This window comes from Amnibacterium soli, assembly GCF_039544415.1.
Classification (GTDB): domain Bacteria; phylum Actinomycetota; class Actinomycetes; order Actinomycetales; family Microbacteriaceae; genus Amnibacterium; species Amnibacterium soli.
Genome location: NZ_BAABLP010000001.1, coordinates 612595 through 726155 on the forward strand (window position 1 = coordinate 612595; position 113561 = coordinate 726155).

At 74.6% G+C, this 113561-nt stretch carries 106 protein-coding genes (2 of these 106 only partly in view); 65 read left to right on the plus strand and 41 right to left on the minus strand.

Features of this window, described 5'->3' with window-relative positions:
- The 3 genes in view from ABEA53_RS03045 to ABEA53_RS03055 are tightly spaced (each overlapping or abutting the next) and all read left to right on the plus strand, a layout consistent with a single transcriptional unit that may run on beyond the window.
- On the plus strand, positions 1–484 hold the 3' portion of the coding sequence (locus tag ABEA53_RS03045; protein ID WP_345479462.1) for an ABC transporter permease. The gene continues 392 nt to the left of window position 1, outside the view; 484 of the gene's 876 nt are visible here — the last part of the coding sequence; its start codon lies beyond the left edge, outside the window; its stop codon occupies positions 482–484.
- Complete coding sequence (locus tag ABEA53_RS03050; RefSeq protein ID WP_345479463.1) at positions 481–1293, plus strand: ABC transporter ATP-binding protein; 813 nt, start codon at positions 481–483, stop codon at positions 1291–1293. The genes ABEA53_RS03045 and ABEA53_RS03050 overlap by 4 nt, the downstream gene beginning before the upstream one ends.
- A complete protein-coding gene (locus ABEA53_RS03055; RefSeq protein WP_345479464.1) occupies positions 1290–2069 on the plus strand; it encodes an ABC transporter ATP-binding protein in 780 nt (259 codons plus the stop codon). Before ABEA53_RS03050 ends, ABEA53_RS03055 begins: the two co-directional genes overlap by 4 nt.
- 18 nt (positions 2070–2087) lie before the next feature.
- Here the strand turns inward: ABEA53_RS03055 and ABEA53_RS03060 are convergent, their stop codons facing one another.
- The 5 genes from ABEA53_RS03060 to ABEA53_RS03080 form a co-directional block, all read right to left on the minus strand.
- Positions 2088–2675, minus strand: coding sequence for a DNA-3-methyladenine glycosylase I (locus ABEA53_RS03060; RefSeq protein ID WP_345479465.1), 588 nt, complete (start codon positions 2673–2675; stop codon positions 2088–2090).
- Positions 2676–2798: 123 nt separating this feature from the next.
- A complete protein-coding gene (locus ABEA53_RS03065; protein ID WP_345479466.1) occupies positions 2799–3323 on the minus strand; it encodes a TspO/MBR family protein in 525 nt (174 codons plus the stop codon).
- Between the two features lie 72 nt (positions 3324–3395).
- The gene (locus tag ABEA53_RS03070) at positions 3396–4760 is read right to left on the minus strand and encodes an NAD(P)/FAD-dependent oxidoreductase (protein ID WP_345479467.1); all 1365 of its coding nucleotides are present in this window, start codon (positions 4758–4760) and stop codon (positions 3396–3398) included.
- Positions 4745–6157, minus strand: a complete 1413-nt coding sequence (locus tag ABEA53_RS03075) for an aspartate aminotransferase family protein (RefSeq protein ID WP_345479468.1) — start codon at positions 6155–6157, stop codon at positions 4745–4747. The genes ABEA53_RS03070 and ABEA53_RS03075 overlap by 16 nt, the downstream gene beginning before the upstream one ends.
- Before the next feature lie 30 nt (positions 6158–6187).
- The gene (locus tag ABEA53_RS03080) at positions 6188–6667 is read right to left on the minus strand and encodes an Lrp/AsnC family transcriptional regulator (RefSeq protein WP_345479469.1); all 480 of its coding nucleotides are present in this window, start codon (positions 6665–6667) and stop codon (positions 6188–6190) included.
- A gap of 116 nt (positions 6668–6783) precedes the next feature.
- On the opposite strand from ABEA53_RS03080, the gene ABEA53_RS03085 reads away from it, so the two are divergent.
- From ABEA53_RS03085 to ABEA53_RS03100, 4 genes are all read left to right on the plus strand, one after another.
- The gene (locus tag ABEA53_RS03085; protein ID WP_345479471.1) at positions 6784–8232 is read left to right on the plus strand and encodes a gamma-aminobutyraldehyde dehydrogenase; all 1449 of its coding nucleotides are present in this window, start codon (positions 6784–6786) and stop codon (positions 8230–8232) included.
- Positions 8233–8307: 75 nt separating this feature from the next.
- Positions 8308–9297: an FHA domain-containing protein gene (locus ABEA53_RS03090; protein WP_345479472.1), complete on the plus strand. Its 990-nt coding sequence runs from the start codon at positions 8308–8310 to the stop codon at positions 9295–9297.
- 45 nt (positions 9298–9342) lie between these two features.
- Positions 9343–10137: a PP2C family protein-serine/threonine phosphatase gene (locus ABEA53_RS03095; RefSeq protein ID WP_345479473.1), complete on the plus strand. Its 795-nt coding sequence runs from the start codon at positions 9343–9345 to the stop codon at positions 10135–10137.
- A gap of 70 nt (positions 10138–10207) precedes the next feature.
- The gene (locus ABEA53_RS03100; protein WP_345479474.1) at positions 10208–12730 is read left to right on the plus strand and encodes an FtsK/SpoIIIE domain-containing protein; all 2523 of its coding nucleotides are present in this window, start codon (positions 10208–10210) and stop codon (positions 12728–12730) included.
- 8 nt (positions 12731–12738) lie between these two features.
- Here the strand turns inward: ABEA53_RS03100 and gabT are convergent, their stop codons facing one another.
- Complete coding sequence (gene gabT / locus ABEA53_RS03105) at positions 12739–14097, minus strand: 4-aminobutyrate--2-oxoglutarate transaminase (RefSeq protein ID WP_345479475.1); 1359 nt, start codon at positions 14095–14097, stop codon at positions 12739–12741.
- Positions 14098–14162: 65 nt separating this feature from the next.
- Between gabT and ABEA53_RS03110 the strand changes: the two genes are divergently transcribed.
- The 5 genes from ABEA53_RS03110 to ispG all read left to right on the plus strand — a co-directional run bounded on the left by ABEA53_RS03110 (position 14163) and on the right by ispG (position 19524).
- Complete coding sequence (locus tag ABEA53_RS03110; protein WP_345479477.1) at positions 14163–15179, plus strand: FKBP-type peptidyl-prolyl cis-trans isomerase; 1017 nt, start codon at positions 14163–14165, stop codon at positions 15177–15179.
- A 22-nt stretch (positions 15180–15201) separates the two neighbouring features.
- Complete coding sequence (locus ABEA53_RS03115) at positions 15202–15669, plus strand: OsmC family protein (RefSeq protein WP_345479478.1); 468 nt, start codon at positions 15202–15204, stop codon at positions 15667–15669.
- Positions 15666–16760 carry a 1-deoxy-D-xylulose-5-phosphate reductoisomerase gene (locus ABEA53_RS03120; RefSeq protein WP_345479479.1) on the plus strand — a complete coding sequence of 365 codons (1095 nt, stop codon included), beginning with the start codon at positions 15666–15668 and terminating at the stop codon, positions 16758–16760. The genes ABEA53_RS03115 and ABEA53_RS03120 overlap by 4 nt, the downstream gene beginning before the upstream one ends.
- A gap of 75 nt (positions 16761–16835) precedes the next feature.
- A complete protein-coding gene (locus ABEA53_RS03125; protein ID WP_425550585.1) occupies positions 16836–18248 on the plus strand; it encodes a M50 family metallopeptidase in 1413 nt (470 codons plus the stop codon).
- A 142-nt stretch (positions 18249–18390) separates the two neighbouring features.
- On the plus strand, positions 18391–19524 hold the full coding sequence (gene ispG, locus ABEA53_RS03130) for a flavodoxin-dependent (E)-4-hydroxy-3-methylbut-2-enyl-diphosphate synthase (protein ID WP_345479675.1): 1134 nt from the start codon (positions 18391–18393) through the stop codon (positions 19522–19524).
- 96 nt (positions 19525–19620) lie between these two features.
- Here ispG and ABEA53_RS03135 read toward each other — a convergent pair whose 3' ends face one another.
- Positions 19621–20034, minus strand: coding sequence for a hypothetical protein (locus ABEA53_RS03135; RefSeq protein WP_345479480.1), 414 nt, complete (start codon positions 20032–20034; stop codon positions 19621–19623).
- Between ABEA53_RS03135 and ABEA53_RS03140 the strand changes: the two genes are divergently transcribed.
- Positions 20024–20338: a hypothetical protein gene (locus ABEA53_RS03140; protein WP_345479481.1), complete on the plus strand. Its 315-nt coding sequence runs from the start codon at positions 20024–20026 to the stop codon at positions 20336–20338. The two genes, ABEA53_RS03135 and ABEA53_RS03140, sit on opposite strands and share 11 nt — an antisense overlap.
- A 143-nt stretch (positions 20339–20481) precedes the next feature.
- Here ABEA53_RS03140 and poxB read toward each other — a convergent pair whose 3' ends face one another.
- Positions 20482–22203, minus strand: coding sequence for a ubiquinone-dependent pyruvate dehydrogenase (gene poxB / locus ABEA53_RS03145; protein WP_345479482.1), 1722 nt, complete (start codon positions 22201–22203; stop codon positions 20482–20484).
- An 88-nt stretch (positions 22204–22291) separates the two neighbouring features.
- On the opposite strand from poxB, the gene ABEA53_RS03150 reads away from it, so the two are divergent.
- Genes ABEA53_RS03150 through ABEA53_RS03160 form a run of 3 tightly spaced genes read left to right on the plus strand, consistent with a single transcriptional unit; the run spans position 22292 to position 25048 of the window.
- Positions 22292–24067: a proline--tRNA ligase gene (locus ABEA53_RS03150; RefSeq protein ID WP_345479483.1), complete on the plus strand. Its 1776-nt coding sequence runs from the start codon at positions 22292–22294 to the stop codon at positions 24065–24067.
- A 4-nt stretch (positions 24068–24071) separates the two neighbouring features.
- Positions 24072–24245 (plus strand): hypothetical protein, encoded by a 174-nt coding sequence (locus ABEA53_RS03155; RefSeq protein WP_345479484.1) that lies wholly within the window; start codon positions 24072–24074, stop codon positions 24243–24245.
- Positions 24212–25048 carry an HAD family hydrolase gene (locus ABEA53_RS03160; RefSeq protein WP_345479485.1) on the plus strand — a complete coding sequence of 279 codons (837 nt, stop codon included), beginning with the start codon at positions 24212–24214 and terminating at the stop codon, positions 25046–25048. Before ABEA53_RS03155 ends, ABEA53_RS03160 begins: the two co-directional genes overlap by 34 nt.
- Positions 25049–25057: 9 nt before the next feature.
- On the opposite strand, the gene ABEA53_RS03165 is transcribed toward ABEA53_RS03160, so the two are convergent.
- The 3 genes from ABEA53_RS03165 to ABEA53_RS03175 are packed head-to-tail and all read right to left on the minus strand — an operon-like array spanning position 25058 to position 29500.
- The gene (locus ABEA53_RS03165; RefSeq protein WP_345479486.1) at positions 25058–27997 is read right to left on the minus strand and encodes an AAA family ATPase; all 2940 of its coding nucleotides are present in this window, start codon (positions 27995–27997) and stop codon (positions 25058–25060) included.
- Positions 27994–29148, minus strand: a complete 1155-nt coding sequence (locus ABEA53_RS03170) for an exonuclease SbcCD subunit D (RefSeq protein WP_345479487.1) — start codon at positions 29146–29148, stop codon at positions 27994–27996. Before ABEA53_RS03170 ends, ABEA53_RS03165 begins: the two co-directional genes overlap by 4 nt.
- Before the next feature lie 43 nt (positions 29149–29191).
- A complete protein-coding gene (locus tag ABEA53_RS03175; protein WP_345479488.1) occupies positions 29192–29500 on the minus strand; it encodes a hypothetical protein in 309 nt (102 codons plus the stop codon).
- Positions 29501–29581: 81 nt separating this feature from the next.
- Here ABEA53_RS03175 and nusA point away from each other — a divergent pair, with 81 nt between their 5' ends.
- The 4 genes from nusA to ABEA53_RS03195 all read left to right on the plus strand — a co-directional run bounded on the left by nusA (position 29582) and on the right by ABEA53_RS03195 (position 34658).
- Entirely contained in the window at positions 29582–30580 is a 999-nt protein-coding gene (gene nusA, locus ABEA53_RS03180) for a transcription termination factor NusA (RefSeq protein WP_345479489.1), read from the plus strand.
- Positions 30581–30847: 267 nt separating this feature from the next.
- A complete protein-coding gene (gene infB / locus ABEA53_RS03185; RefSeq protein WP_345479490.1) occupies positions 30848–33763 on the plus strand; it encodes a translation initiation factor IF-2 in 2916 nt (971 codons plus the stop codon).
- A gap of 80 nt (positions 33764–33843) precedes the next feature.
- Positions 33844–34278 (plus strand): 30S ribosome-binding factor RbfA, encoded by a 435-nt coding sequence (gene rbfA / locus ABEA53_RS03190; RefSeq protein WP_345479491.1) that lies wholly within the window; start codon positions 33844–33846, stop codon positions 34276–34278.
- Positions 34275–34658, plus strand: coding sequence for a DUF6804 family protein (locus ABEA53_RS03195; protein ID WP_345479492.1), 384 nt, complete (start codon positions 34275–34277; stop codon positions 34656–34658). The genes rbfA and ABEA53_RS03195 overlap by 4 nt, the downstream gene beginning before the upstream one ends.
- Positions 34659–34753: 95 nt before the next feature.
- Here the strand turns inward: ABEA53_RS03195 and ABEA53_RS03200 are convergent, their stop codons facing one another.
- Together ABEA53_RS03200 and ABEA53_RS03205 are read right to left on the minus strand one after the other, a co-directional pair.
- On the minus strand, positions 34754–35626 hold the full coding sequence (locus ABEA53_RS03200) for an HhH-GPD family protein (RefSeq protein WP_345479493.1): 873 nt from the start codon (positions 35624–35626) through the stop codon (positions 34754–34756).
- Positions 35623–36075, minus strand: a complete 453-nt coding sequence (locus ABEA53_RS03205; RefSeq protein WP_345479495.1) for a GNAT family N-acetyltransferase — start codon at positions 36073–36075, stop codon at positions 35623–35625. The genes ABEA53_RS03200 and ABEA53_RS03205 overlap by 4 nt, the downstream gene beginning before the upstream one ends.
- A gap of 33 nt (positions 36076–36108) precedes the next feature.
- Between ABEA53_RS03205 and ABEA53_RS03210 the strand changes: the two genes are divergently transcribed.
- Complete coding sequence (locus tag ABEA53_RS03210; RefSeq protein ID WP_345479496.1) at positions 36109–36696, plus strand: nucleoside/nucleotide kinase family protein; 588 nt, start codon at positions 36109–36111, stop codon at positions 36694–36696.
- Here the strand turns inward: ABEA53_RS03210 and ABEA53_RS03215 are convergent, their stop codons facing one another.
- Positions 36697–37692: a ketopantoate reductase family protein gene (locus tag ABEA53_RS03215; RefSeq protein ID WP_345479497.1), complete on the minus strand. Its 996-nt coding sequence runs from the start codon at positions 37690–37692 to the stop codon at positions 36697–36699. It lies immediately after the preceding gene.
- 39 nt (positions 37693–37731) lie between these two features.
- Here ABEA53_RS03215 and truB point away from each other — a divergent pair, with 39 nt between their 5' ends.
- From truB to ABEA53_RS03235, 4 genes are read left to right on the plus strand one after another with little or no spacing between them, the layout of a single operon-like run.
- Entirely contained in the window at positions 37732–38595 is an 864-nt protein-coding gene (gene truB, locus ABEA53_RS03220; protein WP_345479498.1) for a tRNA pseudouridine(55) synthase TruB, read from the plus strand.
- Positions 38592–38960: a hypothetical protein gene (locus tag ABEA53_RS03225; protein WP_345479499.1), complete on the plus strand. Its 369-nt coding sequence runs from the start codon at positions 38592–38594 to the stop codon at positions 38958–38960. The genes truB and ABEA53_RS03225 overlap by 4 nt, the downstream gene beginning before the upstream one ends.
- Positions 38961–39004: 44 nt before the next feature.
- A complete protein-coding gene (locus ABEA53_RS03230; RefSeq protein WP_345479500.1) occupies positions 39005–39439 on the plus strand; it encodes a hypothetical protein in 435 nt (144 codons plus the stop codon).
- Positions 39440–39441: 2 nt separating this feature from the next.
- Positions 39442–40377 (plus strand): bifunctional riboflavin kinase/FAD synthetase, encoded by a 936-nt coding sequence (locus tag ABEA53_RS03235; RefSeq protein WP_345479501.1) that lies wholly within the window; start codon positions 39442–39444, stop codon positions 40375–40377.
- Positions 40378–40402: 25 nt separating this feature from the next.
- Here ABEA53_RS03235 and deoC read toward each other — a convergent pair whose 3' ends face one another.
- A complete protein-coding gene (gene deoC, locus ABEA53_RS03240) occupies positions 40403–41128 on the minus strand; it encodes a deoxyribose-phosphate aldolase (RefSeq protein WP_345479502.1) in 726 nt (241 codons plus the stop codon).
- 60 nt (positions 41129–41188) lie between these two features.
- Here deoC and ABEA53_RS03245 point away from each other — a divergent pair, with 60 nt between their 5' ends.
- Together ABEA53_RS03245 and ABEA53_RS03250 are read left to right on the plus strand one after the other, a co-directional pair.
- Positions 41189–41731: a GDSL-type esterase/lipase family protein gene (locus ABEA53_RS03245; protein ID WP_345479503.1), complete on the plus strand. Its 543-nt coding sequence runs from the start codon at positions 41189–41191 to the stop codon at positions 41729–41731.
- A 164-nt stretch (positions 41732–41895) separates the two neighbouring features.
- Positions 41896–43482 carry a stealth family protein gene (locus ABEA53_RS03250; protein ID WP_345479504.1) on the plus strand — a complete coding sequence of 529 codons (1587 nt, stop codon included), beginning with the start codon at positions 41896–41898 and terminating at the stop codon, positions 43480–43482.
- Positions 43483–43747: 265 nt separating this feature from the next.
- Here the strand turns inward: ABEA53_RS03250 and ABEA53_RS03255 are convergent, their stop codons facing one another.
- A complete protein-coding gene (locus tag ABEA53_RS03255; protein WP_345479505.1) occupies positions 43748–44743 on the minus strand; it encodes a phosphodiesterase in 996 nt (331 codons plus the stop codon).
- Between the two features lie 323 nt (positions 44744–45066).
- Between ABEA53_RS03255 and ABEA53_RS03260 the strand changes: the two genes are divergently transcribed.
- Positions 45067–46527, plus strand: a complete 1461-nt coding sequence (locus ABEA53_RS03260) for an FAD-dependent oxidoreductase (protein ID WP_345479506.1) — start codon at positions 45067–45069, stop codon at positions 46525–46527.
- A gap of 163 nt (positions 46528–46690) precedes the next feature.
- Positions 46691–48793, plus strand: a complete 2103-nt coding sequence (locus tag ABEA53_RS03265) for a DEAD/DEAH box helicase (RefSeq protein ID WP_345479507.1) — start codon at positions 46691–46693, stop codon at positions 48791–48793.
- A gap of 93 nt (positions 48794–48886) precedes the next feature.
- Here ABEA53_RS03265 and ligD read toward each other — a convergent pair whose 3' ends face one another.
- Entirely contained in the window at positions 48887–49852 is a 966-nt protein-coding gene (gene ligD / locus ABEA53_RS03270) for a non-homologous end-joining DNA ligase (protein ID WP_345479508.1), read from the minus strand.
- Positions 49853–49945: 93 nt separating this feature from the next.
- On the opposite strand from ligD, the gene ABEA53_RS03275 reads away from it, so the two are divergent.
- Both ABEA53_RS03275 and ABEA53_RS03280 read left to right on the plus strand, forming a co-directional pair.
- Complete coding sequence (locus tag ABEA53_RS03275) at positions 49946–50203, plus strand: DUF6412 domain-containing protein (protein ID WP_345479509.1); 258 nt, start codon at positions 49946–49948, stop codon at positions 50201–50203.
- 108 nt (positions 50204–50311) lie between these two features.
- Positions 50312–51043: a YidC/Oxa1 family membrane protein insertase gene (locus ABEA53_RS03280; RefSeq protein WP_345479510.1), complete on the plus strand. Its 732-nt coding sequence runs from the start codon at positions 50312–50314 to the stop codon at positions 51041–51043.
- 58 nt (positions 51044–51101) lie between these two features.
- Here ABEA53_RS03280 and ABEA53_RS03285 read toward each other — a convergent pair whose 3' ends face one another.
- The 6 genes from ABEA53_RS03285 to ABEA53_RS03310 form a co-directional block, all read right to left on the minus strand.
- Positions 51102–52235 carry a glutathione-independent formaldehyde dehydrogenase gene (locus ABEA53_RS03285; RefSeq protein WP_345479511.1) on the minus strand — a complete coding sequence of 378 codons (1134 nt, stop codon included), beginning with the start codon at positions 52233–52235 and terminating at the stop codon, positions 51102–51104.
- A 138-nt stretch (positions 52236–52373) separates the two neighbouring features.
- Positions 52374–54467 (minus strand): S9 family peptidase, encoded by a 2094-nt coding sequence (locus ABEA53_RS03290; RefSeq protein WP_345479512.1) that lies wholly within the window; start codon positions 54465–54467, stop codon positions 52374–52376.
- The gene (locus tag ABEA53_RS03295) at positions 54464–55786 is read right to left on the minus strand and encodes a maltokinase N-terminal cap-like domain-containing protein (protein WP_345479513.1); all 1323 of its coding nucleotides are present in this window, start codon (positions 55784–55786) and stop codon (positions 54464–54466) included. The genes ABEA53_RS03290 and ABEA53_RS03295 overlap by 4 nt, the downstream gene beginning before the upstream one ends.
- 55 nt (positions 55787–55841) lie before the next feature.
- On the minus strand, positions 55842–56318 hold the full coding sequence (locus tag ABEA53_RS03300; RefSeq protein WP_345479515.1) for a hypothetical protein: 477 nt from the start codon (positions 56316–56318) through the stop codon (positions 55842–55844).
- Positions 56315–56452, minus strand: coding sequence for a hypothetical protein (locus ABEA53_RS03305; RefSeq protein WP_345479516.1), 138 nt, complete (start codon positions 56450–56452; stop codon positions 56315–56317). Before ABEA53_RS03305 ends, ABEA53_RS03300 begins: the two co-directional genes overlap by 4 nt.
- A gap of 50 nt (positions 56453–56502) precedes the next feature.
- Positions 56503–58959, minus strand: coding sequence for an ATP-dependent DNA ligase (locus ABEA53_RS03310; protein WP_345479517.1), 2457 nt, complete (start codon positions 58957–58959; stop codon positions 56503–56505).
- A 125-nt stretch (positions 58960–59084) separates the two neighbouring features.
- Between ABEA53_RS03310 and ku the strand changes: the two genes are divergently transcribed.
- Positions 59085–59918, plus strand: coding sequence for a non-homologous end joining protein Ku (ku, locus tag ABEA53_RS03315; RefSeq protein WP_345479518.1), 834 nt, complete (start codon positions 59085–59087; stop codon positions 59916–59918).
- A 33-nt stretch (positions 59919–59951) separates the two neighbouring features.
- Complete coding sequence (locus ABEA53_RS03320; protein ID WP_345479519.1) at positions 59952–60197, plus strand: hypothetical protein; 246 nt, start codon at positions 59952–59954, stop codon at positions 60195–60197.
- Here ABEA53_RS03320 and ABEA53_RS03325 read toward each other — a convergent pair.
- Positions 60194–60718: a DUF6328 family protein gene (locus tag ABEA53_RS03325; protein WP_345479520.1), complete on the minus strand. Its 525-nt coding sequence runs from the start codon at positions 60716–60718 to the stop codon at positions 60194–60196. The genes ABEA53_RS03320 and ABEA53_RS03325 overlap by 4 nt on opposite strands.
- Positions 60719–60774: 56 nt before the next feature.
- Between ABEA53_RS03325 and ABEA53_RS03330 the strand changes: the two genes are divergently transcribed.
- Positions 60775–62169 (plus strand): FAD-binding oxidoreductase, encoded by a 1395-nt coding sequence (locus tag ABEA53_RS03330; RefSeq protein ID WP_345479521.1) that lies wholly within the window; start codon positions 60775–60777, stop codon positions 62167–62169.
- 81 nt (positions 62170–62250) lie between these two features.
- The gene (locus tag ABEA53_RS03335; protein WP_345479522.1) at positions 62251–63405 is read left to right on the plus strand and encodes a PrsW family intramembrane metalloprotease; all 1155 of its coding nucleotides are present in this window, start codon (positions 62251–62253) and stop codon (positions 63403–63405) included.
- Positions 63406–63490: 85 nt separating this feature from the next.
- On the opposite strand, the gene ABEA53_RS03340 is transcribed toward ABEA53_RS03335, so the two are convergent.
- Positions 63491–64546 carry a hypothetical protein gene (locus ABEA53_RS03340; protein WP_345479523.1) on the minus strand — a complete coding sequence of 352 codons (1056 nt, stop codon included), beginning with the start codon at positions 64544–64546 and terminating at the stop codon, positions 63491–63493.
- 134 nt (positions 64547–64680) lie between these two features.
- On the opposite strand from ABEA53_RS03340, the gene ABEA53_RS03345 reads away from it, so the two are divergent.
- Both ABEA53_RS03345 and ABEA53_RS03350 read left to right on the plus strand, forming a co-directional pair.
- Positions 64681–66300, plus strand: a complete 1620-nt coding sequence (locus tag ABEA53_RS03345; protein WP_345479524.1) for a DUF1800 domain-containing protein — start codon at positions 64681–64683, stop codon at positions 66298–66300.
- 17 nt (positions 66301–66317) lie between these two features.
- Entirely contained in the window at positions 66318–67700 is a 1383-nt protein-coding gene (locus tag ABEA53_RS03350) for a DUF1501 domain-containing protein (RefSeq protein ID WP_345479525.1), read from the plus strand.
- Between the two features lie 138 nt (positions 67701–67838).
- Here the strand turns inward: ABEA53_RS03350 and ABEA53_RS03355 are convergent, their stop codons facing one another.
- Together ABEA53_RS03355 and ABEA53_RS03360 are read right to left on the minus strand one after the other, a co-directional pair.
- Positions 67839–68552: a M50 family metallopeptidase gene (locus tag ABEA53_RS03355; protein WP_345479526.1), complete on the minus strand. Its 714-nt coding sequence runs from the start codon at positions 68550–68552 to the stop codon at positions 67839–67841.
- Entirely contained in the window at positions 68549–69880 is a 1332-nt protein-coding gene (locus tag ABEA53_RS03360; protein WP_345479527.1) for an MFS transporter, read from the minus strand. The genes ABEA53_RS03355 and ABEA53_RS03360 overlap by 4 nt, the downstream gene beginning before the upstream one ends.
- Before the next feature lie 67 nt (positions 69881–69947).
- Between ABEA53_RS03360 and ABEA53_RS03365 the strand changes: the two genes are divergently transcribed.
- The 4 genes from ABEA53_RS03365 (at position 69948) to ABEA53_RS03380 (ending at position 74575) form a co-directional block, all read left to right on the plus strand.
- A complete protein-coding gene (locus ABEA53_RS03365) occupies positions 69948–70325 on the plus strand; it encodes an FKBP-type peptidyl-prolyl cis-trans isomerase (RefSeq protein ID WP_345479529.1) in 378 nt (125 codons plus the stop codon).
- 82 nt (positions 70326–70407) lie between these two features.
- The gene (locus ABEA53_RS03370; protein ID WP_345479530.1) at positions 70408–70932 is read left to right on the plus strand and encodes an adenine phosphoribosyltransferase; all 525 of its coding nucleotides are present in this window, start codon (positions 70408–70410) and stop codon (positions 70930–70932) included.
- 171 nt (positions 70933–71103) lie between these two features.
- The gene (locus tag ABEA53_RS03375; protein ID WP_345479531.1) at positions 71104–72300 is read left to right on the plus strand and encodes a DUF4192 family protein; all 1197 of its coding nucleotides are present in this window, start codon (positions 71104–71106) and stop codon (positions 72298–72300) included.
- Between the two features lie 58 nt (positions 72301–72358).
- The gene (locus tag ABEA53_RS03380) at positions 72359–74575 is read left to right on the plus strand and encodes a HelD family protein (RefSeq protein WP_345479533.1); all 2217 of its coding nucleotides are present in this window, start codon (positions 72359–72361) and stop codon (positions 74573–74575) included.
- Between the two features lie 13 nt (positions 74576–74588).
- Here the strand turns inward: ABEA53_RS03380 and ABEA53_RS03385 are convergent, their stop codons facing one another.
- The gene (locus ABEA53_RS03385; protein WP_345479534.1) at positions 74589–75764 is read right to left on the minus strand and encodes a MarP family serine protease; all 1176 of its coding nucleotides are present in this window, start codon (positions 75762–75764) and stop codon (positions 74589–74591) included.
- 220 nt (positions 75765–75984) lie between these two features.
- Here ABEA53_RS03385 and rpsO point away from each other — a divergent pair, with 220 nt between their 5' ends.
- Positions 75985–76254, plus strand: a complete 270-nt coding sequence (gene rpsO / locus ABEA53_RS03390) for a 30S ribosomal protein S15 (protein WP_345479536.1) — start codon at positions 75985–75987, stop codon at positions 76252–76254.
- 143 nt (positions 76255–76397) lie between these two features.
- Here the strand turns inward: rpsO and ABEA53_RS03395 are convergent, their stop codons facing one another.
- Positions 76398–76814 (minus strand): transferase, encoded by a 417-nt coding sequence (locus tag ABEA53_RS03395; RefSeq protein WP_345479537.1) that lies wholly within the window; start codon positions 76812–76814, stop codon positions 76398–76400.
- Between the two features lie 99 nt (positions 76815–76913).
- Between ABEA53_RS03395 and ABEA53_RS03400 the strand changes: the two genes are divergently transcribed.
- Both ABEA53_RS03400 and ABEA53_RS03405 read left to right on the plus strand, forming a co-directional pair.
- Positions 76914–77333 (plus strand): hypothetical protein, encoded by a 420-nt coding sequence (locus ABEA53_RS03400; protein WP_345479538.1) that lies wholly within the window; start codon positions 76914–76916, stop codon positions 77331–77333.
- 58 nt (positions 77334–77391) lie between these two features.
- Positions 77392–78363, plus strand: coding sequence for an aldo/keto reductase (locus tag ABEA53_RS03405; RefSeq protein WP_345479539.1), 972 nt, complete (start codon positions 77392–77394; stop codon positions 78361–78363).
- A 351-nt stretch (positions 78364–78714) separates the two neighbouring features.
- Here the strand turns inward: ABEA53_RS03405 and ABEA53_RS03410 are convergent, their stop codons facing one another.
- Positions 78715–79488, minus strand: a complete 774-nt coding sequence (locus ABEA53_RS03410; protein ID WP_345479540.1) for a siderophore-interacting protein — start codon at positions 79486–79488, stop codon at positions 78715–78717.
- 77 nt (positions 79489–79565) lie between these two features.
- On the opposite strand from ABEA53_RS03410, the gene ABEA53_RS03415 reads away from it, so the two are divergent.
- Positions 79566–80630, plus strand: a complete 1065-nt coding sequence (locus ABEA53_RS03415) for an LLM class flavin-dependent oxidoreductase (RefSeq protein WP_345479541.1) — start codon at positions 79566–79568, stop codon at positions 80628–80630.
- A 111-nt stretch (positions 80631–80741) separates the two neighbouring features.
- Positions 80742–84029 carry a DEAD/DEAH box helicase gene (locus ABEA53_RS03420; protein WP_345479543.1) on the plus strand — a complete coding sequence of 1096 codons (3288 nt, stop codon included), beginning with the start codon at positions 80742–80744 and terminating at the stop codon, positions 84027–84029.
- 154 nt (positions 84030–84183) lie between these two features.
- On the opposite strand, the gene ABEA53_RS03425 is transcribed toward ABEA53_RS03420, so the two are convergent.
- Positions 84184–85464, minus strand: coding sequence for an MFS transporter (locus ABEA53_RS03425; protein WP_345479544.1), 1281 nt, complete (start codon positions 85462–85464; stop codon positions 84184–84186).
- 206 nt (positions 85465–85670) lie between these two features.
- Between ABEA53_RS03425 and ABEA53_RS03430 the strand changes: the two genes are divergently transcribed.
- From ABEA53_RS03430 to ABEA53_RS03480, 11 genes are all read left to right on the plus strand, one after another.
- Positions 85671–86198 (plus strand): TetR/AcrR family transcriptional regulator, encoded by a 528-nt coding sequence (locus ABEA53_RS03430; RefSeq protein WP_425550586.1) that lies wholly within the window; start codon positions 85671–85673, stop codon positions 86196–86198.
- Positions 86199–86308: 110 nt separating this feature from the next.
- Complete coding sequence (locus tag ABEA53_RS03435; protein WP_345479545.1) at positions 86309–87130, plus strand: amidohydrolase family protein; 822 nt, start codon at positions 86309–86311, stop codon at positions 87128–87130.
- 64 nt (positions 87131–87194) lie between these two features.
- Positions 87195–87719: an MSMEG_0572/Sll0783 family nitrogen starvation response protein gene (locus ABEA53_RS03440; RefSeq protein ID WP_345479546.1), complete on the plus strand. Its 525-nt coding sequence runs from the start codon at positions 87195–87197 to the stop codon at positions 87717–87719.
- 2 nt (positions 87720–87721) lie between these two features.
- Positions 87722–88858, plus strand: coding sequence for an MSMEG_0568 family radical SAM protein (locus tag ABEA53_RS03445; protein WP_345479547.1), 1137 nt, complete (start codon positions 87722–87724; stop codon positions 88856–88858).
- A gap of 3 nt (positions 88859–88861) precedes the next feature.
- Entirely contained in the window at positions 88862–90283 is a 1422-nt protein-coding gene (locus ABEA53_RS03450) for an MSMEG_0567/sll0787 family protein (protein ID WP_345479548.1), read from the plus strand.
- Between the two features lie 16 nt (positions 90284–90299).
- A complete protein-coding gene (locus ABEA53_RS03455) occupies positions 90300–91184 on the plus strand; it encodes a carbon-nitrogen hydrolase family protein (protein WP_345479549.1) in 885 nt (294 codons plus the stop codon).
- Positions 91177–91482 (plus strand): MSMEG_0570 family nitrogen starvation response protein, encoded by a 306-nt coding sequence (locus tag ABEA53_RS03460; RefSeq protein WP_345479550.1) that lies wholly within the window; start codon positions 91177–91179, stop codon positions 91480–91482. The genes ABEA53_RS03455 and ABEA53_RS03460 overlap by 8 nt, the downstream gene beginning before the upstream one ends.
- Complete coding sequence (locus ABEA53_RS03465) at positions 91479–92732, plus strand: MSMEG_0569 family flavin-dependent oxidoreductase (RefSeq protein ID WP_345479551.1); 1254 nt, start codon at positions 91479–91481, stop codon at positions 92730–92732. Before ABEA53_RS03460 ends, ABEA53_RS03465 begins: the two co-directional genes overlap by 4 nt.
- A complete protein-coding gene (locus ABEA53_RS03470) occupies positions 92732–93568 on the plus strand; it encodes a carbon-nitrogen hydrolase family protein (protein WP_345479552.1) in 837 nt (278 codons plus the stop codon). The genes ABEA53_RS03465 and ABEA53_RS03470 overlap by 1 nt, the downstream gene beginning before the upstream one ends.
- Complete coding sequence (locus tag ABEA53_RS03475) at positions 93565–94665, plus strand: MSMEG_0565 family glycosyltransferase (protein ID WP_345479553.1); 1101 nt, start codon at positions 93565–93567, stop codon at positions 94663–94665. The genes ABEA53_RS03470 and ABEA53_RS03475 overlap by 4 nt, the downstream gene beginning before the upstream one ends.
- A gap of 55 nt (positions 94666–94720) precedes the next feature.
- Positions 94721–96160, plus strand: coding sequence for an AMP-binding protein (locus ABEA53_RS03480; RefSeq protein ID WP_345479554.1), 1440 nt, complete (start codon positions 94721–94723; stop codon positions 96158–96160).
- A 6-nt stretch (positions 96161–96166) separates the two neighbouring features.
- Here ABEA53_RS03480 and ABEA53_RS03485 read toward each other — a convergent pair whose 3' ends face one another.
- Positions 96167–97036, minus strand: a complete 870-nt coding sequence (locus ABEA53_RS03485; protein ID WP_345479556.1) for a phosphotransferase — start codon at positions 97034–97036, stop codon at positions 96167–96169.
- 50 nt (positions 97037–97086) lie between these two features.
- On the opposite strand from ABEA53_RS03485, the gene ABEA53_RS03490 reads away from it, so the two are divergent.
- Entirely contained in the window at positions 97087–98163 is a 1077-nt protein-coding gene (locus tag ABEA53_RS03490; RefSeq protein WP_345479557.1) for an FUSC family protein, read from the plus strand.
- 2 nt (positions 98164–98165) lie between these two features.
- Here the strand turns inward: ABEA53_RS03490 and ABEA53_RS03495 are convergent, their stop codons facing one another.
- Positions 98166–99014, minus strand: a complete 849-nt coding sequence (locus tag ABEA53_RS03495) for a fumarylacetoacetate hydrolase family protein (protein WP_345479558.1) — start codon at positions 99012–99014, stop codon at positions 98166–98168.
- A gap of 148 nt (positions 99015–99162) precedes the next feature.
- On the opposite strand from ABEA53_RS03495, the gene ABEA53_RS03500 reads away from it, so the two are divergent.
- From ABEA53_RS03500 to ABEA53_RS03510, 3 genes are all read left to right on the plus strand, one after another.
- Entirely contained in the window at positions 99163–100008 is an 846-nt protein-coding gene (locus tag ABEA53_RS03500) for a hypothetical protein (RefSeq protein WP_345479559.1), read from the plus strand.
- An 8-nt stretch (positions 100009–100016) separates the two neighbouring features.
- Positions 100017–100826, plus strand: a complete 810-nt coding sequence (locus tag ABEA53_RS03505; protein WP_345479561.1) for an acyl-ACP desaturase — start codon at positions 100017–100019, stop codon at positions 100824–100826.
- 165 nt (positions 100827–100991) lie between these two features.
- A complete protein-coding gene (locus tag ABEA53_RS03510; protein ID WP_345479562.1) occupies positions 100992–101996 on the plus strand; it encodes a hypothetical protein in 1005 nt (334 codons plus the stop codon).
- Positions 101997–102056: 60 nt separating this feature from the next.
- Here the strand turns inward: ABEA53_RS03510 and ABEA53_RS03515 are convergent, their stop codons facing one another.
- The 4 genes from ABEA53_RS03515 to ABEA53_RS03530 form a co-directional block, all read right to left on the minus strand.
- Positions 102057–102470, minus strand: a complete 414-nt coding sequence (locus ABEA53_RS03515; RefSeq protein ID WP_345479563.1) for a DUF779 domain-containing protein — start codon at positions 102468–102470, stop codon at positions 102057–102059.
- Between the two features lie 133 nt (positions 102471–102603).
- The gene (gene exaC, locus ABEA53_RS03520; protein ID WP_345479677.1) at positions 102604–104181 is read right to left on the minus strand and encodes an acetaldehyde dehydrogenase ExaC; all 1578 of its coding nucleotides are present in this window, start codon (positions 104179–104181) and stop codon (positions 102604–102606) included.
- A gap of 166 nt (positions 104182–104347) precedes the next feature.
- Positions 104348–105289: a GAF domain-containing protein gene (locus ABEA53_RS03525; protein ID WP_345479564.1), complete on the minus strand. Its 942-nt coding sequence runs from the start codon at positions 105287–105289 to the stop codon at positions 104348–104350.
- Positions 105268–105552, minus strand: coding sequence for a hypothetical protein (locus ABEA53_RS03530; RefSeq protein WP_345479565.1), 285 nt, complete (start codon positions 105550–105552; stop codon positions 105268–105270). Before ABEA53_RS03530 ends, ABEA53_RS03525 begins: the two co-directional genes overlap by 22 nt.
- 136 nt (positions 105553–105688) lie before the next feature.
- Between ABEA53_RS03530 and ABEA53_RS03535 the strand changes: the two genes are divergently transcribed.
- Positions 105689–105937 (plus strand): glutaredoxin family protein, encoded by a 249-nt coding sequence (locus tag ABEA53_RS03535; RefSeq protein ID WP_345479567.1) that lies wholly within the window; start codon positions 105689–105691, stop codon positions 105935–105937.
- A 114-nt stretch (positions 105938–106051) separates the two neighbouring features.
- On the opposite strand, the gene ABEA53_RS03540 is transcribed toward ABEA53_RS03535, so the two are convergent.
- Genes ABEA53_RS03540 through ABEA53_RS03550 form a run of 3 tightly spaced genes read right to left on the minus strand, consistent with a single transcriptional unit; the run spans position 106052 to position 109833 of the window.
- Entirely contained in the window at positions 106052–106750 is a 699-nt protein-coding gene (locus ABEA53_RS03540) for an HpcH/HpaI aldolase family protein (RefSeq protein ID WP_345479568.1), read from the minus strand.
- 30 nt (positions 106751–106780) lie between these two features.
- Positions 106781–107548: a putative protein N(5)-glutamine methyltransferase gene (locus ABEA53_RS03545; RefSeq protein WP_345479569.1), complete on the minus strand. Its 768-nt coding sequence runs from the start codon at positions 107546–107548 to the stop codon at positions 106781–106783.
- Positions 107545–109833, minus strand: coding sequence for an HAD-IB family phosphatase (locus ABEA53_RS03550; protein WP_345479570.1), 2289 nt, complete (start codon positions 109831–109833; stop codon positions 107545–107547). Before ABEA53_RS03550 ends, ABEA53_RS03545 begins: the two co-directional genes overlap by 4 nt.
- 21 nt (positions 109834–109854) lie before the next feature.
- Here ABEA53_RS03550 and ABEA53_RS03555 point away from each other — a divergent pair, with 21 nt between their 5' ends.
- From ABEA53_RS03555 to ABEA53_RS03565, 3 genes are read left to right on the plus strand one after another with little or no spacing between them, the layout of a single operon-like run.
- The gene (locus tag ABEA53_RS03555; protein ID WP_345479571.1) at positions 109855–110634 is read left to right on the plus strand and encodes an SDR family NAD(P)-dependent oxidoreductase; all 780 of its coding nucleotides are present in this window, start codon (positions 109855–109857) and stop codon (positions 110632–110634) included.
- On the plus strand, positions 110631–111383 hold the full coding sequence (locus tag ABEA53_RS03560; RefSeq protein ID WP_345479572.1) for a lysophospholipid acyltransferase family protein: 753 nt from the start codon (positions 110631–110633) through the stop codon (positions 111381–111383). Before ABEA53_RS03555 ends, ABEA53_RS03560 begins: the two co-directional genes overlap by 4 nt.
- Positions 111380–113104, plus strand: coding sequence for an FAD-binding oxidoreductase (locus tag ABEA53_RS03565; protein ID WP_345479573.1), 1725 nt, complete (start codon positions 111380–111382; stop codon positions 113102–113104). Before ABEA53_RS03560 ends, ABEA53_RS03565 begins: the two co-directional genes overlap by 4 nt.
- Before the next feature lie 50 nt (positions 113105–113154).
- On the opposite strand, the gene ABEA53_RS03570 is transcribed toward ABEA53_RS03565, so the two are convergent.
- On the minus strand, positions 113155–113561 hold the end of the coding sequence (locus ABEA53_RS03570; protein WP_345479574.1) for a PrsW family glutamic-type intramembrane protease. 553 nt of this gene lie beyond the right edge of the window; the window shows 407 of its 960 coding nt (coding positions 554–960); its start codon lies beyond the right edge, outside the window; the stop codon is at positions 113155–113157.

Consider the following 113561-nt stretch of genomic DNA (forward strand, 5'->3'; position numbering starts at 1 on the left):
GATCATCCTGGCGATGGTCGTCGCCGCGGCCCTCGGCCCCAGCCTCGCCAACGCGGTGCTCGCGCTGCTCGTCGTGTCCTGGCCGAACTACGCCCGCGTCATGCGCGCGCTCGTGCTCGGCGCCCGCGGCCAGGAGTACGTCGTCGCCGGCCGGCTGCTCGGCGCCGGGCCGTTCACCTCCCTCCGCCGCGACGTGCTGCCGAACGTGTCGGCGCCGATGCTCGTGCTGGCGATGCTCGACTTCGGCAACCAGATCCTGCTGCTGGCGGGCCTGTCCTTCCTCGGACTGGGCGCGGTGCCGCCGACGCCGGAGTGGGGCTCGATGGTCGCCGACGGCGTCACCCAGTTCTCGAGCTGGTGGCTCGCCACCTTCCCGGGCCTCGCGATCTTCTCGGTCGTCGTCGCGTTCAACCTCATCGGCGACTCGCTACGCGACGCGCTCGATCCGCGCACCGCCGGTGCCGTCCAGGGGTCCTCGATATGACCGGGCTCGAGATCCGCGGGCTCGTGCTCGAGCTCGGCGGCCGCCGCATCCTCGACGGCGTCGACGTGACCGTGCCCGCGGGCCAGGTCACCGGCCTCGCGGGGGAGTCCGGCTCCGGCAAGACCATGACCGGGCTCACCGTGATGGGGCTGCAGCCCGCCGGCGGCAGGGTGACCGGCACGGTCGCCTACGACGACGGCGAGGTGCAGGTGCCCGACCTGCTCGCGCTGCGCCCCGGCGCGCTGAACCGCATGCGCGGCCGCCGCATCGCGATGGTGTTCCAGGACCCCACCGCGAGCCTGCAGCCCATGCTCTCCATCGGCACGCAGCTGACGGATCACCTGCGGCACCACCTCGGGCTGTCGCGCGGGGCGGCGCGCACGAGGGCCGCCGAGCTGCTCGAGCGGGTGCGCGTGCCGGACCCGGAGGCGGCGCTGCGGCGCTACCCCCACCAGTTCTCGGGCGGCCAGCTGCAGCGCATCGCGATCGCCGTCGCGATCGCGTGCGAGCCGAAGGTGCTGATCGCGGACGAGCCGACGACCGCGCTCGACGTGACGGTGCAGGCGGGCGTGCTGCGCCTGCTGCGGGAGCTGACCGACGACCTCGGCCTCGCGGTGCTGCTCGTGACGCACGACCTCGGGGTCATGTCCGCCGTGGCGGACACCGTCGCGGTGATGCGGCACGGCGCGGTCGTCGAGCACGGCCCGCGCTACCAGGTGATCCGCGAGCCGCGGACGGACTACGCGAAGGAGCTCGTGGAGTCGCTGCCGCACACGCCGCCTCCGGGCGTCGGAGAGGACCGGTCATGACCGCACGACTCGCGGTGGAGGGGGCGACGGTCACCTACCGCCAGCCCGGGCGCGGCGTCCTCACCGCGGTCGACGGCGTCGACCTCGAGGTGCGCGCCGGGGAGGTCGTCGGCCTGGTCGGCGAGTCCGGCTGCGGCAAGTCGACCCTCGCCCGCGCGGTGTGCGGCCTCGAGCCGCTGACGGGCGGGCGCATCCTGCTCGACGGGGAGCCCGTGAAGCGGCTCGGCTTCCGCCCCCGCGAGGTGCGGCAGCGCCGCATCCAGATGGTGTTCCAGAACCCGTACGCCTCCCTCAACCCGCGCCGCCGCGTCGGCGCGCAGATCGAGGACGGGCGACGCGTCGCCGAGGGCGGGGCGCCGTCGGTCGCCGAGCTGCTCGACGCGGTGGGACTCGACGCCGTGGCGGCCGGGCGGTACCCGCACGAGTTCTCGGGCGGCCAGCGGCAGCGGGTCGCGATCGCCCGCGCCATGGCGACGGGACCGGACCTGCTGATCGGGGACGAGCCGATCGCGTCGCTCGACGCGAGCCTGCAGGCTCGCGTCGCCGACTTGATGCGCCGCGTCGCGCTCGACCGGGGCGCGTCGCTGCTGTTCATCAGCCACGACCTCGCGGTCGTGCGGGTCATCGCGGACCGGATCGCCGTCATGCAGGCGGGACGGATCGTCGAGCAGGGTCCCGCCGAGCAGGTGTGGGCGGATCCGCAGCACCCGTACACGCGCCGCCTGCTCGCCGCGATCCCGATCGCGGACGGCCTCGGGCGGCTGCCCGCGGTCTGACGTGCGGGCTGGGCGCGGTCACCGCTCGGCGCGGAAGCACCCCTCCACGTGGTCGTCGACGAGGCCCGCGGACTGCATGAGGGCGTAGAGCGTGGTGGGGCCGACGAAGCGGAGCCCCTCGCGCTTCAGCGCCTTGGCGAGCGCCTTCGAGGTGCTCGTGGCGGCGGGCACGTCCTGCAGGTCGGCGGGCGGCACGTGCTCGGCGGCGGCCGCGGGGGCGAAGGACCAGACGAGCCGGTCGAGGGCGCCCTCCCCGTCGCGCTCCTGCAGCGCGACGACGGCGCGGGCGTTCGCGATCGCCGCCTCGATCTTCTGCCGGTTGCGCACGATGCCCGCGTCCGCGAGCAGGCGCTCGACGTCCGCCTCGCCGAACCCGGCGACCACCGCGGGCTCGAAGTCCGCGAAGGCCTCACGGAACGCGGGGCGCTTGCGCAGCACGACGATCCAGGACAGGCCGCTCTGGAAGCCCTCCAGGGTGAGCTTCTCGAAGAGCGCCCGGTCGCCGTGCAGCGGGACGCCCCACTCGTCGTCGTGGTAGGCGGCGTACAGCTCGCCGGCGGCCCACGGGCAGCGGGCGCGGCCGTCGGGTCCGGTCACGGCGGTCATGGTCGGGAGGCTACTGGGAGCGGGGAGCACGCCGGGACGGTAGGTCCGCCGCGGCCGCCGCGGACGGTCGCATCCGATCCCGGAGGGGGATCCGCCCTGGGGAGGAACGGATCGCGGCGCCGCTCAGCCCAGCGAGATGATGACCGCGTCGCCCCAGTTCAGCGTGCTGGCGTAGAGGATCCAGGCCAGGTAGGGCAGCAGCAGCACCGCCGACCAGCGGGACACCGGCCAGGCCGTGGCGATGGTCGCGACGACCAGCAGGTCGAGCAGCACGATGATCGCCACGCCGATCCAGAGGGCGGCCGTGCCGATCAGCGGGTAGGCGCCGAAGAAGACGGGCGTCCAGAGCGAGTTGACGGCGAGCTGGGCGACGAAGAGCACGAGGGCGCCGCGGGCGCGCCGCAACCAGAGCAGCCACCCGGACACCGCGATCAGCAGGTAGAGCACGCTCCACACCGCGCCGAACGCCCAGTTCGGCGGCGTCCAGGTGACGTGGGGCGCGGAGGCGTACCAGCCGTCGACCTGCGTGACCGCGACGACGCTGCCGAACGCCGCGACGGCCGCGGCGATCAGCACGAAGAGCCCGAGCACGCCGAGGTCGCGGGCGGTGACCCGGCGGCGGGGCCGCGCGGGTCCGGTGCGGCGCATGGTGGTCGTGTAGGACAGGGCTGCTCCTTCGTCAGGAGCAGATGGTACGGGGGCCGGGTGTCGCGCCCGGGGTCATTCCCGCCCGAGCCGCCCGGACACCGCGGCGATCGCGGACGGACGGGAGGTGACCGCCTCCTCGGCGTCCGCGACCGCGAGCGAGCCGATGACGGCGTTGACCCCGGCGAAGCGCAGCGGCTCCGGCTCCCAGCGCGGCGGCCGGTGCCCGACCCACGGCAGCGCGGTGAGGGCCGTCCGCCGGTCGGTCACCAGGTCGGCCACCGTGCGCCCGGCCAGGTTCGCCGCGGCGACCCCGTCGCCGACGTAGCCGCCCGCCACGACGACGCGGCCGCCCGCGACGGGGGAGACGAAGGGGTGCCAGTCGCGCGGCACGCCGAGCGGGCCGCCCCAGCGGTGCGTGAACCGCACGCCGGTCATCGCCGGGAACAGGGCGGTGACGGACCGCTCGAGGTGCCGGTGCACGCGGCTGGAGCGGTCGTAGCCCGGGCGGATCGCGCTGCCGAAGTGGTAGCGGGCACCGCGGCCGCCGAACACGAGCCGGTCGTCGGCGGTGCGCTGCCCGTAGACGAGGTTGTGGCGGAAGTCGGTGACCGTGGCGCCGCGCGGCAGCCCGACCCGCGCCCAGACCGCCTCCGGCAGCGGCTCGGTCGCGAGCACGAGCGAGTAGAGCGGCAGGATCCGCCGGCCGACGGCGGGCAGCGCCGAGCCCCACGCCTCCGTCGCGACGACGATCCGGTCCGCCAGCACGGTGCCCTCGGTCGTGGTGACGCGGCCCGGCTCGACCCCCGTGACGGTCGTGCCCTCGAAGACGGTCGCGCCGCGCTCCTCCGCCGCCCGTGCGAGCCCGCGGACGAGCTTCGCGGGGTGCAGGCTCGCGCACGCGTCGGTGCGCAGCGCGACGCCGAGGGCGGCGTCGGACACCCGCTCGGGCACGGGCAGGCCCGCCTCCTCCGCCTCCCGCTGCTCCTCGGTCGCCGCCCGGTCGGCCAGGACCGAGCGGATCAGGGAGTAGGTGCCCCGCCGCGAGTAGTCGCAGTCGATGCCGAGGGCGGCCGAGGCCCGGCCGACCTCGTCGACGGTGTCGACCATCGCCGCGGACATCGCACGGGCGGCCTCGGCGCCGTGGCGCCGCGCCAGCTCGGCCGGGCCGATCGGCAGCAGGGCGGAGGCCCAGCCGCCGTTCCGGCCGGAGGCGCCGAACCCGGCGAACTCCCGCTCGAGCACGACGACGCGGGCGTCCGGCTCGCGCTCGAGGACGCTCACCGCGGTCCACAGCCCGGTGAAGCCGGCACCGACGATGCAGACGTCGGCGCGCAGGTCGCCCGGCAGGGCGGCACGCGGCGCGAGGTCGTCCAGGCCGCGCTCGACCAGGTCGTCCAGCCAGAAGGACGTGCGCCGCGGGTTCACAGGCGCGTCCACGCCTCCGTGAGGACCCCGCGCAGGATGCCCTCGATCTCGTCGAACTCGCGCTCGCCGATGGTCAGCGGCGGCGCGAGCTGGATCACGGGGTCGCCGCGGTCGTCGGCACGGCAGTAGAGCCCCGCCTCGAACAGCGCGGTCGAGAGGAAGCCGCGCAGCAGCCGCTCGGACTCGGCGTCGTCGAACGTCTCCTTCGTCGCCTTGTCCTTCACCAGCTCGATGCCGAAGAAGTACCCGTCACCGCGCACGTCGCCGACGATCGGCAGGTCCTTCAGGCGCTCGAGCGTCGAGCGGAAGACGGGGCTCTTGTCCCGGACCCGCTCGTTCAGCCCCTCCTCCTCGAAGATCCGGAGGTTCTCGAGCGCGACCGCCGCCGAGACGGGGTGGCCGGCGAACGTGTAGCCGTGCGCGAAGGAGGTGGAGCCGTGGCGGAACGGCTCGTAGATCCGGTCGGACACGATCGTGGCGCCGATGGGGGAGTAGCCGCTCGTCATCGCCTTCGCGCACGTGATCATGTCGGGCCGGTAGCCGTACACGTCGCACGCGAAGGTGGAGCCGATGCGGCCGAACGCGCAGATCACCTCGTCGGAGACCAGCAGCACGTCGTGACGGTCGCAGATCTCGCGCACCCGCTGGAAGTAGCCGGGCGGGGGCGGGAAGCAGCCGCCGGAGTTCTGCACCGGCTCGAGGAAGACGGCGGCGACGGTGTCCGGACCCTCGAGCAGGATCTGCTGCTCGATGCGGTCGGCCGCCCAGCGCCCGAACGCCTCCAGGTCGTCCGTCGGGCCGCCCGCCTCCTCGGCCCGGTAGGCGTTCGTGTTCGGCACGCGGAAGGAGCCCGCGGGCAGCGGCTCGAAGGGGGCCTTCATGCCGGGCAGCCCGGTGATCGCGAGCGCGCCGTGCGGCGTGCCGTGGTACGCGTACTGACGCGAGATCACCTTGTACTTCTCCGGCTTGCCGATCAGCTTGAAGTAGTTCTTCGCGAGTTTGTACGCGGTCTCGACCGCCTCCCCGCCGCCGGTGGAGAAGAACACGCGGTTCAGGTCGCCGGGCGCCTCGTGGGCGAGCTTCTCGGCCAGCTCGATCGCCGACGGGTGGGCGTACGACCAGATCGGGAAGAAGGCGAGCTGCTCCGCCTGCTTCGCCGCCGCCTCCGCGAGCCGCCGCCTGCCGTGCCCCGCGTTGACCACGAAGAGCCCGGAGAGGCCGTCGATGTAGCGCCGGCCGCTCGCGTCCCAGATGTGGTGGCCCTCGCCCTTGACGATGACCGGGACGCCGTTCGCCTCCATGGCGCTCTGCCGGGAGAAGTGCATCCAGAGGTGATCGCGCGCCTTCGCCTGCAGGGCCGCGTCGGCGGCCGGGGCGGGGTCCGGGACGAGCTGGTCGGTGACGGTCATGGTCTCCTCTTCCTCGTGCGGTGCGGGGCTCTAGCGGACGCCCCAGTGGTAGGCCTGCTTGCGCAGCTGCAGGTACATGAACGTCTCGGTCGCGGTGATGCCGGGCAGCTGCCGGATCTCCGTGTTCAGCAGCTCGATCAGGTCGTCGTCGTTCTCGCAGACGACCTCCGCGAGCACGTCGAAGGTGCCGGCCGTCATGACCACGTAGTCGACGGCGGGCAGGGCGGCCAGGCGGTCCGCGACCTCGCGGGCGTCGCCCGACACCCGGATGCCGATCATCGCCTGGCGGGTGAAGCCGAGCTGCATCGGGTCGGTGACGGCCACGATCTGCATCACGCCCGCCTCGGTCAGGCGCTGCACGCGCTGGCGCACCGCCGCCTCCGAGAGCCCGACGTGCTTGCCGATGTCGGCGTACGAGCGGCGCCCGTCCTCCTGCAGCTGGTCGACGATCGCCTTCGAGACGTCGTCGAGCTGCACCGGTGCCTGCCGATCGCGCTGCCGGGACGTCATGACGGGCGAGTCTGTCAGCACGGCCGGGTTCCCGCCACCGGATCCGTCGTCGGAGGCCTTTGTAACCCACGACATCGACCGTCGCACCGGGCCGGGGCGCCGGGTAGGTTCGTGCCATGGCGGAGACGACGGCACTCGGGAACACGGCACTCGGCAACTTCATCGGCGGCGAGCTGCAGGACGGCGGCCCGGGCACCATCGACCTCGTCTCCCCGGTGACGGAGGAGGTCTACGGCACCTCCGTCGACTCCGGCGCCGAGCAGGTCGACGCCGCCTTCCGGGCCGCGAGGACCGCCTTCGACACCTGGCGCGACACGACGCCGTCCGAGCGCCAGCTCGCGCTGTTCCGCATCGCCGACGCGATGGAGGCGCGCGCCGACGAGTTCGCGGCGCTCGAGTCGAAGGACACCGGCAAGCCCCTCGGCAGCCTGGTGGCGGACGAGATCCTCGTCTCCGTCGACCAGATCCGCTTCTTCGCGGGCGCGGCCCGCAACCTCGAGGGCCGCAGCGCCGGCGAGTACCTGAAGGACCACACCTCCTTCATCCGCCGCGAGCCCATCGGCGTCGTCGGGCAGGTCACGCCCTGGAACTACCCGCTGAACATGGCGACGTGGAAGTTCGCCCCCGCCATCGCGGCGGGCAACACGGTGGTGCTGAAGCCGTCCGAGACCACGCCGTCGTCGACGCTGCTGCTGGCCGAGGTCGCGGCCGAGTTCCTGCCCTCGGGCGTGCTCAACGTGATCACCGGCGGCCGGGCGACCGGCGCCGCGATGGTCGACCACCCCATCCCCGCGATGGTGTCGATCACCGGCTCCGTGCGCGCGGGCATGGCCGTCGCCGAGGCGGCGTCGAAGGACCTGAAGCGCGTGCACCTCGAGCTCGGCGGCAAGGCGCCCGTCATCGTCTTCGACGACGCCGACATCGAGCTCGCCGTCGAGGGCATCGTCACCGCCGGCTACTTCAACGCCGGCCAGGACTGCACCGCCGCGACCCGCGTGCTCGTGCAGGACGGCATCCACGACGAGTTCGTCGCGGCGCTCGCCGAGTACGCCCGCGACCACGCGACCACCGGTGCGCCCGACCAGGACGTGCTGTACGGCCCGGTGAACAACGCCGACCAGCTCGCCCGCGTCGCCAGCTTCGTCGACCGCCTGCCGGACCACGCGAAGGTGGAGCTGGGCGGAAAGCGCCACGGCGACGCCGGCTACTTCTGGGACGCGACGATCGTGTCGAACCTCCGTCAGGACGACGAGGCGGTGCAGCAGGAGATCTTCGGGCCCGTGCAGACCGTCCAGCGCTTCCGCGACGAGGCGCAGGCGATCGAGTGGGCGAACGACGTGCAGTACGGCCTGTCCTCCTCCGTCTGGACCCGCGACCACGGCACCGCGATGCGCGTCTCCCGCGCGCTCGACTTCGGCTGCGTGTGGATCAACACCCACATCCCGCTGGTCGCCGAGATGCCGCACGGCGGCTTCAAGCACTCCGGCTACGGCAAGGACCTCTCGATGTACGGCTTCGAGGACTACACTCGCGTCAAGCACGTCATGTCCTACATCGGAGCCTGAGCGCACCATTCGACTCGCGCCGGTCCTGGTCGGACAGGTGCTCGAGAAGGCATCGACGGGGGACGGCTTCACGCAATGGCAGGTGCCTTCTACTCCGCCGAGGTCCTCGAGCCCGGAGCGGACTGGCGACTGCTCGTCACCGACCGGTTCCTCGGTGCGTTCGGACCGGCGACGACCGTCTCGACCATGAGCACGCTGTGGCGGATCGCCGCCGACGACTCGCTCGGCCTCGACGCGCTGATCGCGGCGATCCCGTCGCGCGGGGTCTCCTCGGTGGAGCACTTCGCGATCGCGGCGCTCGGCCGCACCACCACGTTCGTCGTCCGCGGCGCCGGCTGCGCCGACGTCTCGGTGGCGAGCCGGGTGCGCCGCATCGACGCCCGCGGGTCCGAGCCCTGGTACGTCGCGGAGCTGTCGGGCGTGGAGCGGTTCGCGCTCGGGCCGCTGCAGCGCTCGCCCGGCGACCTCGCGCCGCAGCAGCGCGACCTGCCCATCGACGGCGGGGTCGTGTTCGGCCCGTGGCTCGGCTGGGCCTCGGAGGCGCTCGCGCCGCCTCCTCCTCCGCCCCCGCCCCGCTCGCGGCCGACGCCGGTGCAGGCGCCGCCGCTCGCCTCCCTCGACCCGCACGACACGAACGTGCTGGGGGACCTGGGCCGCCGCGCCGCGTCCCTCCGCCGCCACCGCGGCGAGCCGCCGGCGACCGCGCCCACGCCCGAGACGTCGACCGCGGCGGCCTTCCGCGTCGGCGACCGCCCCGTCGAGCGGGTCGATGCGCCCGTCTACGTCGGCCGGCAGCCGCGCAGCCCCCGCGTGACCGGAGGGGTGCTGCCGCGGCTCGTGCGGGTCGACAGCCCGAGCCGCGAGGTGTCCGCGACGCACATCGAGCTGCGCCCGACGCACGAGGGCCTGGTGCTCACCGACCTCGAGTCGACGAACGGCACCGTCGTCCGGCAGCCGGGCAGCGGGGTGCGCCGCCTCGAGTCGGGCGAGTCGCTGCCGGTCGTTCCGGGTACGCTCATCGACATCGGCGACGGGAACGTCATCGAGATACTCGTCTACCGCTGACCGGCCCTCGACTTCGGCCCCGACCGTGAAGGAGCAGGCCGCAGGGTGACGGAGATCGGATCCAGCAGCGGGCCCCGCCGCATCGCACTGCCCACCGGCGCAGGCGCCGTCGTGCTCTCGTGGGGCACGGCCACCGACATCGGCCATCGTCGGCAGGTCAACGAGGACAGCTACATCGCCGTGCCGCCGATCTTCGCGGTCGCCGACGGCATGGGCGGGCACGCCGCGGGCGACCTCGCGAGCGACGCCGTCGTCAACCGGCTGCGGACCGCGGCGAAGGACGGCTTCGTCACGCCCGCCGCGATCGGTCTCGCGCTCGCGCAGGCGTCCCACGACATCACCCACCTGGACGGCACGGCGCTGACCGGCGCGGGCACGACGGTGACCGGCGTCGCGCTGACGGTCTCGGACGACGACCCCTACTTCGCGGTCTTCAACGTCGGCGACTCCCGCGTCTACCGCTGGTTCGACGGCGAGTTCGAGCAGGTGACGGTCGACCACTCGGTGGTGCAGGAGCTCGTCGACGCCGGTGCGATCACGCGCCGCCAGGCGGACACGCACCCCGACAGCAACGTCATCACGCGGGCGGTCGGCTTCAACGAGCCGCCGATGCCGGACTACTGGATGCTGCCGATCGAGCCCGGCGTGCGGATGCTCGCCTGCTCCGACGGCCTCACCAAGGAGGTGGGGGAGGAGCGGATCCAGGCCCTCGTCTCCGCAGGGGCGCCCGCCGAGGCCACCGCGCAGGCCCTCGTGCGCGAGGCGCTCGAGGCCGGCGGTCGCGACAACGTGACCGTCGTGGTCGTCGACGTGGTCGAGGTCGAGCCCGCCCGGGCCTAGCCCCTCCGCGGTCCGCTCCTCCCCAGGCCCCGGCCGCACCTTCGCGGCCGGTCGGCGGCATGCTGCCGCCGTGACCGACCGCCTCGCCCTGCCCGCGCGCCCCGCGCCGCCGGACCCGCCGCCGTTCCCCGTGCTCGGCGTGATCGCGCCGGTGGTGCTCGCCGTCGGGCTGTTCGTCGTGCTCGGGACGCCGACGGTGCTGCTGCTCGCCGTGTTCAGCCCGGTGCTCGCGATCGCGGCGGTCGTCGACGGGCGCCTGCAGCTGCGCCGCCGCTCCGCCCGGGACCGGCGGCGGCACGACGCCGCACTGGAGGCGCTCGAGCGCGCGCTCGCGGTGCAGCGCTCGGCCGCGGTCGACGACGCCCGCGCGGAGGCGCCCTCGCCCGCGGTGCTCGCGGCGGACCCCGACGCCTGGGCGGGGCGCCCGCCGTCCGGGGTGCTCGTGCTCGGCACGGCGGACCTCGCATGCGCGCCGCTGGTCTCCGGGGTCGCGACGACGGACCGCGAGCGGCGGCTGCTCGCCGACGGCGCGCTGCTGCCCGACGCCCCGTTCACGGTGCCCGGCGGAACCGGTGTCGCGGTCGTCGGCCCCGGCCCGCTGCCGCAGGCCTTCTCCCGAGCGGTCGGGGTCGCGCGGCTGCGGGCCGCCGGCGGGGCGACCGGCGCGAGCGTGCTGCGGACCACGGCCGGCGCCTCGGCGGACCTGGTCGTGGAGATCGGCCCGGACGGCGCCGCCCGGGTCGTCCACGCGAGCGGACCGGCGGCGGGAGCCGCGGCCCGCGTCTTCCGGCCGGCGCTCCTCACGGCGGCGGCGCACCGGGCCGCGGTGTCGCGCGGCGGTCCGACCGGGCTCGGCGACCTGCTGGCCGCTCCGGCGAGCTCCGGGCTCGCGGCGCGCTTCCTCGTCGGCGCGGACGGGCCGGTGGAGCTCGACCTGGTGATCGACGGCCCGCACGCCGTGGTCGGGGGCACCACCGGCAGCGGCAAGAGCGCGCTGCTCACCGCGTGGATCCTCGCGCTGGCGGCGGCGCACCCGCCGGAGCGGCTCGTGCTGCTGCTCGTCGACTGCAAGGGCGGCGCCGCCTTCGACCCGCTGGCGCGCCTGCCCCAGGTCGCCGGCGTGGTCACCGACCTCGACGCCGAGGAGGCCGAGCGGGCGGTCGCCAGCCTCGGTGCCGAGCTGCGCCGGCGGGAGCGCGCGCTGCGGCACGCGGGTGCCGCAGACGTCGCCGCCTCCGGCCTGCCGCGGCTCGTCGTCGTGGTCGACGAGTACCGCGCGCTCGTCGACCGCGCGCCCGCGCTCGCGGCCCTGTTCGCGGACCTCGCCGCCCGCGGACGCTCGCTCGGCGTGCACCTGGTGCTCTGCACGCAGCGCCCGACGGGCAGCATCCGCGACGAAGTGCTGGCGAACTGCTCGATCCGCATCGGGCTGCGGGTGCACGACGCGGGGGAGAGCCGCGCGCTCGTCGGCTCCGACGCGGCCGCGCTGCTCGGGCGCGAGCCCGTCGGCGGCGCCGTCCTCGTGACCGACCGGACCACGAGCGTCCGGGTCGCCGCCGTCACGGAGGCGGCGGTGCAGGAGGCGGTCGCCGCGATCCGCGCCCGGCACACGGGGTCGCGGGTCCCCGCGCCGTGGCTGCCGCCGCTGCCGCTCGTCGTGCCGCTCGCATCGCTGCCGGCGCCGCCGTCGCCGCTCGTGCCGCTCGGTCTCACCGACCTGCCCGAGGAGCAGCGTCAACCGGTGCTCGCGTGGGACCCCGTCGCGCAGCCGCGGCTGCTCGTCGTCGGCGATCCCGGCACCGGGCGGTCGACCGCCCTCGCGGCGGCGTCGCGGGGGATCGGCGCCGCACCGCTGCCCGGCGACCCGGCCGCGCTCTGGGACCGCGTCGACCAGGCCGCCCGGCCGCTGCTCGTCGACGACCTCGACCACCTGCTCGACCGGCTGGGGGAGGCGCACCGCGCGGCGGCGCTCGAGCGGCTGGCGATGCGGCTCCGCGATCCCGCCGCCGCGCCGACCGTCGTGACGGCACGCGGGCCGTCCGCCTGGTCGGGCCTGCCGCTGCGGGGCGTCCTCGGGCTCTTCGACGAGACGGCGCTGCTCGGGCTGGGCCTCGACGACCACCTGGCGCTCGGCGGCGCGAAGGCCGCCTGGAGCGCGGACCCGCCGCCGGGGCGCGGGTGGTGCTCGGGCGCCCGGGTGCAGCTCGCCCTGGCGCCCGCCGTGCTCCCCGAGCAGCCGCCGGCGCCCGAGCCCCTCCCCGCGGGCGTCGTCGTGCTGCTGACCACGCGGCCGCAGCTCCGGCGCGACGCGCTGGCGGACGCCGGCTGGGCGGTCGCGGCTCCGGGTGTCGGCGGGCCGCTGCCGGACCGCACCGCCGTCGTCGGCTCCCCGGACGAGTGGCAGGCGGAGTGGCGGTCGCTGTCCGCGCTGCGGAGCGCCGCGGTCGTGCTCGTCGACGGCTGCGGCGCCGGCGACCTCCGGACCCTGCTCGGGATCGCGCAGCCGCTGCCGCCGGTCACCCGCCCCGACGAGGTCGTGCTCGTGCCTGCGGAGGGGCCGCCGCGCCGGGTCCGACTGCCCGGCGCGGCCTGAGCACGCGCCTAGAGCGTCTCGAGCGCCTCGCGCAGCACGGCGACCGCGTCGTCGAGCTGCGCGTCGGTGATGACGAGGCTCGGCAGGAAGCGGATCACGTTGCCCCAGGTGCCGGCCGTCAGGATCAGCACCCCGTGCTGCGCGGCGTAGGCCGCGATCTTCTGCACGGCGGCCGGGTTCGGCGTCTTCGCGCCGTCGGCGGTGCCGGACTCGACGAGCTCGATGGCGAGCATCGCGCCCTTGCCGCGGATGTCCGCGATCACGTCGAAGTCGGCGGCGAGCGCCTCGAGGGCGGGCCGGAGGCGGGCCTCGATGCGGCGGCCCGCGGCGAGCAGGTCCTGCTGCTCGATCTGCTCGAAGACCGCGACGGCGGCGGCCGCCGCGACCGGGTTGCCGCCGAAGGTGCCGCCGAGCCCCCCGGGCTGGGCCGCGTCCATGATCTCCGCGCGGCCGGTGACGCCGGCCAGCGGCAGACCGCCCGCGATGCCCTTGGCGAAGAACACGAGGTCGGGCTCGAAGCCGAAGTGCTCGCTCGCGAACCAGGCGCCGGTGCGGCCCATGCCGCTCTGGATCTCGTCGGCCGCGATGACGACGCCGTTCGCGTTCGCCCAGCGCTGCAGCGCCGGCAGGAACCCGTCGGCCGGCGTCTGGAACCCGCCCTCGCCCTGGATGGGCTCGACGACGAGGATCGCGAGGTCCGCGGCGCCGATGTGCTTCTCGAGGTAGTCGATCGTGCGCGCCGCCGCCTGCTCGCCGGTCAGGCCGTCGCGGAAGGGGTAGCTGCTGGGCGCGTGGTGGACGTCGCCCGGGAACGGGCCGAAGCCGGTGCCGTAGGGCATGGCCTTGTAGTTCATGGCCATCGTCAGGCTCGTGCGGCCGTGGTAGCCGTGCTCGAGCACCGCGACGCCGCGGCGGCCGGTGGCCTTGCGGGCGATCTTCACGCCGTTCTCGACCGCCTCCGCGCCGGAGTTCACGAGCACCGTCTTCTTCGCGAAGGAGCCCGGGGTCCGCTCCGCGACCAGCTCCGCGACGCGGATGTAGGACTCGTACGGCGTGATCGTGAAGAGCGTGTGGAGGAAGTCGCCGAGCTGCTCCCGCGCGGCCTCGACGACCGCGTCGTTCGTGTGCCCGATCGTCGTGACGCCGATGCCCGCGCCGAGGTCGATGAAGCGGTTGCCGTCGACGTCCTCGATGACGGCGCCGTGGGCGCGCGCGATGTAGACGGGCAGGGTGCTGGCGACGCCGACGGGAACGGCCTTCAGCCGGCGCTCGTGCAGCGCGAGGGAGCGGGGGCCGGGCACCTCCGTCACGATCCTGCGGCCCGCGAGGGCGTCGTCGGTCTCGGTGGTCGTCAGCACGGATGTCACGGGGAGAGTCTAAGAACTTGGGCATTCCTGCGCGGCAGCCGCCGCGCATGGCTCAGGATGCTCCGGTGCATCTTCCGCGCAGACTCCTGCCCGCCCTCGTCGCCGTGAGCGGCGTCGCCCTGCTCGCCGGCTGCTCGACGCCCGCCTCGACGAAGGCCTCGTCCTCGCCCGCGGCGTCGTCGTCCTCCTCGGCGTCCGCGTCGACGGCGGCGGACCTCGCGTGCCCCGCCTCGGGCTCCGCCTCCGACGCCGTGAAGGTGACCGGCTCGGGCAGCAGCGAGCCGAAGGTGTCCTTCCCCGCGCCGACGACCGTCACGACGACGCAGCGCACGACGATCACGAAGGGCGACGGCGCGACGGTGCAGCAGGGCGACAGCGTCAGCCTCGCCTACGTGATGTACGACGCGAAGTCCGGCAAGAAGCTCGACAGCCGCGGCTGGTCGGCGAAGAGCCGCGTCGTGTTCCCGGTCGACGCCGCGCAGGTGCTGCCCGGCTTCGCGGCCTCGGTGGTGTGCGCCAAGGAGGGCGACCGCATCGCCTCCGTCATCCCCGCCTCCCTCGCCTTCGGCTCGACCGGGTCGGAGCAGATCCCGGTCGGCGGCGGCGACTCGATCGTGTTCGTCGCCGACATCGTCGGGCTCTCGCCCACGAAGGCGACCGGTGTCTCGAAGCCGCTGCCCTCGGGCTTCCCGAAGGTGACCCTGGCGAGCAACGGCACGCCGAGCGTGAAGATCCCCGCGACGAAGGCGCCGACGTCGCTGAAGATCGCGGACAGCAAGGTCGGCACCGGTGCGACGGTGAAGGACAAGGACACCGTGACGGTGCAGTACCAGGGCGTGCTCTGGCGCACCGGCGGCATCTTCGACCAGTCGTGGGGCAAGAGCGGCCCGACCAGCTTCGCGACGAACCAGGTCGTGAGCGGCTTCGGCAAGGCGCTCGTCGGCCAGAAGGTCGGCTCGCAGGTCGTCGCCATCATCCCGCCGGCCGAGGGCTACGGGAAGACGGGCAGCACCGACGGCTCGATCAAGGGCACCGACACGATGGTGTTCGTCATCGACATCCTGGCCACCGCCTCGAAGTGACCTGCGCCTAGGGTTCCTTGGCGTGGCTTCGGAGCATGCGTACGCGCTGACCGCCGAGTGGACCGGGGACCGCGGCGGCGGCACGACCGGGTACCGCGAGTACGGACGGAACGTGGTCCTGCGGGTCGACGGGAAGCCGGAGCTGCTCGCCAGCGCCGACACCCCGTTCCGCGGCGACGCGGACCGCTGGAACCCGGAGGAGCTGCTGCTCGCGGCGCTCAGCGAGTGCCACCTGCTGTCCTACCTCCACGTCGCCGTGCAGCACGGCGTCGTGGTCACCGGCTACACCGACGCGGCGACCGGCGAGATGACGGTCACCCCGGACGGCGCCGGCCGGTTCACCCGCGTGGACCTGCACCCGACGGTGACGCTCGCCGACGAGTCGCAGCGGGAGCTCGCGGACTCGCTGCACGGGCAGGCCAACCGGCTGTGCTTCATCGCCAACTCGGTGTCCTTCCCCGTGCACCACAGCCCGGTGGCGCCGGCATGACCGCGCGGCGGCGGATCCTGCTGCTCGGGTCCACGGGCTCGATCGGCACGCAGACGCTCGACGTGATCGCGGCGAACCCCGACCGGTTCGAGGTCGTGGGCCTGGCCGCCGGCCGGAACCGCGCGCTGCTCGAGCAGCAGGCGGAGCGCTTCGGCGTGCGCGCGCTCGCGCAGGGGACGGAGGAGGCGGAGGCGCTCGTCCGCGACGTCGAGGCCGACGTCGTGCTGAACGGCATCACGGGCGCGGCGGGGCTGCGCCCGACCATCGCGGCGCTGCGGACCGACGCCGTGCTCGGGCTCGCGAACAAGGAGTCGCTGATCATCGGCGGCCCGGTCGTCAAGCCGCTCATGGCGCCCGGGCGCGTGCTCCCGGTCGACAGCGAGCACTCCGCCATCGCGCAGTGCCTCGTCTCCGGCTCCCACGACGAGGTGCGGCGCCTCGTGCTCACCGCCTCCGGCGGCCCGTTCCGCGGCCGCAGCCGCGACGAGCTGCGGTCGGTCACGCCCGCGCAGGCGCTCGCGCACCCGACCTGGGACATGGGCCTGATGGTCACCACCAACTCCGCGACCCTCGTGAACAAGGGCCTCGAGGTCATCGAGGCGCACCTGCTGTTCGACGTGCCGTTCGAGCGGATCGACGTCGTCGTGCACCCGCAGTCGATCGTGCACTCCATGGTCGAGTTCACGGACGGCGCGACCATCGCCCAGGCGTCGCCGCCGGACATGCGGCTGCCGATCTCGCTCGCCCTCGACGCGCCGCACCGGATCCCGCACGTCGGCGCACCGCTCGACTGGACGACGGCGCAGTCGTGGACCTTCGAGCCGCTCGACGACGCGGCGTTCCCCTCCGTGACCCTCGCGAAGGTCGTCGGCGCGGCCGGCGGCACCCGGCCCGCGGTGTTCAACGCCGCGAACGAGCAGGCCGTGCACGCGTTCCACGCGGGCCGGCTGGCGTTCCTCGACATCGTGCCGCTGATCGAGGCGGTGCTCGCGAGCGTGCCGGAGGCGTCCGGGACGCCGGACCTGGAGGCGGTCCTCGACGCGGACCGGCAAGCGCGCGCGGCCGCCGACGCCGTCATCGCCCGCGGCTGAACCGCTCAGCAGGTTCATAGCGCGCCTCCGCCGGGTCGCGCCCCGCTGCTCGGGGCGGCACGTACCCTGTCCGCCGTGACCGCGCTGCTCTTCCTCCTCGGCGTGCTCGTGATCGCCGTCGGCGTCGTCGTCTCGATCGGGCTGCACGAGGTCGGGCACCTCGTGCCCGCCAAGCTCTTCGGCGTCCGGGTGACGCAGTACATGATCGGCTTCGGGCGGACCGTGTTCTCGCGCCGACGCGGCGAGACCGAGTACGGCTTCAAGGCGATCCCGCTGGGCGGCTACATCTCGATGGTGGGGATGTTCCCGCCGGCGAGAGCCGGGCGGCGCGAGCGGCTGTTCCAGGGGCGGCCGCCCGCCACCGTCGGCGAGGCCGTCGAGGGCGCCGTCGAGTCGGTCGAGGCGCCGTCCCGCGCCCGCACCGCCTCCACCGGCTTCTTCAACACGCTCGTGCAGGACGCCCGCGACACGAGCCAGGACCAGATCGAGCCGGGGGAGGAGCACCGCGCCTTCTACCGGCTGGCCGTCTGGAAGCGCGTCGTGATCATGCTCGGCGGCCCGTCGGTGAACCTCGTGCTCGGCGTCCTCTGCACCGCGATCCTGCTGATGGGCTTCGGCACGCTGACCCCGACGACGACCGTCGCGTCGATCTCGCAGTGCATCGTCCCCGCGACCCAGACCCGCGACACCTGCACGGCCTCCGACCCGGCGGCGCCCGCCGCGGGCACCGCGCTGAAGCCCGGCGACCGCATCACCGCGATCGACGGCGCGCCCGTCAGCACCTGGACCGACGTCACCGACGTCATCCGCCGCTCCGCCGGCCGGCCGCTCGAGCTGACCGTCGCCGCGAAGGCCGGCGGCACGGAGCGGATCCGGGTCACGCCCGCCACGAACACCGTCGCGGTCGTCGACTCCCTCGGTCGCGTCGTGAAGGACGCCGACGGGTCCACCCGCACGCAGACCGTCGGGTTCATCGGCATCACCTCGACGGAGGCGCTGCAGCAGCAGCCCGCCTCCGCCGTCCTCCCCGCCGTCGGGAACAACATCACCGCCGTCGCCGGCGTGATCATCAACCTGCCCGCGCGTCTCGTCGGCGTCGCGCAGGCCGCGTTCGGCTCGGGCGAGCGCGACCCGAACGGGCCGATCAGCGTCGTCGGCGTCGGCCGCGTCGCCGGCGAGATCGCCGCGAACCCGCAGATCACCGTCACCTCGAAGCTGGCGAGCCTCATCGGCATCCTCGGCAGCCTGAACATCGCGCTGTTCGTGTTCAACCTGATCCCGCTGCTGCCGCTCGACGGCGGGCACGTGATCGGCGCCCTCTGGGAGGGGCTGCGGCGCAGCATCGCGAGGCTGTTCGGCCGTCGCGACCCGGGGCCCGTCGACACCGCGAAGCTCATGCCGCTCACGTTCGCGGTGTCGATCCTGCTCGGCGGCATGAGCCTGCTGCTCATCTACGCGGACCTGGTGCACCCCATCCAGCTGTTCTGAGCTCACAGCCGGTCGCCTCGGGCGGGCGGCGTCCCGTCCTCGGGGCTTCGGGCGCAGGTCGGGCGGCGTGCGCAGCCGTGCACCTGCTTCCCCGTACGCTGAAGTGTTCCAAGGAGGTGCCGTGCCCGCACTCAACATCGGCATGCCGAAGCCCGTTCCCGAGGTGCTCGCGCCCCGGCGCAAGTCGCGCCAGATCAAGGTCGGGAAGGTGCTCGTCGGCGGCGACGCACCCGTCAGCGTGCAGTCGATGACCACGACGCCGACGCCGAACATCAACGCGACCCTGCAGCAGATCGCCGAGCTGACCGCCTCCGGCTGCGACATCGTCCGCGTGGCCGTCCCCTCCCGGGACGACGCGGAGGCGCTGCCGATCATCGCCAAGAAGAGCCAGATCCCGGTCATCGCCGACATCCACTTCCAGCCGAACTACGTGTTCGCCGCGATCGACGCCGGCTGCGCCGCCGTCCGCGTGAACCCCGGCAACATCCGGAAGTTCGACGACCAGGTCGGGAGGATCGCCGCCGCGGCGAAGGCCGCCGGGGTGTCCATCCGCATCGGCGTGAACGCCGGCTCCCTCGAGCCGAGCATCATGGAGAAGTACGGCAAGGCCACGCCGGAGGCGCTCGTCGAGAGCGCCGTCTGGGAGGCGAGCCTCTTCGAGGAGCACGACTTCCACGACTTCAAGATCTCGGTGAAGCACAACGACCCGGTGATCATGGTGAAGGCGTACCGCCTGCTGGCCGAGCGGGGCGACTGGCCCCTGCACCTCGGCGTCACCGAGGCCGGCCCCGCGTTCCAGGGCACGATCAAGAGCGCCACGGCGTTCGGGATCCTGCTGTCCGAGGGCATCGGCGACACGATCCGCGTCTCGCTGTCCGCCCCGCCCGTCGAGGAGGTCAAGGTCGGCCTGCAGATCCTGCAGTCGCTGAACCTCCGCGAGCGCAAGCTCGAGATCGTCTCCTGCCCGTCCTGCGGCCGCGCGCAGGTCGACGTCTACTCGCTCGCCGAGAACGTGACGACGGGGCTGGAGGGCATGAGCGTGCCGCTGCGCGTCGCGGTCATGGGCTGCGTCGTCAACGGCCCGGGTGAGGCGCGCGAGGCCGACCTCGGCGTCGCCTCCGGCAACGGCAAGGGCCAGATCTTCGTCAAGGGCCAGGTCATCAAGACCGTGCCGGAGGCGGACATCGTCGCCACCCTGATCGAGGAGGCGAACCGCCTCGCCGACGAGATGGGCCCCGGCGGCCCCACCGGCACGCCCGAGGTCGTCACCGTCTGATCGCCGCCGGTCCGCGGGCCCGAGCGGAATGCGCCTCGAACCAGGGGTTCTGCGTACGCGCACCCGGCTGCGAGGATGCTTGCCGGCCCTCGCCACCTAGAAGGGCCCACCCGCGGATTCGGGGGAATCCTTGATCATCTCGTCCATCACGGGCATCGGGAACGGCCACAAGACGGTCGCTCCGACGTCAACCACGCCCGCGACGACCACGTCCACGACGCCTGCGACGACTTCGTCCACGACGCCTGCCACGTCGACGACGACGAGCACGACCGCGCCGGTCGTCGCGACGCCGACGACCACCGCGTCGAGCACGACGGCGCCGACCGCGACCGCGACCGCTCCGACCACTCCGGTCGCGACAGCGACCCCGCCGACCACGACCACCCCGGTCGTGACGACGAAGCCGGGGACGACCTCGACGCCCGTGGTCCTCCCGACCGCGTCGAGCGCGGCGACCGCCCTGCCGACACCGGTCGCGGCGACCGCCGAGGTGCTCGTGCAGCGCACGACGCGCACCATCGGGTCGGCGGGCGACGCCCGCGCCGTCGCGCTCTACGCCGAGCTCGCCGCCGTCACCACCGCGGTCGCCCACGGCCTCTCGACCGCCCCGGCGGCCGCGCCGGCGCCGACCCCCGAGGCGGTCGCCGTGCGCCAGCGCGGCAGCGATCTGCACCTCGGTGCGGCGACGCAGGCGGCGGCGCGCACCACGGGGCTGCTCGCCGATCTGCAGTCCGTGCTCGACGGCGTGCACGCGCAGGCCGGTCAGGGCCTGGACCGCGGAGTCGTCGAGCAGCTCGTCCTGAAGCTCTGAGCGGCCCCCGCTCTGGGGGCCCGCGCCGCCTGCCGCACCGCGCGGGGCCGCCCTAGCCTGGGACTCCAGCGCGGCCCGAACGCCCGCTCCGCCCGGCCCCGATCGCCCGCACGATCGGGGCCGCGGCGCTGTCCGGGGCCCGTTCAGAGCAGCTGGCGAGCGTTCGCCTTCGCCAGGTCGATCAGCTCGTCGCCGCGCCCGGAGAGCACCGAGCGGATCGCGTAGAGCGCGAAGCCCTTCACCTGCGCGGGCGCGATGGTCGGCGGGATCGACAGCTCCTGCCGCTCCAGCACCACGTCGAGCAGCGCGGGACCGTCGTGCGCGAGGAACTCGTCCATCGCGCCCGCCAGGTCCTCGCCCCGCTCGACCCGGAATCCGCGCACGCCGATCGCCTGCGCGATGCGCGAGAAGTCGGGGTTCTCCAGCTCCGTGCCGAAGTTCACGATGCCGGCGGCCTTCATCTCGACCTCGACGAAGTTCAGCGACGCGTTGTCGTAGACGACGACCTTCACCGGCAGCCGCAGCTGCACGGCGGTCAGCAGCTCGCCGAGCAGCATCGCCAGGCCGCCGTCCCCGGCGAGCGCGATCGCCTGCCGCGACCGGTCGACGGCCAGCGCCCCGAGGGCCTGCGGCAGCGCGTTCGCCATGCTGCCGTGCGAGAACGAGCCGATCAGCCGGCGCCGCCCGTTGGTGTGCAGGTAGCGCGCGGACCAGGTGACCGGGGTGCCCACGTCCGGCACGAAGACGGCGTCGTCGGCGGCCTTCTCGTCGAGCAGGGCCGTGAGGTGCTGCGGGTGGATCGTGCCGGTCGTCGGCTCGGCCAGCTCGTCCATCGACCTGCGCGTGCGCCGGTAGTGGTCGAGCGCGGTCTCGAGGTGCTTCCGGTCCGTCTTGCGGACCAGCCGCTCGACGAGCGCGGCGCACGTCTCGCGCACCGTGCCCCGCAGCCCGACCTTCAGCGCCGCCCGCCGTCCGAGGTGCGCGCCGCGGACGTCCACCTGCACGACATCCGCGTCCTCGGGGATGAACTGCGGGTACGGGAAGTCGGTGCCGAGCATCAGCACGACCTCGCTGCTCTCCATCGCCCGGTAGCCGGAGGAGAACCCGAGCAGGCCCGTCATCCCGACGTCGAACGGGTTGTCCCACTCGATGTGCTCCTTGCCGCGCAGCGCGTGCACGATCGGGGCGCCGAGCGCGTCGGCCACGGCGAGCACCTCGTCGTGGGCGCCCGCGGTGCCCGCGCCGGCGAGGATCGTCACCTTGCCCGCGCCGTTCAGGACCGCCGCCGCCTGATCGAGCTGGGCCGCGCTCGGCACGATCGCGTACTGCGTCGGCTCGATGCGCGTCACCCGCTTCGCGTGCGCGGTCGACTCGAGCAGGGTGTCGCCGGTGAGCACGAGCACCGCGACGCCGCCCTCCTCGACGGCCGCGCGGATCGCGAGCTCCAGCAGCCGCGGCATCTGCTCGGGCGTCGTCACCAGCTCGCAGAACACGCTGCACTCGCGGTAGATGCGCTCCGGGTGCGTCTCCTGGAAGTACTGGGTCCCGACCTCGCTCGACGGCACCTGCGACGCGATCGCGAGCACCGGGGTGCGCGAGCGCTGGGCGTCGAAGAGCCCGTTGATGAAGTGCAGGTTGCCCGGGCCGCACGACCCGGCGCAGACGGCGAGGCCGCCCGAGATCTGCGAGTCGGCGGAGGCGGCGAACGCCGCGGCCTCCTCGTGGCGGACGTGCATCCACTCGACGTCGTCGTGCTGACGGATCGCGTCCGTCAGCCCGTTCAGCGAGTCGCCGGGGAGGCCCCAGACGCGGCGGACGCCGTTGACGGCGAGGACGTCGATGATCTGCTCTGCGATGGTCGGCACGGCGCCAGTGTGCGCCTCGCCTCCCTGCGGGCTCCCGGGTACCGGAGGGCGAGGGGCTGGGACGGCCCCTTCACTACACTCCTGGTCCGTGGTCACGCGCATGAGCCGGCTGTTCCTCCGCACCCTGCGGGAGGACCCCGCCGACGCCGAGTTCCTGAGCCACAAGCTCCTCGTCCGCGCCGGGTACATCCGCCGCCAAGCGCCCGGCGTGTTCGCGTGGCTGCCGCTCGGGCTGAAGGTCAAGGCGAAGGTCGAGGCGATCGTCCGCGAGGAGATGGACGCCGCCGGTGCGCAGGAGGTGCACTTCCCGGCGCTGCTGCCCGCTGAGCCGTACCAGCTGACCGGGCGCTACGACGAGTACGGCGACGACATCTTCCGGCTCAAGGACCGCAAGGGCGCCGACTACGTGCTCGCGCCGACGCACGAGGAGGCGTTCGCGCTGCTCGTGAAGGACCTGTACTCGTCGTACAAGGACCTGCCGCTCACGATCTTCCAGATCCAGGACAAGTACCGCGACGAGGCGCGGCCCCGCGCCGGCCTCCTGCGCGGCCGCGAGTTCACGATGAAGGACGCCTACTCGTTCGACATCGACGACGCGGGCCTCGACGCCTCCTACGACGTGCAGCGCGCCGCCTACGAGCGGGTGTTCGCCCGGCTCGGGCTCGAGTACGCGATCGTGTCGGCGCACGCCGGGGCGATGGGCGGCTCGCGCAGCGAGGAGTTCCTGCACCCGACCCCCATCGGCGACGACACCTTCGTGCGCTCGCCCGGCGGGTACGCCGCGAACGTGGAGGCGTTCCGCACGCTCGCGCCCGCCCCCTCCGACCCCGCGGGCCTCGCCTCGGCTACGGTGTTCGACTCGCCCGGCACGCCCACGATCGCCACGCTCGTGGATTTGCTGAACGAGCGGCACCCCCGCGACGACGGCCGGCAGTGGGCCGCGAGCGACACGCTGAAGAACGTCGTCCTCGCGCTCACCCACATCGACGGCACGCGCGAGCTCGTCGTCGTCGGGATCCCCGGCGACCGGGAGGCGGACCTGAAGCGCGCGGAGGCCGCCTTCTTCCCCGCGCTCGTCGAGCCCGCCACCGAGGAGGACTTCGCCGCCCGCCCCGGGCTCGTGAAGGGCTACATCGGCCCCTGGTCCGCGGCCGGGCCCGTGCTCGGCGAGGCCGGGTCCGCGAAGGTCCGCTTCCTCGTCGACCCCCGCGTCGCCGACGGCACCGCCTGGGTGACCGGCGCGAACGAGCCGGAGCGGCACGTGCTCTCGCTCGTCGCCGGCCGCGACTTCGTCGCCGACGGCACCGCCGAGGTCGCCGAGGTCCGCGCCGGAGACCCCGCGCCGGACGGCTCGGGCCCGGTCGAGCTGGCGCGCGGCACCGAGATCGCGCACGTCTTCGCGCTCGGCCGCAAGTACGCCGACGCGCTCGGCCTCAAGGTGCTCGACCCGAACGGGAAGCTCGTCACCGTGACGATGGGCTCCTACGGCATCGGCGTCACGCGCAACCTCGCCCTGATCGCCGAGGCGAACTCGGACGACAAGGGCCTCGTGTGGCCCCGCACGATCGCGCCGTTCGACGTGCAGGTCGTCGCCACCGGCAAGGACGAGGCGGTGTTCGAGGAGGCGGAGCGCATCGGCCGCGAGCTCGAGCAGCGCGGCGCGGACGTGCTGGTCGACGACCGCCGCGCCTCGCCCGGTGTGAAGTTCAAGGACGCGGAGCTGCTGGGCGTCCCGACGATCGTCGTCGTGGGCAAGGGGCTCGCCGAGGGCGTCGTGGAGGTCTGGGACCGGGCGTCCGGAGAGCGCAGCCAGGTGCCGCTGACGACCGTGGTCGACGACGTCGCCGCGGTGCTCGAGGGCTGAGGCGGTGCGCCTCCCGCCCATCGCGTGGGCCGGGATCGTCGCGGTCGTCGTCCTGGCCCTGGCGATCGCCGCCGGGCTGCTGACCGGCCCGGGCCCGCAGCCCTCCTGCACGCCCTCGGCCGGCGCGACGACCACGCCGAGCGCGTGCGCCACCTCGACCCCGACCGCCACCCCCTGAGCGCCCTCGACCCCGCGCCGAGGCTCGTCGCGACCGACCTCGACGGCACCCTGCTGCGCAGCGACGGCACCGTGTCGGCCAGGACGGCGCGCGTGCTGGCGGCGCTCGAGGACCGAGGCGTGCCCGTCGTGTTCGTCACCGGTCGGCCGACGCGCTGGATGGAGGTCGTGCGGCGGCACGTCGGCGGGCACGGCCTCGCGATCTGCTCGAACGGCGCCGTGGTGCTGCGCCTCGCCGACGACGCCGTCGAGCTCGTGCGGCCGTTGACGGAGGAGGCGGGCACCGCGGTCGTCGGCGCCCTGCGCGCCGCGATGCCCGAGGTCCGCTTCGCGATCGAGTCCGTCGAGGGGTTCGGCAAGGAGCCCGACTACCCGGCGACCCATCCGACGCCGCCCGGTTCGCCCGTCGAGCCGATCGACCGGCTGCTGCGCCGCCGGCCCGTGAAGCTGATGGTGCGGCACCCGACCCTCGGACCGGACGCGTTCCTCGCCGTCGTCGACGAGCTGGCCGCCGGCCGCGCGGTCGCCACGCGCTCGGGCACGACGGCGATGGTCGAGCTGAGCGCGGCCGGCGTCACGAAGGCGTCCACGCTCGAGCTGCTCTGCGACCGGTTCGGCGTCGCGGCGCACGAGGTCGTCTCGTTCGGGGACATGCCGAACGACCTGCCGATGCTCGCCTGGGCCGGTCGGTCCTTCGCCGTCGGGGACGCGCACCCCGCACTCGACGCCGTGGTCACCGACCGCGCGCGTTCGAACGACGAGGACGGCGTCGCCGTCGCGCTCGAGGCGCTCTTCGGCCTCTGACCGCGGGCGTCAGACCCCGGCGGGCACGCGGGAGCGGACCGCGCTCGAGCCGTCGGGCAGGCGCTCGACGTGCAGCCCGGCGGGGATGTCCTCCTGCATCGCCTCGACGTGGCTGATCAGGCCGACGGTGCGGCCGCCCGCGCGCAGCGAGTCCAGGGTCTCCATCGCCGTGTCGAGCGTGCGCCGGTCGAGCGACCCGAAGCCCTCGTCCACGAACAGCGTGTCGAGGCGGACGCCGCCCGCCTCGGCGGACACGACCTCCGCGAGGCCGAGCGCGAGGGCGAGGGAGGCGAGGAAGGTCTCGCCGCCGGACAGGGACGCGACGGGCCGCGGGCGCCCGGTGTGCTCGTCGAGCACCTCGAGCCCCAGGCCGCTGCGGGCCCCGCGGTACGCGACGCCGTCGTCGTGCTGCAGCGTGAACCGGCCGTCCGTCATCGCGCTGAGCCGCACGTTGGCCGCCGCGACGATCTGCTCGAGCCGGGCCGCGAGCACGTAGCTCTCGAGCCGCATCCGCAGCGCGTTGGACCCGCCGCCCCGCACCACGTCGGCCAGGGGGCCCACGACCTCGAGCTGCGCGCGGTCCTCGGCCATGGCGCCGTCCGCCGCGGCGATGCCGTCGGCGAGGCGCCGGGCGTCGGCCGAGCGCACCCGCGCGGACGCCGAGCGGTCCGCCGCCGCGTCGCGGGCGAGCAGCGCCGCGGTCTTCGTCGCGCCGGCCGCGTCGACGTCGACCGGCTCCTCGGGGGCGCCGGCCACGTCGCGATCGGCCAGCTGCGCCGTCGCGCCGTCGCGGGCGGTCTCCCACGCGCGCACCCGCCGCTCCAGCTCGATGCGCCGGTCCGCCGGCAGCGCGGCGGCCCGCGCCGATGCGGCGTCGGGCACGCCGGCCTCCGCGAGCGCGGTCCCGAGCCGGCGCCGGGCGTCCTCGTCGGCGTCCGCGGCCGTCGCGCGGCGCCGCAGCGCGGTCTCGACGGCGGTGAGGGCCGTTCGGCGGGCGCGGAGCCCGGCGGCCTTCGCGGCGACCGAGGGCGCGTCGCCGCGCGCGGTCGCGATGCGCGCCTCGGCGCCGTCGGCGGCGGCCCGCGCGGCGGTGTGCGCCTCGGACCGGTCGGCGAGCGCGGTCCGGGCCGACGCCACCACCGCGTCAAGGCGATCGGCGCGGGCGTCGAGGTCCGCAAGCAGCCCCGTCGCGGCGTCCCGCTCGGACTCGGCCGCCCGGGCGGCGTCGAGCGCGAGCTGGGCGGCGCGGACCGACTCGGCGGCCGAGGAGGGGGTCGCGCCGTCCGCGGTCGCCGCGGCCGCGGCGTGCTGCGCCCGTGCGGCGGCCGCCGCGGTGCTCGCCGCCGCCCGCCGGTCGGCTGCCGCCTGCTGCACCCGCTCGGCCGCCGTGATCGCCGCCTCGTCGGGCGTCTCGGCCGCGGCGTCCGCCGGCGCGGGATGGTCCAGCGAGCCGCAGACGGGGCACGGGGCGTCCGGCCGCAGCTCGGCCGCCAGCAGGCCCGCGGCGCCGGCGAGCCGCGCCGCCACGAGGCGCCGGGTGCGCGCGAGGGCGTCCTGCTCGTCGGCGAGCGCGCGCTCGAACGCGAGGTCGGTGCGCTGCACGAGCGCGAGCGCCTGCTCGGTCGCGGCGACCGCCTCCACCACACGGCGGGCGCGGAGGACCTCCGCCTGCGCAGCGGACGCTCCCGCTGCTGCGGCCTCCGCCCGCGAGCGCTGCTGCTGCAGCTCGTCGCGCCGCGCGGGCAGGGCCGCGACCTCCTCGAGCGCCGCCGCGAGCTGCGCCTCCGCCCGGGACCGGGCCTGCTCGGTGCCGGTGACGGCGGTGCGCAGGCGGGGGAGGTCGCGCTCCTCCGCGAGGCGCTCGGCGAGCGCGCCCAGCAGGCCGTCGAGGTCCGCTCCCGCGGCCGCGGGATCCGGCACGTCCTCGCCGAGGGCGTCGCGGGAGCGCGCGACCTCCTGCTCCGCCGCCGCGAGCTCGGCCGCCGCGCGGCCGGCCGCGTCCACGGCGGGCAGCACCGGCAGCACGCGCACCGCCTCGGCGATGCGGGAACGGGCCGCCTCGTCGGCGTCGCGGTCGGCGTCGAGGCGCTCGAGCGCCGTGCGCGCCGCGGCGCGGCGGCGCTGCAGGTCCTGCACCGCTACGGCGGCCGCCGCCGCCCGGTCCGCGTCCGCGAACGCGCCGCGCGCGGTCTCCGCCTCCGCGGCACGGGACGCCGCGGCGACCGCGAGGCGCTCGGCGACCTGCTGCGCCCAGGCCGCGTCCGCCGCCTCGGGAAGGTCCTCGTCCGCCAGGTCGCCGAGCCGTGCGAGGTCCGTCTGCAGCGCGGCGGCCCGCACGCCCACGGCCTGCTCGAGCACCTTCGCGCGCTCCGCGATCTCGGCCTCGAACCGCTGGAACCGCTCCGTGCCGAACAGGGCGCGCAGCAGACCGAGCCGCTCGTCGGTCCTCGCCTTCAGGAACTCCTGGAAGCGGCCCTGCGCGAGCAGGATCACCTGCAGGAACTGCTCGCGGGTCAGCTGCAGCACGGGCTGCAGGTGCTCCGCGACATCGACCGGCCTGGCGGCGACGCCGACCCAGCCGTCGCCCTCCCGCCGCTGCAGCGTCGCCGCCTGCGGCTCCTTCGTCGTGCCGGAGCCGCGCTGCTTCGGCCGCTCGTACTCGGGGGAGCGGACGATCCGCCAGCGCTCGCCCGCGACGGTCAGCTCGAGCTCGACGCGGGTGGGCGCACCGACGGCGGCGTGGTCGCTGCGCAGCCGCGCCTGGGCGCCGTCGTACCGCGGGGCGGTGCCGTAGAGGGCGAAGCAGATCGCGTCGAGGATCGTGGACTTGCCGCTGCCCGTCCTGCCGGTGATGAGGAACAGGCCCGCCTCGTCGAGCGGGGCGAAGTCGATCTCCTGCCGGGTCGCGAACGGGCCGAAGCCCTCGATGACGAGCCGCTGGATCCTCACGCGGCGCGCTCCGCGGCCTGCACGGCGGTCAGCACCTCGGCGACGAGCGACGACTCGGCGTCGCTGGGTCCGGCGCCGGCCCGCACGTGCTCCAGGAACCCGGCGATCAGCTGCGCGTCGGGCAGGCCCGCGGTGCGCTCGCCGTAGCTGCGGGCGTCGGCGGGCCGCACCCCCTCGGGCCGGTGCTCGAGCCGGGCGACGAACGGGAACCGCTGCCGCAGCTTCGCCATGGCGTCCTGCTGCCGCACCGGGTCCGTCAGCACGGCCTGGATCCAGTCCTGCTCGCGGTCGGCGAGGGCCGGGTCGGCGAGCAGGTCGGCGAGCGCTCCCGTGATCTCGCTGAGCCGGCGCGGCACCGGCAGGTCCAGCCACGCGACCTGCCCGAGGCCGTTCGCGTCGAGGTCCACCAGCCACGCGCCCCGCAGCGGCGACGTCTCGCCGAAGGAGTAGTGCAGCGGCGCGCCCGCGTAGCGGACGTGCTCCGCGAGGCGCATCCGGGAGTGGAGGTGCCCGAGCGCCGCGTAGGCGATCGGCGCCTCCTCCGTGCCGTCGAACACGGCGGCGGGCACCACGTCGAGCCCGCCGGCCGTGATGTCCCGCTCGCCGCCCGCCGCCTGCGGCACCACGCCGGCGGAGGCGAAGCAGTGCGCGAGCACGACCGCCCGGTTGCCGCGCGCCGCGACCGCGGTCCGCACGCGGTCCATGGCGGCCTGCAGCGCCTCCGCGTGCGTGCGCCCGCCGACGATCAGCGGCTCCAGGTAGGGGATGCCGAAGACGTCGACCGCGCCGTGCTCGTCCTCGAGCCGCACGGGCGTCTCGAGCGCCTCGGCGCGGGTGACGACGTGTACGCCGCCGGCCGCGGCGAAGGGCGCCTGGTGGCCGAGGCGCGCCGCCGAGTCGTGGTTGCCGCTCGTCATCACCACGGTCGCACCGGCCGCGCGGATCGCGAGCACCGCCTCCTCGAACAGCTCGAACGCCGCCGCCGCCGGGGTGGCGGAGTCGAAGACGTCGCCGGCGACGAGCACCACGTCGACGTGCTCGCGCCGCACCGCCGCCGCGAGCTCGAGCAGGACGCCGCGCAGGGCGTCGAGCGTCGACGAGCCGTGGAAGGTCCGGCCGATGTGCCAGTCGGAGGTGTGCAGCAGGCGCATGCCGCGCACGGTAACGGGGCGGTCGGACACCGCCTCCGGGCGCTCAGGCCGCGGGGACCGCGATCCGCAGGTCCATGGAGGCGACGCGCTGCGGCACGTCGACGAACGCGGCGGCGCGTTCGGGGGAGGCGGCCCAGGCGGCGTCGAGGCGGGCGAAGGCCTCGCCGTCGCCCTCCGCGGACACCGCCCAGACGAACTCGTCGGTCTCCGGCACCACCCAGGCGGACTCGAGAACGAAGCCGTAGGCGACCCGCGCGGGCAGCAGCCGTGAGCGCCACCACGCCGTGAACGCGGCCATCTCCCCGTCGACGATGCGGTACCGCCGCAGCTGCACGGTGCGCTCCTGGCTCATGGGGATCCTCCAGATGCTCGATCAGGCGCTGCTAGCGTAGGGGGGCCCGATTCGCGGGCGCTCGAGGCCCGGAGGGACGCCATGGAGATCGATCTCGCCGTCCTCCGCATGATGGAGCGCGAACGGGAGATCCCGTTCGACGAGCTGCTGCGCATCATCGAGGCGGCCATCCTGACGGCCTACCTGAAGCACACCGACCGGCCGGAGCACGCGCCCGCCGGCACCCCGACGCCCCGCGTCGAGATCGACCGGAAGTCCGGCAGGGTCACCGTCTACGTGCCCGAGCTCGACGACGAGGGCGAGCAGGTCGGCGAGGCGGTCGACGACCCGCAGGACTTCGGCCGCGTGGCCGCGTTCGCGGCGAAGCAGGTCATCAACCAGCGCCTGCGCGACCTCGGCGACGAGCGCATCCTGGGCGAGTTCAAGGGCCGCGAGGGCGACATCATCGCCGGGGTCATCCAGCAGGGGCCGAACCCGCGCATGGTGCACGTCGACCTCGGCTCGATCGAGGCGATCCTGCCCCCCGAGGAGCAGGTGCCGGGGGAGACCTACACGCACGGCGAGCGCATCCGCGTCTACGTGACGAGCGTCTCCCGCGGGCAGAAGGGGCCGTCGATCACGGTCTCGCGCACGCACCCGGCGCTGGTCCGGCGGCTGTTCGCGCTCGAGGTGCCCGAGATCGCCTCAGGCGTCGTCGAGATCACCGCGATGGCGCGGGAGGCGGGGCACCGGTCGAAGGTGGCCGTGCGCGCCACCCAGCCCGGCATCAACGCCAAGGGCGCGGCGATCGGCGAGCTCGGCGCCCGCGTGCGCGCGGTGTCGGCGGAGCTCGGCGGCGAGAAGATCGACATCGTCGACCACTCCGACGACCTGGCGACCTTCGTCGCGAACGCGCTGTCGCCGGCGCGCGTGACGAGCGCGTTCCTGCTCGACCGGGGCTCGAAGGCCGTGCGGGCCCTGGTGCCCGACTACCAGCTGTCGCTCGCGATCGGCAAGGAGGGGCAGAACGCCCGCCTCGCCGCCAAGCTCACGGGCGCGAAGATCGACATCCAGCCCGACAGCATCCTCGAGCAGGACTGACGCGACCGATCGGTCGGGTCGGGGAACACGACCGGACGGATCGGCGTTCACCTCCATCGGACGGGACCTCCGCCGCCTCGCGGCGGCGGGTACACTCGTCCGAGGGCGGCCACGGCTGCCGTCCTTCCACTGCCGCTCCGTTCGGGGGCGCGCAGTTCCCACCACGCGAAGTGGAACAGGCACATGGACCAGCGATGAGCGACTCGAGATGAGACCCGCACCGCAGTAGCGGCCTGCCCTGTCCGGGCAGGCCTGGACAGGAGAGAAGTGGCGAAACCACGCGTCCACGAGATCGCGACCGACCTCGGGATCGACACGAAGCTCGCACTCGCGAAGCTCAAGGAGATGGGCGAGTTCGTCAAGGGCCCGTCGTCGAGCGTCGAGCCCCCGGTGGTGCGCAAGCTGCGGGCGAAGCTCGCGGCGGATGGCATCACGACCGCCGGCGCCCCGGCGGGACCCCGCCCGGGCGCGCCCATGGCGGGCCGCCCCGCAGCACCGGGCGCCCGACCCGCGGCACCCGGACCCCGCCCGACGGCCGCGCCGTCGCAGTCGGCGCCCGCTGCCGCCGCACCGGCCCCGCAGCAGCCGGTCGCCCAGCGGCCCGCCGCGCAGCAGGCCCCCGCGGCCGAGCGTCCCGCGGCGTCCGCGACCCCCGCGGCGCAGGCGACCCCCGCTGCGGCGGCTCCCGCCCCGCAGCAGCCCGCCGCGCAGCGCCCGTCGCCGAGCGGTGACGTCGAGCGCCCCGTGCAGGACCGCTCGTCCGCGCCGCGTCCCGGCGGGGCCGCCCCCGGCGCCGCGAACCCGGGCACCGCGCCCTCGGGGAGCATCCCGCGTCCCGGCGGCGCCCCGCGCCCCGGTGCGCCGCGCCCCGGCAACAACCCGTTCGCCTCCAGCCAGGGGATGGGCCGTCCGAGCGCCCCGCGCCCGGGCAACAACCCCTTCGCCTCCAACCAGGGCATGGGCCGTCCCGGCGCCGGCGGCGGCGCGAGCGGCGCGATCCCGCGTCCGGGTGCCCCGCGTCCCGGTGCGCCGCGTCCCGGTGCACCTCGTCCGGGCGCTCCGCGTCCCGGCGGGCCCGGCATGGGCGCCCCGCGTCCGGCCGGCTTCGGTCAGCGTCCGAACTTCCAGCGTCCCGGCGGTGCCGGCGGTGCGGGTCGTCCCGGCGGCGCGCCCGGTGCGGGCGGCTTCCAGCGCCCGGCCGGCGGCTTCAGCGGTCCCCGCCCGGGTGGCGGCGGTCGCGGTCGCGGTCCCGGCGGCGGCACCGCGGGTGCGTTCGGCAAGGGCGGCGGCAAGTCCCGTCAGCGCAAGTCGAAGCGGACGAAGCGCGCAGAGTTCGAGATGCGGAGCGCCCCGAGCCTCGGCGGCGTCAGCGTCCCCCGCGGCGACGGCAACGCCGTCATCCGCCTGCGTCGCGGTGCGTCCATCACGGACTTCGCCGACAAGATCGACGCGAGCCCCGGCAACCTGGTGACCGTGCTGTTCCACCTCGGTGAGATGGCGACGGCGACCGAGTCGCTCGACGAGGCCACCTTCCAGGTGCTCGGCGAGGAGCTCGGCTACAAGATCCAGATGGTCTCTCCCGAGGAGGAGGACCGCGAGCTGCTCGACGGCTTCGACATCGAGTTCGAGTACGACGAGGACGACGAGGACCTGGAGATCCGGCCCCCCGTGGTCACGGTCATGGGTCACGTCGACCACGGCAAGACGAAGCTGCTCGACTCGATCCGCAACGCGAACGTCGTCGCGGGCGAGGCCGGCGGCATCACGCAGCACATCGGTGCCTACCAGGTGTGGAAGGAGCACGAGGGCAACGAGCGCGCCATCACTTTCATCGACACCCCGGGTCACGAGGCGTTCACCGCCATGCGTGCCCGCGGTGCGCAGGTGACGGACCTCGCGATCCTCGTGGTCGCCGCCGACGACGGCGTCATGCCGCAGACGGTGGAGGCGCTGAACCACGCCCAGGCGGCCGGCGTGCCGATCGTGGTCGCGGTGAACAAGGTCGACAAGGAGGGGGCGAACCCCTCCAAGGTCCGCCAGCAGCTCACCGAGTTCGGCCTGGTCGCGGAGGAGTACGGCGGGGACACCCTGTTCGTCGACGTCTCGGCCCGCAACGGCACCGGCATCGACGAGCTCATGGAGGCGGTCCTGCTGACCGCCGACGCCGGGCTCGACCTGCGTTCGAACCCGAACCGCGACGCGCGCGGCGTGGCCATCGAGGCCCGCCTCGACAAGGGCCGCGGTGCGGTCGCCACCGTCCTCATCCAGACCGGGACGCTCCGCGTGGGCGACTCGATCGTGGCGGGCACGGCCTACGGCCGCGTCCGTGCGATGACGGACGAGAACGGCCAGGCGATCGCCGAGGCGTACCCGTCCCGAGCCGTCCAGGTCCAGGGCCTCTCCTCCGTCCCGCGAGCCGGCGACACCTTCCTCGTCACCGAGGAGGACCGCACGGCCCGTCAGGTCGCGGAGAAGCGCGAGGCCGCCGAGCGGAACGCGTCGCTGGCGAAGGCCCGCAAGCGCATCTCGCTCGAGGACTTCATGGGTCAGATCGAGGCCGGCAAGGTCGACTCGCTGAACCTGATCATCAAGGGCGACGTGTCCGGTGCCGTCGAGGCGCTGGAGGAGTCGCTCCTGAAGATCGAGGTCGACGACAGCGTGCAGCTGCGGATCATCCACCGCGGCGTCGGCGCCGTCACCGAGTCGGACGTGAACCTGGCGACGGTCGACAACGCGATCATCATCGGCTTCAACGTGCGCCCCGACCCGAAGGCCCGCGAGCGGGCCGCTCGCGAGGGCATCGACATCCGCTTCTACTCGGTGATCTACTCCGCACTGGAGGACGTCGAGCAGTCGCTGAAGGGCATGCTCAAGCCGGAGTTCGAGGAGGTCCAGTCGGGCCTCGCCGAGATCCGCGAGATCTTCCGCTCGTCCAAGGTCGGCAACATCGCCGGTGTCATCGTCCGCAGCGGCACGATCACGCGCAACGCGCGTGCCCGGGTCATCCGCAATGGCGTCGTGGTGGGGGACAACCTCCAGATCGACTCGCTGCGCCGCTTCAAGGACGACGTCACCGAGGTGCGGACGGACTTCGAGTGCGGCATCGGCCTGGGTCGCTTCAACGACATCCAGATCGGTGACGAGATCGAGACGACCGAGACCAAGGAGAAGGTCCGGGCGTAGTCCCGCTCATGTTCGCGGATACGGGGATTCGGCTTCGCCGGGTCCCCGTATCCGTGCACCGCACGACCAGAAGGAGAGAAGTGGCTGACCACGGCAGGGCTGCGAAGCTCGGCGACAGCATCAAGGAGATCGTCGCGAAGCGGCTCGAGAAGGGCCTCCGCGACCCGCGTCTCGGGTTCGTGACGATCACCGACGTGCGGATGACGGGCGACCTGCAGCACGCGAGCATCTTCTTCACGGTCTACGGCACCGAGCAGGAGCGCGAGGACTCGGCCGCGGCCCTGAAGGCCGCGACGGGCCTGCTGCGCACGGAGGTGGGCCGCAACATCCACGCGCGCCTCACGCCGACGCTGGAGTTCATCCCCGACGCGATCCCGGAGAACGCGGCGCACGTCGCGGACCTCCTGGCGCAGGCGCGGGAGCGCGACACCGCGGCGCGTGCGCTCGCGGAGGGCGCGCAGTACGCCGGCGAGGCCGACCCCTACGTGAAGCCGCGCGAGGCCGACGAGGAGTGAGCGGCAACCGGGCCCAGCGCCGGGCGGCGGCCGCACGGCCGACGCTCGAGAACCGGTACGGGTCGCGCGGCCAGCGCCGGGCCCTCGGTCCGGCGCTGATCGGCGCGCTCGTGCTGCTCGGCGGGCTGCTGCTCGTCGGGCAGGAGTCGTACCTGGTCATCCGCTTCGCGGTGAGCATCCTCGCCCTGATCACGGCCGTGTTCGTGTGGCAGTCGAGGAAGTGGGCCTGGCTGCCGGTGCCGGTGGTCGTCGCGGTGCTCTGGAACCCCGTGCTGCCCTTCGACTTCTCGGGCCAGCCGTTCCGCGTGGGCCACGTCGTCGGCGCCGCGGCCCTGCTGCTGGTCGGCGCCGTCGTCCGGTACACGCCGCCGAAGGACTGACCGCCGCCTCCCGCGCCGGCTCGACGCGGCGTCCCTGATCTGACGGAGCGCGGCGTCGACGGAGGGACAGGGCGTCGATCGAGGGGTCGCGCCGGTCAGGCGGGGAGCGTCCAGCCGCCCTCGGCGCGGGTCGCGAGGCCGTCGCGCTCGAGCCCGACGAGGATGCGGGAGCGCACCCCCGGATCGGGCAGCACCGCCGCGAGCTCCGCCTCCGCGACCGGCACGTCGCTCGCGCGCAGCTCCGCCATCACCCGGCCGCGCAGCTGCCGGTCCGATCCCTCGAACCGCGCCTGCCGCCGCGGAGGCGGGCCGTCGTGCGCCGGGGAGCCGGCGAGGCGCCAGGCGCACACCGCCGCGAGCGGGCACTCGTCGCAGCGCGGCGAGCGGGACGTGCAGACGACCGCGCCGATCTCCATCATCCCGGCGTTGAACGCCCGCTGCTCGACGAGGTCGTCGGGCAGCAGCGCGGCCATCGCGGGCAGGTCCCGGCGGGCTGCGGGCGCCTCCGGCTGCGCGACGCCCTGCACGGCCCGCGCGATCACCCGCCGCACGTTCGTGTCCACGACGGGGTGCCGGTGCCCGTGGGCGAAGACCGCGATCGCGCGCGCGGTGTAGTCGCCGATGCCGGGCAGCGCGAGCAGCTCGTCGACGTCCTCGGGCACGACGTTCCCGTGCCGGTCGGCGATCGCCGTCGCGCAGGCGTGCAGGGCGAGCGCCCGCCGCGGGTAGCCGAGGCGGCCCCACGCGCGGAGGACCTCGGCCGGCGGCGCCGCGGCGAGGTCGGCCGGCGTCGGCCACCGGCGCAGCCACTCCTCGAGGATCGGCACCACGCGGGCGACCTGCGTCTGCTGCAGCATGAACTCCGACACGAGCGTGCCCCAGGCGCTGAAGCCCGGCCGGCGCCACGGGAGGTCCCGCGCGTGCACCGCGAACCAGTCGGTGACGAGGGCCGGGTCGAGCGCCGTCATCCGAGCCGCTTCTCGAGCAGGACGCGGTCGACGCCGTTGAGTGGCCGCCGGCCGACCTCCGTGTAGCCGCGCCGGACCCAGTGCGCGAGCGCCTCCGTCATCCGCGCGTCCGTCTGCAGCCGCACGGTGTTCGTGCCCGACTCGATCGCGGTCAGCTCCGCCCGGTCGAGCAGCGCGGCGCCGACGCCGCGGCCCTGCTCCTCCGGCGCCACCGCCAGGATCTCGACGAGCACGTGGTCGGGGTGCGGCCAGAGCACGAGCACGCCGACGACCCGGTCGTCCCGGGTCGCGACGACGGCGGCGAGCGCCCAGACGACGGTCTCCCAGTCGACGGGAGGAGCGGAGCGGGCGCCGGTGCGTGCGGTGAACGGGGCGAACGCACCCGCGACGAGCGTCCGCAGCGCGGGCACGTCGGCGCCCCGCGCGGCGCGCACCCGGGTCCCCGACATCGGCTCCGAGCGTAGGCGGCTACCGTCGCAGGCATGGCCCGATGGCAGCCCGAGCGGGCCGACGTGATCGCCGAGTACGCCCGCGAGATCCTCGACGTGCACCCGCGCGGCCGGCTCGTCGTCGGCCTCGACGGGATCGAGCACCCGGCCGCCGGCGAGCAGCCGTCCGGCCGGGAGGCGTTCGCCGCCGACCTCGCCGCGGCGGTGCAGGCGGAGGGGGTGCCGGCGCGCGCCGTGCCGATGGGCCGCTTCGCGCTGCCGGACGCCACGACGCCCGAGCGGTTCTTCGACGAGGCCGGCTTCCGGGCCGACGTGCTGACGCCCTACCGGCGGGGCGGGCTGGACGGGCTGGAGGCGGACCGCGCGGTCCTGGTCGTGTCCGGCCCGTTCCTGCACTTCGGCGACCTCGCGGGCGTCTGGCACACCAGCGCCTGGCTGCAGGTCCCGCGGGCGGCGGCGCTCGAGCGAGACGGGGCACGGCTGCCCGGCGTCGACCTCGCCCCCTGGACCGCGCTCGTCGACCTGGCGTTCCGCCGTCTCGACGCCCGCAAGCTGGCGAACGCGTCGTTCGACCTCGCCGACGCCGCCCACCCGCGCCGCCGGTTCGAGGACGCCTGCTGATCAGCCCACCAGCCGCCTCCCGGCCTCGTCGGGCGGCAGGAAGCCGCCGGTCGCCTCGATCCGGTGCACCAGCTCCACGATCCGGCGGTTGACCGGGGTGGGCACGCCGAGGCGCTGCCCGGCCTCGACGACGGCGCCCGACAGGTGGTCGATCTCGCTCGGCCGGCCGCGGCGGATGCTCTGCAGCGTGCTGCCCGGATTCGGCACGTCGCCCATGCGCTGCAGCACCCCGCGCCGCAGCACGCGGGCGGCGAGCGGCAGCGGCAGCAGCAGCAATGTCCGCAGCAGGCCGGGGGAGAGCGCGGGCAGGCCCGTGAGCCGCACCCCGTCGGCGCGGGCGACGCGGATCGTCTCCCGCATCGCCGCGGCGACCGCGGCCGTGAGCGGGGCCGAGCGCAGCGCCTCCTGCAGTCCGATCCCGGTGACGGCGGGCGCCGCGTTCAGCTGGTTGACCACGAGCTTCGACCACTGCACGCCCGCCAGGTCGGGCGCGGTGCGCACCGCGACGACCGACCCGAGCAGGTCCGCAGCGGTCCGCAGCGCCGTGTCGGAGGCGGAGTCGCGCGCCAGCACGGTGACGCCCGGGGCCGTGACCGTGACGACGCCGGGGGAGAGGTAGGAGGCCGCGATCATCGAGGCCGCGCCGATCAGCGGCGAGTCCGGCAGCGCCTCCCGCAGCGCCTGCGGGCCGCGCACCCCGTTCTGCACCACGACGACGGGCACCCCCGCCAGCGCGGCGGCGTTCTGCGCGGCCGCCGACGCCGCGTCCTGCGCCTTGACCGCGAGGAATGCGAGCTCCGGCGGTTCGGCGAGCGCCGGCAGCGCCGCGATGCGGGCGAGCGCGTCGCCGTAGCCGCCCTCGAGCCGCAGCCCGTGCTCGCGGATCGCGTCGAGCTGCGCGCCGCGGGCGGTCACCACGACCTCGTGGCCCGCCCGGTCGAGCAGGGCCGCGAAGGTGCCGCCGAGCGCTCCGGCGCCGATGATGCCGATCCGCACGAGGAGAGCGTAGGCAGTCGCGGATGGGACGATGGAGGGGTGACGACCGGCCTCCTCCTCCTGGACAAGCCGCTCGGCCCGACCTCCCACGACCTCGTGCAGCGCACGCGTCGCCTCGCCGGCACGCGCCGGGTCGGCCACGCGGGCACGCTCGACCCGGCCGCGAGCGGGCTGATGATCCTCGGCGTGAACGGCGCGACCCGGTTGCTGACCTACCTGGTCGGGCTCGACAAGACGTACGAGGCGACGATCCGGCTCGGCACCGCCACGACGACCGACGACGCGGAGGGGACGCCGGTCGGCGAGCCCGCGACGGTCACGGAGGCGGTGCGCGCCCGCATCCCGCAGGAGGTCGCCGCGCTGACCGGCGCGATCGACCAGGTGCCCTCCTCCGTCAGCGCCGTGCACGTCGACGGCCGCCGGGCGCACGAGCTGGTGCGGGCGGGCGAGGCGGTCGACCTGCCGTCGAGGCGGGTGACGATCCGCCGGTTCGAGGTCCTGGCGGTGCGCGACGACGAGCTCGACGTCGTGGTCGACTGCTCCTCCGGCACGTACATCCGCGCCCTCGCCCGCGACCTCGGCGCCGCGCTCGGCGTCGGCGGGCACCTCACCGCGCTGCGGCGGACCCGCGTCGGCCCGTTCGACGTCGCCGACGCGCCGCCGCTGGAGGAGCCCCTCGCGCTGCGCAGCCCCGCTGCGGTCGCCGAGGCGCTCTTCCCGGTCCTGCACCTCGACGACGCGCAGCGCATCGCGCTGCAGCAGGGGAAGCGGCTGCCGACGGAGCTGCCCGACGCCCCCGTCGTCGCCGCGCTCGCCGACGGCGTGCTCATCGGGCTCGTCGAGGTGGCCGCGGGCCGCACGCGCGTGCTCATGAACCTCCCGCCCGAGCAGGTCGCCCCGTGATCGCCGGCTTCACCACGGCCGCCGTCGTCGTGGCCGCGATCGCCGCGGTGCTCGGGGTCGCGCTGGGGCTCGCCGGCCGCAAGCCCTCCGACCTCTCCCTCGCCGGCCCGGCCCTGGTCGAGCTGCTGCTGCTCGCCCAGCTCGTGATCGCGATCGTCGCGCCCTTCACGGGCAACGAGCCCACCGGCAACCCCGTCGAGTTCTACGCCTACCTGATCTCGGCGCTGATCATCCCGCCCGCCGCGATCTTCTGGGCGCTGACGGAACGGACGCGGTGGTCCGTCGTGGTGGTCGGGATCGCCTGCTTCGCGGTGGCCGTGATGTTCGTCCGGATGCAGATCATCTGGACCGTGCAGGGCGCCTGATCCCGCACGAGCGGCCGTCGGCCGCGTGGGAGGATCGTCGGGCGATGACCGAGACCCGAACCGCCCGGCCGAAGACCAGCGGCGCCGGTCGCACGCTGATCGTCTTCTACTTCATCATGACCATCGCGGCGCTCGCGCGGAGCATCTTCGAGATCGTCTCCCACTTCTCCGTGGCGCCGCTCGCCTACCTCCTGTCGCTGTTCGCCGGCATCGTCTACCTGATCGCGACGATCGCCCTGGTCACGCCCGGACGTCCGGCGTTCCGCGTGGCGCAGATCGCGATCACCATCGAGCTCGTCGGCGTGCTCGTGGTCGGGGCGCTGTCGGTCGTCGACCTGTCGCTGTTCCCGTTCTCCGGCGACCGCAGCACCGTGTGGGCCTACTTCGGGCTCGAGTACCTGCTGATCCCGCTCGCCCTGCCGATCCTGGGGCTGCTGTTCCTGCGCAGCCAGCGGGCCGTCTTCGCGAAGGAGGCGTGAGCATGCGGATCTTCTCGGGCGTCGAGTCGGTGCCGGAGGGCTTCGGCCCCTCCGCCGTCACCATCGGCAAGTTCGACGGCCTGCACACCGGCCACCGGGTGATCATCGACGACCTGCTCGCGCTCGCCGGCGACGACCTGCTGCCCGTCGTGGTGACGTTCGACCGCAACCCGCTGCGGCTGCTGCGGCCCGACAAGTGCCCGCCGCCGCTCGTCGGCCTCGACCAGAAGCTCGAGCTGCTCGAGTCCGTCGGGGTCGCGGCGACCGTCGTGCTGCGGTTCGACGAGGCGCTCGCCTCGCTCGAGCCGGAGACCTTCGTCGACTCGGTCCTGATCGGCCCGCTCGGCACGAAGCGGCTGCTCGTCGGCGACGACTTCCGCTTCGGGCACTACGGCCGCGGCGACGTCGCCCTGCTCGAGCGGATGGGCCCCGAGCGCGGGTTCACCGTGCAGGTGCAGCAGCAGGTCACGCGGGCGTCGCGCCGCGTCTCCTCCACCTGGATCCGCGAGCTGCTCGGCGCCGGCGCGATCGAGGAGGCGGCGGAGCTGCTCGGCCGTCCGCCCGCCGTCCGCGGCGAGGTCGTGCACGGCGCGCACCGCGGTCGCGAGCTCGGCTACCCGACCGCGAACCTGGACCAGGAGTCGGACGGGATGATCCCCGCCGACGGCGTGTACGCGGGGCGCCTGGTGGACCGGTCGATGGCGCCGCCGGCGGTCTACCCGGCGGCGATCTCGGTGGGCAGCAACCCGACGTTCGAGGGCGTGCCGCCGAAGCAGGTCGAGGCGTACGTGCTCGACCGCACCCTCGACCTGTACGGGCACGTCGTCGACGTCGAGTTCACGCACCGCATCCGGGGCCAGGTCGCCTACGAGGGCATCGAGCCCCTGATCGCCCAGATGGCCGTCGACGTCGCCCAGGTCCGCACCCTCGTCGGCTGACCCTCCGCTCCTGCGGAACGGGAGATCAGTAGGAGCTCGCGTCGGACGCGCCGGAGGCGGTGCCCGTCTCCGCGAGGCGCTGCACGTCGGTGAGGATCGTCTCGGTCGCGCTGGTGCCGAAGCGGTCGACGCCGATCGCGCGCATCTCGAGCAGGGTGGCGAGGCCGCGCACGCCGCCCGACGCCTTGATGCGGACGGCGGGGGAGACCGCGTCGCGCATGAGGCGCAGGTGGTGCATGGTCGCGCCGCCGCCCGCGAACCCGGTCGACGTCTTCACGAAGGAGGCGCCGCCCGCCTCCGCCGCCTTCGAGCCAGCGACGACCTGCTCGTCGGAGAGGTAGGCGGTCTCGAGAATCACCTTGACGACGCGCCCCTCGGCGACGGCGACGACCGCCGCGACGTCGTCCGTGACGGCGGCGAGGTCGCCGCTGCGCAGGCGGCCGATGTGCAGCACCATGTCGAGCTCGCTCGCGCCGTCCTCCAGCGCCCGGCGGCTCTCCGCGGTCTTCGCCGCGGTCGACGTCGTGCCGTGCGGGAACCCGATCACGGTGCCCGTGGCGACGCCCGTGCCGTCCAGCCGCGCGACCGAGCGGGCGATGTCGGAGGGGCGCACGCAGACGCTGAAGACGCCCCAGCGCCCCGCGAGGTCGAGGTCGGCCGCGACGTCGTCGTCGGTCAGCTCGGGCTTCAGGATCGCGTGGTCGACGAGGGCGGCGATGGACTCGACGGTGGGGGTCTCCTGCTGCTGCACGGTCCACGAGGGTACGCGGGATCGTTTGGCCTCCTCAGGGCGGCCCCCTACCCTGACCGGGTGAGCGACTCCGAAGACACCGCGTCCGACCGCACGCCGACGGGGCCGCTCCTCCTGCTCGGCGACAGCCTCACCGAGGCCGGTCCGTGGGAGGAGGCGTTCCCCGACCGCCAGGTGATCAACGCGGGCAGGACCGGGGACACGACCGCGGACGTCGCCGCCCGCATCGACGAGGTGGTCACCGCGAAGCCGTCGACCGTCGTCGTGATGGCGGGCACGAACGAGTCGCGCCGCGCGACCGTCGAGCAGGTCGTGCGCGGCCTCGAGGACATCCTGTTCCAGCTGCGCCACGAGCTGCCCGACGCGCACCTGCTCGTCTGCTCGGTGCTGCCCCGCGAGCGGGAGCGCGCCGACTGGATCCGCGAGGTGAACATCCACGTGCGCCAGTTCGCGCCGACCGTGAAGGCCGACTTCGTCGACCTCTGGCCGTCCTTCGCGGAGGAGGACGGCGAGCTGCGCGCGGATCTCACGACCGACCGCCTGCACCTCACCGACGCCGGCTACGACGCCTGGGTCGAGCAGCTGCGCGGCGTCGTCGGCTGACGAGGACCCGCCCGCCGCGCCGCACGCGCGACGGCTTCCCGCTGGAAACACGCGACCGCTAGCATCAGCGATGGCGCCCGTCCCGGGTGCTCACACGACGCCGCATCGTCCGCGGCTGGAGGACTTCTCAGCAGAGCTCCACGACCTCACGAGGGGGACCCGCCATGGCTGCGCGCTCGAAGCTGCGACCCCTTCAGAGCCCGGCGTCGAGGATCCGCTCCCGCGCCGATGTGACCGAGGTCGGCGGCGTCCTCGCCCTCAGCGGCCGTCGGGAGACGCCGAGCGAGGCGCGCATCGCCGACCTGCTCTTCCTCGCCGAGGCGCTCGACGCCGCCGACATCGAGTACCTCCTCGTGCGCGACGACGCGCACCGCCCGATCCTCGTGGCCGACGAGACCGAGCGCCTCGCCGTCACCCGGGCGCTGGTGGCCGCCTGCGCCGACGAGCCCTTCCTCTCCGCCGCGCTGAAGCGCAACCTGCAGCCGCGCGACGAGACGGTGCTGATCGCCGACGGCGACGTCGCCCCCTCCCGCACCGACCGCCTCCTGTCCCTGTTCCGCCCGCGCGTCGATGCCGCGGGCGTGCTGCACGCGGAGCCCGAGAACGGCGTCCGCTTCGAGTTCTGGGTACGCCAGGGCGCCGAGGTGCGGGTGCCCGCCCCGAACGCCCTGACCCGCCGGCGATTCATCACCGCGGACGTCCTCCCGGACACGACGGAGCGGTACGGCCGCATCTGGTCGACGATCCGCGACATGTTCACGGACCTCGTCTCCGACGTCACCTTCCCGGTCGACATGGTCTTCTCGTGGGTCGACGGCACCGACAAGGAGTGGCAGCGGGCCCGCGCCCGCCGCATGGCCTCCTACGTCGTGGGCGAGGGCGACGACTCCGAGGCGCGGTACCGCCAGATCGACGAGCTGCGGTACGCGCTCCGCTCGGTGCACACCTACATGCCGTGGGTCCGCACGATCTACATCGCGACGGACTCGAAGGCGCCCGCCTGGCTCGCCGACCACCCGAAGGTGCGCGTCGTGCGGAGCGAGGAGTTCTTCCGCGACCCGTCCGTGCTGCCGACCCACAACTCGCAGGCCGTCGAGGCGCAGCTGCACCGCATCGACGGGCTGTCCGACCACTTCATCTACTCGAACGACGACATGTTCGTCGGCCGGCCCCTGCGGCCGGAGGTGTTCTTCTCGCCGGGCGGCATCAGCCGGTTCATCGAGGCGGACACCCGCATCGGCCTGGGCGACAACGACCCGGCCCGCAGCGGCTTCGAGAACTCGGCGCGCGTCAACCGGGCGCTGCTGCGCGAGCGCTTCGGACGGGTGATCACCCGGCACCTCGAGCACGCGGCGACGCCGCTGACCAAGTCGGTCATCGAGGAGATGGAGCAGGTCTTCGCGGCGGAGTTCACCGCGACCGCGTCGAGCCCCTTCCGCGCGAAGGACAACATCTCCGTCACCAACAGCCTGTACCACTACTACGCGCTGCTCACCGGGCGCTCGATCCAGAACACCGACTCGTCGGTGCTCTACGTCGACACCACGACGCACAAGGGCCTCGGGCTGCTGAAGCGGCTCGGGAAGCGCCGCGACTTCGACTTCTTCTGCCTGAACGACGGCAGCTTCCCGGAGGTCGCCCCCGACGTCCGCGCGAAGAAGGTCACCGACTTCCTCGAGCGCTACTTCCCGCTGCCCGCGCCGTGGGAGCGCCTCGACGGCGCCGACGCAGCCCCCGCCCAGGCCGGCTGACCCGCTCGCGCGCAGTTGCGCGCTCCAGTCCCAGTCGTACGCGAGCGCTCGCGCGCAACTGCGACCAGGCCGCGCAACTCCGGGTGCGCTGGCGAGTGCGTGCCGACCCCTGCCCCCGCATCTGCGCACTCCAGTCCCAGATGCGCGCAAGCGCTCCTGCGCAACTGGGACCGGGCTGCGCAACTGCGAGCGCCCTGCGGGCGGACCCGTGCGCTGCTCCGCCCGGCGCCGTCCCGCGAGCCGCGGGACCCGGCCGGCCAGCGGGTCAGTCGCGGATGATCGAGATGGGGGAGGTGAGGGCCTCGAGCTCCTCGTCGACGCGGTCGAAGCGGCGGGAGGGGAGGTGGGCGTTCATCGGCTCGGGCACGGTCACGCCGTGCGCGGCGAGCACCGCGGCGCTGTCGGCCGCCGAGGTCTGCGACATCGTGACGCCCGCCGCGACGGGCACGACCGAGTGCAGGACCAGCTCGTCGTACACGTGCACGAGGTTGTACGACTGGTTGCCGTCCTGCGGCCGCGTGCCCCGCGCCTCCCCGGTCAGGTCCTGCGTGTAGCAGGTCGCGGACGCGACGGAGACCGGGATGCCGGCGAAGGTGCCGCTCGTGGAGAAGTGGACGTGGCCGGCGAGGATCGACCGGACGTCGCTGCCCTCGAGCACCTCGCGCAGGCCGGCCTGGTCGCGCAGCTCGACCATCACCGCGAGGTCCTGGATGCAGGGCAGCGGCGGGTGGTGCAGCGCGAGGATCGTGCCGTGCGGCGCGGGGGAGGCGAGCTCCTCCGCGAGCCAGTCGAGCTGCGCGCCCGTGAGCTCGCCGTGGTGGTGGCCCGGCACGGAGGTGTCCATGGTGATCACGCGGAGGCCGTGCACGTCGTAGACGCGGTCGACGGGGCGGCGGTTGCGCGCCTGCCCGAACAGCTCGCGGCGGAAGGTCGCGCGGTCGTCGTGGTTGCCCATGCACCAGATGACCTGCGCGCCGAGGCGCTCGGCGGCGGGCTCGACGATGGAGCGCAGGAGGCGGTACGCCTCGGGGTCCCCGTGGTCCGCGAGGTCCCCGGTGAAGACGATGGCCTCGGGCCGCGTGCCCGACGCCTCCAGGTCGGCGAAGATCCGCCGCAGGCTGCGCTCGGGGGCGATCGCGTCGTACAGCCGGCCGCCGGGCACGAGCAGGTGCGTGTCGCTCAGGTGCAGCAGGAAGTGATCCGGGCGGGCGTGCTCCGCCGTGCGGGTCGTATCGGAACCTTCGGCGCCTCGAGTGGACAAGACGTATCTCGCTTTCCTGGCTGTGGCGGCACAAGCTACTCGCGGGGGAGGACGCCCCGCGGCCCCCCGAATGGACGGCGTCTGAACAGGCATCGTCGTCGGGCTGAACGCGGTGTCGAGCACCCGCGCCAGCGGGTCGGGAATCCGGCGGCGCAGGTGCACGGAGCGCCGCGTGCCGGTGCGCGATCGCCGTGGATCGTCCGCCGACGGCCTGGAACGACGCCCGGCGGGGCGTGCGCGGACGGTGGGCGGCGCCTGTGTCGATCCCGCTCGGCGGCGGGCCGCCTCATCCCGTCCGAAGGCGGCCCGGATAGCGTCTCCCCATGCCCTCGGACGTGGTCGACGACGTGGTGGTGGGTGCCGGCGTCGTCGGCCTCACCACGGCCCTCCTGCTCGCTCGCGGAGGGCACGAGGTGGTCGTGGTCACCGCCGAGCCGGTCGGCGGGGGATCCTCGGGGCGGTCGCTCGGGATCGTGAGCGAGCTGCACGGCACGGCCTACCGCCGGATGCGGGGCGAGACCGCGCGCAAGAACGCCGCCGCCTACCGCGCGATGAACGCGGACGGGTTCGCGCTGCTCGCGGGCGTGCTCGAGACCTCCGGCACCCCGCACGAGCGGCGCGACGCGTACCTCGCTGCCTCCCGGCCGGAGGGCGCCGCCCGCATCGACGACGAGCACCTCGCCGCGCACCGGGCGGGTCTGAAGCTCGAGAAGCTGCAGCGCGCCGACGCGCTGCCCTTCGCCCACCACGGCGCCGTGCGCCTGCAGGACCAGATCCGCGTCGACCCCGCCCGCCTGCTGAGCGCCCTCGCGATCGCCGCGGCGGAGGCGGGGGTGCGCATCGTCGAGCGGGAGCGCGTCGTCGACGTGCGGGTGCGCCCGCGCGGCACCAGCGTCGTGGAGACCGGCTCCGCGGAGTACGCGGGCCGTCACGTCGTGCTCGCCACCGGCACGCCGATCCTCGACCGGGGGCTGTACGCGCTGAAGACCGCCGCGTTCCGCATGGTCGCGGTCGGGGGCACGACCGCCGCCCCGGACCTCCCGATCGTCACGGCGCTCGGTCCCGACGGCAGCACGACCGTCGCCGCGGACCCGGACGGGCACGTCGTCGCGGTCGGCCAGGCGCACCGGACCGGCACGGGCGGCTCCGAGCTGCGACGGGCGGACCTCGTGGAGGCGGTGCTCCGCGGCGTCGTCCCCGACCTCGTGCGCACCGACGCCTGGAGCGGCCAGGACTACCGCCCCTTCAACCCGATCGCGTTCGTCGGGCGCCTGCCCCGCACCGGCGGCGCCGTGTCGTTCGCGTCCGGCTTCGACGGGTGGGGCCTCACCCAGGGCGCCGCCGCCGGGATCCGGATCAGCAACGACCTCCTGTCCCGGTCGCAGCCGCGCTGGGCGACGACGATCAGCCACCGCGTCACGCGGCCGGCCAGCCAGGGCATCGGCCTGGTGGGCGACGTGCGCGCCGCGACCGAGCGGGTCGCCGGGTTCCGCCGGCTCGCGCCCGCGGACCTGCCGCTGCTGCGGGAGGGGCAGGGCGTGGTGCACCGCACCGACGACGGCCCGGTCGCGACGAGCCTCACCGGCGGCGTGCTGCGCAGCGTGTCCGCGTCGTGCACCCGCGCCGGCGGCGTCGTGCGGTGGAACGACCTCGAGACCAGCTGGGACTGCCCGGTGTGCGGCAGCCGCTTCGACGTCGGCGGCACCGTGCTCGAGGGCGGCGCCCGGGGCGCGCTGCCCGTGGTCCCGACGCCCGGCGCGCCGGAGGCCGCGAACCTCTCCTGACCCCATCCGCGGTACACTGTGGGCGCTGCAGGCCGCGGCCCCATCCGGATCCGGCGTCGTCCGCCCGATCCGCACGCCCCGGCAGCACCGTTCCCCTTTCGTTCAGCGCCCGCGGCGACGCCGCGGCTCTCGTCCGCGCGGACGGCCAGTTCTGGAGACCCACTTGGTTCGATCCACGGCGACCCCCACGCGGTCCCGCTCGCCCCGCAAGGGCGCCTTCGACAACACCGGACTGATCCCCGTGCTCGCGCGGGCGGTCCGCGAGGTCGAGACGTCCGCGTCCCGCGGTCCCGTCAGCCCCTCCGGTAGGACGAAGTTCCAGGTGATCGCCCTGCTCGTCCGCGAGGAGCGGGCGCGCGCGAAGACCGACCCCGAGCTCGGCGAGGAGGCCAGAGCAGAGACGCTCAAGCGCCTCGACGGCGTCGCGACCATCCTCGCGAAGACGGCGGCCCGCGACACCTCGCTGATCACGCTGCTCGAGCCCGGCCACGCGCAGACCGACGGTGCCCGCACGCTGCGCCGGCGCATGCTGCAGGAGGCCGGATACGAGGTGCCCGCGGAGGAGGAGCAGGCCGCGCCCGCGGTCGCCGACCCGTTCGCCGAGCGCCAGGTGACGCCGGTCTCGGTGCGGGCCCGTCAGCTCGCGAACCCGTTCCTGCCGCCGGACTTCGGCATCGGGCGCCAGCCGCACCTCACGCGCCGCCTGGCGAACTGGGAGCTGCTCGGGCCGCTGTTCAAGGCGTTCGAGACCGGAGGCGGCGGCGTCACCAGCATGGAGCTGCCCGACGCCCCGGCGAAGCCCCGCTGGGCGCCCGCCGGCTCGGAGCTGATGCACCACCAGGCCGAGTTCATCGAGGCCGTCGCGCGCGGGCACCGCACCTTCCTGCTCGCCGACGAGCCGGGCCTCGGCAAGACGGCGCAGAGCCTGATCGCCGCGTCCGTCGCCGACGCGTTCCCGCTGCTCGCGGTCGTGCCGAACGTCGTGAAGATGAACTGGGCCCGCGAGGTGCAGCGGTGGATCCCGAACCGCACCGCGACCGTCATCCACGGCGACGGCGCGGACCTCGACGCCTTCGCGGACGTCGTGATCGTGAACTACGAGGTCCTCGACCGCCACAGCGGGTGGCTGAAGACGCTCGGCTTCAAGGGCATGGTCGTCGACGAGGCGCACTTCATCAAGAACCACTCGGCGCAGCGCTCCAAGCTCGTGCTCTCGCTCGCCGCCGCGCTCCGCGAGCGCCGCAGCGACCCCCTCCTGATGGCGCTGACCGGCACACCGGTCATCAACAGCACCGAGGACTTCAAGGCCATCTGGCAGTTCCTCGGCTGGATCGACGAGACGAAGCCGCTGCCCGAGCTGATGGCCCGGCTCGAGGAGACCGGCCTGTCGCCGGCAGAGCCCGGCTTCCTCGCCGAGGCGCGCCAGGCCGTCATCGACCTCGGCTTCGTGCGCCGCCGCAAGATCGACGTCGCGGCGGACCTGCCGGCGAAGCGGGTCGTCGACCTGCCCGTCGAGCTCGACGACGAGGCCGGCCGCTCGATCCAGAAGGCCGAGCGCGAGCTGCAGCAGCGCCTCGTGCAGCGCTACCGGTCGCTCGCCGCGGGACGCAAGCCCGAGACGTTCGACCAGAAGATGCAGCTCGTGCGCCTCATCGCGCAGCAGGAGCTGGAGGAGTCGCGCAGCGCGACCACCGGCGAGAACATCTTCACGATGATCCGCAAGATCGGCTCCGCGAAGGCGGCGCTGGCGGCGGACTACGCGACCCAGCTCGCGCGCTCGACCGGCAAGGTCGTGTTCTTCGCGAAGCACATCGACGTGATGGACCAGGCGGAGGGGCTGTTCGCGCGCCGCGACATCAAGTCCGTGTCGATCCGCGGCGACCAGACCGCGGCCGCCCGCGAGCGCGCGGTCGACTCGTTCCTGCACGACAAGAAGACGAAGGCCATCGTCTGCTCGCTGTCCGCGGCGGGCGTCGGCATCAACCTGCAGGTCGCCTCCAACGTCGTGCTCGCCGAGCTGTCGTGGACCGCAGCCGAGCAGCAGCAGGCCATCGACCGCACGCACCGCATCGGCCAGTCCGAGCCGGTGACCGCGTGGCGCATCATCGCCGCGCACACCATCGACGCCCGGATCGCCGAGCTCGTCGACTCCAAGGCGTCCCTCGCGGCGCGCGCCCTCGACGGCGACGACAGCGAGGTCGCGCAGGAGACGAGCGTCCAGCTCGACGCCCTCGTGAACATCCTCAAGGACGCGCTCAAGCTCTGAGCCGGGACGTCCGCGGCAGCCGTGGCGTCGCGCGGTGCGCATGCGGACCGCGCGACGCCGCAGCGACCGCGCGACGCGCTCCGCGCGAGCGGCTCAGTCCTCCGCCTCGGGAGGGGTCTCGGCGCCGGCGCGCTCGTCGCGGTCCGCCCAGGCGAGCAGCGGAGCGATGTCGAACACGGCGTCGTCGATGTCGGCGTGCAGGTCGCCCAGCGCGGCGAACCGGGCGGGCACGGTCCTGATGGTCAGCTCGCGCGGTTCGACGTCGTCCACCTCGTCCCAGCGGATCGGCGTGGACACCGTCGCCTCCGGGACGCCCCGGATGGAGTAGGCGCTCGCGATCGTGTGGTCCCGCGCGTTCTGGTTGAAGTCGACGAAGACGGCGGCGGGGTCGCGATCCCGGCGCCACCAGGTCGTCGTTGCGTCGCCGGGCGCGCGCCGCTGCACCTCCCGCGCGAACGCGAGCGCCGCCCTCCGCACGTCCGCGAACCCGTGCTCGGGCCGGATGCGGACGTACACGTGCAGCCCGTCGCCGCCGGAGGTCTTCGGCCAGCCGGTCGCGCCCAGCTCGTCGAGCACCTCGTGGACGACGTGCGCCACCCGTCGGACGCGGTCGAAGGGGCACTCGGGCATCGGGTCCAGGTCGATGCGCCACTCGTCCGGCCGCTCGACATCGGCCCGCCTGCTGTTCCAGGGGTGGAACTCGACGGTCGACATCTGCACCGCCCACACGACCTCCGCGAGCGAGCGGACGGACAGCTCCTGCACCGTGCGGTCGTAGCGCGGGAAGTGCACCCCCACGGTCTGCACCCACGGCGGCGCCCCGAACGGCAGGCGCTTCTGATGGACCTTCTCGCCCTCGATCCCGGTCGGATAGCGGTGCAGCATGCACGGCCGGTCCTGCAGAGCCCGGACGATCCCGTCGCCGACGGCGAGGTAGTACCGGGCCAGGTCGAGCTTCGTCGCGCCGATCACCGGGAAGTAGACGCGGTCCGGGTTCGACAGGCGCACGCGGTGCGCTCCGACCTCGAGCTCGACGGAGGGGGACGCTGCGCGGGCCATGGGCCATTGAACCCCGGAACGCCTCTGCAGCAGCACCCGCGCAGGTGACCGCGCCACGAGACGGTGCTCGGCGATGCGCTCTAGGGTGAGGCGGTGATCGCCGGGCTGCTCAGCGCGCTCGCCGTGCTCGCGGGACCGCAGGCGGTGAGCGCCGAGTCGCTGCTCGCCGCCGGCCTGGTCACCGCGCTGCTCGCGGTCGTGGTCGTGCTGCGCGCCGCATCGGCACCGCCCAGCGCGCCCAGCAGGGGCAGCACCGCCGCCGACTTCCCGTCGCTGCGGGTGCTGCTGCGCGCCACGTCGCCGGACGCCGAGGGGCACCCGCGGGCGAGGGCGCCGGGCACGACGCGCTGAACCGATCCGCCGAACGGCGGATCCCGCGCGCACGCCCCGGCTCGGCCGGGGAAATCCGGCGTCCCGTCCGGGACGGCCGATCCGTCGACCCCGCTGAAGGTGCCTCCCATGTCCCTGCCCGATCCGCTCGCCCCCGTCCGCTCGCTCGTCGAGACGGCCCTGACCCTCCTCCACGACGCCCTCGCCGCCGTCGGCCTCGATCCCGCGGCGGGAGGGACGTGGCTGGTCGCCGTCGCGCTGCTCGTCGCCGCGGTCCGCGTCGCGCTGCTCCCGCTCGCCGTGCGCCAGTTCCGGTCGGGGCTGCGGATGCGTGCCCTCGCCCCGGACGCCGCGCGGATCCGCGAGCGCTACCGCGGCCGCACCGACGTCGCCTCGCGGCAGGCGTTCGCCCAGGAGACCGCCGCCCTGCACCGCCGGCACGGGGTCTCGCCGTTCGGCGCGTTCCTGCCGCTGCTGATCCAGGTGCCGCTGTTCCTCGCGCTCGTCCAGGCGCTCGAGCACGCGGCGCGCTCGACCGGGCCCGCGGCGCTCGGGTCGTTCGCCGCCGCCCTCGCGTTCGGCGCACCGCTCGCGGCGACGGCGCTGAGCGGCGGCCTGCCGGGCGCGGTCGTCGGGGGAGCGCTGCTGGTGATCACCGCCGGTGCGCAGATCGCGACGCAGCACCTCGCCGCGGCCGGTGCGCCGGCCGTGCCCGGCGGGCGGGTGCTGCTGCTCCTGCCGCTGCTCACCGCGGCGACGGGACTCGCGTTCCCGATCGGCGTGACCGCCTACTGGGCCTGGTCCGCCGTCTGGACGCTCGGCCAGCAGCTCGTGCTGCCCCGCGTCGTCCGCCTCACCTAGCCGCGATACGCCGACGGCCGCGGGGATGCGCGTCCCCGCGGCCGTCGGTCCTCGCTCGTCAGGGGTGGAGGAGGACCTTCGTCCAGCCGTTCTCGCGGTCGTCGAAGTGCTGGTAGCCCTCGGGCGCCTCGTCGAGGGACAGCTCGTGGCTGACGATGATGCCGGGGTTCACCTTGTCGCGGTGGATCAGGTTCCGCAGGCCGCGGTTGTACTGCTTCACGTTCGCCTGCCCGGTGCCCATGGTCTGGCCCTTGAAGAAGAAGGTGCCGAAGTCCATCGCGAACTCGCCCTGCTGCGCGAGCTCGTCGGACGCGCTCGGGTCCTGCGGCACGAAGACGCCGACGACGCCGATGCGACCCGTCGGACGCACCGCCTGGATGAGGCTGTTGATCGTGATGCCGGGCTTCTCCTCGCCGGTGTGGTCGTGCGCCTGGTAGCCGACCGCCTCCACGCCCTTGTCGGCGCCCTCGCCGTTCGTGGCGTCGAGCACCTGCTGCACGCCGCTGCCGTCGCTGTCGTCGATCGGCGTCGCGCCGATCCGCTCCGCGAGCTTCAGGCGGTCGGGCTGGTGGTCGAGCACGAACACCTCCGCCGCACCGCGGATCTGCGCCGACATCGCGGCCATGAGTCCGACGGGCCCCGCGCCGTAGATGACGACGGAGTCGCCCATGCCGACCTGCGCCAGCTCGGTGCCGTGGTAGCCCGTCGGCAGGATGTCGGACAGCATCGTGTAGTCCTTCTCCTTCTCGCGCGCGTCGTCCGGGAGCACGAGGGCGTTGAAGTCGGCGAAGGGGACGCGCAGCAGCTCGGCCTGGCCGCCGGAGTACGGGCCCATGTCGGCGTAGCCGTAGGCGCCTCCGGCGCTGCCCGGGTTCACCGTGAGGCAGAAGCCGGTGCGGCCGGCGGTGCAGTTCTTGCAGAAGCCGCAGGCGATGTTGAAGGGCAGGACGACCATGTCGCCGACCTTCACCTTGACGACGCCCTGGCCGACCTCGATGACCTCGCCCATGTTCTCGTGGCCGAGCACCTTGCCGGTCTCGACGTCGGTGCGGCCCTCGTACATGTGCAGGTCGCTGCCGCAGATGTTCGTGGTGGTGATCCTCACGAGGGCGTCGGTGGGCGCCTCGATCCTCGCGTCCGGCACCTCGTCGATGGTGACGTTCTTCGGGCCGTGGTAGACGAGCGCGCGCATGCGGCATTCCTTTCGTCGCGGCGCCCGGTTCGGCGCCGCATCGACGATGCGCGCACCACCTGCGCGCGGGCGCTGCATCGGCTGCATGCGCGGGAAGAGCGGGCTGAGTGCGGTCCCAGCCCGCTCGCGGCGGCCGTGCTACTCGGCGAGCCCCAGCACGTCGAGGATCCAGGCGAGCTCGAACGCGCGCTCGTGCCAGGCCGCGTAGCGCCCGGAGACGCCGCCGTGGCCGGCGCTCATCTCGGTCTTCAGCAGCACGTCGGCGCCGACCTCCCGCAGCCGCGCGACCCACTTCGCGGGCTCCACGTAGAGCACGCGGGTGTCGTTCAACGACGTGGTGGCGAGCAGCCGCGGGTAGGGGTGGTCGCCCACGTTCTCGACGGGGGAGTACGACTTCATGTACGCGTACACCTCGGGGTCGTGGAGGGGGTCGCCCCACTCGTCCCACTCGATGACGGTCAGCGGCAGCGACGGGTCGAGGATCGAGGTCAGCGGGTCCACGAACGGCACGCCCGCGTGGATGCCGGCGAACAGCTCGGGCGCGAGGTTCGCGACGGCGCCCATCAGCAGGCCGCCGGCGCTCGCGCCCTCGGCGACCAGGCGGTCGGGCGCGGTCCAGCCCTGCTCGACCAGGTGCCGTGCGGCGGCGACGAAGTCGGTGAAGGTGTTGCGCTTGGTGCGCGTCTTGCCCTGCTCGTACCAGTGCCGGCCCATCTCGCCGCCGCCGCGCACGTGCGCGATCGCGAACAGCACGCCGCGGTCGAGCAGCGAGAGTCGAGCGATCGAGAACGAGGGGTCGATGCTCGCCTCGTACGAGCCGTACCCGTAGAGCAGCATCGGCGCGGGCTCGGCGCGGCCGTCCATGAGGTCCGCACGGCCGACGACGGAGATCGGCACGCGCGTGCCGTCCTCCGCGGTCGCCCACTCGCGGCGCTCGCGGTACGCCGACGCGTCGTAGCCGCCCAGCACGGGCTGCTGCTTCAGCACCGTCCGCACGCCGGTCACGGTGTCCAGGTCGAGGACCGTGGAGGGGGTGATGAGGGAGCCGAAGCCGATGCGCAGCGTCGGCTGGGCCCACTCCGGGTTCGAGCCGATGCCCGCGGTGAACAGGGGCTCGTCGAAGCGGATCTCGTCGATGCCGCCGGGCGTCAGCAGCCCGACGCGGGCGAGCCCGCCCTCGCGGTAGGAGACGGCGACGAACCGCTCGAACGCGTCGACCTCCTCGAGCCGCACCCCGGTGGTGCCGGGCAGCAGCACGTCCCGCGGTCCCTGCGGATCGGCGGGGTCGACCGAGACGAGCTCGAAGTCCTCCGCGCCGTCGTTGTGCAGGATCAGCAGGCGGTCGGCGCCGTCGACGACGGCGTGCTCGACCGTGTACTCGACGCCCTCGACGCGCGGCCAGACCAGCTGGAACCCCGCCTCCGGGTGCTGCACGTCGAGCAGCCGGGACTCGCTCGTGACCTTCGAGCCGACGCCGATCTCGATGTAGCGGCGGCTGCGGGTCATGCCCACGCCGACCCAGAACCGCTCGTCCGGCTCGGTGAAGAGGACCTCGTCCTCCTCCGCCGAGCCGAGCGCGTGGCGCCGCACGGTGTCGGGCCGCCACGCCTCGTCGCAGGTCGTGTAGTAGATCCCGCCGCCGTCCGCGTCGAACAGCGATCCGGGCATGGTGCCCTCGATCACGTCGGGCAGCGCCTCGCCGGTGGTCAGGTCCTTCACGCGCAGCACGTAGCGCTCGTCGCCCACGGTGTCGACGGCCCACAGCAGCAGGCGGCCGTCGGGGGAGACGTCGAAGCTGCCGAGCGAGTAGAACTCGTGGCCCGCCGCCTCCACGTCGTCGTCGAGCAGGACCTGCTCGCCGGGCACGTCGTCCGACAGCGTCGGCGGGGTCCAGTCGTCGGGGGAGGCGATGGGCGCGCGGCAGTGCCGGGCGTACTGCTTGCCCTCCTCCGTGCGGCTGAAGTACCACCAGTCGCCCTCGCGGGACGGCACCGACAGGTCCGTCTCCTTCGTGCGCGACTTGATCTCGCCGAAGATCGCCTGCCGCAGCGGCTCGAGGCCGGCGACGCGGGCGTCCGTGTACGCGTTCTCCGCCTCGAGGTGCGCGATCACGGCCGGGTCGTCCTTGTCGCGCAGCCACTCGTACTGGTCCACCACGGCGTCGCCGTGGTGGGTGCGCGTCGAGGGGCGCCGCTCGGCGACCGGGAGCGGGGGAAGGGGTTCGACGGTCATGCTTCAGGCCTCCAGCAGCCGGTGCACGGCCAGTTCGGGGATGGGGAGCCAGGTCGGCCGGTTCCGCGCCTCGTAGACGCACTCGTACAGCGCCTTGTCGAGCTCGAGCGCTGCGAGCAGCGAGGCGTGCGGGGCGAGGGAGGTGCCGAGCTCGGCCTCGTAGCCGGCGAGGAACGCCGCGCGCGCCTGGTCGGCCCACGCCCGGGCCGCCGCCGCGTCGCCGCCCTCGTTCGCGATGGTGCCGGCGACGTAGTCGAAGGAGCGCAGCATGCCGGCGACGTCGCGCAGCGCGAGGTCGGGAGGTTCCGCTCCGCCATCGGCCGAAGCGGCTCGCCCTCGAAGTCGAGCAGCACCCAGCCGCGGTCCGGCACCAGCAGCACCTGGCCCAGGTGGTAGTCGCCGTGGACGCGCTGCAGCAGCGGCCAGTCGCCGTGGACGCCCGCCTCGAGCACGGCCGCGATGCGGTCCTGCGCGGCGTCGAGCGAGGGGACGAGGGCGGCGGCCCGCTCGGCGCGGGCCCGCATGCTCGAGAGCACCGCCTCCCGGGCCGCGTCGTCCGCCTCCGCGGTCGGCAGCGCCTCGGCGAGCACGCGGTGCACCTCGGCGGTGGCGGCGCCGAGGTCGCGGGCGCGTCCGGCGAAGTCCTCGCCCGCGCGGGCCGCATCGAGGGCGACGCGCCAGGCGTCGCGCGTGTCGGCGAGGAACTCCTGCGCGACGGCGAGGTGCCCGCGCGCCGTGCCGTCCGGCGCCGCGGGGTCGGGCCACGACCCGACGAGGGCGGCGTGCGTGGCGGGCACCCGCTTCGAGCCGGCGGCCGCGATCACCGACTGCAGCACGACGTCGGGGTTCTCGCCGTGGTGCAGGGCGCGGAACACCTTCACCATCAGGCCGGCGGTCGTGCCGTCGGGGCGCTCGGCCTCGACGATGATCGAGGTGTTCGACTGCTCGCCGGAGAGCACGCGGGCGCTCGTCAGCCGAGGGGCGCCGCCGCTCCAGCCCACCAGCACGCCCTGCGCGCCCGTGGTCCCGTCGCCGACGGAGCCGCCGCCGAGCAGCAGGTCCAGCAGCGCCGCCACGAACTCCGGGGTGCGCGGACCGTCGAGCAGCTCGGTGGCCTCGCCGCTCGGGCGGGAGACGAAGGGCACCTGGTAGACGGCCTCGGCGCCCGGCGTCGCGTCGCGCACGAAGAGGATCTCCGCTCCGCCCGCCAGGGGGAGGGAGGCGTCCACCGACAGCGCGTCGCCCGTCGAGTTCGCGAACCAGCGCTGGCCCGGGATCCACGAGTCGAAGGGGCCTGTGATCACCGCGGGGTCGGCCATGGGTGAGAACCTACCGAGCGCCGCCCGTGGGCCCGCCCAGTCCGACCGCGCGGGATCAGTCGCCGGAGGGCGGGGCGGAGGCGCTGCTGCCGCGCAGCGTGTCCTCCTCGGGCGCCTCGACCGCGTCGGCCGGGCGGTCATCGGCGTCCTCGTCGTCGTCGAGGTCCGCCAGGGACTCGTCGCGCGCCTCGGCGGCCTGGCGGAGGCGGCGCTCGAGGTTCTCGGACGAGCGCTCGCGCCAGTCCTCGGCGGTGTCCACGGCCCGGTTCCGGACCTCCTCCGCCGTCGTGGTCCAGCGGTCGCGGACCTCGAGCGCGGTGTCGATCCACTGCTCGCGCAGGTCCTGCGCGGTCTCGGACGAGCGCTCGCGCAGCTGCGCCACGGAGGCGACGGTGCGCTCGCGCAGCAGCTGCGCGGAGTCGGCGGCGCGGTGCCGGTTCTCGTCGCTCAGCGAGCGGACCACCGCGGCGAACGCGGCGCCGGCGAGCAGCGTCCCGAGGGAGACCGCCCAGCCGACGGAGCGGCCGTTCACGGACGGTCCTCATCGCGCATGGCCTCGCCGCCCTCGTCCACCGCGGGCCGCAGGTCGGCGTCGCCGGGCGTGCTGAAGTCCTGCTCGACCTCCTCGAGGGAGGGCGTCTCGTCGGATGCGTCGCGCCGCGTCATGGCTCCACGGTAGTCCGCGCGGGCGGCGCGGGGAGGGCCCGGTCCGGGGCTCACGGCTCCCGCACGACCTCCTCCGGCGCCTTGTCGGGGCGCCAGCCCCGCCAGCTCGCCTGCCGCAGCCGCCCGTCGTCCGTCCACTCCGCGAAGCGGACCTCGCCGACGAGGGAGGGGGTCACCCAGTGGGCGTCGCTCGCGTCGGCGCGCGGCACGTCGTCGAACGGGGCCGTCTTCCGGCCGTGCGAGCGCAGCCGGGCGCCGATCGCGTCGAGGTCCTCGTCGCTGAACCCCGTGCCGACCCGGCCCACGTAGCGCAGCCGCCCGTCCTCGTGCACGCCGACGAGGAGGCTGCCGACGCCGCCCTCGCGGCGCCCCTGGCCCGGTCGCCAGCCGCCGACGACCACCTCCTGCTGCCGCTCGTGCTTGCGCTTCACCCAGTCCTTCGACCGCGCGCCGGGTCGGTAGGGCGCCGCGGCGCGCTTGACCACGACCCCCTCGAGCCCGAGCCGGGCGCTGGTCGCCATCGCGTCGTCGACCGCGGCGGCCAGGTCGTCGCCGCTCGCCGTGGCCACGACCGGCGGCACGTCGATCGGACCGCCGGCGTCGACCAGCCGCTCGAGCAGGTCGCGGCGGTCGCGGTACGGCGCCCGCGTCGTGTCGTGGCCGTCCACCTCGAGCACGTCGAACAGCAGCAGCCGCACGGCCTGCGCGCGCATGGCGGGGTCGACGTCCTGCTTCCGGGTGAGCCCCATCCGCTGCTGCAGGCGGGAGAAGGAGGGGCGGCCCGTCGCGTCCAGCGCGACGATCTCGCCGTCGAGCACGGCGCCGTCCGCGTGGACGAGGCCGGCCAGCTCCTGCAGCTCGGGGTACGTGGCCGTGAGGTCCAGGTCGTTGCGGCTCGTGAGCGCGACGCGCCCGTCCTGCACGCGGGCGATCGCGCGCACACCGTCCCACTTCATCTCGACCGACCACTCCTCGTCGGGGTCGAGCGGTGCGCCCGCCGTGGCGAGCATCGCCCTCGGTCCGCGGTTCGGCGCCTCCTCCGCCGCGGGCGCCGCGGCGCGCGTCATGGCGGGCGGCGCCTCGTCCCGCGCCGGCTCGTCCGTGTCGAGCGCCATGCGGTGGATCAGCCAGCGCTCGCCCTGCGCGCCCTTCGGCTCGTCGCGCTCCGTGCGGATCAGCACGACCTTGACCGGCTCGCCGCCGAGGCCGCCGCCCGGCTGCCCGGTCAGGGTGACGATGACCTCCTCGTCGCGGAACTTCTCGGTCTCGTAGGTGCCGCTGTCCCAGACGTCGACGTGGCCGCCGCCGTACTCGCCCTTCGGGATGTCGCCCGCGAAGGTCGCGTACTCGAGCGGGTGGTCCTCGGTGTGCACGGCGAGGTGGTTCTCGCCGCCGAGCGCGGGCACGCCCTTCGGCAGCGCCCAGGACACGAGCACGCCGTCGCGCTCGAGCCGGAAGTCCCAGTGGAGGCGCCGGGCGTGGTGCTCCTGGATCACGAACGTGTCGTCGTGCCCCTGCGCCGGCGTCTCCTGCGGCACCGGCTCGGGCGTGCGGCCCGCGTCGCGCATCGAGCGGTAGCGGGTGAGGGCGTCGGTGCGGGCGCCGGCAGGAGCGAGATCGGCGAGGAGGTCGCCGTCGCGCTGCAGCCGCTCGACCACCTCGTCCGGGCGCAGCTGGCGCAGGTCCGGGTCGTCGAGCTCCGCCCAGGTGCGGGGCGCGCTCGCGCCGGGGGAGGCGGTGCCGCGCAGGGAGTAGGGGACGATCGTCGTCTTCGCGGCGCGGTTCTGACTCCAGTCGACGAGCACCTTGCCGGTCCGCAGCTCCTTCTTCATGTCGCTCACGACGAGGTCGGGGTGGTCGGCCTCGAGCGACCGGGCGAGCTCGTGCATCACCTCCGTGATCTGGTCGGAGGTCCACCGGCCGCCGAGGTGCGCGAACAGGTGGATGCCCTTCGAGCCGCTCGTGACCGGGTGCAGCTCGAGGTCCATGCCCTGCAGCACGGGTCGCAGCAGCTTCGCGACGGCCACGCACTCCGGCAGCCCCGCGCCCTCGCCGGGGTCCAGGTCGAGCACGAGCCGGTCGGGGCGCCCGGCCTCGCCGCCCGCGGTGAACCGCCACTGCGGCACGTGGACCTCGAGCGTCGCCTGCTGCGCCAGCCACGTCAGGGTGCCGAGGTCGTTGACGATCGGGTAGGTCGTGGTGCCCGACCGGTGCTCGATCGAGCCGCGGCGGATCCAGTCGGGGGCGTGCGACTCGAGGTTCTTCACGAAGAACGGGTGGCCCGGCTCGGCCGCGGTGCCGACCCCCTCCGGCCAGCGCTTGCGCGTCGCGGGTCGACCCGCGGCGAGCGGGACGAGGGCGGAGGCGACGGCCGCGTAGTAGGCGAGCACGTCGCCCTTCGTGAAGCTGGTCGACGGGTACAGCACCTTGTCGAGGTTCGTCAGCGCGATGCGGTGGCCGTCGACCTCCACGACCTGCTTCGCGGCGCTGCTGCGTTGCCCGACCATGGGCTCAGGGTGACCTGGAAGTCTGCTGAAGCGCTGAGACCCGGAAGCGGGGCTGGCCCGCGTGCGCGCACGAGGTCATACTCGGTACTTCATCAGGGCATCGTCGATAAGTCGGAGGGCGGGTCATGCGCAGCATCTGGCGGGGTGCCATCACCTTCGGGCTGGTCAACGTGCCGGTCAAGGTCTACACGGCCACCGAGGACCACGACCTGCCGATGCACCAGGTGCACAACGCTGACGGCGGCCGCATCCGGTACCAGCGGCGCTGCGAGATCTGCGGCCGCGTCGTCGAGTTCCAGGACATCGACAAGGCCTACGACGCCGGCGACCGCACCGTCGTGCTGACGGCCGAGGACCTGAAGTCGCTGCCGAGCGAGAAGAGCCGCGAGATCGACGTCGTCGAGTTCGTGCCGGCCGCGCAGATCGACTCGATCCGCCTCGACCGCAGCTACTACCTCGAGCCCGACGCGAAGAGCCCGCGCTCCTACATGCTCATGCGGAAGGTGCTCGAGGACACGGAGCGCGTCGCCGTCGTGCAGTTCACCCTGCGGCAGAAGACCCGCCTCGGCGTGCTGCGCGTGCACGGCAAGGTGCTGCTGCTGCAGTCCCTGCTCTGGGACGACGAGGTGCGGGAGGCGGACTTCCCCTCCCTCGACGCCGACGTGCGCATCCAGAAGCGCGAGGTCGACATGGCGACGAGCCTCGTGCAGAGCTTCGAGAGCGACTTCTCGCCCGCCGACTTCACCGACGAGTACCAGGTGCAGCTGAAGAAGCTCGTCGACGCGAAGCTCGAGCAGGGCGAGTCGGTCGACACCGAGGCGACGTTCGGCACGTCGGACGAGGACGAGGGCGACGGCGACGGCGAGGTGATCGACCTGATGGAGGCGCTGAAGCGCAGCGTCGAGGCGAACCGCGCCAAGGCGAAGCCGGAGTCGACCTCCTCCCGCAAGCGCGCCTAGCGCGTCCGGCGCCCGCCGGGGGAGACTCGCGCGATGGCGCGCGACTCCGTCCTCTCCATCGCCTCGCGCGGCAGCGTGCTCTCCGTGGGCAGCGTGGGCTCGGTGCTGTCGGTCGGCGGCGTCGGGTCCGCCCTCTCGATCGGCGGGGTCGGCTCGTTCGCGACGGTGCTCGGGATCGGCAGCGCCTGCTCCGTGCTCGGCGTGCTCTCGTTCGCGGTGGTGGGCGGCGTGCTCGCCGCTCGCACCGTGCGCGGGGTGCTGCGCGCCGGCCCGCGCTAGCGGGAGGGGACGGGCTCCGGACCCGGGGGACCCACCCGGCGGCGCAGCCCGATCGGCAGCGCGAGCCAGAGGACGGCGAGCACCACGACGGACACCGCGCCGGCCGCCACCGCGCCGCTCACGCCGGTCACCCGGCTGAAGATCAGCGCGAGCGACCCCGCGACCGCGAGCGCCGTGGTCATGAGGCCGACCCGCAGCATCCGGCTTCCCCACTGCACGAGCTCGCCCATCGCGCCTCGGCGGAAGAGCGCGCGGTGCAGCGCGACCGGCATCAGGGTGCAGGCGGTGGAGGCGACCGCGAGCGACACGACGACGAGGTACAGCGTCTCCTGCCACTCCGCGAGGTCCGAGAAGGTCTGCTGGAACGCGACGGTCAGCAGGAAGCCGGTCAGCAGCTGGGTGCCGGTCTGCAGGATCCGCAGCTCCTGCAGCAGCGCGTTCCAGTTGCGGTCGAGCCGCTCGTTCTCCGTCTCGTCGCGGCCGTCGCCCGGGACGGCGTCGCGGTCGTGCTGCTCTGCCATGGCCGGGAGAGTAGGGCAGCCGCGGGAGCGTCCGCTCGCATCCCTAGGCTGACCCGGTGGAGTTCATCGACGAGCTGCGGGACGCGGTCGGGCCGGCGCTGCGGGTCGAGCCCGCGGAGATCGACCGCGTGCGCACCGACCGCAGCGGCTGGACGACGCCGGAGGTGCCGCTCGCCGTCGTGCGCGCCCGCTCGACCGAGGACGTGCAGGCGGTGCTGCGGCTCGCCTCCGCGGCCGGCGTGCCGGTCGTGCCGCGCGGCGCGGGAACGGGGCTCGCGGGCGGCGCGGTCGGCTCGGCGGGGTCCGTCGTGCTGGACGTCAGCGGGATGGACCGGGTGCTCGAGGTCGACGAGCAGGACGAGACCGCCGTCGTGCAGCCGGGCGTGATCACGGACGACCTCGCCGCGGTGCTCGCGCCGCGCGGCCTCTGGTGGCCGCCGGACCCGGCGAGCCGCGCGATCTCGACGGTCGGCGGCAACATCGCGACGAACGCGGGCGGCCTGCTCTGCGCGAAGTACGGCGTGACCCGGGAGAGCGTGCTCGGCCTGCAGGTCGTCCTCGCCGACGGCGCGCTGGTGCGCCTCGGCCGCCGCACGGTCAAGGGCGTGACCGGCTACGACCTCACCGCGCTGCTGATCGGCTCGGAGGGCACCCTCGGGGTGGTCGTCGAGGCGACGCTGAAGCTGCGCCGCACGAGCGCCGACCCGGTCGTCACCATCGGCGCCACCTTCCCCGACGTGCGGGCGGCGGCCGCCGCCGCCGCGGCGATCACCGCCTCCGGGCTGCGCTGCGCGGCGCTGGAGATCCTCGACGCCGCCTCCTGCGCGGCCATCGACGCGCTCGTCGCCGCGGGCGAGGGACCCGCCGGCGACCTGCCGACGCTCGCCGGCCGCGGCGCGTTCCTGCTCGTGCAGACCGACGGGGGCGCCTCGGAGCGGGAGGCGGCCTCGGTCCTCGCGCTGATCGCCGACGTCGGCGGCGAGGGGTCGGTCGCGCAGGACCCCGTGACGGCGGCCGGGCTCGTCGCGCTGCGACGCGCGGCGCACCCCGCCTACGCCCGGCTCGGCGAGGTGCTGATCGAGGACGTGTGCGTGCCGCGCACCGCCCTGCCCGCGATGTTCGACGCGATCGACGCGATCTCCCTCCGCCACGGCCTGCCCATCCCGACGGTGGCGCACGCCGGCGACGGCAACCTGCACCCGAACATCGTGATCCCCGCCTCCGTGCCGCACGCGCCCGGCGAGATCCCCGACGTCGTGTGGGCGGCGGGGGAGGAGCTGTTCCGCACCGCGATCGCCCTCGGCGGCACGCTGACCGGGGAGCACGGGGTCGGCGTGCTGAAGCGGCGCTGGATCGCGGAGGAGCTCGGCGACGACGTGATGGCGCTGTCGACCCGGGTGAAGGCGGCCTTCGACCCGCTCGGCATCCTGAACCCCGGCAAGGTCTTCTGAGCGGTTCCGGGGCGCCGCCCGGGTGAGCGCTGCGACGATTGCCTCCGACACGTCAGCGGCCCGCGGAGGACCAGACCGATCATGAGCCAGATCCAGCAGGCGCCCGCCGGCTTCGCGCCCATCGGGCCCGAGACGCACGCGCCCGGCCACGCCGCCCGCGCGGTCGCCGCGACGTTCGGCATCGCCCTCGGCGTCATCGCCGTCGCGGCGGTGCTGCTCTACCTGATCTCGGCCCTCGGCTCGGCCGGGGTGGTCGTCTCCGCGATCGCCGCCCTCGTGCCGCTCGCGGCGGTGCTGCTCACGATCCGCTGGGTCGACCGCTGGGAGCCCGAGCCCCGTCCGGCGCTCGTGTTCGCGGTGCTGTGGGGTGCCGGCGTCGCGGTCGCCGTGGCGCTGATCTTCGACCTGGGCGTGCAGATCGCGCTCGCCGCGACCGGCGGGCGGCCCGACGACCTCGTCCAGGCCGTCGTGCAGGCGCCGATCGTGGAGGAGGGCGCGAAGGGCTTCGGCGTGCTGCTGCTCTTCTGGGTGAACCGGCGCCACTTCGACGGCCCCGTCGACGGCATCGTCTACGCGGCGAGCGTCGCGGCCGGGTTCGCCTTCACCGAGAACATCCTGTACTTCGGGCGGGTGCTCGTGGAGCAGGGGCTCGGGCCGGCCTTCGTCTTCACCTTCGTGGTGCGCGGCATCTTCTCGCCGTTCGCCCACGTGCTCTTCACCGCCTGCACCGGCTACGCGCTCGGCAAGGCGGCCGAGCGCGGCGGGGGAGCCGGCGCGGGCCTCGTCGCCTACGTGCTGGGCGTGATCCCGGCCGCGATCCTGCACGCGCTGTGGAACGGCGGGCTGTCGCTCGCGCGGAGCACGGTCGAGTACTACCTCTTCGTCGAGGTGCCGATCTTCCTCGCGGCGGTCGCCGTGGTGCTGACGGTGCGCTCGCGGGAGCGCGCGATCACCCGGGCGCGCCTCGGCGAGTACGCGGACGCCGGCTGGTTCACCCCGCAGGAGGTGGCGCTGATCGCGACGACCGGCGGCCGGCGGCAGGCGATGCGCTGGGCGGACGCGCAGCGCGACCCGCGCGCCAAGCGGACGGCCATGACGCGCCTGATCCGCGACGCCACCCGCCTCGGCCACGCGCGCCAGCGCCTGGTGCGCGGGCGCGCCTCCATCGGCCGCACCCCGGACGAGCAGGAGCTCCTGGCCCGCATCGTGGCCGACCGCCGCATCCTCACCTCCTGACCGCGCTCGAAGTTGCGCGCCGCAGTCCCAGTTGCGCGCGAGCGCTCGCGCGCAACTGGGACCAGGGCGCGCAACTGCCTCGCCGTCAGCGGAGGAGGAGGTTCAGCGCGATCCACGCCGCGATCGCCACCAGGACCACCGCGGTCGCGCCCGTGATGCCGCCGCGGCGGAGGCGGCGCCCCTGCGGCGCGACGACGTCGACCGCGCGGTCGCCGATGCGGTCGTCGGCGTAGCGGACCGTCTGCCGCAGGGTCTTCGCGCCGACCGTGCGGACGATCGTGGTCAGCCGCTGCCAGACCGCCGGGTCGCCGTAGTCGAGGTGGCCGGAGGCGTAGAAGAACATGCGGTCGTCCACCACCTCCACGTCGAGAGCGGCGCCGGTGCCCGCCTGATCGATCAGCAGCGCCATCAGGTCGGCGGTGAGCACGTACAGCGCGTCGCGCTCGTAGCCCTCCGGGACGTACAGCCGGAAGAACCGGTCGAAGTCGCCCTCGAGCCCCAGCCGCTGCGCCGAGGCGAAGGAGCCGGGCAGGTTGGAGGAGCCGATGCCGAGCACCCGGTGGTCGTTCTGCACCGCGTCGAGCACGAGCTGCGGCAGGTGCCGGTCGAGCTGCACGACGAGGTAGGCCCACCGGTACACGCGGGTGCGCCGGTCCTTCCCGCTGCCGGTGGTGATCGAGTAGCGGTAGTTCGCCGTCTCCACGCGGCCGTCGAGCCACCCCTCGCCGAGCAGCATGCGCTCGCTCGTCGTGCGGTCGTCGCCCCGGTCGAAGATCATCCCGATCTGGTCGGTGCCGTCGACGACCGGCGTGAAGCGCATGTCGTTCGCCTGCGCGAACCGGTCCAGGCGCGCCCACCGCTGCCAGCCGGCGCCGTTCAGCAGCCCTCGCACCACGAGCACGGCGACTGCGACCGCGATCACCACGACGAGGAGGCCGAGCGGTGAACCGGTCTCGCGCGTGAGCAGCAGCCCGATCACGGCCACGCCGAGCATCACCACCGCGACGACGACGGACACGATCACCGCGGCGACGCCGGACGGGGCGTCCCCGCGGGCGATCGCCGCCTTCCGGAAGGCGCGCACCGCCTCCCGCGGCACGGGCTCCAGCAGCGGAGCGGTCTCGAGCCGGGCGTCGCGCACGCCGTCACGCTAGCGCGGGGCCCGATTCCGCCGGGCGGAAGGCGGGGGACGGCCCGTGCACCGCCGCCGTGTCGCGCGGAGCGGCGCGGGAGGCGCTCCCTACTGTGGGCCGCCGACGCAGGTGGAGGGGGCGCATGGCGGACACGGACGAGGCGGAGGCGCCGGAGGTCGTCCGGTCGACGCGCCGGACGCTGCTCGGCCTGGGCGCGGTGCTGGCGGCCGGCGCGGTCGCGGGGGAGTCGCTGGTCGGCTCGGCCGACGCCGCGGAGGCGGCGGTGGAGGCGAAGAAGCGGCACCACGGCAAGCAGTACGCCACCGCCTCCCTCGCCGCGAAGAAGGCGCGCACCGCGCACTCGGCGCTGTTCCCGCACGACCCCGCGGCGCACCTGCTGCGCCGCGCGACGTTCGGGCCGCGGCCGAAGGACGTCGCCGACCTGAAGCGGCTCGGAATCGACCGCTGGCTCGCACGCCAGCTCGATCCGAAGTCGATCAAGGACAGCCGCGGCAGCAAGGCCGCCGCGCTGTACCCGCTCGACGGCGCCCGCCCCGGCACGATCGTCAAGCGGACCAAGCGCTACAGCTGGGACGCCATGATGGCGACCGCGCAGGCGTCCCTCGCGCGCCAGGTGTTCTCCGACAGGCAGCTGTACGAGATCGTCGTCGACGTCTTCGCGAACCACCTCCATGTGGCGATCCCGGGCGAGCAGTGGCACACGGCGCCGAGCTACATCAGGGACGTCATCCGCAGGCACGCCCTCGGCCGCTTCGACGACATGCTGCACGCCGCGATGAAGCACCCGGCGATGCTCAACTACCTCAGCAACGACCAGTCGCGGAAGGCCGACGTCAACGAGAACCTCGGCCGCGAGCTGCTCGAGCTGCACACGGTCGGGCGGTCCGCCGGGTACACGGAGGCGGAGGTGCGGGCCAGCGCCAAGATCCTGTCCGGCCGCACCTGGGACTACGACAGCGGTCAGTACTACTTCAACGAGCCCTGGCATTGGACCGGGCACGTGAAGGTGCTCGGCTTCTCCTCCGCCAACGCCTCCATGTACAAGGGGGAGCAGGTCGGCGACGCCTACCTGCGGTACCTCGCGCACCACCCCGCGACGGCGCGGAACATCGCCCGGAAGCTCGCGATCCGGTTCGTGTCGGACACCCCGAGCGCGGACCTCGTGAACCGCCTGGCGCACGTCTACCTGTCGCACGGCACGAGCATCAAGGCCGTCGTCGAGGCGATCTTCCGGTCCAGCGACTTCTGGGCGTCCGTCGGCACGCGGATGCGCCGCCCGCTCGAGGACGCGGTCGGCGCGATGCGCGTGCTCGACGTCGGCCGGGCGAGCGGGATGAAGGAGCCGCTGGGATGGCTCTACTGGAACCTGAACGACGCCGGGCACACCCCCTACGGCTGGGGCCCGCCGAACGGCTACCCCGACGTCGCGGCCGCATGGCTCGGCGCCGGCGCGATGCTGCAGCGCTGGAACCTGCACCGGGCGTTCGTCTACGGCTGGTGGAAGCACCTCGGCTGGACGAAGCCGTCGAAGCTGGTGAAGCGCACCCGCGGCATGACGACGACGCAGTGGACGAAGGCGGTCGCCCGCCGGCTGCTCGGCGTCACGCCCTCGAAGCAGCACCTGCTCGCCGTGATCCACGGCGCAGGGCTCAGCGCCGTCGCGCCCGCCCCGACGGACGACTGGCGCTGCGGCAAGGTCGCCGCGCTCCTGCTCGACTCCCCGTACTTCCAGCTGCGCTGACGCGAGAAGGATCCGACATGGACGCGACGACCGCCCTCTCCGACGACGTGCTGCGCACCCTCCATCCCGACTGCCCCGACTGGCAGCGGCTCGGCCCGACGCCCCGCGACGCGGCGATCCGCGCGATGGCGGAGGCGCAGCGGGTCGCGGAGGAGGAGCGCGGCCAGGCGTGGTCCGGCGGGTTCAACCGCCGCACCTTCCTCAAGGCCGGGCTCGGGGTCGGCGTCGCGACGCTCGGCGCGCAGCTCGTCACGAGCCGCGTCTCCTACGCCGCCGCGGACGAGGTGCAGCAGGGCACGCTCGTCGTCGTCTTCCTCCGCGGCGGGATGGACGGGCTGTCGATGCTCGTGCCCGCCAGCGACCCGCAGCTGCTGAAGGAGCGCCCCAACATCGGGCTCCACGCGGGCTCGCTGCTCGAGTTCGACACCGCCCGCGGCTTCGGCCTGCACCCGGCGCTGTCCCCGCTGGCGCCGCTGATCAAGCAGGGCCGCGTCGCGGCGGTGCCCGCGGTATCGACGCCGGACCTGTCGCGCAGCCACTTCCAGGCGCAGGACTGCCTCGAGCGCGGCTCGAGCGGATCGCTGACCACCGGCTGGCTCGACCGGGTGCTCGCCGCGGCCGGGCCCGGCACCACCTTCCGCTCCGTCGCCATGGGCGGCACGACCCCGCGGTCGCTGGTCGGGTCCGCGAACCCGATCGCGATGCACGACCTCCGCTCCTTCGCGCTGAACGGCGTCGACGCGCGCGACATGAAGGCCACGACGGGCGCGCTGCAGTCGCTGTACACCGGGATCGACCACCCGATCGCGAAGCAGACGAAGCTCGCCATCGGCGCGCTGGGCACGGTCAAGCGCATCACGACGGCGCAGCCCGCGAAACCCGCGGTGCAGTACCCGGACGGCAACTTCGCCGACGCGCTGCAGAACCTCGCGATGCTGCTGAAGGGCGGCGCCGGCGTGCGGGTCGCGTGCATCGACGTGGGCGGCTGGGACACGCACACGGGCATGGGGAACGCGGACTCGGGCGACATGCAGCGCCACCTCGGCGACCTCGCGAAGGCGCTCGCCGCCTTCACGGAGGACCTCGGCTCCGACGTGCTCGACGGCACCACGATCGTCACGATGAGCGAGTTCGGGCGCCGCGTCGAGGAGAACGCGAGCGGCGGCACCGACCACGGCCACGGCGGCGCGGTGCTCGTGATCGGCGGCGGCGTGCGGCCCGGCGTGCACGGCGTCTGGAAGAGGCTGTCGCACCGGACGACGCTCGGCGACGTGCCCGGCTGGAACGACTACCGCGACGTGCTCACCGAGGTCGTGTCGAAGCGGCTCTCGCTCTCCGCGGGCAAGCTCAAGCACGTGTTCCCGGGCTGGCGCGCGACGCCCGTCGGCGTCGTCGCCTAGCCCGGCTCCGCAGGCCGGGTCCCGCGGAGGCAGGTCTCGCGGATCCGGAGATTTTGCGCCGATCCGGAGTTCCCGGGCGACGCGCCGCAGCGAGGTGGCCCGGCGGCGGCGTGTCGTCCGAGGACTCCGGATCCGCGATCAGCGGAGGGGACCGACGAGCAGCGCGCCCGCGCCGGCCGTGCCCGCGAGGGCGAGCAGCACGAACAGCAGCAGCCACACGCCCACGGGCACGCGGGTGACGCGGGCCAGCTGGTCCGCGTCGGAGGCGCCGTCGCCGCGCCGGGCGGCGGGCAGCTCGACGACTGCGCGCAGGCCGCCGAGCACGAGCAGCGCGGCGAGGGCGAGCGCGACCCGCATCCGCCACGCCGGGTCCGCGAACCACGTCGCGGCGCCGACGAGCACGCCCGCGACGAGCACCGACCACAGGCCGAACCAGTTGCGGATCTGCACCAGCACGAGCAGCAGCAGCACCAGCGCGCCCCACAGCGCCGCCGGGGCGTGCCCGGCGGCCACCGCCCAGGCGATCAGGACGCCGGCCGCCGACGGCGCCGGGTAGCCGGCGAGCAGGGTGAGCACCATGCCGGGACCGCGCGGCCGCCCGACGGAGACGGTGAGCCCGCTCGTGTCGGAGTGGAGGCGGATCCCGGCCAGCCGGCGGCGGGTGAGCGTCGCGGCGGCGCCGTGTCCGGCCTCGTGCACGATCGTGATCCCGTGGCGGAGGCGCGGCCACGTCGGCAGCAGCAGGAGCGCGCCGACGACCACCACGACGCCGACGAGGTCGACGGCGCCCGGCACCGGCGAGGTCGCGGTCGCCCGCCCCCACAGCTCGGCGAGCAGCTCGCCGGCGGTCACGGGGTCGGATGCCGTGCGTCGTAGGCGAGGAAGCCGCGGCGGCGCACGAGCAGTGCGACGAGCCCCACGATCAGGAAGCCGCCGATCAGCGGCGGCAGGAACAGCAGCCCCGTCGCGGCGAGCACGCCGGCGTAGAGGTCGCCGACGCGCGGGCCACCGGTCACGACGACGATGAACACGCCCTGCAGCCGGCCGCGCACGGAGTCGGGCGCGGCGGTCTGCAGCATCGTGCCGCGGAAGATCGAGCTCACGTTGTCGGCGCCGCCCGCGCCCGCGAGCAGCACCGCGGCGAGCGCGACGAACACCGGTCCGGCCGGGCTCGGCAGCACCTCCGTCGCCTCCCCGAGCGCGGCGATCCCGAGCACCGCGCCGAACAGCGCGATGAAGACGCCGTAGACCTCGATCGCCCGCTCGATCGCGAGGCCCTGCCGCCGCACCCCGCCGAGCCGGCCGGAGAAGACGCTGCTGAGCAGCGCGCCGATGGCGTAGGCCGCGGACAGCAGGCCCACGGTCAGCGCCCCGCCGCCGAGCAGCACGGCGCCGACCGCGGGGTAGAGCACCCGCGGCTGGCCGAAGGTCATGGCGACGATGTCGACGAGGAAGCTCGTGCGGATGTTCGGCGCGCGCTTGAGGAAGCCGATGCCCGCGGCGAGGGAGGCGAGGCCCGGTCGCTCCACGACCCCCTCCGGCGGCAGCCTCGGCAGGGACAGCAGCGCCGCGAGCGTCGCCACGAACAGGACCGCGTCGATCGTGTAGCACCAGGCGAAGCCGACGGTGGCGACGAGCACGCCTGCGAGGCCCGGGCCGAGCGTCACGGAGATGCCGACCGCGATGCCGTTCAGCGCACCGGCGGCGGGCAGCAGGCCGCGGGGGAGGAGGCGGGGCGTCGCAGCCGACTCGCTGGCCTGCAGCACCGTCGTCGCGGTCGCGGTCAGCACCGTCAGCAGGTACAGCGACCAGACGGTCTCCGTGCCGGTCCAGGCGAGCGCGGCGAGCACCAGGGTCGAGAGCCAGGAGACCGTGCCGGAGACGAGCGCGACCGTGCGGCGGTCGAAGGCGTCGGCGAGCATGCCGCCGTACAGGCCCGCGAGCACGGTCGGCACGAGCGCGAGCACGCCGGTCAGCGAGACGGCGAACGTCGCCGCGGCGGCGCCCTCCGACGGGCGCACGAGCGTGAACACGTTCAGGCCCACCGCCACGAGCGTCAGCTGGCTGCCGATCCCCGCGACCGCGCGCGAGCCCCAGAGCCGCGCGAAGGCGGAGGAGGCGCGCAGCGGCGAGAGGTCGATCAGCGCGCCTCGGCGGCTCGGCGCGGTCCCGTCGTCCATCGCCTCCCATCCTTCCGCGTGGAACGGTCAGCCGCCGCCGACCGGCCGTGCGCTTGACTCGACGACCATGAGCGAACTCACCGATCTGACCGTCAAGCCCGAGCTCGACCCGCCCACCGGTCCGGCGCCGGACCAGCTCGTCATCGAGGACGTCGTCGTCGGTGACGGCGCGGAGGCGAAGCCGGGCGGCACCGTCACCGTCCACTACCTCGGCGTCGACTACGAGAACGGCGAGGAGTTCGACTCGTCGTGGAGCCGCGGCCAGTCGATCTCGTTCCCCCTCGGCAACCTCATCAAGGGCTGGCAGGAGGGCATCCCGGGCATGCGCGTCGGCGGCCGCCGCGTGCTGACCTGCCCGCCGGCCCTCGCCTACGGCCCCGCGGGCGGCGGCCACCGGCTCTCCGGCCGCACGCTGATCTTCGTGATCGACCTGCTGAAGGCCTGAGCCCGACGGCGGTGTGCACGGATGAGGGGATCCGGCTTCGCGCGGATCCCCTCATCCGTGAACACCGCTAGGTTCGTCCGCCGTGCCCACCGCTGCGGAGCTCGTCGACCGGCTGACCCTCGAGGTCCCCGACTTCCCCGAGCCCGGGGTGCTGTTCCGCGACCTGACGCCGACGCTGGCGGATGCGGACGGGCTGCGCACCATCACCGACGAGCTCGTCGCCGCCTTCGCGGGCCGGTTCGACCTCGTCGCCGGCATCGAGGCGCGCGGCTTCCTCCTCGGCGCCGCTGCGGCCTACGCCGCCGGCACGGGCGTGGTCGCCGTCCGCAAGGCGGGCAAGCTGCCGCCGAACACCCTCGTCGAGCACTACGAGCTCGAGTACGGCGTCGCCGCGCTGGAGATCCGGGCCGGCCAGCTCGCCCCGGGCACGCGGGTGCTGGTGCTCGACGACGTGCTCGCCACCGGCGGCACCGTCGACGCGACCTGCACGCTGCTCGAGCGCGCGGGCGCGGTCGTGACCGGCGTCGGCGTCGTGCTCGAGCTCGCGGACCTCGGCGGCCGCGCACGGCTCTCGGGCCGCGAGGTGCACGCCGTGCGCACCGTCTGAGCCGTCGATCCGCTCCTCCTCAGCCCGATCCGCGCCGCTCCTCCTGCCCGCGTCCCTTCCCGGCGGTTCGACGCGCCTCCGCTCGCCAGGCTGCCCCGCATGTCGAAGCAGCGCTCCCGCAGACGGTCCCGACCCCCGCTTCCGAAGCGGCCTCCGACGCTCGTGCGGGCCATGGCGCCGGAGGACCTGCTGCGCCACGTGCCCGAGCTGGCCGGGGCGGTGCCCGAGGACAGCCTCGTCCTGATCCTGTTCAAGCGCTCGCAGGGCACCCGATCGCGCACGCACGGGGCGATGCGGGTCGACCTCCGCCACACGGATGCCCCGGACGAGCTGACCGCGTGGGCCGGTGCCGTGCTGCAGACCGTGCTCCGCGTCGACGGCGTCACCGGCGTCGCGATCGCGGTGTACACCCCCGAGACCTTCGCGCCGAGCGGCCGCCCGCCCGCGGCGGCGCAGCTCCGCGCGGTGGCGCGGGAGGCGGAGCGCCGCGGGCTCGAGGTGCTCGACCGGTTCTGCGTGGCGGCCGACGGCTGGGGCTCCCTCGACGACCCCGAGCTGCCCCGCGGCGGACGCCCGCTGGCGCTCATCGAGCCCGCCGAGCCGCTGCCGCGGCGGGCCCGCGGCATGCAGCCCGTCGTGCCCGCCCCTTATCGGGAGCGGGTCGCGTTCGCCGCGCAGCACCAGCTGTGGTGGCGCTGCGCCGACGGCCCAGGCGGGGTGCTGCACGGGGTCCGGCTGAGCGAGCCCGGCAGCGCGTTCGGGCCGGCGGCGGAGGCGGAGCCCGCGATGGAGCGCTACCGCTGGGGCCGGGACGTCGAGGAGGTCGTGGACCTCGTCGAGGCGGTGCTCGAGCCGCACGACGACGTCGAGGCGCCGTGCCCCTGCAGGGCCCTGCTGCTGGCGCTCGCGGAGCGCCAGGGGCTCGAGAACCTCGTGCTGCTGCAGCTCGCCTGGGGCCGGGACCTCGGCATGGAGCTGTGGACCGCGGTGAACGCGCCGCACGGCCGGGAGGCGTCGCTCGACCGGCTGACCGCCGCGATCACCGGCGGCCGGTTCCGTCGCCCCGACCTCGACCGGCTCGACGCGGCGATCGCCGCGCTGCTCGACACCGCCCGCTACGTGCCGGAGGAGGAGCGGGCGCCGCTCGAGAGCATGCTGGCGTGGCTGCACTGGGCCTCGGGCGGCGGCAGCGCGGCCGGCGCGTACGCCCAGCGGGCGCTCCGCGCGCAGCCGGGGCGGGACGTTCCGTCCCTGGTGCTCGCCAAGCTGCAGCGGAACGAGCTGCCCGAGTGGGCGTTCCGCGCCCGCCCGCAGCGGCGCGACCCGTTCGAGTCGCTGCTCGCGGGGGAGGGGGCCGCGACCGGCTGAGCACGGCGCCGTCCCCCTCCGCCCTAGGATGGATGGCCGCGAAACGGAGGTGCAGCGCATGACCGATGTCGCGGATGCGGAGCTCGCGCGGGAGCAGCGGTACGTGTCCGGTCTGTACGCGCGTCTCGACGTGCTGCGGGCCGAGCTGGTGGCGGAGCTGGAGCGCGTGCGCCGGGGCGGAGCCACCGGCACCCACCAGGCGCGCACCGAGCGGGACGCGATGGCGCAGCTGTTCGAGGAGCGGGTGCGGCGGCTGCGCGACGTCGACGAGCGCCTCGTCTTCGGCCGGCTGCAGGCCGAGGACGGGTCCAAGCGCTACATCGGCCGCATCGGCCTGCGCGACGACGACCAGCAGCCGCTGCTGCTCGACTGGCGCGCGCCCCAGTCGAGCGCGTTCTACCAGGCGACCGCCGCGACGCCGCTCGGGGTGCGGATCCGCCGGCACCTGACCACCCGGGGCCGGGACGTGACCGCCCTCGAGGACGAGGTGTTCGACACCGAGGACGTGCCCGAGGACGCGACGCTGACCGGCGAGTCCGCGCTGATGGCGGCGCTGACCGCGCAGCGCACCGGCCGGATGCACGACATCGTCAACACGATCCAGGCCGAGCAGGACCGGATCATCCGCTCGCAGGCGCGCGGCGTCCTCGTCGTGCAGGGCGGGCCCGGCACCGGCAAGACCGCGGTGGCCCTGCACCGCGCGGCCTACCTCCTGTACGCCGACAAGGAGCGGCTCGCCCGCAACGGCGTGCTCGTCGTCGGCCCCTCCCGGAGCTTCCTCGAGTACATCGAGCAGGTGCTGCCGTCCCTCGGCGAGACCGGCGTCGTGCTGCGCACGCTCGGCCAGCTGTACCCGGGCGTGGACGCCGGCGCCGTCGACCCGTCCGCGGTCGCCGCGGTGAAGGGGCGCACCGTGATGGCGTCGGTGATCCGCCGCGCCGTCCACGCCCGTCAGGTGGCGCCGGACCGGCCGACCGACGTCGACGTGAACGGGGTCGTGCTGCGCGTCGACCCCGCCCTGATCCACCGGGCCATCCGGCGCGCGCAGGGCACGCACAAGCCGCACAACGTCGCACGGGTGACCTTCGTCAAGGAGGCGCTCGGCGAGCTGACGGCGCTGCTCGCCGACCGCGTCGCGGCCCGCGGCTCGACGGTCGACGACGAGGACCGCCGCATGCTGCGCGAGGACCTGCGCACGGCGCAGGACGTCAAGGTGCTGCTGAACACCGCCTGGCTGCCGCTGACCCCGGAGAAGCTGCTCGGCGACCTCTACACGCGGCCCGAGTACCTGGCCCGGTCCGCGCCCGAGCTCTCCCGTGCCGACCGCGCGCTGCTGGCCCGTCCCCGGCGGGCGCCGTTCACCGTGGGCGACGTGCCGCTGCTCGACGAGGCCGCCGAGCTGCTCGGCGAGACGGACACCACCGGCGACGCGCGCGCCCAGGCCCGCGAGGCCCAGCGCGCCCGCGACATCGAGAACGCCGAGGCGGCGATCACCAACATGGGCGTCGAGGGCCTCGTCAGCGCCGAGTCCCTGGCCGACGGCTTCGCCGAGGAGGGCGCCCGGCTCTCGACCGCCGAGCGCGCAGCGGTGGACCGCACCTGGACCTACGGGCACATCGTCGTCGACGAGGCGCAGGAGCTGACGCCGATGCAGTGGCGGCTGCTCCGCCGCCGCGGGCCGCTGCGCTCCTTCACCGTCGTGGGCGACCTCGCCCAGTCCGCCGCCCTGCCTCCCGCGGCCGACTGGGCCCAGGCGCTGAGCGCGCTGACCGACGACTTCCGCCTCGAGCGGTTGTCGGTGAACTACCGCACCCCGCAGGCGATCGCCGAGCTCGCCGAGACCCGCGCCCTGCGCGACGGGCTGCCGATCACGCACTCGCGCTCCGTGCGGGAGGGGGACGCGCCGGAGGTGCTGCGTGTGCCCGCCGACCGCGTGGTGGCCGCGACGCTCGACGCGGTCGCGGCGGACCGCCGGCGCGACGACCGGGGCTCGGTGGCCGTGATCTCGCCCGGGCCGCTCGTGCGCGAGCTGCACGACGCCCTGCGATCCGGGCTCGGCGAGCCGGTCGGGTACGGCGCCCAGGGCCTCGGCGCGCCCGTGTCGGTGCTCGACCCCTGGACCGCGAAGGGCCTCGAGTTCGACAGCGTGGTCGTCGTCGACCCCGACGGGGTCGCCCGCGACGCCGGCGCCGGCTCCCTCTACGTCGCGCTCACCCGCCCGACCCGACGACTGGTCGTCGTCGAGCCCACCAGGGAGCCGTCCGGCTCGCGGTGACGCGGCGGCGGCGTCAGTCGGTGCTGCAGCGGCCGGTCGAGACGGCGCCCGAGAGCGACGGCGCGCGGTCGACGACCCCGTCGAACTCGTCGGGGGTCATCGCGTAGCCGAGGTCGGACCGGCTCGTGCTCTTCGCGAAGACGAGGCCGATCACCCGGCCGCTCGGCGTGAGCAGCGGGCCGCCGGAGTTGCCCTGCTCGACGTCCGCGGCGAGCGCGGCGATCGCGCGGGTGGTGCGGCCCTTCCCGACGACGTCGGGCACCGACACGTCACCGGTCTGCACGACCTTCGCTCCGCCCTCGGTGAACGGGCCGCCGAACGGGTAGCCGGCCACGACGCCCTCGTCGCCGACGGCGGGGGAGGCGGCGACCGTCAGCGGCCGGGCGGTGAGCCCGCGCACCGCGACGACGGCGAGGTCGCGCTTCGGGTCGAAGTACGTGACGCGACCGGTGAGCGCCTGCCCGTTCGGCGCGATGACGACCGGGTCGGTGACGCCCGTGACGACGTGCGCGTTCGTCAGCACCCGGTTCCCGGCGACCACGAACCCCGAGCCCGACTGCTCCTGGTTGCAGGCCGGCGCCCGCCCGGTGATCTTCACGACCGACTCCACCGCGGTCCGCAGGCCGTCGGTCTGGCGCACGCCGGGCACCGTGGTGTCGCCACCGGTGCCGAGCGCGATCCCGAGCTGCGGGATGCCGCTCGACAGCACGGTCGAGCGCAGCTGCGCGAGCGCGCGGTCGACCGGCGCCGGTGTGACGCCCGCGATGGTGCGCAGGACGACGGAGGAGGCGACGGGCTGGGCCACGTAGGGCACGCCGAGCGACACCGCGAGCGACGCGATCATCGAGATCGCGAGCGCGCTGACGACGAGCTGCGCCGCGGCGCCGAGGAGGCGGTCGACGGGACCGAGGGGGCTGCGGCGCAGGACGCCGCCGATCGCCGCCCCGATGACCGAGCCGACGGCGTGGCCGAGGAGCACCAGGACCACGGCGGCGACGATCGTGGCGATCACCTTGCCGGTCTCGTCGGGCACGAGCGACCCGATCAGCGGGGAGAGGAGGGCGGCGGCGATGCCGCCGGCGATGATGCCCGCGATGGCGCCGATGCTGCGGACGAGGCCGAGGCGGTAGCCCTGCACGAGGTAGCCGAGCAGCACCAGCGCGAGCACGACGTCGAGGATCACGGACACTGGGGGCTCCCTCCCTCCGTGGTGAGATGTCGACCGTAGGGGACCGCCGGGACCCCGGCCGGCAGCGCCGAGCCTCTTCAGGATCCGCTCAGTGCCCCCTGCGAGCCGGCGGACGTCCCGGCGCTTGCTAGACTGCCTGCCGCCGTGAACCGGCCGCGGTCCCAGAGCGTCGTGCGCATCCTGCGCGCGACACCGCGCAGCGAGCGAAGAGGAGTTCCCCATGGCGTTGGACGCAGAGGTCAAGAAGGCGATCATCGCGGAGTACGCGACGCACGAGGGCGACACCGGCTCGCCCGAGGTCCAGATCGCGATGCTGTCGACCCGCATCAAGGATCTGACCGAGCACCTCAAGCTGCACAAGCACGACCACCACTCGCGTCGCGGCCTCCTGCTGCTGGTCGGTCAGCGCCGCCGGCTGCTGGGGTACCTGCAGGACGTCGACATCGCGCGCTACCGCACGCTGATCGAGCGCCTCGGGCTCCGTCGCTGAGCGATTCGCCTTGACGTGCGGAAGGGCCGTCCTCCTGGTGGAGGACGGCCCTTCTCCGTGCGCGGGGCGCTCTCGTCGAGCGCCCGGAGACCAGCGGGACGGGGAGCGGCCCGCAGGCGGGGTGCCCTCGGGCCGCGTCGGGATCAGGCGGCGGCGCTGAAGGCGCTCTGCTGCGGGAGCACCGCGTCGTCGTCGATCTTCTGGTCGGCGGGCACCCGCGTGCCGGCGCCGATGGAGGCGCGTGCGCCGATCTTCGTGTGGCTGCCGACCCTCGCGCCCTCGCCGACGACGGCGGCCGCACCGACGTGCACCGCGGCGCCGATCTCCGCGTGGGGGCCGACGATGGCCTCGCGGTCCACCCAGCTCCCGGCGGCGATGCGGACCGAACGGCCCACGCGTGCGCCCGACTCGACGTAGACCGTGGGGGCGATGAAGGCGGTCGGGTCGACGGAGGCGTCCGTCGCGACGAGGCCGCGGCCGTTGGGGTGGCGGCGGTACCGCGTGACGGTGCCGAACTCGTCCTCGATCTCTTCTGCGATCCTCGGTGTCCTGCGCTGCATGATCTACACAACGTAGAACGCGCCCCCGTTCATTCCCCGACCGCGCCCCCTTTCCGGTTAAGAATCGGGCAAGAGGGGGCTGGACGGCAGAATGACGCCATGCTCTTCCGACGCCGCCAGGGCGACCCCGACTACCCGAAGGAGGACCGGGGACGCGGTTCGCTCGACGACTACAAGTTCGACCTCGTGCCGTCGAGCAGCCGGGTGACGATCCGCCTGGCCGGCAGCGACCCGCATCAGGACGTGCTGCGCGACGTGGTGCAGGCCGCGGAGGTCGAGACCGCGATCGCCCGCCGCACGGACGAGGAGGAGCGCACGGACGCGCCGATGCCCGTCCGCCTGTTCGTCGACGGCCGCATCGTCGGCCCGGTCGGCCGGGTGCCGCGCGGGCTCGAGAGCGTGGTGAGCGAGACGCTCAGCCGGCTCGACACCGCCGGCAGGAAGCCCCGCATCCCGGTCGAGGTGGTCCGCACCCGGCAGGGCCTCCGCGTCGACCTGCTGATGGGCGAGACCCGCTGACCCGTCCCCTCCGCACCGGTGCGGCCCGCACTCAGCGCCGGCGGCGGAGGATCGGGGCATGGACACCATCCGTCTCGGCGACGCCGGACTGACCGTCAGCCGCGTGATCCTCGGCTGCATGAGCTACGGCGCCCCGGACCGCGGCAACCACGAGTGGAGCCTGCCGCTCGACGACGCGCGGCCCTTCTTCCGCCGCGCGGTCGAGGCCGGCATCACGACCTTCGACACCGCGAACGTCTACTCCGACGGCTCCAGCGAGGAGATCACCGGCACCCTGCTGCGCGAGTTCGCGCAGCGCGAGGAGGTCGTGATCGCCACGAAGGTGCACGGCCGGATGGGTCCCGGCCCGAACGGCGGCGGGCTGTCCCGCGGCGCGATCATGACGCAGATCGACGCGTCCCTGCAGCGCCTCGGCACCGACTACGTCGACCTGTACCAGATCCACCGCTACGACCCGGAGGTGCCGGTCGCGGAGACGATGGCCGCGCTGCACGACGTCGTGAAGGCCGGCAAGGCGCGCTACATCGGCGCCTCCTCGATGTGGACGTGGCAGTTCGCCGAGATGCAGCACACCGCCGACGTCGAGGGGCTGACCCGCTTCGTGTCGATGCAGGACCAGTACTCGCTGCTGCAGCGCGAGGAGGAGCGGGAGATGATCCCCTACTGCCTCGACAGCGGCGTCGGCGTCATCCCGTGGTCGCCGCTCGCCCGCGGCAAGCTCACCCGGCCGTGGGACGAGACGACCGCCCGCAGCGAGACGGACGCCTTCGGCAAGACGCTCTTCGGGCAGGAGGGGGACCATCGCATCGTGGACGCGGTCGGTCGCGTCGCCGAGGACCGCGGCGTCTCCCGCGCCCAGGTCGCGCTCGCCTGGGTGCTCGCCCAGCCCGGCGTCACGGCGCCGATCGTGGGAGCCACCAAGCCGCAGCACCTCGACGACGCGATCGCCGCGGTCGCCCTGGAGCTGTCGGACGAGGAGCTCGACGCCCTGGAGGCCGACTACGTCCCGCACGCCCCCAGCGGGTTCTGACCCGAGGGACCCGGACGACCGCCCGCCTCCGGAGCGGCCGTCCGGGATCACCCCGGCGTCGCGCCTGCTGTTCTGGATCAAGGCCGCGTTCGTCGGCGACGCGGCGCTCGCGGCCTTCGGGGGGCTGCTGCTCGCCGTCGGCAGCGAGACGGCCGCCTTCGCCGTGTTCGCCTTCGCGGCGGTGCGGGCGCTGCTCGGCGTGATCGCCCTGCTGCTCGCCGCCCGCGCGCTGGAGCGCCGCCACCCGAACGACGACGCCCCGAGCACCATCCGCTAGCGGAGCGTCTCTGCTCACGCTTCGTGCCGCGCGGGAGGCCTCGAGGCGGCACGAAGCGTGAGCAGAGGTGCGGGTCAGTCGGGGTCGGAGGGGTCGAGGGGTGCGTGGTGGTCGAGGCCGGCCTCGCCGCGCTTCCAGTAGCCGTGCAGCGAGAGGTTCTCGCGGGGCAGCCCCAGCGCCTTCAGGTGCCGGCGCACGGGGATGAGCGCGGTCGCCTCGCCCGCGGACCAGACGAACGTGTCCTGGTCGACGTCCTGGGCCTGCACCGTCGTCAGCAGGTCGTGCTGCTCGCCCTGCACCTGCACGACGGCGGCGGCCCGCTCCTGCTCGTCGAGGTAGTCGGTGGTCGCGCCGCCGAACAGCACGACGCGGGTGATCGGGTCGCCGCCGAACGCGCGGATCCAGCGGCGCAGGGCGGGTAGCCCGGCGGGGTCGGCGATGAGCAGCGCGCTGCGGAACCCGATGGGCGCGAGGCGGGAACCGCGGGGGCCGCCGAACTCGAGCTCGTCGCCCTCGGCGGCGCTCGACGCCCACGCCGAGGCGGGGCCCTCGGTGCCGTGCACCACGAAGTCGACGTCGAGCTCGGGTCCGCTGGAGGCGCCGAGCGGGCGGTACTCGCTCGGCGTGTAGTCGCGGCCGACCACCCCGTCCGGACCCGGGAGGAACAGCTTCACGTGGTCCTCGGGGCCCAGGCTCGCGAAGCCCTGCAGGTCCTCGCCGCCGAGCGTGATCCGCACCATCGACGCGGGCAGCTCCTGCCGGGCGAGCACCGTGACGCGGCGGCGGCGCAGCTCGTGGCGGACGGCGTCGCGGAGGCGGGGCGTCGAGGACAGCGGGAAGGTGTGCACGGACCCGATTCTGCCGAACCGGTCGGCGCTCGCCGCGCGGGCGGAATGCCGTCCGAGCGGTCCGGGTTGGCACCTGCATGCCGGATCTCACGCTGTCGGTGCTCGACCTCGTCCCCGTCCGCCGGGGCCAGACCTCCGCGGACGCGGTGGCGGCTTCCGTGGCGCTCGCCCAGCGCGCGGACGAGCTGGGCCTGCACCGCTACTGGCTGGCGGAGCACCACAACATGCCGTCGGTTGCCTCGACGAACCCGCCCGTGCTGCTCGGCGTGCTCGCCGGCCGCACCCGCCGCATCCGCCTCGGCTCGGGCGGCGTCATGCTGCCGAACCACGCCCCCTTCGTCATCGCCGAGCAGTTCGCCGCCCTCGAGGCCGCGGCGCCCGGCCGCATCGACCTCGGCATCGGCCGCGCGCCCGGCTCGGACCCGGTGATCACCGCGCTGCTGCGTTCGAGCGGGCACACGAGCGACGTCGACGCCTTCCCCAACCACGTCCGCGACATCGAGGCGCTGCTCGGCGCGGAGGGCGCGGGCCTGCGCCTCGCCACCGGCGAGCAGTACACGGTCCGCGCGACCCCGGCGGCGCAGGGCACGCCGGACCTCTGGCTGCTCGGCTCGTCCGACTACTCCGCGGCGCTCGCCGCGCAGCTCGGTCTGCCCTACGTGTTCGCGCACCACTTCTCCGGCGAGGGCACCGAGCGCGCCCTCGACCTGTACCGCTCGCAGTTCCAGCCGTCCGAGCACCTGTCCGCGCCCCGCACGTTCCTCACCGCGAACGTCGTCGCGGCGGACACCGCGGCGGAGGCGGAGCGCCTGGCCCTGCCGCAGCTGCAGCACATGGCGCGGCTGCGCACCGGCACGCCGCTCACCGCCCTCGACACCGTCGAGGACGCGGAGGCCGCCCGGCTCACCGAGCCGCAGCAGGACCTCGTGGCCGGCATGAGCGCCCGCTGGTTCATCGGCGAGGCGGGCGACGTCGCCGACCGGCTCACCGCCTTCGCGCAGCGCTTCGGCGTCGAGGAGGTCATGGTCAGCCCGTCGGCCGGCGCGTCCGCGGCCGAGCCGATCGACCGGGCACCGGCCCGCGAGCGCACGCTCGAGCTGCTGGCCGCGCGGCTGCCGCAGGGGGTCCTCGCCGCGGCCTGACCCGGACCCTCGGGGAGCGGTCCGCCGCCCTCGGGCGGCGCACGGGCGCAGGCCGTCGCGGGCCCGCGCCTAGAATCGATGGTTCGCTGAACCGGGGGAGGGGGATCGGCCGTGTACTCGGATCTCGACGTCGCGCGCATCACCGGCCCCGCCGGGTTCGCCCGCGCGGACAGCTACCAGCGCGAGGGGCGCGTCTCCGACGTGCGCTGGAGCACGGACCGCACGACCCTGACCGGCCGGGTGCGCGGCTCGGAGCACGCCCGCTACTCCGCTCGGGTCCGCCTCCGCCCCACCCCCGACGGGCCGGTGCCGATCTCCGGCCGCTGCGACTGCCCGGTCGGCTCCGACTGCAAGCACGTCGGCGCGGTGCTGCTCGAGGGCCGTCGCGGGGCGCCTGCGGCTCCCGCGGCGAGCGTCGCCGACGCGCTCTGGCGGCGCACGCTCGACCCGATCCTCGACGGGCTCGACGCCGACGAGTCGACCGCGACGCTCGGCCTCGTGTTCGAGCTGCAGCAGTCCGAGCAGCCGTGGACCGGCTCCCGCCGCACCGCCCCGCGCGAGCGGCCCGTCACCGTCGGCGTGCGCCCCGTGCTGCTCGGGTCGAACGGGCGCTGGCGCCGCACCGGCGTCTCGTGGCGCACGGTCACCAACGAGTGGTCGGTGCACGAGTACGACGACGCCCAGACCCGGATCCTGCGCGAGGTGCACCGGCTGCTCGCGTCGGGGCCGTCCTCCTCGGTGCCCGACACCTGGCTGCACCTCGACGGCGCCCGCACGACCGCGCTCTGGCAGCTGCTGAAGGACGCGGAGGAGCACGGGATCGGCCTGATCACCGGAGGCAAGGACCAGAGCCCGCTGCTGCTCGGTGAGGGCTCGGTCACGCCCGCCGCGGACCTCCGCCGCACGCCGACCGGGCTCTCCCTCGCCCCGCTGCTCGCGCAGGGCGACCCGGCGACCGGGCCGTCGATCGCGCCGCCGTTCGTGCTGATCGGCGACCCGGGCATCGGCGTCGCGACGTGGGAGCCCGGCGACACGCTCGCCGACGCGCACGTGGCCCTGGCGCCCTTCGCCGAGCCGCTGCAGCCCGCCGCGCACGCCTTCCTCCGCATCCCCGAGCCCATCGAGGTGCCGGAGGAGGAGGAGCCCGACTTCCTCGCGCACCACTACCGCCGGCTGGCGAGCGTGCTGCCGATCGTCAGCCGCGACGGCAGCTTCGCCCCGCCCGCGCGCCCGGTCGCCGCGCTCGAGCTCGTCGTCGAGCACGGCGCCGGCGGCGTGACCGGGCGCTGGTCGTGGCGGTACACGCTGCCCGGCGACGCGACGCCGCTGACCCTGGGCGGCGAGGAGGACGCGATCCGCGACCCGCTGCAGGAGCGGCGCATCGTCACCGCCCTGCGCGGTGCGGGCCTCGACAGCGTCCGCACCCCCGAGCTGATCGGCCCGCACGGCGAGCTGAAGGAGACCTTCGGCGTGCACGGCATGGCGGCGGTCGCCTTCGCGCAGGACGCGCTGCCCGCCGTCCGCTCGGTGCCCGGGGTGTCCGTCGTCGAGCACGGCGAGCCCGTCGAGTACCGGGCGGCGGAGGAGGCGCCGGTCGTCGCGATCGGCACCCGGGCGATCGAGGGCAACCGCGACTGGTTCGACCTCGACATCGAGGTGCGGGTCGGCGGCGAGGTCGCCCCGCTCGCCGAGGTGTTCCTCGCGCTCGCCCGCGGCGACGACGCGATGGTGCTGCCCGGCGGCGTGTGGTTCCCGCTCGACGACCCGGTGTTCGAGCGCCTCCGGTCGCTGATCGCGGAGGCCCGCGAGCTCACGGACGACCCGCGCGCGCCCCTGCGGATCTCGCGCTTCCAGGGCTCCCTGTGGGAGGACCTCGTCGCGCTCGGCATCGTCGCCAAGCAGGCGGAGGCGTGGCGCCGCGCGGTCGAGCTGACCGGCGGATTCGGCGAGGACGGGCGCCTCGAGGCGCAGCCCCTGCCTCCCGGGTTCCTGGCGGAGCTGCGGCCGTACCAGCAGGAGGGCTTCGACTGGCTGTCGTTCCTCTACGACAACAAGCTCGGCGGCGTGCTCGCCGACGACATGGGCCTCGGCAAGACGGTCCAGTCGCTCGCGATGATCGGCCGCGCCATCGAGATCGCCGAGGGGCGGGGCGAGGAGCGGCCGCGCTTCCTGGTCGTCGCCCCCACCTCCGTGGTGCCGAACTGGGTCGCCGAGTCGAACCGCTTCCTGCCCGACGTGCAGGTCGCGGCGATCACCGAGACGGTGCGCAAGAGCGGCACCCCGCTGACCGAGACGATCGGCGACGCCGACATCGTGGTGACCTCCTACGCCCTGCTCCGGCTCGACACCGCGTCGTACACGGGCATCACCTGGGCGGGGATGCTGCTCGACGAGGCGCAGTTCGCGAAGAACCGGCACTCGACGACGTACCAGCGGATCCGCGCGATCGACGTGCCGTTCCGGCTCGCGATCACGGGCACGCCGCTCGAGAACGACCTGATGGAGCTGTGGTCGATCCTGTCGATCGCCGCGCCGGGCCTGTTCCCGTCGCCGTCGGGCTTCCAGGACCACTACGCGAAGCCGATCGAGAAGGAGGGGGACCGCGAGCGGCTGCAGCAGCTGCAGCGGCGCATCCGCCCGCTCCTGCTGCGCCGCACGAAGGAGCTCGTCGCCTCCGACCTGCCGCCGAAGACCGAGCAGGTCATCGAGGTCGAGCTCGGCCGCAAGCAGCGCGCGGTCTACGACCGGCACCTGAACCGGGAGCGCCAGCGGGTGCTCGGCCTGATCGGCGAGTTCGACCGCAACCGCTTCACGATCTTCCGCGCGCTCACGACGCTGCGGCAGGTGGCGCTCGACGCCGCGCTCGTCGACGCGGCGAACGAGGGCGTGCCCTCGGCGAAGCTCGACCTGTTCGACGAGCTGCTGGAGAACGCGCTCGAGGAGCACCACCGCGTCCTCGTGTTCAGCCAGTTCACCCGGCTGCTCGGTCGGGTGAAGGACCGGCTCGACACCGCAGGTATCGGCTACGCGTACCTCGACGGCTCCACGCGGCGGCGCGGGGAGGCGATCGACCGGTTCCGGTCGGGGGAGGCGGACGTCTTCCTGATCTCCCTGAAGGCGGGCGGGTTCGGCCTGAACCTCGCCGAGGCGGACTACTGCATCCTGCTCGACCCCTGGTGGAACCCGGCAGCGGAGGCGCAGGCCGTCGACCGCGCCCACCGCATCGGCCAGACCCGCCAGGTCATGGTCTACCGGCTCGTCGCGAAGGACACCATCGAGGAGAAGGTGATGGCGCTCAAGGAGTCCAAGCGCGCGCTCTTCGACGCGGTCATGGACGGCGAGGGCACCATGGAGGCGTCCTCCCTCACCGCCGCGGACGTGCGCGAGCTGCTGGCCTGACCCGTCGCCCGCTCGGGCGGATCTCGCCCGGGAAGCGGTGCGAGCCCGGTCCGCACGGGATCCAGGCGCTTCCGGCTGATCGGGGCGTCCATGCGCGCCCGCCTCGTCCGATGACGCCCGTGGAGGGACGCGTGGTCGGCGTCGCGGCGCCCGATCAGCCCGCGTCGACCTCCGCCTCGACCTGCGCGGCGACCTCGGCCGGGGGCGTGCTCGCGGCGGCCGCGCGCATCGCGCTGCGGCCCGACGGCACGAGCACCGCGACGCCGGTGACGACGAGCGCGAGCACGCCGGTGCCGACGAGCAGCGCCCGCACGCCGAGCGCGTCCGCGATCGGCCCGAACGCGACCATGCCGAGCGGGAAGGACAGCGCCATCACGATCGTGACGTAGCTGAACACGCGGCCCTGCATCTCGGGCGGGACCGCCTCCTGCAGCAGCGTCATGAACGGCGCGGAGAAGATCGGGATCATCGCGCCGAACAGGAACATCAGCGCGTAGAAGACCCAGAGCTCCGGGGCGAGGCCGAGGCCGAGCGAGAACACGCCGAAGCCGAACGACGACAGCACGATCAGCCGGATGCGGCTGCGCTTCGCGAGCAGCGTCGAGACCGCGACGCCGCCGAGCAGCATCCCGACGCTGAACGCGATCTCGAGCGCGGTGAGCAGCCACACCTCGCCGCCCCACTCCTGCGTGATGAGCAGCGGCGTCACGAAGCTCGGCGAGCCGGTGAGCACGATGATCACCGCGAACAGCACCATCAGCCAGCGGATGAAGGCGTGGTGCTGGATGAACCGGGCGCCCTCGACCAGGTCCTCCCGGAACCCGGTCGTCCTCCCCGCGACCGCGTCGAGCGTCGGCACCGTCACGAGCAGCAGCACGCCGACCCCGAGCAGGGCGGTGACCACGTCGATGAAGAACGCGGGGACGATGCCGAACGCCCCGAACACCGCGCCGGCGACGGCGGGCGCGAGCAGCGCGAGGCCGGACTGGATGGTCTGGAAGAGGCCGTTGATCCGCAGCAGGTGCTCCTGCGGCACGAGCTGGGGGATCACCGCCTGCACGGTCGGCTGCTGGAACCCCGCCCCGACGGAGCGGACGGCGCAGGCCACCAGGATCACCCAGAGGTCGGTGACGCCGTTCATCATCAGGAACGCCAGCCCGAGGGTCGCGAGCGCGGTGCTCGTGTCCGCGGCGATGATGAGCGCCTTGCGGTTGACGCGGTCGGCGAAGGTGCCGCCGAAGATCGACACCACGCCCTGCGGCAGGAAGGCCGCGACCGCGTAGAGGGCCACCGCGATCGCCGAGCGGGTCTGCAGCGTGACGTACCACATGACCACGTACTGGACGATCATCGAGCCGAACAGCGACACCGTCTGCCCGGTCACGAAGAGCGCGGCGTTGCGGCGCCAGCCCGCTCCGACGTCGACGGTGCTCATGCGACCGGCCTCCTCGGGATGTGTACGATGTCCACTTGTGGCCAGCCTGTCAGGCGATGTGAACGCTGTCAACGGACCTGCTCGCAGCATGGACGACGCCTCCGACATCGCGCCCGCGACGCGCCACCTACCGGCACGGCGACCTGCGCAACGCGCTCATCGAGGCGGGCACGGGCCTCGCCGCGGCCGGTGGCCCGGGCGCCGTCGTGCTGCGGGAGGCGACGCGACGGGTCGGCGTCTCGCCGAACGCGGCGTACCGGCACTTCAGCGACCGGGAGGACCTGCTGGCCGCGGTGAGCTTGCACTGCCTGACCCTCGTGGCGACGGAGATCATGCGCGAGCAGGCCGCGGCCGGCGCCGCCGACGACCTCGGCGCGCAGCTCGACGCGATCGGCCGGGCCTACGTGCACTTCGCGCTCCGCGAGCCCGGGCTCTTCCGCACGGCCTTCGCGGCGCACACGGACCCCGAGCCGGGGCGCGGCGGGGAGGACGGCGGCCTCGGCCCCTACGGCCTCCTGCTCGACGTGCTCGACCGCGCGGTCGAGCACGGTGCGATGCGCGCGGAGCGCCGGCCCGGCGCGGAGGTGACGGCGTGGGCGTCGGTGCACGGCCTCGCGCTGCTGCTGCTCGACGGGCCGCTGCGCTCGGTGCCGGAGGCGGCCAGGGAGCCGCTGATCGACGCGGTGGTGCGCACCGTGCGCGACGGCCTGTTCCGGGGAGGCGCCGCGGACTGAGCGCGGCTCGGAGCCTCCCGTGATCTGCCCGCAACATCCTCCGGCGTGGGGAAACAGGACGGTATTCCGGGGGAAACCATCGGGAAACCGCCGCGCGGTCCACTGGAGTCATGGCAGCGGGGGTGCACGACGCGCATCGGCACATCGGTGCGCTGCCCGCCTACCCCTTCTACGGCGGCCCCGCGATCCGCGCCGACCTCACGGCGCGGGAGACGGTCAGGGGCTTCCTCGCCGACCTCGACGCGGAGGGCACGGAGCGCACGCTCGTGCTGCCGAACTACGGGGTGCCGATCCCCGAGGTCGCGTTCGAGCTGAACCATCTGGCGCTGGAGGCGGCGCAGGCCGACGACCGCGTGCGCTGCGGGCTGTGGATCTCGCCCAAGCCGAGCGATGCGGAGCGGAACACCGCCGCACTCGCCCTCGCGGGTGAGGAGGGCGTCGCCGCGCTGAAGACGAGCTTCCTGCTCGGCGGCGCCGCGGACGACCCGGACTGCCTCGAGCAGCTCGGGCGCATGTTCGACGCGGCGCGCGAGCACGACCTCACGGTCCACGTCCACACGTCGCCGGGCGGCGCCAGCGACGTCGACCGGATCGGCGAGCTCGTCGAGCGCTGGGGCGACGACGTGCGCATCCACCTGGTGCACCTCGGCGGCGGCATGAGCGGCCACATGAAGCTGATCGGCGGCCGCTTCTTCGACTGGATCGAGCGCGGCAAGCGCGTCTACAGCGACACGAGCTGGGCGATCGGGTTCGCCGCGGTCTGGCTCGTCGCCGAGATCGAGCGGCGCGGCATCGGCCACGACCGCATCCTCTTCGCCTCCGACCTGCCCTGGGGCGACCACGCCGGCGAGCTCGCGCGCATGCAGGACGCCGTCAAGGACGGCGAGCTGGGGCGCCTGTTCCTGCGCGAGAACTTCGAAGCCCTCTACTGACCGACCGGCCCGACGACCGCCCGACCCACACCGACCGCACCACCCGACGCTGAGGAGCACCCCGATGGCCCTGTTCGACGACACGATCCTCGCCAACATCGAGACCTCGAAGGCCGAGGTGCCGCACCCGACGCAGCCGCAGGGCACGTCGATCTACGGCTCGACGAAGATCTTCCCCGACATCCAGGCCGAGCCCGGACAGTCGTACCTGACGCTCGTGCACGGCATCGCCCACGAGTCGAGCGTCAGCTTCGTCGCGTGCCTCCAGGCGCTGCGCGCGCTGCGCAAGGGCTTCGACTCGGTCCTGCACTTCTACGGCCCCGGTGCGATGAACGCGATCGCCGCCCGCGGCTTCCCGACCCCGGGCGACTCCGCGTTCCCTGGCGAGCAGAACATCAACGACACGATCAAGACCTTCATCAAGGAGGGCGGCACGGTCTTCGTCTGCCGCTTCGGCCTGTCGCTGCACGGCCTGCGCGAGGAGGACCTGATCGAGGGCACGGTCCCGTGCCACCCGCTCGACGTGCAGGACGCCCTGATCTACTTCGCGAACAAGGGCGCCGTCATCAACTCGACCTACATGGTCTGACCGTGCCGGCGACGAACCTCGGACTCCCGGTGGTGCGGCGGGAGCCGCTCGCACCACCGGTGACCCTCGACCCCGTGGCCCGCCGGGTCGACGTCGCGCTGCGGGGCCTCCGCATCGCGGCGCCCGTGCACCGCGAGGCGGGCGCGGGGCCCAGCGACGACGGCCACGTGCTGTGGGACGGCGAGCAGGCGGCGATCCCGGTGAACCCGGACAGCCCCTACCTCGTCTTCGACGGCCGCCTGCTGCTCGACACCGGTGACGCGGGGCCGATCGACGTCGGCATCGACGTGGCGCCCGTCCACCGGCCGCGGTTCTACGACCTGGCCACGGCGGACGGCACCTCGTACGAGCAGATCGCGCGCCTCCACGGGCGCAACGTGCTGGCGACCACCGTGGTGCAGACCTGCGTGCGGTACGACGAGGACCAGCGCTGCCGGTTCTGCGCCATCGAGGCCTCGCTCGAGGCGGGCGCGACGATCGCGGTCAAGACCCCGGCGATGCTCGCCGAGGTCGCCCGCGCGGCCCGCGACCTCGACGGCGTCGAGCAGATGGTCATGACCACCGGCACCTCGAACGGCTGGGACCGCGGCGCGAAGCACCTCGCGCGCTGCGTGCAGGCGGTCAAGGAGGCGGTGCCCGAGCTCGCGATCCAGGTGCAGATCGAGCCGCCCCGGAACCTGCGGGCGATCCAGGACCTGCACGACGCCGGCGCCGAGTCGATCGGCATCCACGTGGAGTCGATGGACGACGCGGTGCGCCGGCGGTGGATGCCGGGCAAGAGCACGGTGACGCTCGACGAGTACCGCGCGGCGTGGACGGAGGCGGTGCGCGTCTTCGGCCGCAACCAGGTCTCCACCTACCTCCTCGTCGGCCTCGGCGAGGACCCGGACGACGTGCCGCGGTGGGCGGAGGAGCTCATCGGGCTCGGGGTCTACCCGTTCGTCGTGCCGTTCCGGCCCCTGCGCGGCACGCTCGCGACCGACGTCGACCACGTGCCCGCGCCGCAGCGCTCCATCCTCGAGACGGTCTCGCGGCAGGTCGCGGCGCTGCTGGTCGCGGCCGGCATGTTCGGGTCGGACCAGAAGGCCGGCTGCGCCGCGTGCGGCGCGTGCGGCGTGCTGAAGACGGCCGGCGGCTAGCCGGTGTCCGAGTCGGCCCTGTTCGACGTCCCGGTGCTCACCGGCGTCCTCCGCCCGCCCGCCCCCTGGGTGCTGCGGCGCGCGGAGGGGGCGGAGCTCGCCGCCTACCGGCGGCTGCGGCGCGACGCGTTCGTCACCGAGCAGCACCTGTTCTCGGGCACCGACGCGGACGACGTCGACGACGACCCGCGCACGGTGGTCCTCGTCGCGGTCGCGCCGGACGGCGCCGTGCTCGGCGGGGTGCGGCTCGCGCCGCTGACCGAGCCCGACATCGGGTGGTGGGCCGGCAGCCGGCTCGTCGTCGACGGCGCGGTGCGCGGCGCCGCGGGGCTCGGCGCGCAGCTCGTCGACGAGGCGTGCCGCGTCGCCGAGGCGGCAGGCGTGCTGCGCTTCGACGCGACGGTGCAGCAGCGGTACGCGCCGATGTTCGCGCGGCTCGGCTGGACCGACGCGGGCGCGACCGAGGTCGGAGGAGCCCCGCACCGCCGCATGCGCTGGCCGATCGACCGCGTCGCCGCGCTCGTCGAGCGCACCAAAGCGCCGCTGGCGGAGCTGCTCGATCCCTTCGGCGCGGCGTGGGGGACCGCGCCCGGCGCCTCCCTCGGCGGTGCGGGCTTCGTCGGCGACGACGGCGCACCGGTGCCGGGCAGCGACCTCGTCGCGGCCTGCGACGCCATCCTGCCCGCGATGGTGCAGCGCGACCCGGAGTGGGCCGGCTGGTGCGGCGTGCTCGTCAACGTCAACGACCTCTCCGCGATGGGGGCCGACCCGGTCGGCCTGCTCGACGCCGTCGCCGGCCCCGACCTCGGGACCGTCCGTCGCGTCGTCCGCGGCCTGCGCAGCGCCGCGGAGGCGTGGGGCGTGCCCCTCCTCGGCGGTCACACGCAGCTCGGGGTGCCCGCGGCGCTCGCGGTCACCGCGCTCGGCCGCACCGGCGCGCCGGTGCCCGGCGGCGGCGGGCGCCGGCACGACGAGCTCACGCTGACCGTCGACACCACCGGCGGCTGGCGGCCGGGCTCGTCCGGCACCCAGTGGGACTCGACCTCCTCCCGCTCCGGCGAGGAGCTGCGCGCGATGGCCCGCCTCGTGCGGGACGCGGCGCCGCGGGCGGCCAAGGACGTGAGCATGGCCGGGATCGTCGGCACCGCGGGCATGCTCGCGGAGGCGTCCGGCTGCGGCGCCGAGATCGACGTGGCCGCGGTGCCGCGGCCGGCCGACGCCGCGACGGGCGACTGGCTCACCTGCTTCCCCGGCTTCGGGATGCTCACCGCCGACGCGCCCGGCGCCTCCCGCATGGCCTCGCCGCTCACCGACTCGGCCGCGATCGGGCGCCTGTCCGCCGCGCCCGGCGTGCGGCTCACCTGGCCCGACGGCGAGACCACCACCGCCCTCCCCGGACCCGTCACGGGCCTCGGGCACGCCTGAGATGAAGGAGCACGGGATGCCCGTCACGCTCGCCGCCGCGTCCGAGAACTTCGGCCGCGACCTGGAGGAGAACTACCGCACGATCGAGCGGCTCGTCGCCGAGGCGAGCGCCGCCGGCGCCGATCTGCTCGCGCTGCCGGAGGCCGCGATCGGCGGCTACCTGTCGAGCCTCGGCGGGCACGGCGACCCGTCGACGCCGGAGTCCCTGCCGCCCGCGATCCGCCTCGACGGTCCGGAGCTCGCGCGGGTGGCCGCGCTCGCCGGCGACCTCGTGCTCGTGCTCGGCGTCTGCGAGGCCGACGGGCCGGAGACGGACCCGGTCCGCTACAACACGGCGGTCGCGCTGACCCGGCACGGCGTGCTCGGCGTGCACCGCAAGGTGCACCAGCCGCTCGGCGAGCACCTCAGCTACGCGGCCGGCGACTCCTTCAGCGCCTTCGACAGCCCGGTCGGGCGCCTCGGCCTGATGATCTGCTACGACAAGGCGTTCCCGGAGGGGGCCCGCACGTTGGCGCTCGACGGCGCGGAGGTCGTCGTCTGCGTCTCCGCGTGGCCCGCCGCGCGCACCGCGGGATCGACCGACCTGGCCGAGGACCGCTGGACCAAGCGCTTCCGCCTGTACGACCAGGCGCGGGCGCTCGAGAACCAGATCGTCTGGGTCGCCTCCAACCAGGCCGGGACCTTCGGGCGCCTCCGCTTCGTCGGCTCCGCCTCGGTGATCGGGCCGGGCGGCGAGGTGCTCGCCGACACCGGCGTCGCCGCCGGCCTCGCGATCGCGACGGTCGACGTGCCCGAGGAGCTCGCCACCGCCAGGCGGGCGATGTTCGCGCTGCGCGACCGCCGCCCCGACGCGTACGCGCTGGACGGCCGGGTGGCCGAGGAGGAGCTGGTCGATGCCTGAGATGACGTTCACGGTCCGCTGGCCGGACGGCCGGGTGGAGGAGTGCTACTCGCCGTCGCTGGTCATGTGGGACCACCTGCAGGTCGGCGCTGAGTACCCGGTCGGCGACTTCGCCGCCCGGGCGTCGGCGGCGCTGGAGGAGGCGGGGGAGCGCGTCCGCGCGCGCTACGGGTTCCTCTGCACGAGCGCGCTCGCGCAGGCGGAGGCGATCCGCGGCCGGGCCGCGGCGCTCGACGCCGCGGCGCCGGTCCGGGTGCTCGCGATGGCCCCGCCGCTGCCCGTCGAGGCCCGCTCGTGACCGCCGTGCTGCCGGAGCGGGTCGAGGTCGCGATCGTCGGGGCCGGCCAGGCCGGCCTCGCGGCCTCCTGGCACCTGGTGCAGCGCGGCGTCGACCACGTCGTGCTCGAGCGGGCGACCGCGTTCCACGACTGGCAGGACCGCCGCTGGGACGCCTTCACCCTGGTCACGCCCAACTTCCAGTGCCGCCTGCCGGGTTTCGCCTACGACGGCGACGACACGCAGGGGTTCATGACCCGCGCCGAGGTCGGCGCCTGGCTCGGGCGCTACCGGGCGAGCTTCGACCCGCCCCTGCTCGAGGGCGTCGAGGTCGTCGGCCTCACCCGTGCCGAGGACGGCTTCCTCCTCCGCACCTCGGCGGGGGAGCTGCGCGCGGCCCAGGTCGTGATCGCGACCGGCGGCTACCACCGGCCCGTGGTGCCGCCGCTCGGGCTCCGCCTGCCCGACGGCGTCGTGCAGGTGCACTCCGCCGACTACCGGAACGCCGGGTCGCTGCCGGAGGGGGCGGTGCTCGTCGTCGGCAGCGGCCAGTCGGGCGCGCAGATCGCGGAGGACCTGCACCTCGCGGGGCGCCGGGTGCACCTCGCGCTCGGCCGAGCGCCGCGCAGCGCCCGCCGCTACCGCGGCAGGGACTGCATCGCGTGGCTGGAGGAGATGGGCGTCTACGACGTCACCGTGCAGCAGCACGCCTCGGGCCTCGCGAAGCGGGAGTCGACGAACCACTACATGACCGGCCGCGCGGGCGGCCACGACATCGACCTGCGCGCCTTCGCCCTCGAGGGCATGCGGCTGTACGGCCGGCTGACCGACGCGTCGGACGGCGTGCTCCGCTTCGCGCCGACGCTGGCCCAGTACCTCGACCACGCGGACAGCGTGATGGAGTCGATCAAGAACGACATCGACGCGCACATCGCGCGGGCGGGCATCCAGGCGCCCGTGGAGGCGCGGTACTCGCCGGTGTGGGTGCCGGAGGAGGAGCCCGCGGCGCTCGACCTCGCGGCAGAGGGCGTGACGAGCGTCGTCTGGGCCACCGGCTTCCGGCCGGACTACCGCTGGGTCGAGGTCGGCGTCTTCGACGGCACCGGCCACCCGACGCACCGCGCCGGCGAGACGGACGTGCCGGGGCTCTTCTTCCTCGGCCTGCCGTGGCTGTCGACGTGGGGCAGCGGCCGGTTCGCCGGGGTGGCGCGGGACGCGGCGCACGTCGCGGAGCGGCTCGCCGCCCGCGCCGGCGCGCCCGTGCCCGCCTGATGGCGGTCCTCGCCGCCGTCGCCGCACACCTCGGCCGGGACGTGCAGCGGGCGCTGCCGAAGGTGGAGGGGATCCTCGACGACGCGAGGGCCGCCGGCGCGGACCTCGTGGTGCTGCCCGACGCGGCGCTCGGCGGGTACCTGTCCGACCTCGGCGAGCCCGACGCGGAGGACCTGCCCGCGCCTCTGCGCCTCGACGGGCCGGAGCTCGACCGCGTCCGCCGCGCAGCCGGCCGCACCGTCGTCTGCATCGGGCTCGCGGAGGCGGTGCCGGGCGAGCCCGCGCGGCGCTGGAACACCGCCGTCTGCTGCTCCGCCGAGCGGGTGTGGGGCGTGCACCGCAAGGTGCACCGGCCGCTGCACGAGTCGCGGGTGTACGCGGCGGGCGACCGGTTCGCCGCGTTCGACACCCCCGTCGGCCGCGTCGGCATGCTCACCTCCTACGACAAGACGTTCCCGGAGGCGGCGCGCGCCCTCGCCGACGACGGCGCGACCGTGCTCGCCTGCCTCGGCGCGTGGCCCGCCTCCACCACGGACCGCGCCGCGCACCTGCCGCAGGACCGGCAGTCGCGCCTGTTCGACCTGTACGACCTGGCCCGCGCGGCCGAGAACCAGGTCGTGCTCGTCTCGTCGAACCAGACGGGGGTGCAGGGCCGCCTCCGGTTCCTGGGCCAGGCGAAGGTCGTCGGACCCGGCGGCGACGTGCTGACCCGCACCGGTGTGAAGGGCGGCATGGCGCTCGCGGAGCTCGACGTGCCCGCCGAGGTCGCCCGCGCCCGCCGCCGCCTGCACCACCTGGCCGAGCGGGTGCCCGCGGCGTATGCGAGGCGGCCGTGAGGATCGCGCTGCTCACCTACTCGACCAAGCCGCGGGGCGGGGTCGTGCACACGCTCGCGCTCGCGGAGGCGCTCGCCGCCCGCGGGGAGGACGTGACCGTCTGGACGCTCGGGCGCGGCGGCGACGCCGGGTTCTTCCGCCCGGTGGATCCCGCGGTCCGCGTCGAGGTCGTCCCGTTCGCGGCGCAGGAGGGGGAGGGCGTCGGCGCCCGCATCCAGCGCTCCATCCGCACCCTCGCCGCCGCGTTCGACGCCACCGGGTACGACGTCGTGCACGCCGAGGACTGCATCACCGCCAACGCGGTGCCGGGCTGCATCCGCACCGTGCACCACCTGGACAGCTTCACGACGCCCGAGCTGGTCACCTGCCACGACCGCGCGATCGTGCGGCCGCTCGCGCTCGTCACGGTGTCGCGGTCGGTCGCCGCGGAGGTGGAGGCGGGGTGGGGCCGCGTGCCCGCGGTCATCCCGAACGGCGTCGACGCCGCGCGCTTCGACGCGGCCGCGGGGCCCGCCGCCTCCGCGGACCGCGCCGCCTGGCGCGAGCGGTTCGGCGAGTACCTGCTCGTGGTCGGCGGCATCGAGCCCCGCAAGGGCACGATCGACACGCTGGAGGGCTTCGCGCTCGCCCGCCGCCGCCACCCGGACCTGCGGCTCGTCGTCGCGGGCGGGGAGACGCTGTTCGACTACGCCGAGTACCGGCGCCGCTTCGAGCGCCGCCGCGAGGCGCTCGGCGTGCCGGTGGACGTGCTCGGGCCGGTCGACCACGCCGCCCTGCCGTCCCTCGTCGCCGCCGCGCGGGCCGTGCCGTTCCTCTCGACGAAGGAGGGCTTCGGGCTCGCCGCCATGGAGGCGCTCGCCGCCGGCGTGCCCGTCGTCGCACGGGACCTGCCGGTGATCCGGGAGGTGTTCGGGCGCGCGGTCGAGCGGGTCCCGGAGGGGGCGGGCATCGCCCGCGGGCTCGCGGACGCCGTCGACCGCACCTTCACCGGCGAGGGTCCCGCCTCCGAGCTCGGCCGCACACTCGCCGCCTCCTGCAGCTGGGACGCCGCCGCCGCGGCGCACCAGGCCCTCTACGCCGAGGTCCTCGGCCGGTGAGAGGAACCTCGCTCACGCTTCGTGCCGCCGCGACGCCGGTCGGGCGGCACGAAGCGTGAGCAAGGTGCCCACGATCGGGGAGGCGCTCGACCTGCTCGCCGACCGCGATCCGGAGGCGCTCGCGGTGCAGGACGACGCGGAGGCGCTGACGCGGGCCGAGCTGCGGTCCCGGTCGCGGCGGCTGGCGCGCGTGCTGATCGGGGCGGGGGTGCGGGAGGGGGACCTCGTCACCGTCCGCGGCGGCAACGCGGTCGCGTTCGTCGTCGCCGTCTGCGCGGTCCACCGGGCGGGCGGCACGCCCCAGCCGCTGAACCCGCGGCTGCCGCCCGAGGAGCAGCGGGCGGTCGTCGCGCTCGCCGACCCCGCGGTCCTGCTCGGCGCGGAGCCGGAGGAGTTCCCCGACCGGGTCGTCCTGCCGCTCGCGCCCGCGCTCGACGGCGTCCACGACGGGCCGCTGCCGAGCCTCGCGGCGCCGAGCTGGAAGGCGCCGACCTCCTCCGGCAGCACCGGGCGGCCCAAGCTCGTGCTCGCCGCCGCACCCGCCCGCGCCGACCCCGACCGGGCGGCGGCGCCGTTCCTGCCGCTCGCCGCCCGGCAGCTCGTGGTCGGGCCGCTGGCGCACTCCGCCCCGTTCACCTACGCGTTCCGCGGGCTGACCACCGGGCACGCGCTCGTGCTGCTGCCGCGGTTCGACCCGGAGGCGGTGCTCGACGCGGTCGAGCGGCACCGGATCACGTGGGTGCTGCTGGTGCCGACGATGCTGCACCGGATCCTGCGGCTGCCGCCCGCACGCGTCGCGGCCGCCGACCTGCGCTCCCTCGAGCACGTCGTGCACATGGGGGCCCCGATCGACCCGGCGCTGAAGCGGCGCTGGCTCGCGCTGCTCGGGCCCGAGCGGCTGACGGAGGTCTACGCCGGCAGCGAGTCGAACGGCCTCACGGTGATCCGCGGCGACGAGTGGCTCGCCCACCCGGGCAGCGTCGGCCGGCCCGCGAGCGGCACGGAGGTGCGGGTGGTCGACGCCCGCGGCGTGCCCGTGCCGCCCGGCACGACCGGGCGCGTGCAGCTGCGCCGCACCGCCGGCCCCGCCTACCGGTACCGCGGCGCGCCGACGCCCCCCGCGGGGCAGTGGGACACGCTCGGCGACGACGGCCGGCTCGACGCGGAGGGATACCTCTTCCTCGCCGACCGCGGCGGCGACCGCATCCTCCGCGGCGGCACGGCCTTCTACCCGGTCGCGGTGGAGCAGGTGCTCGAGGCCCACCCGGCGGTGCGGTCGGCGGTGGCGGTCGGGGTGCCGGACGAGGACCTCGGCAGCCGGGTGCACGCAGTGGCGGACGTCGCGGGAGACGGCCTCCCCCCCGAGGAGCTGCGGGCGTGGGCGAACGCGCGGCTCGACCCCGAGCAGCGCATCGACACGATCGCGCTCGTCGACGAGCCCGTGCGCGACGACGCGGGCAAGGCCCGCCGGCGCGACCACCGCCCGCCCGCCTGACGCGGCTCAGTCCGGACCGGCGAGCAGCTCCGCGAGCGTCGCGCGGCAGAGGGCCGCGAAGGCGGGGTTCGTGCGGTCGTAGTAGGGGATCGCGACGACGGCCTGCGCGAGCGCGATGCCGCGCGCCCGCGCCCAGGTGCCGTCGTCCGGCGCCAGCCGCGTGCGGAATCGGAGGCGGTCGTCGCCCCGGAGGCAGGACCACGCGGGCACCAGGTCGTTCGCCGGATCGCCCGCACCGCCGCCGCCCCAGTCGAGCACGCCGGCGAGCCGGCCGCCGCGGACGACGAGGTTCGGCGGCAGCAGGTCGCTGTGCACGGCGACGCGCACGCCGTCCCACGCGGGTGCGTCCAGTGCCGCATCCCACGCCGCCTCGACGGCGCGGCGGTCGGAGCCGTCCAGCCGGGGCAGCGCCTGCCGGACCGCGTCGTCGGCGGCGGCCGCCGTCGGGCGCCCGGCCTCGGGGAGGTGCGACGCGTCCATCGCCCGCAGCGCCGCCACGGCGGCGACCAGGTCGTCGACCGGGATGCGGCCGGGCACCGCCTGGTCGCCCTCGACCCAGCGGACGACGGACCAGGCCGCCTCGAACACGCCGGGCTCGGGCCGCCCGAGCAGCACCGGCAGGGGCACGGCGACGGAGAGGACCGCCGCGACCCGCGGCACGACGACCGCCTCGCGGGCCGCGTCCTCGCCGTCGGCGGGCAGGCGCGGCAGCCGCACCGCGAGGTCGTCGCCGAGCCGGAACACCCGGTTCACCGTGCCCACCGCGGACACCGGCCGCACGGGCAGCGCCGCCAGGTCGGGCGCCTGCGCCGCGAGCAGCGCGGACACGGTGGTCGCGTCGGCGGACAGCTCGCCGTCGTGCAGCGCCGCCGTCATCCCGGCACCGTAGCGCCGGTCCGCTCAGCCGGGGCGAGGACCATGGGGGAGTGAGCACGCCGGCCCCGCCTCCCGCGCGCGGCGTCCGCGGGCTGCTCCACGCGCTCGTGCGCCCGTCGCCGAGCCCGCCGCGGCTCGCCATCTCGGTGCAGGCCGGGATCGCGATGCTGCTCACGGTCGGCCTGCCGGCGCTCGCCGGGCGGCCCGACGTCGGCCTGCTCGCCTCCACGGGCGCCCTGTCGGCGCTCTACCTGTCCGCGCGCAGCCGGCGGGAGCGCCTCCGCCGCCTGCCGCTCGTGCAGCTCGGGCTGCTCGTCGCCGTCGCGGCGGGCGCTCTGACCGGAGGCGACCCGATCGGCGCGCCCGTGGTGCTCGTGCTCGTCGGCATCGCGGCGGTCGTGCTCGTCACGGGCACCGCGGTCGGTCCGCCCGGAGCGCTGTTCCCGGTCCTCGGCGCGGGGGTCGCCGCCCGCCTCACCGGTCCGCCGGCCGCGGGCGGCGCCGGGCTCGATCCGCTGCTGGTCGTCGGCTGCGCGATCGGCGGCGCCGTGCTCGCGTACGTGGTCGTCGCGGCACCGCTCCTCGTGCCCGCGGTGCGCCGCAGCGACCGCGCCCGCCCGATCGCCTCCGTGCGGTTCGAGCTCGACCCCGCCGGGCGCACGATCATCACCTGGGTGTCCGTCGCGGTGGTGCTGGCCGCGGTGCTCGCGGCGGTGCTCGGCATCGACCGCGGCTACTGGGTGGTCGTCGCGGTGGTGTCCGTGCTGCAGGGCGGCCGAGGACGCAGGGTGACCGCCGTGCGCGCCGTGCACCGCGTCGCCGGCACGCTCGTCGGCGCGGTCGTGTTCGTCCTGGTCGCGACCGTCGTCGGGCTGCCCGCGCAGGGGCTCGGCCTCGCCCTCGTGCTCGCGCTGCTGCAGTTCGGCGCCGAGATGGTGATCGTCGCCCACTACGGCGCCGCACTGCTCCTCGTGACGCCGCTCGCCCTCCTCATCGCGGAGGCGGGGTCGGCGGGCGACCCGTGGACCATCGCGGGCACGCGGGTGCTCGACACCGCGATCGGGTGCGCGATCGCGGCGGCGGTCCTGGTGGTGGACCACTGGGCCGCCCGCCTCCGCGCAGGCTGAGGTCAGCCCGCGACGACCGCGCTGCGCTGCGCGCCGAGGCCGTCGACGCCGACCTCCACGACGTCGTCCGCCGCGAGGTACGGGAACCGCCCCGACATGGCGACCCCCTCCGGCGTGCCCGTCAGGATCACGTCGCCCGGCTCGAGCCGCACGTAGCGGCTGAGGTCGGCGATCAGCGCGGCGACGGAGAAGACCATGTCGGCCGTGGAGGAGCCCTGCCGCGGCTCGCCGGAGATCCGGGACCAGATGTGCAGCGACGTCGGGTCGACCTCGTCGGCCGGCACGAGCCACGGCCCGAGCGGGCAGAACGTCGGCGCGGTCTTGCCCTTCGACCACTGGCCGCCCGACTCCGAGCGCTGCCACGTGCGCTCCGACACGTCGTTCCCCACGAGGTACCCGGCGACGTGCGCGAGCGCGTCCGCCTCCGCCACGTGCCAGGCGGCGGTGCCGATCACCACGCCGAGCTCGACCTCGTAGTCGAGCGCGTCGGCGCCGTCCGGCCGCACGATGTCGTCGAAGGGGCCGACGACCGTGTTCGGGTGCTTGAAGAACAGGATGGGGTGCTCGGGAGGCGCGCTGCCGGACTCCGCCGCGTGGGCCGCGTAGTTCTGGCCGATGCAGAGCACCGCGCCGGGCCGGGCGACGGGCGCGCCGACGCGCAGGGACGCCGCGTCGGGCAGCTCGGTGAGCCGTCCCTCCGCGAGCGCGCGGCGCGCGGTCGCGACGCCGTCCGCGGCGAGGAAGGCGGCGTCGACGTCGCCGGTGAGCGGGGTCAGGTCGTAGTAGCGGTCGTCGACGAGCAGCGCGGGGCGCTCGGCGCCGGGGTCGCCGAGGCGGAGGAGAGCGGTCACCGTGAGGACGCTAGTCCCGAGCGGCGGGATCGACCCGGACCAGTCGGCGACGCGGTCCGCACCGAACACCGCTTGATCGGGTCTCCTACCCATCACTGGGGCCCGAGCGCAAGCCCCTGGACCTGACAGGATTGGTAGTGTTCGGCGGATGAGCAGCACCACCCCCTTCGACGTCGCCGCGTACGTGCGCGCGCCGCTGGGCCCCATGCGGGAGACCCTCACGGGCCTCGGCGCCGCGCTGCCCGCCGACCTCGCGGAGGCGCTGCGCTACGTGCAGCGCCGCGCCCAGGGCACCGGCTCGTGGCTGTCGCACGTGCTCGTCACCGCGACGCACAAGGACGCCCGCATCACCGCGTTCCTCTCGACGTGGGCCTACGAGCACCACTGGATCGGCGACGCGCTCAGCGCGCTCGCCGGCGCCGGTCCGGTCCCCGCCTTCCGCCGCGGCGTCGCCGCGCGCGTCCGCGACCGCTTCGGACCGCTCCGCGAGGCGATCGTGGCGAACCTGCACGGCCGGGCGCTGACCGGCGTGCAGATGGCCGAGCGCCTCGTGGACGGCTGGATCGTCGACGCGATGCTCGAGCGCGCCCAGCAGATCGCGCCCGCCGCCGTCGCCGGCGACCTCGCCCGCATCCGCGAGGGCATCGCCCGGCAGGGCCGCTTCTTCGCCGAGTCCGCGACGGAGGCCCTCGCCTCCTCCCGCGCCGCCCGCGTGCTCGCCCGCCGCCGCCTCGCCACGCGCACGTGGCCCATCGGCGCCGACCGCGAGCCCGCGGCGGCCACCGCCGCCGCGCTCGCCACCCTCTTCGGCTCCGACGCCTCCTGGGCCGCCGCGATCGACCAGCGGATCGATGCGCTGCCCGGCCTCGCCGGCCTGCACCTCGTGCGCCGCTCGGCCCGCAAACCGGGCAGGCGACCGGTCCGAATCCCTCTGCGCGGCACGCTGTCCCGGCGCGCCGCATCCGCTCCCCACGGGAAGGACGAGGCGCGCTAGCGCTCCCCATGGCATTCGACATCGACACCTTCGCCGAGTCCAGCACGGCCGTCGCCTGGGGCGACATCGACCTCGACGCGTTCCGCACCGACCCGCTGCCCGAGAGCTCGCTGCGCGCCCTCCGCTACATGTGCGACGTCGAGTACCACACGGTCTGCTACCTCCGCGACATGCTCGTCACCCCCTCCCACGGCGACGGCGAGGTGTCCACGTTCATGACGATGTGGAACCGCGAGGAGTACTGGCACGGCGAGGCGCTCGCCGCGGTGCTCAAGGTGCACGGCATCGAGGTCGAGTACGACCAGCTGAAGGCGAGCCGCATCAAGCTCGGCTGGCGCGACCGCATCGACCCGATCAAGCAGGCCGTCTACGGCAACATCGTCGGCAAGGACTTCGTCGCCACCCACATGTCGTGGGGCAGCGTGAACGAGCGAGGGGCCGCCTCCGCCTACCGCCGCCTCGCGCAGCTCGAGCCGCACCCGGCCCTGGCGCCGCTGCTGAAGCGCATCGCCGCGCAGGAGAGCCGCCACATCGCGTTCTACACGACCCAGGCGACGAAGCGGCTCGAGGAGAGCAAGCTCGCCCGCGCCTTCACCCGCTTCGCGCTGTCCAAGGTCTGGGGCCCCGTCGGTTCGACCATCGAGCCGGAGGAGGAGGTCCGCTTCGTCATGGGCTACCTCTTCGACGGCCCCGAGGGCCTCCGCGAGGTCCGCAAGATGGACGAGGCGATCGCCAAGCTGCCCGGCATGCAGGGCCTCGGCATCAACGAGGCGGCCTTCCGCGCCCGCGGCCTCTACGCGGACCTCCCCGCCGCCTGATCCCTGCTAGCGGGGCCGTCCGCTGCTGATCCGACGGTGCGCACTGTTGGTTCAGCAACGGCGCGCCCCGTCAGCGGAACGACTGGTCGGCCGGCAGGGCACGGGATCCGCTCCTCCCCAGGCGGTGCCGCCATGCTCGGCGCGCCGACCCGCGAGCATCGGCGCGTGCAACCAGTCCTCGCTCCCGTCGACCCGTGGCGGCTCGAGATCCTGCTCGTGAGCGGAGGATCCCGCAGCTCGACCGAGCGGGCGTCCATCAGCCGCGACGTCGAGCGCGGTCTGCTCCTGCGCCTCCGTCCCGGCGCGTACGTCGAGCGCACCGGGTACGGGTGCCTGTCGCCGGAGCAGCAGCACGTCGTGCACCTCCGAGCGGCGGCTGCGACCTCGGACGCGCCGCTGCTCGTCTCGCACTGGTCGGCGGCGATCGCGCACGGGCTGCCCGTGCTCCGCTCGCGGCTCGGCGCCGTGCACGTCACGGTTCCGGAGGACGACGACCGGCACAGGACCGGCCTCGTGACGCACCACTTCCTCGTGGAGGACGCCGAGGTCGTCCGCATCGGCGACCTCGTCGTGACCTCGATCGGTCGGACCGTTCTCGACCTGGCGGGCGGGTCGCCCTTCGAGGAGGGGGTGATGGCGGCGGACGCGGCGCTCCTCGCCGGCGTGCCCCGCGAAGTGCTCGAGGCCTCGGTCGAGCTGGCCGGCGCTCGACGGGCGTCGCGGCGCATCGGCGAGGTGGTCGCCTTCGCCGACCCCGGCGCCGAGTCGGCCGCCGAGTCGCGGCTGCGGGTGTCCCTGATGCGACTCGGCGTCGAGGTGCCGGAGCTGCAGCGCCCGGTCGTGCTCCGGAGCGGCCGCCGCGTCCACCTCGACGCCTGGCTCCGCACGGCCGACGTCGGGATCGAGGTCGACGGCGAGCAGAAGTACCTCGACGCGGCGATGGCGCCCGCGGGTGCCGGACGAGCCGTCATCGAGGAGAAGCGGCGGGAGGACGAGGTGCGCCTCGGAGTCCGCGCTCTCGTCCGGGTCGGCTGGGTCCAGACGGGGAACCTTGCCGCGCTGCGGGCGGTCCTCGCACCGGTCGGCGTGCGGGCGACGCGGCCCCGCACGACGCTTGCGGCCTACTGCGAGCGGGCTCGCCGCTCCCGTCCCCGCCGCCCCTTCCGCTAGCGGGGCCCTCAGCTGCTGATCCCGCGGTGCGCAGCGGCAGAACAGCAGCGGCTGGCCCCGCTAGCGGAGGAGCGGGCGCGCGCCGACGGCGAAGCGCGGGGTAATGCCGAGCTCCGTCACCTCCGCGTCGGACAGCATGCGGGAGCGGATCAGGAAGCGCTTGCCCTCCGGCGCCTCGACGGAGAAGCCGCTGCCCCGGCCGTCGACGAGGTCGATCGTGATGTGCGTCAGCTTCCAGAGCTCGTACTGCGACGCCGACATGTACACCGGAACCGGGTCGATGCCGTCGACCGCCAGGTCGCCGAGGTGCATGTCGGCGGCGCCCGTCCGGAACATGCCGACGGGGTAGCACATCGGGCTCGAGCCGTCGCAGCAGCCGCCGGACTGGTGGAACATCAGCGGTCCGTGCTGGGCGGCGAGCGCCCGCAGCATGTCCGCGGCGGCGGGGGAGACGTCGATCCTCGACGCGGTCATCCGGTCCTCCTGGTCAGCGGGGGTGGGGGCCCGTCGCGCGAGACGACGCATCGCGCGACGGGCCGGTCTGCGCCGCAGCCCTCGCTCCGCAGGACCCGGCATCCTGCGGAACGAGCACTGCGGTGGGACGGGATCAGAAGAAGCCCATGGGGCCCTCGGCGTACGAGACGAGGAGGTTCTTCGTCTGCTGGTAGTGGTCGAGCATCATCTTGTGGTTCTCGCGGCCGATGCCCGACTGCTTGTACCCGCCGAACGCGGCGTGCGCCGGGTACTGGTGGTACGTGTTGCACCAGACGCGGCCGGCCTCGATCGCTCGCCCCGCGCGGTACAGCTGCGACCCGTCGCGGCTCCAGACGCCCGCGCCGAGGCCGTACAGGGTGTCGTTCGCGATGGAGATCGCGTCGTCGAACCCGTCGAAGGACGTCAGCGCGAGCACCGGCCCGAAGATCTCCTCCTGGAAGATCCGCATGTCGTTCGTGCCCTCGAAGATCGTCGGCTGCACGTAGTAGCCGCCGGTCAGGTCGCCGCCGAGGTCGGCGCGCTCGCCGCCCGTCAGCAGCTTCGCCCCGCCCTGCGTGCCGATGTCCATGTACGAGAGGATCTTCTCGAGCTGGTCGTTGGAGGCCTGCGCGCCGATCATCGTGGACACGTCGAGCGGGTTCCCCTGCTTGATGCGCTTGACCCGCTCCACGCCGTCGGACACGAAGCCGTCGTAGATCGACTTCGCGACGAGCGCGCGGGAGGGGCACGTGCACACCTCGCCCTGGTTGAGGGCGAAGAACGAGAAGCCCTCCTGCGCCTTCTCGTAGAACGCGTCCTTCTCGCGGGCGACGTCCTCGAAGAAGATGTTCGGGCTCTTGCCGCCGAGCTCGAGCGTGACCGGGATCAGGTTCTCGCTCGCGTACTGCATGATCAGGCGCCCGGTCGTGGTCTCGCCGGTGAACGCGATCTTGCGGATGCGCGGGTGGGAGGCGAGGGGTGCGCCGGCCTCGAAGCCGAACCCGTTGACGATGTTCAGCACGCCGGCCGGGATCAGGTCCTTGATCAGGTCGAGCAGGAGGTGGATCGACGCCGGGGTCTGCTCGGCCGGCTTCAGCACCACGCAGTTGCCGGCGGCGAGCGCCGGCGCGAGCTTCCACGTCGCCATGAGGATCGGGAAGTTCCAGGGGATGATCTGGCCGACCACGCCGAGCGGCTCGTGGAAGTGGTACGCGATGGTGTCGTGGTCGATCTCGGACACGCCGCCCTCCTGGGCGCGCAGGGCGCCGGCGAAGTAGCGGAAGTGGTCGATCGCGAGCGGGATGTCGGCCGCGAGGGTCTCGCGCACCGGCTTGCCGTTCTCCCACGTCTCGGCGACCGCGATCGCCTCGAGGTTCGCCTCCATGCGGTCGGCGATCCGGGTGAGCATCAGCGCCCGTTCTGCGGGGGAGGTGCGGCTCCAGGAGGGGAACGCCTTCCAGCCCGCCTCGACGGCGGCGTCGACGTCCTTCGCGGTGCCGCGCGCCATCTCGGTGAACGGCTTGCCGGTCACCGGCGTGATGTCGTCGAAGTACCGGCCCTCGGCCGGCGGCACGGATCGGCCGCCGATGAAGTGGTCGTACCGGGGCTTGTAGCTCACCACGGAGCCGTCGGCGCCGGGAGCCGCGTAGACCTGCGGGCTCGCGGCGGGAGGTGCCTCCTGCGCCTTCTCGGCGGGAGCGTCAGCGAACATCGTCATCGTGGGACTCGTTCCTTCCGAACTTCGTCGTCCGGGCCGCGGAACCGGGGTGCACCCGCCGCGGTCGGGCACGTTCCGCGTGCCTGGACCGGGACGCTAGGTCGGGCGACGTTGCGCCGGGTTGCACGTCTCGGCGGGATCGGTCCGCCGAGGGATCGGCTCAGTCGAGCGCGTCGAGGCGCGCCACGACGCCCGCCCGCTTCGGCGACCGGGCGGGCAGCAGCCGCAGCGCGGTGGTGAGCGGTGCGGGATCGTCGGGCGCGACGCGCTCCGCGTAGGCGAGCAGCAGGTCGGGGGAGGCGCTCTCGAGGATCGCCTCCCGGAGGCGCGCCTCCACCTCGTTCCGGATCTCCTCGACGCCGGGCGCGACGGAGCCCGGCAGCACCTCGCCCGGGTAGGCGTCGAGCGCCGCGCGGTGCGCCCCGCGATCGAGCAGCGCGAGCAGCCGGCGCACGTCGAGGTCGACGGGGACCGGGAGGCGGTAGGGCCGCGCGAGCGGCACGAGGGTCGGCGCGACGCCGGCGAGCACGTGGCGCAGCCGCACCATCTCCGGCCGGATCGTGGCGGCGGCGTCCGACCGCCCGTGGACCAGCTCGGCGAGGCGCTCGGCCGACACCCCGGTCCGATGCCACGCCAGCAGCGCGAGCAGCTCCGCGTGCCGGAGGGAGAGCTCGGTCGTCACGCCGCCGACGGTCAGCGCCGCCTGATCGCGGCCCAGCACCGCGAGGCGCGGCGCCCGGGCGACGGACGCGCGGCGGCGGCGCCCGCCGCTCCGCAGGCGCTGCAGCAGCAGCTCGCGCTCCACCGCGGCGGCGGTCGCCTCGAGCAGCGGAAGGGCGCGGGGCGCGACGACCTCCGGGCCCCCCGTGATGTCGAGCACCCCGATGGTCTCGTGCGTCTCCAGGTCGTGCAGGGGCACGGCGGTGCAGCTCCACTGCCGCACCGAGAGCGCGAAGTGCTCGGCGCCCGCGATCTGCACCGAGCGGTCGAGGGCGAGCGCGGTGCCGGGCGCGGAGGTGCCGATGCGGCCCTCGGACCAGTCGGCGCCCGCGACGAAGCGCATCGCCTCGGCGCGCTCCATCAGGACCGGGTCCCCCTCCACCACAGCAGCCGACCCGCCGCGTCGCCGACCGCGACGACGACGCCGCTGTCGGGGTCCGCGTCGCGGACGAGCAGCGAGCGGATCACGGGCAGCGCCGCCGCGAGGGGGTGGCCGCCGCGCAGCTCGTCGAGCCGGTCGCGCTCGATCGGCGCGCCCGCCTCGGCGCGCTCGGGCTCGAGCCGGCCGGCTCTCGCCCGGGCCCACGACTCGGCGACGAGGCGCCGCGGCGAACCGCTGCGCGCGCCCCGCGACTCGGCGGGCATCGGACCTCCCGTCCGCCGGGCGTCGTCGTCGACGGCGGCAGGCCCACCACGCTACCCACGGCGCCGCGCCCGCGGAACGGTCGACGGCGAGGTGTGCACGCACGGTCGGTCGCGGCGGTCGGCATAGGCTCGGCGCATGAGCGACTCCGCCGAGATCACGATGTACGGCGCCGACTGGTGCCGCGACTGCCGCCGGTCGAAGGCGCTGCTCGACGCCGAGGGGATCGACTACCGCTACGTCGACGTCGAGGTGTCGAAGGAGGCCGCGGACGAGGCGATGGCGGTCAGCGGCCGCCCGAACATCCCGGTGATCGTGTTCCCCGACGGCTCGCACCTGGTGGAGCCGTCCGACGAGGCGCTGCGCACCAAGCTCGCCGTCGTCTGACGACCTCTCCGCCGATCCGGAGATCCGTCGCGGATCCGGGACGGCGGAGCGGCACCCCGGCCGCGGAGGCCCGGGGGCTGGGTGTCGCGGGATCCGTGCGGATCCGCGAGCGCGCTAGGCGCGCACCCGGTCGGCGATCGCGCCCCCTGCGGCGAGCACGGAGGTGTCGAGCGCGGCCACGACGTCCGTGAAGCCGAGCTCGAGGAAGCGTCGGGCCCGCGCCTCCGTCGCGCCGAAGGCCCCGGCCCGCACGCCGGCCGCGCGGCACGCGGCGACGACGCGGGGCAGCGGCGCCTCCGGCCCGTCGTCGGCGAGCAGGTCGTCGACGGTCGTGCCGAGGCTCTGCGACAGGTCGAACGGCCCGACGAACACGAGGTCGAGGTCCGGCGTCGCCGCGATCGCGTCGAGCGCGGCGAGCCCGGCGGCGGTCTCGACCATCACGCCGACGAACGGCCGCTCGGCCTGCAGCGCGCCCGGGAGGGGGCCGAAGCTGCGGGTGCCGCGGGGCGGGGAGGACGCCGCGGCGACGGCCGCCTCCGCTTCCGCCGCGCTCTCGACGAGCGGCACGATCACCCCGTCCGCGCCGGCGTCGAGCGCCCGCCCGATGAGGTCCGCCCGGTTCGCGCGCGGCCGCACGAGCACCGGCACCCGGCGCTCGTGCCGCAGCGCGAAGGTGGCGCGCACCGCGGCGTCGTCGAAGTGCCCGTGCTGCTGGTCCAGCAGCACCCAGTCGAACCCGGCGTCCTCGAGCGCCGCCGTCGTCCTCGGCTCCCCGAGCATCGCCCAGACCCCGAGCCGCAAGTCCTCCGTCATGCCCGCACGCTAGCGACGTCGGCCGGGACGTCAGCCGGGCAGCACGCCGATCGCGACGGTGCCGTCGACCTCGTCGTCCGACTCCACGGCGGCGGACAGCCCGGCCTGCTCGAGCAGCAGCGCGGTCCAGGCCGCCTGGGTGCGCCCGGTCTCGATCAGCACCGCCCCGCCCGGCGCGAGCCACTCCCGCACCTCGGCCGCGACCCGGCGGTGCACGTCGAGGCCGTCGCCGCCCCCGTCGAGGGCGATCCGCGGCTCGAACTCCCGCGCCTCCCGCGGCATGTCCGCGATCCGGTCGCTCGGCACGTAGGGCGCGTTCACCGCGATGACGTCGAAGCGGTGCCGGAGGCGGTCGGGCAGCGCGGCGAACAGGTCGCCGAGCGACACCTCGCCGCCGACGGGCGCGAGGGTGCGGCGGGCGTTCTCCACCGCCGCGGGCTCCACGTCCGCGGCGTGCAGCTCGACGCCCGGCACGCGCGTCGCGACCGCGAGGCCCACCGCCCCCGTGCCGCAGCACAGGTCGAGCACCGTCGAGCCGGGCCGGACGCGCGCCGCCGCTTCGCGGGCGAGCAGCTCGGTCCGACGCCTGGGCACGAACACGTGCGGGTCGACGGGCACGCGCAGCCCGTCGAACGCCGCCCAGCCGAGCAGCGGCTCGAGCGGCTCGCCGGCGGCCCGGCGCTCGACGAGGTCGTCCAGCGCGGTGCCGGCGGCGGCCTCCGCGAGCAGCGCCGCCTCCTCCTCCGCGAACACGACGCCCGCGGCCCGGAGGCGCGTCACGATCGCGTCAGGGGTCACGGAGCGAGCAGGTCGGCGCGGGAGACCCCGCCGCGGCGCCAGTCGAGGATCGGCCAGCGGCGCTTCAGCGCGGCGCGGGCGAGCCGCGCGTCGGGGTTCACCGCGGTCGCGTTGCCGACGAGCGACAGCCACGGCAGGTCCGCGACGCTGTCGCCGTACGCGTAGGAGGCGGACAGGTCGAAGCCGCCCCGGCCCGCGTACTGCGCCAGCCAGGCGCCGCGCGCCTCGTCGACGAGCGGGGGCGCGCCGAGGTAGCCGGTCAGCACGCCGCCGTCCTCGTGCATCGTGCCCGCGACGACCTCGTCGAACAGCGCCGCCAGCGGCTCCGCCAGCACGCCGATCGACCCGGTCACGAGCACGGTGCGGTGCCCGGCCGCGCGGTGCTCGCGCACCCGCTGCAGGGCGTCGCCGCTCGTGTGCGCCAGCAGCGCGTCGGTGTACCCGCCGCGCACCGCGGAGCGCAGCCGCTCGGCCGGCATGCCCGCGTAGCGCCGCAGGAACGAGCGCAGGAACTCGCCGCGGTCCCGCCGCTCGGCCGCCAGGTAGGAGGGGAGCCGCGTGAGGATGGACGCGGTCTCGCCGGCCGCGGCCGCCTCGCCGCCCTGCGCGCGCCGCACCCACAGCAGCTGCTGCACGATGTTCGACTCGACGACGGTGCCCTCGAGGTCGAACACCGCGAGCACGTCGCTGCGCTGCGGCAGCGCCTTCGGGGCGGACGCGGCGGCGCGCTCGCTGCTGCGGCCCCGGGAGAACACGCGCATCAGCTGCGTGACGGCGGGCACGTGCACGGACTGCAGGTAGTCGCGCCAGTCGATGCGCGTGACGTCGAAGCCCTCCGTCGGCCGGTCGACCGGCACGCGCGCGCCGAGCGCGCGGGTGTTCGCGTCGTCGAAGATGACCTCGGTGCCGACGTACGCGCGGTACAGGTCGGACAGCTGGCGCAGGCTCGCGACGTCGCGCTCGCGCCGGCCCATCGTGCGCTGCCACTCCCGGGTGCGCTTCGTCGACGGCATCCGGTCGAGCGCCGTGTTCGCCGCGCCGACGACGGTCTCCGCCCGGCGGATCGCCCGCTCGACGCGGCGGTCGCCCGGGAACTGCCAGGTCGGCACCCGCTCCGCACCCGGGGTGTCGGGGATCGGGTTGGCGGTGAAGTACTCGTGCACGTTGCCGTACATCGCGTGGAACGGCAGCGGGTTGCTCGCACCGGAGGCGACCTGCAGGTACCGCGGCGCCCCGGGCTCGGGCGGCGTCGCGGCCGCGGCGAGCATCGCGTTGACGACGAAGTCGACGGGGATGATGTCGAGCACCGAGTCGGGCACGCCCGGGAAGTCGGGCAGCTGGCCGCGGCCGAAGGCGATGATCAGCGGGTCGGCGACCTTGAAGCCGTCGATCCAGCCGGGGAACGGGTGCTCGAGGGCGCTCTCGATGACGCTCGGCCGCACGACCGACAGGCGGTGCCCGGCGCCCCACAGCTCCTCCGCGGCCCGCTCGGCGAGCGCCTTGGTCAGCGTGTAGACGTCGGTCCAGCCGAGGCTCTGCGCGCGGGAGCGGCCGGCGGCGACGAGGCGCTGCTTGACCCAGTCGACGCGGGCGGCCTCGGCGGCCTGCGCGACGGCGCGGGGGCCCTCCTTGCCGTGCTCGGCCCGGGCCTTCGCCATCAGGCCGCGGAGCACGCCCGGCTCGCGGCTGCGCAGTTCGACCCGCTGGCGGGCGGCGGCGGCCGCGGTGGCCTCCACCTTCCAGTCCGCCTCGTGCTCGAGGCGGCCCTCGGGCAGCACGCCCTTGCGCATGCCGCCGACGTAGCAGGTGGACACGTGCACGACGTGGGGGTCGGCGCCGCTCGCGAGGATCGCCGAGTAGAGGTTCCTCGCGCCGCCGGTGTTCGTGGCGAAGGCCTCGTCGATCGGCGGGTCGAACGAGACGGTGGAGGCGCTGTGCAGCACGAAGTCGAGGTCGCCGGGCAGCGGGGGCACCTCGTCGAGGGAGCCCTCGATCGCGGTCACGCGCTCGGCGAAGATCCGGGCCGCCTCGTCGCGGCCGACCGCCTCCCGCCACGGCTTGAACACGGGCTTGGACAGCAGCTTGCGCACGCGGTCCTCGGCGGACTGCCCCGTCTTGCCGCGGACGAGCAGCGAGACCCGGGTGTCGGGGTGGGACACGAGCAGGCGCTCGAGCACGGCCTGCCCGACGAAGCCGGTGCCTCCCGTGACGAGGACGTGCCCGCTCAGTCGCGGGACGGGGCCTTCGGAGGTGGCGCCGGTGCCGGCAGCGGCGTCGTTCGTCATCGGGTCCGTATCGTATGCGGAATGGCGACTGCGCTCGTGACCGGGGCCACCAGCGGGATCGGTGCGGCCTTCGCCCGGGCGCTCGCGCGACGCGGGTGGGACCTGGTGCTCGTCGCCCGCGACGAGGCGCGGCTCGAGTCGGAGGCGGCGCGGTACCGCGGCCGGGGGCGGCAGGTCGAGGTGCTGCGCGCCGACCTGTCCGACCGCGCCGACGTGACGCGGGTCGCGGAGCGGCTCGAGGACGCCGGTCGCCCGGTCGAGCTGCTCGTGAACAACGCCGGGTTCTCGGTGCGCGCCTCCCTGCTCTCCACCGACCAGGCCGCGCACGACCGCGCCTTCGAGGTGATGGTGCGCGCCGTGCAGGTGCTCTCCGGCGCCGCCGGCCGGGCGATGGCGCGGCGCGGCTCCGGCCGCATCGTGAACGTCGGGTCCACGGCCGGCCGCATCACGATGGGCGGCTACTCGGCGATCAAGGCGTGGGTGACCGTCTACACGGAGGGGCTCGCGAACGAGCTCGCCGGCACCGGCGTCACCGCGATGGCGCTCGAGCCCGGGTGGGTCCGCACCGAGTTCCACGAGCGCGCGGGCATCGCCGGCTCCTCCATGCCGGGCGCGCTGTGGCTCGACGCCGACGCGCTCGTCGAGGCCGCGCTGAAGGACCTGTCGCGGGGCCGCGTGATCTCGACGCCGAGCGTCCGCTACAAGGCGCTGATGCTGGTGCTGCGCCACGCGCCGCGCTCAGGGGTTCGCAGGGTCTCCAGGGCGCTGAGCGACCGGCGCAGCAGTAGCCTTCCCCAGTGACCACACGGGTGACGACCAAGCGCCCGGCCGGCTCCGAACCACCGGTCGTGCAGTTCGACCGGTACACCTCGAAGCCGATGGCCGCGGCCCGCTGGGTGGCGCAGCGGGTGCTGCTCGGCGGCGTGATCCGCTCGATCCTCACCGTGCGCATCCTCGGCCGCGAGCGCCTCGCGGACCTCCGCGGCGCCTTCGTCGTCGTCGCGAACCACTCCAGCCACCTCGACGCGCCCCTCGTCTTCACGACGCTGCCGCGGCGCCTCGCGCGCTACCTGGCGGCCGGCGCCGCCGCGGACTACTTCTTCGACGTGAGGTGGCGCAAGGGCCTCACGGCGCTGTTCTTCAACGCGTTCCCCATCCACCGGTCCGGCCTGAACCGCCCGGCGTCCGAGGCGCGGTCGCTGCTGCAGCGCGGCGTGCCCCTGCTGGTGTTCCCGGAGGGGACGCGCAGCAAGAACGGCAGCATCGGCACCTTCAAGTCCGGTGCCGCGGCCCTCGCGAACCAGACGAACGTGCCCTGCGTGCCCGTGGCGATCATCGGCGCCGGCCTCGCGCACCCCCGCGGTTCGAAGTGGCCGAAGAGCGGCCGCCCGCCGGTCGGGGTGGTCTACGGTGACCCGGTCTTCGCCCAGGCGGGCGAGACCCCGACCGACTACATGCGCCGCGTCCGCGGCGAGGTGCAGCGACTGCACGACGAGCACGCCCACGCGGTCCTCTCGAGGGGTCGCGCCACGTCCGGAGGTAAGCGATGACCGATCTCGTCACCCCGACCGCCGCGGACCGCGAGGACGCGGCCGCGGTGCGGTCCTCGACCGTGGCCCACATGAAGTGGTGGGGCTGGGGCGTGCCCGGCGTCGCCTTCCACCACGAGGACAAGCCCGCCTTCGCGCCGTTCGTGCTGAAGGCGGTCGGCATCGACCTGGACGGCACCGAGCCGCTGGCGCAGCCCGACTTCGACCGGCTCGACGTGCCGGCGTCGATCGCGGGGGAGGCGCTCCGCGACGCCCTCGCCGCGGCCGTCGGCGCCGACGGGGTCGTCGACGGCGACCTCGACCGCGTCGTGCACACCTACGGCAAGAGCATCCGCGACCTGATCAAGGTGCGCGCCGGGCGCCTGCCGCGCGTGCCCGACCTCGTCGTCTACCCGGCGGACGAGGCCGCGGTGCAGGCAGTCGTCGACGCGGTCGTCGCGCACGACGCCGTGCTGATCCCCTTCGGCGGCGGCAGCAACATCGCGGGCTCGCTCGAGCCGGTGCCGGGGGAGCCCCGCCCCGTCGTGTCCGTCGACCTCGGACTGCTCGACCGCGTGCTCGGGATCGACGAGCGATCCGGGCTCGCCCGCATCCAGGCCGGCGCGCTCGGCCCGTCGCTCGAGGCGCAGCTGAACGAGCGCGGCTGGACCATCGGCCACTTCCCCGACTCCTTCACGCACTCGAGCCTCGGCGGCTGGATCGCCACCCGCTCCTCCGGCATGCAGTCGGACAAGTACGGCGACATCGCGGACATCACGCGGGGCCTGCACGTCGCGCGGCCCGGCGGCCTGCTCGAGCTGCGCGCGACCCCCTCCGCCTCCACCGGTCCGTCGGTGCGGGAGATGATCCTCGGCAGCGAGGGCCGCCTCGGCGTGATCACCGAGGCGACCGTGCAGGTGCACCGCGTGCCGGCGAAGCGCGTCATCCACGCCTACTTCTTCCCGAACTGGCGCGCCGGCAGCGCGGCGATGCAGCAGATCGCGGAGAGCGACGTGCACCCCGCGATCACCCGCGTCTCCGACGGGCGCGAGACGGGCTTCTCCCTCGCCACCTCGAAGGCGTCGAAGGGCTTCTCCGGCCTCGCGCAGAAGGGGCTGTTCGCGTTCCTGAAGCGGCGCGGCTGGGACCTCGACGCGATGTGCCTGTCGTTCATCGGCTACGAGGGCGCGGACGACCACGTCGCCCGGCAGCGCAAGGCCGTCGAGCGCATCGTCAAGCGCAACGGCGGTGTGAGCGTCGGCACCGGCCCGGGCGTGCTCTACGACCAGAAGAAGTTCGACACCCCGTACCTGCGCGACTTCCTGCTCGACCGCGGCACCGTCGGCGACGTGTCGGAGACGAGCGTGCCGTGGTCGGGGCTCGACGCGATGCACGACGGCGTCATCGCCGCGGCGGAGGCGGCCTACGCGTCGATCGGCCGCAAGGGCTGGATCATGAGCCACCTGTCGCACTCGTACCACTCGGGAGCCTGCCTCTACTTCACGTTCGCCTTCGTCGCGCAGGACGACCCGGAGGCGGAGTACGACGTCGTGAAGCACGCGATCCAGCAGGCGTTCATCGACCTGGGCGGGGTGCCCAGCCACCACCACGGCATCGGCCTCGAGCACGCCGAGTGGCTGCCCGACGTGCTGTCGGACCCCGGCATCGGCGTGCTCGAGGGCCTGTTCGCGGCGACGGACCCGGGCCGCAACCTCAACCCGGCGAAGATCACCGCCTCCTAGCCGCGCCGCGGATCCGCACCTCGTGCGCGGATCCGCTTCGCGAACGGGCGTCAACGCAGGGTGGCGTGCTCCTGCGACATCGCGCGGTCGCGAGGGCGGTGGCGGCGCACGATGGCGCGCAGCGACAGCCCGCCGATGACGGACACGACGCCGAGGCCGAGCACGTAGACGCCGGTCGTGATCGCGCCGACCTCGCCCCGGGTGCCCGTGCGGAGGGTGCCGTACTCGAACGCGGGCACGGCGTTGCCGGTCGCGACGATCGCGATGATCGTGCTGATCCCGCCCATCGAGTCCCAGAGCCCGTGCAGCACCGCCACGAGCACGTAGGCGAGCACGACGCCGACGGTGAAGCGGTAGCGGCGGCCGTCGCGCGAGGCGGCGAAGACCGCGGCGCCGAGCACGGCCGTCCAGAGCACGTGGCCGAGCGGCGTGAGCACGGACCGCACCGCCTCCGTCT

Bases quoted from the DNA above. Each gene is read 5' to 3' on its own strand.
- ABEA53_RS03050 (WP_345479463.1), top strand. From the start codon at position 481: ATGACCGGGCTCGAGATCCGCGGGCTCGTGCTCGAGCTCGGCGGCCGC.
- ABEA53_RS03055 (WP_345479464.1), top strand. From the start codon at position 1,290: ATGACCGCACGACTCGCGGTGGAGGGGGCGACGGTCACCTACCGCCAG.
- ABEA53_RS03060 (WP_345479465.1), bottom strand. From the start codon at position 2,675: ATGACCGCCGTGACCGGACCCGACGGCCGCGCCCGCTGCCCGTGGGCC.
- ABEA53_RS03065 (WP_345479466.1), bottom strand. From the start codon at position 3,323: ATGCGCCGCACCGGACCCGCGCGGCCCCGCCGCCGGGTCACCGCCCGC.
- ABEA53_RS03075 (WP_345479468.1), bottom strand. From the start codon at position 6,157: ATGACCGTCACCGACCAGCTCGTCCCGGACCCCGCCCCGGCCGCCGAC.
- ABEA53_RS03080 (WP_345479469.1), bottom strand. From the start codon at position 6,667: ATGACGTCCCGGCAGCGCGATCGGCAGGCACCGGTGCAGCTCGACGAC.
- ABEA53_RS03085 (WP_345479471.1), top strand. From the start codon at position 6,784: ATGGCGGAGACGACGGCACTCGGGAACACGGCACTCGGCAACTTCATC.
- ABEA53_RS03090 (WP_345479472.1), top strand. From the start codon at position 8,308: ATGGCAGGTGCCTTCTACTCCGCCGAGGTCCTCGAGCCCGGAGCGGAC.
- ABEA53_RS03120 (WP_345479479.1), top strand. From the start codon at position 15,666: ATGACCGCGCGGCGGCGGATCCTGCTGCTCGGGTCCACGGGCTCGATC.
- ispG (WP_345479675.1), top strand. From the start codon at position 18,391: ATGCCGAAGCCCGTTCCCGAGGTGCTCGCGCCCCGGCGCAAGTCGCGC.
- ABEA53_RS03170 (WP_345479487.1), bottom strand. From the start codon at position 29,148: ATGCGCCTGCTGCACACCTCCGACTGGCACATCGGCCGGACCTTCCAC.
- ABEA53_RS03175 (WP_345479488.1), bottom strand. From the start codon at position 29,500: ATGAGCCAGGAGCGCACCGTGCAGCTGCGGCGGTACCGCATCGTCGAC.
- nusA (WP_345479489.1), top strand. From the start codon at position 29,582: ATGGAGATCGATCTCGCCGTCCTCCGCATGATGGAGCGCGAACGGGAG.
- ABEA53_RS03200 (WP_345479493.1), bottom strand. From the start codon at position 35,626: ATGACGGCGCTCGACCCGGCCCTCGTCACCGACTGGTTCGCGGTGCAC.
- ABEA53_RS03205 (WP_345479495.1), bottom strand. From the start codon at position 36,075: ATGTCGGGGACCCGGGTGCGCGCCGCGCGGGGCGCCGACGTGCCCGCG.
- ABEA53_RS03210 (WP_345479496.1), top strand. From the start codon at position 36,109: ATGGCCCGATGGCAGCCCGAGCGGGCCGACGTGATCGCCGAGTACGCC.
- ABEA53_RS03230 (WP_345479500.1), top strand. From the start codon at position 39,005: ATGACCGAGACCCGAACCGCCCGGCCGAAGACCAGCGGCGCCGGTCGC.
- ABEA53_RS03235 (WP_345479501.1), top strand. From the start codon at position 39,442: ATGCGGATCTTCTCGGGCGTCGAGTCGGTGCCGGAGGGCTTCGGCCCC.
- ABEA53_RS03250 (WP_345479504.1), top strand. From the start codon at position 41,896: ATGGCTGCGCGCTCGAAGCTGCGACCCCTTCAGAGCCCGGCGTCGAGG.
- ABEA53_RS03260 (WP_345479506.1), top strand. From the start codon at position 45,067: ATGCCCTCGGACGTGGTCGACGACGTGGTGGTGGGTGCCGGCGTCGTC.
- ligD (WP_345479508.1), bottom strand. From the start codon at position 49,852: ATGGCCCGCGCAGCGTCCCCCTCCGTCGAGCTCGAGGTCGGAGCGCAC.
- ABEA53_RS03280 (WP_345479510.1), top strand. From the start codon at position 50,312: ATGTCCCTGCCCGATCCGCTCGCCCCCGTCCGCTCGCTCGTCGAGACG.
- ABEA53_RS03285 (WP_345479511.1), bottom strand. From the start codon at position 52,235: ATGCGCGCGCTCGTCTACCACGGCCCGAAGAACGTCACCATCGACGAG.
- ABEA53_RS03290 (WP_345479512.1), bottom strand. From the start codon at position 54,467: ATGACCGTCGAACCCCTTCCCCCGCTCCCGGTCGCCGAGCGGCGCCCC.
- ABEA53_RS03295 (WP_345479513.1), bottom strand. From the start codon at position 55,786: ATGGCCGACCCCGCGGTGATCACAGGCCCCTTCGACTCGTGGATCCCG.
- ABEA53_RS03305 (WP_345479516.1), bottom strand. From the start codon at position 56,452: ATGACGCGGCGCGACGCATCCGACGAGACGCCCTCCCTCGAGGAGGTC.
- ABEA53_RS03310 (WP_345479517.1), bottom strand. From the start codon at position 58,959: ATGGTCGGGCAACGCAGCAGCGCCGCGAAGCAGGTCGTGGAGGTCGAC.
- ku (WP_345479518.1), top strand. From the start codon at position 59,085: ATGCGCAGCATCTGGCGGGGTGCCATCACCTTCGGGCTGGTCAACGTG.
- ABEA53_RS03320 (WP_345479519.1), top strand. From the start codon at position 59,952: ATGGCGCGCGACTCCGTCCTCTCCATCGCCTCGCGCGGCAGCGTGCTC.
- ABEA53_RS03325 (WP_345479520.1), bottom strand. From the start codon at position 60,718: ATGGCAGAGCAGCACGACCGCGACGCCGTCCCGGGCGACGGCCGCGAC.
- ABEA53_RS03335 (WP_345479522.1), top strand. From the start codon at position 62,251: ATGAGCCAGATCCAGCAGGCGCCCGCCGGCTTCGCGCCCATCGGGCCC.
- ABEA53_RS03345 (WP_345479524.1), top strand. From the start codon at position 64,681: ATGGCGGACACGGACGAGGCGGAGGCGCCGGAGGTCGTCCGGTCGACG.
- ABEA53_RS03350 (WP_345479525.1), top strand. From the start codon at position 66,318: ATGGACGCGACGACCGCCCTCTCCGACGACGTGCTGCGCACCCTCCAT.
- ABEA53_RS03360 (WP_345479527.1), bottom strand. From the start codon at position 69,880: ATGGACGACGGGACCGCGCCGAGCCGCCGAGGCGCGCTGATCGACCTC.
- ABEA53_RS03365 (WP_345479529.1), top strand. From the start codon at position 69,948: ATGAGCGAACTCACCGATCTGACCGTCAAGCCCGAGCTCGACCCGCCC.
- ABEA53_RS03375 (WP_345479531.1), top strand. From the start codon at position 71,104: ATGGCGCCGGAGGACCTGCTGCGCCACGTGCCCGAGCTGGCCGGGGCG.
- ABEA53_RS03380 (WP_345479533.1), top strand. From the start codon at position 72,359: ATGACCGATGTCGCGGATGCGGAGCTCGCGCGGGAGCAGCGGTACGTG.
- rpsO (WP_345479536.1), top strand. From the start codon at position 75,985: ATGGCGTTGGACGCAGAGGTCAAGAAGGCGATCATCGCGGAGTACGCG.
- ABEA53_RS03395 (WP_345479537.1), bottom strand. From the start codon at position 76,814: ATGCAGCGCAGGACACCGAGGATCGCAGAAGAGATCGAGGACGAGTTC.
- ABEA53_RS03400 (WP_345479538.1), top strand. From the start codon at position 76,914: ATGCTCTTCCGACGCCGCCAGGGCGACCCCGACTACCCGAAGGAGGAC.
- ABEA53_RS03405 (WP_345479539.1), top strand. From the start codon at position 77,392: ATGGACACCATCCGTCTCGGCGACGCCGGACTGACCGTCAGCCGCGTG.
- ABEA53_RS03415 (WP_345479541.1), top strand. From the start codon at position 79,566: ATGCCGGATCTCACGCTGTCGGTGCTCGACCTCGTCCCCGTCCGCCGG.
- ABEA53_RS03425 (WP_345479544.1), bottom strand. From the start codon at position 85,464: ATGAGCACCGTCGACGTCGGAGCGGGCTGGCGCCGCAACGCCGCGCTC.
- ABEA53_RS03435 (WP_345479545.1), top strand. From the start codon at position 86,309: ATGGCAGCGGGGGTGCACGACGCGCATCGGCACATCGGTGCGCTGCCC.
- ABEA53_RS03440 (WP_345479546.1), top strand. From the start codon at position 87,195: ATGGCCCTGTTCGACGACACGATCCTCGCCAACATCGAGACCTCGAAG.
- ABEA53_RS03455 (WP_345479549.1), top strand. From the start codon at position 90,300: ATGCCCGTCACGCTCGCCGCCGCGTCCGAGAACTTCGGCCGCGACCTG.
- ABEA53_RS03460 (WP_345479550.1), top strand. From the start codon at position 91,177: ATGCCTGAGATGACGTTCACGGTCCGCTGGCCGGACGGCCGGGTGGAG.
- ABEA53_RS03470 (WP_345479552.1), top strand. From the start codon at position 92,732: ATGGCGGTCCTCGCCGCCGTCGCCGCACACCTCGGCCGGGACGTGCAG.
- ABEA53_RS03485 (WP_345479556.1), bottom strand. From the start codon at position 97,036: ATGACGGCGGCGCTGCACGACGGCGAGCTGTCCGCCGACGCGACCACC.
- ABEA53_RS03500 (WP_345479559.1), top strand. From the start codon at position 99,163: ATGAGCAGCACCACCCCCTTCGACGTCGCCGCGTACGTGCGCGCGCCG.
- ABEA53_RS03505 (WP_345479561.1), top strand. From the start codon at position 100,017: ATGGCATTCGACATCGACACCTTCGCCGAGTCCAGCACGGCCGTCGCC.
- ABEA53_RS03515 (WP_345479563.1), bottom strand. From the start codon at position 102,470: ATGACCGCGTCGAGGATCGACGTCTCCCCCGCCGCCGCGGACATGCTG.
- exaC (WP_345479677.1), bottom strand. From the start codon at position 104,181: ATGTTCGCTGACGCTCCCGCCGAGAAGGCGCAGGAGGCACCTCCCGCC.
- ABEA53_RS03530 (WP_345479565.1), bottom strand. From the start codon at position 105,552: ATGCCCGCCGAGTCGCGGGGCGCGCGCAGCGGTTCGCCGCGGCGCCTC.
- ABEA53_RS03535 (WP_345479567.1), top strand. From the start codon at position 105,689: ATGAGCGACTCCGCCGAGATCACGATGTACGGCGCCGACTGGTGCCGC.
- ABEA53_RS03540 (WP_345479568.1), bottom strand. From the start codon at position 106,750: ATGACGGAGGACTTGCGGCTCGGGGTCTGGGCGATGCTCGGGGAGCCG.
- ABEA53_RS03550 (WP_345479570.1), bottom strand. From the start codon at position 109,833: ATGACGAACGACGCCGCTGCCGGCACCGGCGCCACCTCCGAAGGCCCC.
- ABEA53_RS03555 (WP_345479571.1), top strand. From the start codon at position 109,855: ATGGCGACTGCGCTCGTGACCGGGGCCACCAGCGGGATCGGTGCGGCC.
- ABEA53_RS03565 (WP_345479573.1), top strand. From the start codon at position 111,380: ATGACCGATCTCGTCACCCCGACCGCCGCGGACCGCGAGGACGCGGCC.